Source organism: Acidobacteriota bacterium (assembly GCA_030697165.1).
In the GTDB taxonomy this organism is placed as follows: Bacteria; Acidobacteriota; Vicinamibacteria; order Vicinamibacterales; family UBA2999; genus 12-FULL-67-14b.
This window is the reverse complement of sequence record JAUYQQ010000008.1, coordinates 5,001-120,343: the sequence shown is the minus strand read 5'-3', so window position 1 is coordinate 120,343 and position 115,343 is coordinate 5,001. Positions and strand designations below refer to the sequence as shown.

The window sequence follows — 115,343 nt, the reverse complement described above, 5'->3', positions numbered from 1 at the left end:
ATCTCGAACTGGAACAGCCGGTCCTTAGCCGCCGCGTAACCTTGAGCGAAGAAGAGATCGGCTTCGTTCTGGGCATAGATGTGATTGATGCCCCAGTGATCGCGCAGGATCTCCACCGGTTGGCTGAGTCCCATGACCTGGATGCTGGTGACCGGCCGCTGGGCCGAGGTGGGGGTGCTCCCGGCCGAGGTCAGGGCCAGTATCAGGAATAGCGCGCCGGCGAGGGGGCGTCGTGGCTTCATGACCCGCAATATACTGCTAGTAATGAGATTTGCCCCCGAGTACGTCGCCAACGTACTCAACGAGAACTTCGAGGACGCCAAGGAGCTGCTGCTCACGCCCTTGATGTCGATCAACTACGCCCACCTGGTGATGCTCACCGAGCAGGGCATCATTACAAACGAAGACGCCCGCTCGCTGCGCACCGCGCTCGACGGGATTTCGGTCGACCGCGTGCGCCAGGTGCTGTACGACGGCACCTACGAAGACCTGTTCTTCTACATCGAACGGCTGATCAAGCAGTCGTGCGACGAGGATGTCGCCGGCCGCCTGCACACCGCCCGCAGCCGCAACGACATCGACATGACGATGTACCGGATTCGGCAGCGCGAGTTCATCGCGGCGGTGGCGTCGGCGACGCTGGACCTGCGCGACGCGCTGCTGGCGCTGGCCGAACGCCACACGCACACCGTCTACGGCGCGCACACGCACACCCAGCCGGCCCAGCCCTCGACCATTGCGCATTACCTGCTGGCCGTGATCGAGCAGCTCGAGCGCGACACCACGCGGCTGGCGGCGGCGTTCGAGTCCACCAACCGCAATCCGCTCGGTGCCTGCGCCATTACCGGCACCGGCTTCCCGATCGATCGCACCCGCACCAGCGAACTGCTGGGCTTCAGCGGGCCGACCGGCAACACCTACGGCAGCATTGCCACGGTCGATTACCTGCTCGAAAGCGTGTCGGCCACGAGCACGCTCATCGTCGGCCTCGGCCGCGTCGTCCAGGACCTGCTGCTGTGGTGCACGATGGAGTTCGGCTACCTGCGCCTGAGCGACGGGTTCGTGCAGGGCAGCAGCATCATGCCGCAGAAGCGCAACCCCGTGGCGCTCGAGCACGCGCGGGCCATTGGCAGCAAGGCGGTGGGCCAGGCGCAGGCGATCGTGACCACCGTCCACAACACCCCATTTGGCGACATCGTTGACACCGAAGACGACCTGCAGCCGCTGGTGGCGTCGATGTTCGGCGATGCGATCCGCATGGTCACGCTGGTCGCGGCGGCCATGCGGCTGGCCGACTTCAACGTGGAACAGCTGGCGTCGCGCGCCGCGCATGGCGGCACGACCATGACCGAGCTGGCCGACACGCTGGTCCGGGATCACGACCTGCCATTCAGCTCGGCGCACGCCATTGCCGCGTTGCTGCTCAAGGCGTTCACCGAGGATCCGGGGGTCTCGCTGTCGGCGGCGCTGGGCAGCGCGTCGAGCGCCATTCTGGGGCGGCGGCTCGAATACACTGAGGCTGACCTGCAGAAGGTGTTGAGCCCGGCGCATTTCGTGAACGTGCGCAAGACCTACGGCGGTCCGGCGCCCGAAGAGGCCGGCCGGGCCATTGGCGCGTCGCGGCGGCTGCTCGACACCGATCGCGAGAGCTGGGTCCTTCGGCGCGAGGCGCTCGACCGCGCCGACGCCAATCTCAAGGCACGGGTACAGCAGCTGTGACAGCGATGGGCAAGACTTACATCAAGGTGACAGTGGTCTGGGTCGTCACCTTGACGGTCCTCTACCTTTTCCAGGCGTACTTCACCCGCTGATGTCGGCCCTCGACTGGACCATCATCGCCGTCTATCTCTCGTGGATCGTCTGGGACGGCATTCGCCTCAGCAAGAACACCAACGAGATCGAGGGCTACTTCCTCGCCAGCCGCAGCCTGCCGTGGTGGGCGGTAGGGTTGTCGGTGATGGCGACGCAGCTGTCGGCCATCACGATGATCGGCACCACCGGCCAGGGGTATGCCGTGGGCATGGGGCTGCTGCAGCAGTACTACGCCCTGCCGATCGCGATGATCATCATCGCCGTGACGTTCGTGCCGTTCTTTCACCACGCACGGATTTTCACCGCCTACGAGTTTCTGGAGCGGCGCTTCGACGCCAAGACCCGTTCGTTCACCGCCCTGCTGTTCCTGTTCTCGCGCGGCATGGCGACCGGTGTCGTGATCTCGGCCCCGGCGGTGGTCCTGTCAGTGATGCTGGGCCTCGACGTCACGACCACCTGTCTGCTGCTGGCGCTGCCGACCGCGGTCTACACCATGCTGGGCGGCGTGCAGGCCGTGGCCTGGACCGACGTCAAACAGATGTACCTGATCGTGTTTGGCCTGACCGCGGCCTGCATCGCCCTGATGATGGGGTTGCCCGACAACGTCAGCGTCGGCGAGGCACTGCACATTGCCGGCACCACCGGCCGCCTGCAGGTGTTTGATTTCTCGACCGACCCGAGCGCACGCTACACCTTCTGGACCGGCACGATCGGCGCCATGTTCTTGTTCCTCTCGTACTTCGGCACCGACCAGAGCCAGGTGCAGCGCTACCTCACCGCCAAGTCGATCGATGACGCGCGCACGTCGCTGTTCATGAGCGCCTACTGGAAGATCCCGCTGCAGGCGCTGGTCATGATCATCGGCGTGTTCATGTTCCTGTTCTACATCTTCACACCGCCGCCCATGCTGTTCAACCGCGCCCACGATCAGCGCGTGCGGGAGAGCGCCCGGGCCGGCGAGTACGTGGCCATCGAACAGAGGTTCGGCGAGGCCGTGGCCGCGCGCAAGGCGGCGGCCGAACAACTGGCGGTCGCCCAGCGGTCCGGCGATGCTGCTGCGAAGACGGCGCAGGCGGCGGCGTTCAACGCCGAAGAGCAGCGGGTGTTGGGCGTGCGGGCCGAGGCGGTCGCGCTGGTGAAAGCGGTGTCAGGCGATTCGTCGTACAACGACATCAACTATGTCTTCCCGACATTCGTCGTCAACCACCTGCCGATTGGCCTGATCGGCCTGCTGATGGCGGCGATCTTCGCCGCCGCGATGTCAACCGTCGCGGGCGAGTTGTCGGCGCTCTCGACGTCCACCGTGATCGACTTCTATCGCCGCTGGGTGAGAGACGATGGCGATCAGAAGCATTTGTTGTGGGTGTCGAAGCTGGCCACGTTGTTCTGGGCGGTGTTTGCGTCGGTCGTCGCCATCTGGGCGTCGGAACTCGGATCGCTGATCGAGGTGGTCAACCGCTTCGGATCCTTCTTCTATGGATCGATCCTGGGCGTGTTCCTGCTGGCGATTGGGTGGAAGCGCGCCAACTCGACCGGCGCCTTCGTGGGCCTGCTCACGGGCATGGGCGTGGTGGGATGGGTCACTGTTAACACCACGATCGCGTTCCTGTGGCACAACCTGATCGGCGCGGTGGTGGTGTTCGTGACCGGGATGATCGTGAGCGAGCTGACCGGCCCGCGCCGGCCGCAGTCGGCCGTGCGAGAGCCCGCCGGCAAGGCCTGATGGCCAGCCGCCCAATTCTCATCGCCCTGGTGGCCGTGGTCGCGCTGATGGTCGCGTCCTGGGCGCTCGGCGAATGGATCCGTCAGCGCAAAGACAAGTAGCCAGATGCCAGTATCCAGATGCCAGGAAGACATGAGCTCTTCTGGCTTCTGGCTACTGGCTACTGGCTACTGAATACTGTCCAAACCCTCTTTCCCAATCACCACATTCCACGCCAGCAGTTCGTACTGCGCCACGCCTGCCTGGTAGTACGGGTCGGCGTCGCGGATGGCGTCGAGCGCCTGCTGCGGGTTGTCGTCCGGCACGCGGACCAGGAACATGCCGCCGAAGCGGGGTTCATGCGGGCCGCCCGCGAGCATGACGCCGTCTTCCCTCAGCTTCCGCTGGAACGCGCGGTGGGCTTCCTGGTGGACGAGCACTTCTTCAATCGGGCGGCGGTAGCGGACGATCACCATTCCATACATATGCGAAACAGGATACTTCAGTCCCACGAACGGACACTTTCAGTGGCCGCCAGAATCGACGTAATCCTGTAACACACATAGATACAGCGATTTACCGGATCGACACTCGTTGGTACGGTCCTCGCTTTATGGTGGGATCAGGTCCGCCTAAAGGCGGACACCACATTGGACCATGCCGTTTACGAACGCCGCCACCGACCGCCGCCGCGAGCTGCCAAAGAGCCGCTTCTGGGGGCGTGTGTTCAGCACCGTCAGCGTCGGCGCCGTCGTGTTGGCGCCGGTCGCGGCGCTCGCGTTGTGGTTGCTCGTCAGCGACCCGGTCACGGCGGCCGCGGTGATGGAACGCGGTGATCTGCTGCCCGTGCTCGAGTCCCTGCTCAAGATGATCGGCCGGGCCATCACCGTGGTGATGAACGTACTTTAACCACAGAGGACACAGAGGACACAAAGTTAAGTCTTTTGAATGCGATCAGGCTTCGAACCGGCCGCATTTTGAAGAATTGGCTCTGCGTCCTCTGTGTCCTCTGTGGCTATGATACGGCTATGCCCTCGCTCACATTTCTTGGGGCCGCCCGAACGGTGACCGGTTCCAAGCACCTCCTCGAGATCGACGGACGGCGAATCCTTTTCGACTGCGGCCTGTTCCAGGGCCTCAAGGAATTGCGGCTGCGCAACTGGTCGCCCTTGTCGGTTCCGCCCGGCTCGATTGACGCCGTGGTCCTCACCCACGCTCACATCGACCACTCCGGCTGGTTGCCGCGGCTGGTCGCGCAAGGCTTCAAGGGTCCGATCCACTGCACCGAAGGCACCGCCGATATCTGCAAGCTGGTATTGCCGGACGCTGCGCACATCCAGGAAGAGGACGCGAAGTTCGCCAACAAGCGCGGCTACTCCAAGCATCACCCGGCCATGCCGCTGTACACCAAGGACGATGCCGCCGAAGCGCTGTCGCGGCTGACGACCAAGCCCTTCCGGCAGAAGTTTTCGGTCGCCCCTGGCATCGCCGCCGAGTTCATCAACGCCGGCCACCTGCTGGGTTCAGCCTATGTGCATGTGACTCGCAGCAGGCAACCCCAAGAAGGGGCTGCCTCCACCAGCACGGGCGGCATCCTGTTTGGGGGCGACCTGGGCCGCTACGGACGGCCGGTACTGCCCGATCCCTCACCGGGGGTCGAAGCCGATGTCCTGCTGGTCGAGTCCACCTACGGCAATCGCCTCCACCCAGTGGACGACGATGGCGAGGAACTCGCGAAGATTGTGGCTGATACGTTTGCGCGGCGCGGCAAGCTGATCATCCCGGCCTTCGCGATCGGCCGGGTCGAGGAGTTGCTCTACTGGCTGTTCCGGCTCGAAGACCAGAAGCGCGTGCCGGTGATGCCGATCTACGTGGACAGCCCCATGGCCATCAAGGGCATTGATTACTACCAGAGGCACGCGAAAGATCTGGATCCCGGCATCGAGTTTGTCGGCCGCCACCTCCAGCGGTTCACCGCCACCGCCTCGGCGCAGGACTCGAAAGACCTGGTCCAGAACGACGACCCCGCCATCATCATTGCCTCGAGCGGCATGGCCACTGGTGGCCGCGTGGTTCATCATCTCTTTGCCGGGTTGGGCGACCCGCGCAACACCGTGCTGTTCGTCGGCTTCCAGGCCGCCGGCACGCGCGGACGCGTGATGATCGAAGGCGCGCGTTACGTGAAGATGTACGGGCAGGAGGTACCTGTCAAGGCGCGCATCGCCAAGATCAACGGCATGTCGTCGCATGCCGACGCGGCGGAGATCATCAAGTGGCTGCGCACGTTCCCGCGCGCGCCGAAGGTCACCTACCTGGTGCACGGCGAGCCGCCGGCGCAAGAGGCGTTGAAGACCCGGATCGAGAACGAGCTCTCGTGGAACGTCGAGATTCCGTCTCACGGCCAGACCGTCGCCCTCCCGCTCTGATCATGACTACTGAACGTCCGTATCTTCTCGAGCAGATTGACGAAGCGGCTGTCGTCCAGTTGTATGCGGATGGCTTTGACGAGCTGACGCTCAAGGAGAAGACGCTCGTCTGGCACCTCTACCAGGCGGCCATTGCCGGGCGCGACATCTATTACGATCAGCGTCACCGTCACAACCTGGGCATGCGTGCGCTGCTCGAAGGCGTGCTGACGCACGCCGACGGGGTGCCGGCCGACACGCTCGCCGAGCTGACCCGCTACACCAAGCTGTTCTGGCTCAACACCGGTCCATACAACAACCTGACCGCGCGCAAGTTCCTGTTGAATCTCGATCGCGCCCGCGTCAAGGAGGCGATGGAGATCGCCACCCGCAACGGCGCCGACTTCGGGCTGGCCGAAGGCGAGACCATCGGCGATCGCGTCGAGAAGTACGCGCGCATGTTCTTCGATCCCGACTACGAGCCCATGGTCACCAACAAGACCCCGGGCGAGGGCCAGGACATCCTGGTCGCGAGCGCCAACAACCTTTACGACGGCGTGACCATGGCCGACCTCGAAGGCTTTACCGAACAGCACCAGCTGAACTCGCGCGTGGCCATGCGCGACGGCGCGCTCGTCGAAGAGGTCTACAAGGTCGGCGGCCTCTACGACGCCGAGATTCGCCGCATTGTCGGCCACCTGCGCGACGCGCTGCCGTTTGCGCCGCTGGCACTGGGCAAGGCACTCGCCGCGCTGATCCGGTTCTACGAAACCGGTGCCGACGCCGAGCGCGAAGCGTTCGACATTGCCTGGGTGCAGAACCGCGACACCGCGGTTGACACCATGAACGGCTTCATCGAGGTCTACATGGACGCCCGCGGCATGAAGGGCGCGTGGGAGGGCCTCGTCTACTACGCCAACCACGAGCGCACCGAGAAGATCCGCGCGCTGGCGACCCACGCCCAGCGGTTCGAGGACCACTTGCCCGTCAATCCCCGGTACCGCAAGCCGAAGGTGCAGGGCGTCTCAGCCATGGCGATTGAAGTCGTGATCGAAATTGGCGACTCCGGGCCGATCACGCCCATTGGCGTCAACCTGCCGAACGACCAGCGCATCCGCGAAGAGCACGGCAGCAAGTCGGTGTCGCTGTCGAACGTCCTCGAGGCATACGAGAAGTCCATGCCCGACAGCTACCGCCACGAGTTTGCGTGGGACGATGCGGAGGTGGAGCGGGCGAAGCGGTGGGGTGCGTTTGCGAGCGAGTTGACGACCGAGATCCACGAGGTGCTCGGCCACGGCTCCGGCCGCATGGCCGATCACATCCAGCAGACGCCGCAGGACCTGCTGAAAGAGCAGTATTCGGCGCTCGAGGAGTCGCGCGCCGACCTGGTCGCGCTGTACTTCGTCGCCGACCCATACCTCGCGAAAATCGGGCTGGTGCCGGCCGACGAGCAGCAGGCGGTGGTGCAGACCGAGTACGAGGCGTATGCGCGCAACGCGCTCGTGCAGTTGCGCCGGGTCCGCGTCGGCGCGCAGCTCGAAGAGGACCACATGCGCAACCGCCAGGCGATTGTTCACTGGCTGCTCGCCAACACCAAGGCCATCGACGTGCGCCGGCGGGACGGTAAGACCTTTTTCGTCCTGAACGATTCCGACGCGTTCCGGTCGGGCGTGGCGCGGCTGCTGGCCGAAGTGCAGCGCATCAAGTCCGAAGGCGACTACGCCGCCGCTCGTGACCTGTTCGAAACCTACGGCGTGCATTTCGACCCGGATCTGAGGGACGAAGTGGTGGCCCGCGTGGATCACCTGAAATTGCCGTCGTACACTGGCTTCGTGATGCCGAAGCTCGCGCCCGTGACCGACGGCTCGGGCGCAATTATCGACGTGAAGATCTCGTATCCTTGCGATCTCACGGCGCAAATGCTCGAATATTCGAGGCTCTGATAACAGAAGGTCAAGAGGTCAGGAGTAAAGTTTCTCCTGAGCTCCTGGTCTCCTGTGGATAACCTGATGCAGAAATTCTTGATCCTCTTGATCTGTATCGCCACCCCGGCGAGCGCGCAGTCTCTGCAAGAGCGGATGCTGCAGGCCGAGGATGCGCGGCCCACCACCGAGGCGGGGCTCGCGCCGCTGATGGAGGGCCTGAAGGGCAACACCAGGCGCACGGCGATCCGCGCGATTGGACGCCTCGAGCGCCCGGTGATGATTCCGCTCGTCGCCCCCGCGCTGGCCGACGGCGTGGGCATTCGCGCCGAAGCCGCCAATGCCCTGGCGCAGATGGCGCGGACGCCCGCGGCCGTCATCGAGGTGCAGAAGCTGCTGATCGACCGCGCGGCCGTGGATGCCAACCTGAACACGTGGGAGCCCTGGGGCGAGATCGCGGCGGCGCTCGGACGCCTGCCATACGACACCGCCGAGCAGGTGGCGGCGGCCGAGGACGTCCTGATTACCGGCCTGCCGTCGCCTGACTCGTTGAACGACGTGGATTCTGCGGCGCTCATCGGATCCGCCCGCGGCTTCGAGTCGCTGGCCCGCACCGTGCGCGCGAAGAAGCTGCCGCCGCTTGGCCCGCGAACCTGGGACTTGCTGCGCTGGGCGGCCACGGCGCAACGGCCGCCGGCGGACCCGCGCTCGGTGCTCACCCGGCGGCTGGCGATGGCGGCGCTCGTCACCGGCAACGAGGCCACCGCGTCCGTGATTGAACGCGGCCTGCTGGATGTTGATGCCGAAGTGCGGCGGTTCGCGGCCGCCGCCGCGGCCACCGACGCGGCGATCAGCGACCGCGACGTGCTGCTCAAGCGCGCCATGGCCGACAGGGATCCTCGCGTGCGGCTCGAGGCCCTGCGCGGGTGGGGCCGGCAGCTGCAGAAGACCTCGTGCGCACCGGTGCGCGCGGCGGTGAAGGACGCCGACCCCCACGTGCGCCTGCAGGCGATCGATCAGCTCGGCGCCGGTTGCCCGGCCGCTGACGGGCCGTCGGACCTGGTGTCGATCGCCGGCGCGCTGTCCACGCGGCCGCGCACCTGGCACGCGCCCGCCCACGCGCTGGTGTCGCTGGCGCGCACGCAACCGGCGGAGGCGGCCAAGGCCTTGCCGGCCTTCGCGGCGCACGCGACCTGGCAGGTGCGGATGTACGCCGCTCGCGCCGCCGCGTGGCTGGCCGATGCCGCGACGCTGACTGCGCTGATGGGTGATCCCTCGGATAACGTGCGCGAGGCCGCGCTCACCGCGCTCGTCGAGTTGAAGCGCCCCGAGGCCGTGTCGGCCGCCATCGACTCGCTGTCGCGCGCCGACTACCAGCTGGTGCTGACCGCGGTCCGTGCGCTCGAAGACAAGACCCACGCCGCGAAGGCCACCACCGCGCTGGTCACGGCGCTCGGCCGGATCACCAAGGAACACAAGGACACCTCGCGCGATCCGCGCATGGCGATCCTGAACCGCCTGCAGGCGTACGGCGATGCATCGCAGGCCGTGCACCTGGAGGGCTACCTCAGGGACTTCGATCCAGCCGTGGCGGCAAAGGCCGCCGAGATGTTGACCGCGTGGACCGGCAAGCCCCGCACGGCCACGCCGCAGCCGCTGACCGGCCCGACGGTGACCATGGCGGCCGTCACTGCGTTGCGGGGCAAGTCCCTGCGCTTCCACATGGCCGGCCGCGGCTCTTTCGACGTCGCCCTCGAGGTTGACGCCGCGCCGTTGTCGGCGGCCCGGGTGGCCCGCCGCGCCGGTGAGGGTTATTACGACGGCCTCACGTTTCATCGCATTGCGCCGAACTTCGTCATCCAGGGCGGCAGCCCGGGTGCCAACGAGTACGCCGGCGAGCCGTTCTACATGCGCGACGAGGTGGGTCTGCACCTGCGTGGCACGGTGGGCATTTCGACGCGCGGCCGCGACACCGGCGACGCGCAGATCTTCGTCAACACCATCGACTCGCCGCGGCTCGATCACACCTACACCGTGTTCGGCAGCGTGATCGCCGGCATGAATGTGGTTGACGGCATTCTCGAAGGCGATGTCATTCAGCGGGTGGAGCTGGTTGCGCGCTGAATGACTTGGTCACGCCTCCCCGCGAGCCTTGAACCCAACGCCCTCTCGCGCGCGATCGACGCCAAGCGCCGTCGCGGCGTGCCCGTGGCAGACCTGACCGAGTCGAACCCGACCAGGGTCGGCCTGCACTACCCGCCGGCGCTGCTGGCGGGGATGTCCCACCCTCAGGGACTCGTCTACGAGCCGCAACCGCTCGGCCTGTGGACGGCGCGGGCCGCCGTCGCCGCGGATTTTCGCCGCCGCGGCATTGTCATCTCGGCGGATCGCGTGGCGATCACCGCGAGCACCAGCGAGGCATACGCGCTGCTGTTCAAGTTGTTCTGCGATGCCGGCGACGCCGTGCTGGTGCCGCGCCCGAGTTACCCGCTGTTCGAGCACCTCGCGCGCCTCGAGTCGGTGACCGCGATTCCCTACGACCTCGAGTATCACGGCGCCTGGCGCATCGATCTCGGCTCGGTGCGCCGCGCCGCGAGTCCCCGGGTGAAAGCCTTGCTGATTGTCTCGCCCAACAACCCGACCGGGTCGTTCCTGCACCGCGACGACCTCGCCGCGCTGTCGGAACTGGCGGCCGCGCACGACTGGCCGATCATCGGCGACGAAGTGTTCGCCGACTACCCCCTTGACCCGGCACCGGGGGCGACCCATGTAATGGCGGCGGGCGACGTGCTCAGCCTCAGCCTGGGCGGCCTGTCGAAGTCAGCGGGCCTGCCGCAGGTGAAGCTGGGATGGATCGGCTTCGGCGGTCCGGCGGCAAAGGTGGATGCGGCCATGGCGGCGTTCGAGATGGTCGCCGACACCTACCTGTCGGTATCGACCCCCGTCCAGGTGGCGGCGGCCTCGCTGATCGAGCACGGCGCTGGCGTGCGCGCGCAGCTCCTGGCCCGCGTCCGGCAGAACCTGGCCACCCTGCGGACGTTGTCGGCGGCGTACCCGTCGATCGACCTGCTGCCGGTTGAGGGCGGATGGTCCGCGGTGCTGCAGGTGCCGGCCGTCCGCGCCGAGGACGCGCTGGCGCTCGAGTTGCTCGACCGCGACGACGTGCTCGTGCACCCGGGCTACTTCTTCGATTTTCCCCGCGAGGCCTACCTGGTGCTCAGCCTGCTGCCGGCGGCGACGGTGTTCGAGTCGGCCGTCACCAAGGTCTTGCGTCGCGCCGCGGGGGCGTCGTCATGACGCGGCGTCAAAGCGGCATCAGCGTGCCGCTGTTCGCGCTGGCCTCGACCGAGAGCTGGGGCCTCGGCGAGTTTCACGACCTCCCGATGTTCGCGAAGTGGGCCGGCGAAGCGGGGCAGTCGGTGCTGCAGATCCTGCCGATCAACGAGATGCCGCCGGTCGAGCGGTCGCCGTACTCGGCGATGTCGGCGATGGCTCTCGACCCGATCTACATCTCGCTGCCGCAGGTGGTGGATTTTGCCGGGTTGGGCGGAGAGCTGGCGCTCGACGCCGCCGACCGCGCGGCGGTGGAGTCGCTGCGCAGTTCGGCACGCATTCGCTATTCCGAGATCCGCACGCTCAAGCAACGCTGGCTCCGGCATTCGTACGACCGGTTCCTCCGCCTCGAAGTGTCGCGCGGCACGCCCCGGGCCTCGCGGTTTGCCACGTTCGTCGCAGACGAGGCGTGGTGGCTCGACGAGTACGCCGTGTTCCGGGCCCTGCACGCGTTGCACGAAGAGCTGCCGTGGCACCTCTGGCCCGAACCGCTGGCGCGCGCCGAGGCCACGGCCGTTGGCGCCGCCCGACAGGCCCTGCGTTCGGAGATCGACTACCGGATGTACCTGCAGTGGCTCGCCGCCGAGCAGTGGGCCGAGGCCAAGCGGCTGGCCTGGCCGCTGCGCATTTTCGGCGACCTGCCGTTCATGAATTCGGCCGACAGCCCCGATGTGTGGGCGCGGCAACGCGAGTTTCGCTTCGACGCCACGATTGGTGTCCCCCCCGACGCCTTTAGTGAGACCGGCCAGGACTGGGGCCTGCCGCCCTGGCGCTGGGACGTGATGGCCGAGTCCGAGTTTGCGTGGATGCGGGCGCGGGCGCGGCGTTATGCCGCGCTCTACGACGGCTTCCGCATCGATCACCTGGTCGGCCTCTATCGCATGTACATCCGGCCGCTCGACCAGGCGGAGCCCGCGTTCTTCGAGCCGGGCGACGAGCCGACGCAAACGCACCTGGGCGAAACGATGATTGGCGTGCTCGGCTCCGGGTCGCCCACGCCGATGCTGATTGCCGAGGACCTTGGCGTCATCCCGCCGTTCGTGCGCGCGTCGATGGCGCGGTTGGACCTGCCCGGCCTGAAGGTGCTGCGGTGGGAAAAGCACTGGGATCGCCCGGGACACCCGGCGATTGATCCGAAAGGGTTTCCCGACTGCTCGGTCGCCACCACGGGCACCCACGATATTGAGCCGTTGGCGGCCACCGAGGACGGCCAGACCGACGAGCAGCGGACGGCGATTGTGCGCTCGCTGCTGTCGGCGGGCTCGCGGCTGACGTTGATCCCGCTGCAGGACGTGTTCGGGTGGACCGATCGCATCAACACACCGGCGGTGGTGGACGAGATTAACTGGACCTGGCGGGTGCCGTTGCCGGTGGACAAGTGGCTCGATGGTCCGGTCACGGTCGAGCCCGCCGATCGGCTCCGCGCGTGGACGCGCGATGCCGATCGCTAACCGATGACCACGGAGGACGCGAAGCACACGAAGAAATAGTTTGCTTCGTGTCCCTCGTGAACTTCGTGGTTGCATTAGACGATGAGCGAATCTGAAAGCCCGACTCCGCCCGTTCCCGACGGTCCGATTCCCGCGCCGAGCCTCGATGGCGCGGTCGCGTGGTTGAACGTCGCGTCGCCCATCACGATGGCGCAGTTGCGCGGCAAGGTCGTGGTGCTCGACTTCTGGACTTACGGCTGCGTCAACTGCATGCACATCCTGCGGGACCTCGAGACGCTCGAGCAGCGCTTTCCCGACGAGCTCGTGGTGGTGGGGGTCCACTCGCCGAAGTTCACCAACGAGAAGGACACTGAGAACCTGAAGCGCATCCTGGTGCGCTACGAGATCGAGCACCCGGTGGCGAACGATGCGGAGCACGCCATTTGGCGCCGCTACGGCGTGCAGGCGTGGCCGACGCGGGTGATCATCGACCCGGCCGGCAACGTGGTCGGCACCGCGATGGGCGAAGGCAACCTCGAAGGGTTCATCAGCGCCATTCGCACCGTGGTTCGGGTCTTCGACGAACAGGGACAGATCAACCGCGCGCCGCTCCCACTCGATCTGGAACGCGCCCGCCACGCTGACCGCCCGTTGCTGTATCCAGGCAAGGTGCTGGCGGATGAAGCATCGGGGCGCCTGTTCATTGCCGACTCGAATCACAACCGCATCGTGGTGGCCTCCATCAATGTAGCGTCCGGCTTCAGCCGGACCACTGCGCAATTGATCGAGACGATCGGCTCGGGCCTGCAGGGCGACAACGACGGCATCTTCACGCAAGCGCGGTTCTATCGGCCGCAAGGACTCGCGCTCGGTCCCGACCACGAGCTCTATGTTGCGGACACCGAGAACCACCAGGTTCGGGTCGTCGACTTCCAGGCGCGGGCCGTCCACACGCTGGCCGGCACCGGCAAGCAGGGCGCGTGGAGCGGCGAGGGCGGTGACGCCCTGCGGATCGACCTCAACTCGCCGTGGGACCTGGCGCTGAAGCCCGGCATCCTGATCGTCGCCATGGCCGGCCCGCACCAGATCTGGGTGGTCGATCTGCTGCACGGCCAGGCCTATCCCTATGCCGGCACCGGTGAAGAGGCGCGCAAGGACGGCCCGGTGAACACGGCCACCTTCGCGCAGCCATCGGGGCTCGCGCTCGACGGCAACACCCTGTACGTCGCCGATGCGGAAGCCAACGTAATCCGCGGACTGGACTTGCCGCCCGGCAACGCCGTGACGACGCTCGCCGGCGGCGATTTGTTCAAGTTCGGCGACGTTGATGGCCCCGGCGACTCGGCGCGATTACAACATCCGCTGGGGGTGGCCGTAGGCAACCCTGAAGGGTTGCCTCCACCAATGCGTGGCTGCGTGTTCATTGCCGACACCTACAACCACAAGATCAGGATGCTCGACCCGGCGACGCGGCAGGTGACCACGTTGGCCGGCACGGGCGCGGCGGGTCATGTCGATGGCGCGGCGAAGACCGCGCAGTTCTTCGAGCCGGGCGGGCTGTCGGTCGCGGGCAATACGCTGTACATCGCCGACACCAACAACCACGCCATCCGCACGATCGACCTCGCGACGAAGCAGGTGGGCACGCTGGCCATCGCCGGGCTGACGCCGCCGGCGATCTGGAGCTACCTTCGTCGCCCGGACTGACCCATTTCGATGCCCCTCGCATTACACTCTTTGCCGTGAAGGTCGGGAACCAGGCGAGACCGATGTGGCGTTCGGCGTTAGCCGCGTTCTTGTTGCTGCTGGCAGCGTGCCGCCCCGCGCCGCCGCCGGCCGGCGATCAGCCCATCGTCATCCTGATTTCCATCGACGGCTGGGGCTGGGACTACCTGGAGCGGTTCGCGCCGCCGACGCTGTCGAAGCTGGCGGCCGGCGGCGTGCGCGCCGAGGGCCTGATCCCGCAGTTTCCGTCGAAGACGTTCCCCAATCACTACACGATCGTCACCGGCCTGACGGTGGCTCACCACGGCATCGTGTCGAACAACATGCGCGACCCGGCCATTCCCGGCCGCTACGCGATGTCGAACCGCGAGGTGCTGGCCGATCCCCGCTGGTGGGGAGGCGACCCGATCTGGAATACCGCTGAGCGGCAGGGCAGGGTGGCAGCGCCGATGTTCTGGCCTGGATCCGAGGCGGCGATTGGCGGTCGCCACGCCACTTACTGGCGGCCGTTCGACGACGACCTGCCAAATAGCGCGCGGGTGGACCAGTTGCTCGAGTGGCTGAAGCTGCCCGAAGGCAAGCGGCCGTCATTTCTCACGCTGTATTTCAGCGACGTCGACAGCGCCGGGCACCGGTTTGGTCCCGATGCCGCGCAGACCCGCGAAGCAGCGCTCAGCGCCGACCGATCGGTTGGCGACCTGGTGGCCGGCGTCGCCGCCGCGGGTCTGGCCGGCCGCGTCCACTACGTGTTGGTGAGCGACCACGGCATGGCCGCGCTCAGCCGGGATCGGATGATCGTCGTGGACGACTACATCGATCCGGCCACCGCCGAGATCATCGACTGGGCGCCGGTGCTGGGGCTCTCGCCAAAGGACGGCGACGTCGAGAAGATGTACGCCGCGCTCAAGGGCAAGCATCCACACCTGCAGGTGTATCGCCGCGACGAGATCCCGGCCGTCTATGGTCTGGCCGGGCACCCGCGCGTCTCGCCCATCGTCGGCATTGCCGACGACGGCTGGTACATCACGTCGAGAACGGAAACGGCGCGCTGGGATCGGCACGAGCGCGATTCGCCAGGTGGCACGCATGGCTACGACGCGCGCGACAAGTCGATGCAGGGCCTGTTCATCGGCGCCGGACCGCGTTTTCGAAGCGGCGTGGTGGTCGCGCCGTTCGAGAGTATTCACCTCTACAACCTCATGTGCGCTTTGATAGGCATCGAACCCTCACCAAACGACGGCGACCCGGCCGTCATCAAGGACATGTTGCGATAATGGCGTCGACACCTCTACCGCAGAATCACCAGGCCGCCGATCGCATCACTCCTGCCGGCTGGCGCATCGTGCTGCTGGCCAGCCTGGGCGGCACGCTCGAGTTCTACGATTTCGTGATTTTTGGCGTGTTCGCCAGGGACATTGCCGCGACGATCTTTCCCAGCGCGTCGCCGATCGCGTCGTTGATGGCCTCGTTCGCGGCGTTTGCCGCCGGTTACCTCGCCCGCCCATTCGGCGGCATCATCCTGGCCCACTACGGCGACCGCTACGGGCGCCGCCAGGTGTTCCTGTGGTCGGTGTTCGTGATGTCGGCGGCGACCCTGGGCATGGGCCTGGTGCCGTCGTACGCCCAATGGGGTGTGGCCGCCAGTGCGTTGATGGTGGTGCTCAGGTTGCTGCAAGGTTTCTGCCTGGGCGGCGAATTGCCCGGGGCGCTGACCTACGTCGTGGAGACCGCGCCGCGCATTGCCCCGCTCGTCTGCGGCGTGGTGTTCTCGTGCGTCACCATGGGCGTGGCGGCGGCGACGGCGGTGAGCTTGTCGGTGCGGACGTGGCTCCCCGCCGAGCTCGTGCCTGTCTACGGCTGGCGCATCGCCTTCGTGATTGGCGGTCTCGGCGGTGTCCTCACCTACGTGCTGCGGCGTTCACTCGAAGAATCGCCGGAGTTCGAACGCATGCGCAGCCTGGCGTCGCGCCAGCCGTTTGGCGACCTGCTGCGCACCCACAAGACGCAGGTCCTGGTGGGGTGCGCGCTGCTGGCAGGCACGGCGTGCTTCAACGGCCTGTTCTTCTCGCACCTGCCGGCGTACCTCTCGGGCGTCCTGCAGTACGATCCGCGCCAGGCGGTTTTCTCGCAAACCGTGGGCGTGATCGCGTCAGCGGCCGGCATTCTGCTGGTCGGCTGGATCGGCGATCGCATCCCGCCGCGCTACCTGCTGCGCACCGGCGTGACGTTGCTGCTGGTGTTCTCGTATCCGTTCTACCTCGCGCTCGAGTCGCGGTCGGTGAACCTCACGCTGCTCCTCGTGCTCGCCGGGCTGGCCGCCGGCTTCACCAACGGCTCGTTCGCGGTGCTGCTGACCGACCTGTTCCCCACGCGCATCCGGTTTACCGGCGTGGCGCTGGTCTTCAACATCAGCTTCACCATCTTCAGCGGCACCGCGCCACTTGTGGCGACCACGCTGATTCGCGATACAGATCGGATGGCGTCGCCGGCGTTCCTGATGATGTTTGCCGCCGCGCTCGCGCTTGTCGGCAGCTGGTGGGTCGATCGCTACGGCGGCCACGTGTTGCAGGAGCGGACGTGACGATGCGCCGGACGGCCGCCGGGCCGGGGCCGGGTGCGGAATTATCCGGTTTTCCAGGCCGATTCGCTGCGGGATATTCCACGGTCTGGCCCGCTGACAGGGGCAGGACGAATGGCCGAGTTCTTGCTGTCTGCCGGGCGTGGCCGATTGCCGGGTCCAGGCTCTCAAGTACAATGCAGTGATGCTTGCCCGCGCCTTCACGTCGCCGCCGCGTCTCGAGCGATTCCGCTCGGTGACGCGGACGACGACCGTGCTGGCCGGCGCCGTGCTGGTCGCGTTCCATGGCTGGCTGTTTGCCTCGCAGGTGGTGACCGGTGCGCTGGTGGACCCGTGGCTGGTCTTCCGCTGGATGGTGGCGGCCGGCCTGGTCGCGGCGCTCGTGGCCATTCGCCGCGGCGGCCGATCGACCTGGAGCCGGCCCGGCATCGCGGTGTGGGTGTTGGCTGCCCTGCTGCACGGTCCCGCGGTTGCCGCCGACCTGGGTGCGGTCAACCCGATGGCGCTGCCCGAGACGGCCGCGACGTCGGTGTTGCAGCAGTTGCTTTCGGTGTCGGCCCTCGCCATCACCCTGTGGATGCTCGCCGGCCTGCTGGCCCGGCGCGATCGTCACGTCCGTCTCTATTCCGGGCCCGTTGCCGCGGCGTCGCTCGCCGGCATCTTCGGTGCGGCCTTCTCTCCGCAGTACTCCTCTCGCCCCCCTCCGCGACTGCGTTAAGCCGGTTCCTGCTTAACCCGTAGTTCGTTGTCTCTGAACTCGTGATCGAGTTCGCGGAGCTTTGCCATGCGTACGATTCGTCTGTTCATGCTGTTAGCGGCGCTGTTGGCCGCGTCCCCGGCTCTTGCCGCCACCATTCGCGGCACTGTTTCCGACTCCACCGGCGCCGCCGTGCCGGACGCGCGGGTCGTCCTGCGCCTCGTCTCCACCGGACAGGAGACCATCGCCGAGACCGACGGGGAAGGGCGGTATCGGTTCGATGCGCCGGCTCCTGGTACCTATTTGCTGGTCGTGACACGGAGCGGCTTTTCGGAGATCGCGCGCACTGTGATGGTCGGGACGCTCGAGGCCGACGTCGAGGTGCCGATGACGCTCGAGGTGGGCGTGCTGAGCGCCGAGGTCAGCGTGACGGCCAGCCTGTCGGAGCGGGAAGTGCGTCAGATTCCCCTGCACGTCGAGACCATTTCGGCGGCGGCCATCGAACAGGCGAACACCCTGTCGACGGGCGACGCGCTGACGACCGCCGTCAACATCACGCCGGTCGGCAGCGGCCCGTTTGGGGTCCGCCCGCGGCTGCGCGGCCTCGACTCGACGCGCCTGCTGGTGCTGGTGGACGGCGAACGCCTGAACACCGCCCGCCAGGCGACCGATCGCACGGGCGCCGAAGTCGGCCTGGTGTCGCCCGACTCGATCTCCCGGATGGAGATCGTCAACGGCGCCGGCACGCTGATGTATGGCTCCGACGCGCTGGCCGGCACGATCAACATCATCACCAACGAGCCGGTGTTCACGCCGACCAGGCAGCTGATCTACGGGTTCAACGGCTTCTACAGCTCGAATGAAAACGGCATGCGCGGGACCATGACGCTCGGCGGCACGACCCCGCGCTTCACCTTCCGCGTGCAGGCCGGCGCCGAGCAGTACGACAACTACCAGGCGGGCCGGTTCGACGTCGAAGACACGCGGCCGTTCTTCGCCGACGGCACACTGAACCGGGCCGACACCATCGACGACAACTTCGGCTTCAACTTCAACGCGTTTCCCGACCCGTTCAACGCGCCGTACGTGAGGACCGACAACGAGATCCTGAACTCGCAGGCCGACGGCAAATTCATCAACGCGTCGTCGCTCGTCAAGCTCGGTGACCGTCGCGCGCTGCGCGTTCGCTACCAGAGCCGCCGGATGGCCGACATCGGCTACCCCGACTTCGAGCAGCCGTACTTCTTCAACGACACGTCGCTGGCGCACAGCAACCTGGATCGCTTCTCGGCCCGCTACGAAGCCCAGGCGCTGACGCCGTGGCTCGCCAACCTGTCACTGACCGCGTATTACCAGCGCACCGAGCGTCTGCTGCGGACGACGCTGCCGGTGCAGTTCCCGGCGCCGACGGCGGTGCGGTTCTTCCCGATCAACGTGATGCGCCTCGACATCAAGTCGGACACCGAGCAGCGCGTCTGGACCCCTGGCGTCGATCTGCACGCCGTGTTCGTGCCGGCCACCAACCACCTGCTGACGGCCGGCGCCACGTTCTACCGGGACCGCAGCAGCGACCAGCGCACGACCGAGACCACCACCTCGCTGGTTGGCCAGGTGGTCATGGGGGCGAGGGGCCCGGCCGCGCTGCCGCTACTGTCGCCGGTGGCGCTCGGCCCCGCCTCGATCGCGCACCCCGTGCGCGTGCCTGACGCGAGCCTGCGCGACATCGCCATCTTCGCGCAGGATGAGTGGCGGGTGACGCCGTCGCTGTCGGTCGTCGCCGGCCTGCGCGGTGACTTCTACACCGTGGTCACCGAGGCGACGCCCGGCTACAGCGTCGTCAGCGTCATCGGCAACGCGACGCCGTCGATTGATCCGGCGACGCTGCCCGACCCGGCCGGCACCACCTACTCGCGCAAGGCCCTGACCGGCGACATCGGCATCGTCTCGAATCCCGACGGCGCCCTCAACCCGTTCGTTCGCCTCGGCCGCAGCTATCGCCACCCCAATCTCGAAGAGATGTTGTTTGCAGGTCCGGCGACGACCGGCAGCATTGTGCCGAACGTGCTGGTCAAACCCGAGACCGGCAACAACTTCGATGTCGGCGTGAAGTTCCGCGCCGGCAGCGTGTCGGGCGGCGCCTACTACTTCCTGAACCAGTACCAGAACTTCATCGCCCAGGACCTGGTCGTGGCGACCAACTCCTCCGGCGCGCTGGCGCAGGCCACCAACTACGGCGACGTGCGCGTGACCGGCGTCGAACTGTCCGCGGCGGCCCCGCTGGTGCTCCGGCCCGGCGTGTTGACGCTGACCGGCGCGGCGGCCTTGACCCGGGGGACGATCACCGACGGCGTCAACCCGCTCGACAACAGCTCGCTCGACGGCACGCCGTTCGACAACATCACGCCGGCCAAGCTGATCCTGAACGCGCGTTTCACCAGGGCGAGCGGGCTCTGGTGGGCGGAGTACGGCCTGCGCAGCCAGGCCGAAGTGACGCGGGTGGCCGAGACCCTGCTCGATTCGCCGTTCCTGATTGCGCAGGACCTGCTGTCGCTTGACGGCTTTGCCATCCAGCGCGCCGCATTCGGCGTCAACCTGGCGCGCGGTCGCGACCGCGTGAGCCTGGTGTTTGCGGTCGAGAACCTGACCGACACGTTCTACCGCGAGCAGTTCCAGTTCGCGCCGGCGCGCGGCCGCAGCTTCACGATCGGGCTCAACGTGGGGGCGTTCTAATGAACGCCTCGGCCTCGCTCGTTCACTACGTGCCGATCGTCACGACCATCCTGGCCGTGCCGTTCGCGCTCGAGATCTTCCGGCGCTATCGCGAGCACCCCGAACGTTTGCACCTGCTGTGGTGGGCGCTCGGAATCGCGACCTACGGCATCGGGACCTTCACCGAAGCGGCCACCACGCTGGTGGGCTGGAACGAACCGACCTTTCGGGCGTGGTACATCTCGGGGGCGCTGCTTGGCGGCGCCCCCCTCGCCCAGGGCACCGTCTACCTGCTGCTCGGCCGTCGAACCGCGCACCTGCTGACCGCGCTGCTGATTACCTACGTGATCGTGGCGTCGGTGTTCGTCCTGCTGTCGCCGATCGACTACGCGCAGGTCGAGGGGCACCGGCTCACCGGGCGGGTGTTCGAGTGGCAGTGGGTCCGTGGCTTCAGCCCCGTCGTCAACCTCTACGCGGTAGTGTTCCTGATCGGCGGCGCCATTCTCTCGGCCCTCCGTTACAGCGCCGATCCGGCGACCCGGCATCGTGTCTACGCCAACGTGCTGATCGCGACCGGCGCGATCCTGCCCGGCATCGGCGGCACGGCCACCCGCATGGGACACGTCGAGGTGCTGTATGTCACCGAACTCGCCGGGCTGTTGCTCACGTGGATGGGCTACCGCATGAGTGTGGGTCCCGCGCCGGTCGCCCAGGTGCGCCTGGCGACCTAGTGCTGCACCGTGTAAGTGACCAGCACGCAACCACCCTCGAGCTGGCGGCATTCCGTCACTCCCAGGTCTTGCGGCCCATCAGGATGGTGTCGGTTGAGGCCCACGACTTCGCCATCACCTGCTGCACGTTCTCGCTGAAGTGCTGCCAGTCGAGGGCCCGTCCGGGCCGGCGACAAATCCGCAAGGCCCATCCGTCGCCGCTGGCCGCCCTGCGGGCCTACGGCCGCTGCCTGTCCGGCCTTGCCACCTCTCCGCAGGCCCTGGCGCGCAACCTGTCGTAGTTGCAGATCGACCTCACCGATCCGGATCTGCGCCAGCACCTCGTGTCGCAGGCGCGGGCCTCGCGCCTGGAATTACAGGCACTGATCAGGGACGCGGTCGCGGCCGGCGAGCTGGTGCGCGGCACCAGCCCGACCCGGCTGGCGAGGACCGTCGAGGCCATTCTGGCCGGGTCGATGATGTCGTGGGCGTACCACGTGGAAGGCACCGCCGCCCAGAGGATGCGCGCCGACTTCGATGCCGTGCTGAAGCCGTACTTGAAGCCGAGCAAGAAGCGCTGAGGGGTGCCGAGCAGGCCGTGCCGACTGGGTAGCGAGCGCGCCAGATTAGGCAGCGGGTCGCCTATCCTGATGCAGGGGGCCGGTCGCGGCCCCGGCGCCCTGCGGTGCGGCTGGGGTTACAGCACCCGTAATGGTAGCCGGACGGCTGGCATAGCCCTTGTAGTCAAGGTGGCTGCCATGAGAATTCTGAGGAGCGCGGCGTTGGTCCTGTCGTGTGCCGTTCTTGTCGTCGGCTGCGAGCGCGAGGAACACGCGGGCTCGGCCGTGGCCGACGCAACCGACGGCCAGCCCGCCGTCAACGCGCAGGGCGCCGCGACGCTGCAGTTCCAGGAGCGGATCAAGGCGTACCTGGAGATCCACCACCAGGCCGAGGGCAAGGTGCCGAACCTGAAGCGCACCGACGATCCGCAAGAAATCTCGGACCGCGAGGCGTTGCTGGCCAAGGCCATCCAGACGCTTCGCGCTGGCGCCACGATCGGCGAGGTGTTCGCGCCGGAGTACCAGCCGTACTTCATCAAGATCGTTCAGGACGACTTCGCGAGGCGCCCGGCCGTCGACCGCAAGGCCATCATCAACGAGTTGCCGAAGCACATGAAGGTGGACGTCAACACCGTCTATCCGACGACGATCGCGCTTGCCACCTTTCCGGCGGGCCTGCTCCGCAAGCTGCCCAACCTGCCGCCCGAACTCGAGTACCGTCTCGTCGGCCGCAGCCTGATTCTCAGGGACGTCAAAGCCAACCTGATCGTCGATATCCTGCGCGATGTCGTGCCGACGATACCCAGCTGATGTGGAACGCGCGATGAACAACGACCGTGTGAGCAGATTTGCACCGGCGTTGGTGCTGCTGGTCGTGGCCACGGCGGTCGCGGCCACGATGGCCGAGCCACCCCAGCGGCCGACCCCCCAGATGTCGGCGGTGACCGAAACCCGGCCGCCCGGCGGCACGGATTCGGTGAAGTTTCTCGTGCTCGGCGACACCGGCACCGGCGACCGGGCGCAGTTCGAGGTGGCGGCGCAGGCCTGGAAGTCGCGCCAGGTGTTCCCGTACGAGTTCGCCATCATGCTCGGCGACAACCTCTACGGGTCAGAGCGGCCGCAAGACTACGCTAACAAGTTCGAACGGCCCTACCAGCCGCTGCTCGAGGCAAACGTCCAGTTCCACGCGTCGCTCGGCAACCACGACGATCCGAACCAGCGCTACTACAAGCCGTTCGGCATGGGCGGCCAGCGCTACTACACCTACCAGAAGAAGGACGTCCGGTTCTTCGCGCTCGACAGCAACTACATGGACCGCGACCAACAGGCGTGGCTCGAGCGCGCGCTGCGCGAGTCGAACGAGAAGTGGAAGATTGCCTACTTCCACCATCCCCTCTACTCGTCGGGCGGCCGTCACGGCTCCGAGGTTGACTTGCGCGAGATCATCGAGCCCCTGTTCATCAAGTACGGCGTGAATGTGGTCTTTGCGGGCCACGAGCATTTCTATGAGCGCTTGAAGCCGCAGAAGGGCATTCACTACTTCACCGCCGGGGGCTCCGCCAAGCTGCGTAGCGGCGACATTCGCATCGGCCCGCTCACGGCCAAGGGCTTTGACTCCGAGCAGAGCTACATGGTGGTCGAGATCGACGGCGAGGTCATGCGGTTCCAGGCCATTTCGCGACGCGGCAAGGTGGTCGACTCGGGCGAGATCACCCGCCAGGCCAAACCCGCTGGCAGCTCATGACGGTGCCGCCCTCATCCGTGCGGCTGGCCGTCGCCATGATCGCGGGCGCCGTCGTGGCCGTTGTCCTCACTGGACCGGGCCCCGCCCCGCTCGAGCCGGCGACGGCCGGGATCCGCGAACTCTGGCAGGACCCCGGCGACGTAGCCGCTCGCGACCTGCGTTGGGGGCGCGGCGGCCAGGACTTGCTGCCCTCGCCTGACGTGGACTACCAGTTCCAGGCCATTGACGACGTTGGGTACAGCGGCGGTTACGATGTCGTCGATCCCGAAGGGCGCCGGTGGGACGTGAAGACCGGTGAAGAAGCCCAGCCCGAACTGATCGCCAGCCGGGTGCTGTGGGCGATTGGTTTTCAACAGCCGATCGTCTACTTCGTTTCCGGGTGGCGGCTCACGAACGGTCCAGAGGACACGCCCCTGCCCGGCCGTTTTCGCCTCGACTCGGATCACGTCACCGTCGGCGAGTGGTCATGGACCGACAACCCGTTCAAGGGGACGCGCGAGTTGAAGGGCCTGCTTCTCGCCAACCTGCTGATTAACAACTGGGACCTGAAGACCAGCAACAACAAGATCTACGCGCTGACCTCCGCCACCGGCAGCGAGCGCTGGTTCGTCGTCCAGGACCTTGGGGCGTCGTTCGGCAAGACCGCGTGGCCGCTGGGCAACCGCAATCGGGTCGACGGCTACGAGAGCCAGGACTTCATTGTCGGCGTGCAGGACGGCCGGGTCCAGCTCGACTACCACGCCCGGCGCCGGCACCTGCTCGAAGACCTCACGCCGGCCGATGTGGTGTGGATCACGCAGTTGCTCTCTCGCATCACCGACAGGCAGTGGTCCGACGTCTTCGCGGCGGCAGCCATGCCTGACGACGTCAGCGCGCGGTATATCCGCAAGATCAAATCGAAAATCCAGGAGGGGCTTGCCTTGCAAGCGGACACGGTGAATCAATCATGACCAGAATCGTCCTCGTAATCGTCTACTTGCTCGTGTTGCCGGTCGGCGTGCTCGCCCAGGAGCAGTTGCCAACCGCGCCACCGGCCCAGCAGGCTGTCGACCTGCCGGGAGTCATGGACAACCTCCAGGAGGAACTCCAGGCCTCGGTCGTCCGACTCCCGCTGGCAGCATTGCTCGGCACCATCCTGGCGTTGCGCCCAAAGCGCGCCGGCACTCCCGAACGCCAGCCGGCCGTGGTGCAAACCCAGATCATCCTCGCCGTCGTCGGCGCCCTGATCATGCTGGTGGTGGGCGCCAGTCTCGCGCGCGCGTTCGGCATCGTCGGCGCGGCTAACCTGATTCGCTACCGTTCCAGAATCGACGATCCCAAGGACGCGGTGGTCATGCTGTGTGCGCTGTCGGTGGGCCTGGCCTCGGGGGTCGGCCTGTATGGGCTGGCGGCCATCGGCACGGTGTTCATCACCGCCTGCCTGTGGGTGATCGAGGGCTTCGAGCCGCAGACCCGCATCTTCGAGCTGCAGATCAAGTTTGGCGACAAGACCCAGAGCCTGCGGCCGAAGATCGAGGAAGTGCTGCGCCGCTACAAGGTGAAGTACGAGCTGCGCACCTCGGCCGAGGATGAAGTGTCGTACCTGGCGACCGCGCCCCGCGCGCTGCGGACCGATCGCGTGTCGAACGCCCTTATGGAACTCGAGCCGTCAGGCAAGGGTTCGATCGAGTGGGACGAGAAGTCGAAGGACAAGGTGCCGAAGTAACCGCGACGGTCGAGGGCCGCGGCCTACGACTGCCGCATGGTGATGTCGCCGGTCGTCGGCGCCGTGTCGATGAAGCGCAGCCAGGATGCCTCGGTCTTGGCCGGCTGGCCGCGCTCGATGATGCCGCCGCACCACAGCGAGCCCTGTGCCGGCGAGGCCACCCACACGCGCTTCACGCGGGTGGCAATGCCGAAGGCATTCACCTTGAGCGTGAAGTAGGGCGGCAACACCGAGGGCGCGGCGCCGGTCACTTCCAGGCGCACGCCCTCGCTGCTGACATCCATCACCTTCGAGGACACGCCGTCGATTTGCGACATCAGCCGCGGCACCCGCTTGCGCGGCGACCGGCGCGCCGGCCGGCCCTCAGCCAGCGCGAGGGCGACCGACAGCAGAAAGTTGTCGCGGCTGATCGGCCGATCGATCCACGTGACATCGCGCGGCACGGCCTCAAGGGACTTGGCGGGCTCGCCGACGACGAGCAGTGGCCGGTTGGCGCCCAGGATGCGAATGAGCCGCGGCAGGTCGACCACCGGCACGAGCGCGACATCGGCAATGAGTGCCTCGACCGGGCGGGTGGACAGGTCGCGCGCCAGCACGTCGAGGTCGAGCATCGGTACGGGTTCGTAGCCGGCAGCGCTCAGCCAATCCAGGAAGGCGGCGCGTTCGCCAAGAATCGGGCAGGCGACGCCAATACGCTCCAGCAATGCCATGTGGGGAAGGATTGCAAGCCGCGTTCCTCGCCCACATGTGCTTCGTTGTCAGGCAGATACGGGCGCCACGGGTTGCCCGGCGCGTACAAAAATGTCAGCGGCCGACCATTTTGGTGAAGGCCGGGACTGAAGTCCCGGCCTTCTGGCGCTACTTCATGCGGTGCAGGTCCGCCTCGGCCGCAATGTAGCCGAAGGCGTTCCAGGCGGTGCCAGAGACGATGGTGGTGAGGACCTGCCGCGCGCGCGTGGCATCACCCGTCACCAAGTAGTAGTTCGCGACGCCATAGCCCTGCGTGGCAATCTGCAACGGTTCCGGCGTGTCCGTGTTCAGCAGCGCCTCCGGCTTCTCGAGGCCCTTGTACATCAGGAGCCGCCGGTGATAAGCCGCGTTCTCGAGGATGTCCATCTTCGGCGTGATGCGGTCCAGCACCTTGGCCGCCTCGGCCTTGCGGTTCAGGCGCATCAGCGTCATCCACATCCAGTCGCTGGTGGCCACGATCGAGTCGTCATTGTTCGACACCTTCATGCACTCGACCCAGGCGTCGTGCGCCCCGGCATTGTCGCCCTGCAAATAGCGCGCGAGCGCGAGGTGATACCAGGTGTTGAACTGCAGCGTGCTGCGCGGCTGGCCGGCGGGGTTAGGAGCGCCATCGGGCTCGATCTCGTCGGGCTGACCCTTGAACAACTGCGCCGCCTTCTCGAAGTCGGCTTGCGCCTTGGCAAATTGGCGAACCGTGATGTACCGGTGACCCCGATGCCGGTACATCTTGGGATTGTTCGGGTGCAGCTCGATGCCCTTGGTGAACATGGCGATCGCCTCGTTGTATCGCCAGAGGTAGCCCAGCCGGCGCCCGACCCAGATGATGGCCTCGGCATCCTTGGGATTGGCCGCCAGCGTCTTTTCGGCCTGCGCCAGGTCGGCGTCGAGCTTCTGCTGGTTCGGAATCGTGGCCGGCACCATCAGCGGCTGGCCGGCCAGCGACGTGGCTTCGGGCTTGCCGCCCTGGGCGGGCAGGGTGATCGCAGAGGCCGCAACAATCGCGGCGAGGGCAAACGCAAGTCGCTTCATGAACGCTCTCCTGTGGTAGTTTCGGTTGCTTCGTGGTCCAGTAGGCCCTGTTGTGTCGGCGCGTCGAGTTTGCGCGCCACCGTCTCGAGCGGATCGATTAACGGAATCTCCTTGGCGCTGCCCGCCCCGAGCTCGCGGAACCGGCGGGCCTTCACAAGAACATTGCTCTCGAACGAGCCAACCACCTTGTTGAAGGTCGCGAACGTGCCGTCCATCCGCTTGCGCAGGTCTTCAAGATGCTCCGCCATGGTCGCTACACTATCGTGCAGGTGCTTTCCAAGCCGGCTGATCTCTTCGGCGTTAAGGGTCAGCCGCTCCTGCTTCCAACCGAAGGCCGCGGCCCTTAGCAGCGCAATCAGGGTCAGGGGGCTGGCGATGATCACGTTTCGCGTCACGCCGTAGTCGATCAGCAGCGCGTCCTGCTCGAGCGCGGCCATGTAAATAGCCTCGGCCGGCAGGAACAGCACCACCATCTCGGGCGATGCCGGAAACTGGTCCCAGTAGGTCTTGGCGCCGAGCTTCGTGACGTGGTCTTTCACCTGGCGCACGTGGTCGGCCAGCTTGCCGCTGCGCACGCCATCGTCGGTCGCGCTCTGGGCGTCGAGAAACGCCTCGAGCGGCGCCTTGGCGTCGACGACGATCGAGCGGCCGCCGGGCAGGTTGATGATCATGTCGGGCCGCAGCCGGCCCGATTCGGTGAAGATGGTTGGCTGCTCGTCGAAGTCGCAGTGCGACATCATGCCCGCGAGCTCGACGACCTTGCGCAACTGCACCTCGCCCCAGCGGCCGCGCACGCCGGGTGAGCGCAGCGCGCGCACCAGGTTCTGGGTCTCCTGTTGCAGTTGCTGCTGCGTCTGGCCGACCAGGCTCAGCATGGTCCGCATGCTGGCGCTGTCGTCGACGCGGCTCTTCTCGACCTCCTTCAGCTTGGCGTCGACCTGGATCAGCGTGTCCTTGATCGGCGCCACCAGCGAGCCCAGTTCCTGCTGGCGGCGCGTCAGGTCGATGGTCGCTTCCTTGTGGACGTTGCCGATCTTCTGGTCGGCCAGCTTGATGAACTCGTCGGTGCTCGACTTGAGCGTGGCGGCCGCGAGCGACGCGAACGACTCGCGCAGATGGGTGTCCTGGGAAACGCGGGAACGAGACGCCAGCAGCCACCCGGCGGTAAAGCCGAACACCAGGGCGAGCACAATCGGGAGGGCTGATTCCAATTCGATCGGATCGTAACCCGGGAAGTAACAAGAGTTCAGGAGTTAAGGAGTTCACCGGTTTGACCTGGTTAGCTCATGGTCTCCTGAACTCCTGTGATTACCCTACTGTCGCCGGCCGGAGAAATTCGTCGGCCGGGTTGTGGCCAAGTTCGCTCGGCTTTTCCGGTAACTGGCTGGCCTGCTTCGGGTTAGCATAGCCACGCCCATCCCACCGAGTCTGGAAGGGCCGTTGCACCATGATCCGAGTGCTCCCAGCTGTCAGCGAACCCACTCTCGGCGCCGTCGATGGCTTTGGCCGTCGTGTGCGCGGGCTCGATCCAGATAGCGGCGACGAAGTCGAGATTCTCGAGCTGGCGCCGGCACTCGTCGAACATGCCGGGTTCGTGTCGGCGCTCGCCGACCGCGTGGCGCGGTTTGCCGCCGTCCGCCATGCCTCCTACGTGCACCTGCGGCGTCTCGATCGGCCGTCAGCCGATCGGCTGACGCTCGTCTCCGACGACACCGGCGGGTGGCGCCTCTCGCAGATGCTGGCCGTCGCTTCGTCAACCGGGCTGCCGCTCGATATCACCGTCGTGATTGGCCTGCTGCGGCAGCTGCTGCCGGCGGTCGCGCTGTTTGGCCGCCACAATCGTGAGACCGCCATTGGTGCGCTGGCGCCCGACCGGCTGATCGTGACGCCGCAGGGCCGGCTCGTGATCGCGGAGCATGCGTTTGGGCCGGCGCTCGAGAAGTTGAACTTCGGGCGCGAGCGGCTGTGGCGCGACTTCCGCGTGACCATGGCGCCATCGGCGGGCCTGCCGCGCGCCAACCCGCGCGCCGACGCCCATGCCATTGGCGTGGTCGCGCTGTCGCTGCTGCTCGGCCGTTCGCTGGCCGAGGACGAATACCCGAACCAGCTGTCCGCGCTCGTCGACTCGGCCGTCGAGCACCGCGCCGGCGAGACGGCACCGTTGTCGAAGGCACCGCTTTCAAAAGCACTGTCGAGCTGGCTGACGCGCGCCCTGCAGTTCGACATCAGCAACTCGTTCCAGTCGCCGCACGAGGCCCAGGTGGCGTTCGAGTCGGTGCTGGCGAGCGATCGTGCCTACGTGACTTCGTCCCCGGCCCTCGACGAGTGGGTCGCCAAGGTCGGCGCACTGCTCGAGCAGTCGCCCACGGCCTCGACCCCAGTAGCACCGGCACTCGGCACCAGCGCCCCCGAGGCACCCCTGGCACCCCTGGCACCTCTGGCACCTCTGGCACCTCTGGCACGAAACCCGTTGGTGCTCGCGCTGATGCTCTTCGTGATCGCGCTATCGGGCGTGGTCCTGTGGCTCTGGACCCGCGATTCCGGCGGGCCCCGCGCCGGCGAAGGCGAACTGGTCGTGCAGTCGCGGCCGGTGGCGGCCCGCGTCTCGATCGATGGAGAGGAACGCGGCGTGACTCCGCTCACCCTCTCGCTGCCGTCGGGCGCGTATGTGCTCGAGGTCCAGAGCGGCAAGTCCGAACCGCGCGTCATTCCGCTGACCATCCAGGCCGGTGTGCAAACCGCGCAGTACATCGAGTTGCAGAACGTGGCCCAGACGGGCGGCCTGGACGTGCGCAGCGACCCGCCCGGCGCGCGGGTGACCATCGATGGCCAAAACCGGGGGACGACGCCGGTGACGGTTCGCGACCTGGCCCCGGGCGACCACCAGGTGGTGCTCGAGGCATCTGGTGGCCGCAAAGTTACCCAGTCTGTCCGTATCGACGCGGGCATTACTGCGCAGCTGGTCGTCCCCTTACCTCGGCGCTAACCCGTGTTTTTGCATGCATTTGCACGGTGCTTTCTGTTAGGATCGGCCGTCCTTTCCAAAATGCGCAAACGGTTCCTGGTCCCGGCTGTCGTCCTGCTTGTCGCCGCCGCGTCACTGCCCATGTGGCTGTCGGCGGCCAATCCGGTCTCGATCGCACGCCTCGGCACCGACATCGCGCTCGCGCGTGATGCCGACTACCTGACCGGGCTCGTGCCCATGCGTACCACCATTGCAGCGGTGCTCGATCGCCACCTGATCGAAGGGCCCGAGAAGGCCGTGCTGGTGGCGTCGATCGGCGGCGCGTTCGACCTGCGGCGCATCCGCGCCGGCCAGGCCTACCTGATCGATCGCCTGCTCGATGGCCGCGTCCGCCGCTTCGAGTACGAAATTGACGGCGACCGGCGGCTGACCGCGACGCGCGGATCCCTCGACGGCACACCGCGGTTCCACACTGCGATCGAACCCATCCCCAAGGAAACGGCCGTGGTGATGGTGGAAGGCGCGATCGATCGCGACACCAACTCGCTGTCGGCCGCGCTCGACAAGGCAGGCGAACGCATTGACCTGGCGCTCGGACTGGCCGATGTGTTCTCGGGCGAGATTGACTTCAACTCCGGCCTGCAGCCCGGCGACAGTTTCCGACTGCTGGTCGAGCGCCAGACCCGCGAAGGCAAGCTGGCGGGCTATGGCCCCATCCTGGCCGCGGAGTTCGTGAACGTCGGCCGCCAGCTGCGCGCCATCCGCTTCACGCCCGAGGGCGGCGCGGCGGCGTACTACGACGATCAGGGTCGCTCGCTGAAGCGCTTCTTCCTGAAGTCGCCGCTCAAGTTCGAACCGCGCGTGACCTCGCGATTCTCGACTTCGCGCAAGCATCCCGTGCTCGGCTACGCGCGCGCCCACAACGGCGTGGACTACAGTGCCAACACCGGTGCCCCGGTGGTTTCGGTCGCCCCCGGCGTCGTCACGCTGGCCGGCTGGACCAACGGCGGCGGGCGAACGGTGAAGGTGCGGCACCCGAACGGGTACGAGACGGAGTATTTGCACCTGTCGTCGATTGCGGTTCGCCAGGGCGCGCGAATCAGCCAGGGCCAGCTGGTCGGCCTGGTCGGCATGACCGGCCTCGCAACCGGGCCTCACCTGCACTACGGCTTGAAGAAGGGCGGGCGGTACGTGAACCCGGTTCTCGAGCACCGCAACATGCCGCCCGGCGATCCCGTTCCGGCCGGACTGCAGAACGTGTTCTCGTCCGAGCGCGACCGTTACATGTCGCTGCTGTTCAGCTCGCCGGCCGCCCGCGCCGCCAACAACTAAGTTTCACAAGAGACCAGGAGCTTAGGAGAAAAACAACTCCTGATCTCCTCCCCTCCTGTTCGATAATTCAGAAGCATGTCAGCCATCTACCCCTTCCGGGCGCTGCGGCCGGCGCCCAAGGCGGCCGCCGCCGTTGCGTCGGTGCCGTACGACGTGGTGAGTACCGAAGAGGCCCGGGCGTTGGCCGAGGGCAACCCGCTGAGCTTCCTGCGGGTGTCGCGGCCCGAGATCGATTTGCCCGCCGGCGCCGACGCGCACGCTGATGCGGTTTACGACCTTGCGGCGAAGAACTTCGCGCGGCTGAAAGAGCAGGCGCCCCTGGTCGAGGAAGAGGCGGCCAGCTTCTACGTGTACCGCCTCCACATGGGCAGCCATGTCCAGTCCGGTGTGGCGGCGTGTTTTTCGATCGACGAATACGATCGCGGCCTGATCAAGAAACACGAGAAGACCCGGCCCGACAAGGAAGACGATCGCACGCGGCACATGCTGGCGATTGGCGCGCAGACGGGCCCGGTGTTCCTGACGCACCGGTCGTCGCCCGCCGTGGACGAGGCGGTGTCGCGGGCGGTCCTGGACGACCCGCTGTACGACATCGTCGCGCCGGACGGCGTCCGCCACCAGGTGTGGCGCGTGCCGGCCGTCGTGAATGCGCAGATCGTGGAGGCGTTCGCGGCGCTCGACAGCCTGTATATCGCCGATGGTCACCACCGCGCGGCCAGCGCCGCCCGCACCCGCCGTTCGCTCGCCGGCAAGGGTGCCGGTGAACGAGACCGCGTTCTCGCTGTGGCGTTCCCCGACAACCAGATGCAGGTGCTGCCATACAACCGCGTGGTGCGCGACCTGTACGGCCTGACCGCCGGCGAGTTCCTGGCGTCGCTCAAGCGGCGGCTGACCGTGACTGACGGCGGTCCGGCCACGCCGGCTCGCAAGGGCCAGGTCGCGATGTACCTGGCCGGCGCCTGGCACACCCTTACGCTGCCGGCCGGCGTCGCCGCGCTCGACGTCGACATCCTGGAGTCGACGATTCTCGAGCCGGTGTTGGGCATCCACGACGTGCGCACCGACAAGCGGATCGACTTCGTCGGCGGCATTCGCGGCACCTCGGCGCTCGAGCAACTGGTTGACAGCAAGGCGTTCGCGGTGGCGTTTTCGATGTTCCCGGTGTCGGTCGAAGATCTGATGCGCGTCTCGGACGCGGGCGAGATCATGCCACCCAAGTCCACCTGGTTCGAACCCAAGCTGCGCGACGGTCTCTTGTCGCATCTCCTGTAGGTATTCCCGTGAAGGTTCTGATCGCTGACAAGTTCGAGAAGTCCGGCCTTGACGGCCTGACGGCCGCCGGTTGCGACGTGATCTTCCAGCCCGACGCAAGTGGCGACAGCCTGATCGCGGCCATCAAGCAGAGCGGCGCGCCGGTGCTGGTGGTGCGCTCGACCAAGGTGACCGAACCGATGCTGGACGCGGGCGGGCTGTCGCTGATCGTCCGGGCGGGCGCGGGCGTGAACACCATTGATGTGGCCGGTGCGTCGAAACGGGGCATCTACGTCTCGAACTGCCCGGGCAAGAACTCGGTGGCCGTCGCCGAGCTCGCCATGGGCCTGATCCTGTCGGTGGATCGCCGCATTCCCGACAACGTCGCCGAGCTGCGGGCGGGGACGTGGAATAAGAAGGAGTTCTCGAAAGCGCGCGGCCTGTTGGGCCAGACGCTGGGGCTGATCGGTTTCGGCCACATCGGGCAGGAAGTGGCGGCGCGGGCGCGCGCGTTCGGCATGCCGGTGCTGGTGTGGAGCCGCCGGTTCACCGAGGATGCCGCGGCGCGGGCACACGCCGAGCAGGCCTTCGGCGTCAAGGTCGTGGTCACGGCCGAGGAATTGGTGGCCAAGTCCGACATCCTGAGCGTCCACCTCGCGCTGACGAAAGACACCCGCAACTTCGTGAACGCCGAACTGCTGGCGCACGCGAAGCAGGGCGCCACCTTCATCAACACCGCCCGTGGCGAAGTGGTCGACTACGCGGCCCTCGAGGCGGCGGTGAAGGAGAACGGCCTGCGCGTGGGCCTCGACGTGTTTGCCAACGAGCCGGCCGAGGCGACCGCCGCGTTTGCCGACCCACTGGTGTCGCAGCCCGGCGTGTATGGCACCCACCACATCGGCGCTTCCACCGATCAGGCGCAGGAGGCGATCGCCGCGGAGACCGTCCGCATCATCACCACCTACAAGGACACCGGCAAGGTGCCCAACGTGGTGAACCTCGCCAAGTTGACGCCGGCCACCCACATGCTAGTGGTGCGCCACCGCGACAAGCCCGGCGTGCTCGCGCACGTCTTCGAGTACCTGCGGGTCGCCCGCATCAACGTGCAGGAAACCGAGAACATCATTTTCGACGGCGCGCACGCGGCCGTGGCTCGCATCAACCTCGATGGCGCGCCCTCACCGAGGGCGATGGATGCCATGCAGTCGGGCAATGCCGATATTCTTGATCTGCAACTGGTGAAACTTGCGTAAATACTCCCCCAGAAACACCGAAACACCGAAGCGCCGACCAGATAGAATCTAGACTTGGCCGTTTCCGTGATTTCGTGTTTCCGTGTCATGCATTTCGGGCCCTCAAACCATGTCTACCAACCGCATCTATAACTTTTCCGCAGGACCGGCCGTGTTGCCGGTTCCGGTTCTCGAAGAAGCCCAGCGCAACCTGATCGAACTGCCGGGCGTCGGCATGTCGGTGCTCGAGATCAGCCACCGTTCAAAAACGTTCGAGGACATCCTGGCCAAGACCGAAGCCGATGTCCGCGCGCTCGGCAAGGTGCCGGCGAATTACAAGGTGCTGTTCCTGCAGGGCGGCGCTTCCATGCAGTTCTCGATGGTGCCGCTCAACCTGCTGACCGCCGGCGCCACCGCCGACTACATCGTCACCGGCGCGTGGTCGCAGAAGGCCGTGAAAGAAGCGCAGCGCGTGGGCACCGTGAACATTGCGGCCACGACCGAGAGCGATAATTTCTCGCGCCTCCCGAGCCCGGCCGAGATCAAGCTGACGCCGGGTGCCGCGTACGTCCACATGACCACCAACAACACGCTGTTCGGCACCGAATGGCCGGCCGAGCCGGCCGTGGCGGATGCGCCGCTCGTCGCGGACACCTCATCGGACATGTTCAGCCGGCCGATCGACGTGTCGAAGTACGGCCTGATCTACGCGGGCGCGCAGAAGAACCTCGGCCCCTCGGGCGTCACGTTGGTGATCATCCGCGAAGACCTGCTGGCGCGGTCGCAGAAGTCGCTGCACACCATGCTCAATTACGCTGTGCATGCCGAGAATGGCTCGATGTACAACACCCCGCCGTGTTTTGGCATTTATCTGATGGGCCTGGTGATGAAGTGGGGCCTGGCGCAGGGCGGGCTCGACGCCATCAACGCCGTCAACACGCGCAAGGCCGCCAAGCTGTATGCGGAGATCGACCGAAGCGGCTTCTATCGCGGCACCGCCGACAAGGCCAGCCGCTCACGCATGAACATCACGTTCCGGCTGCCGAGCGAAGACCTCGAGAAGACCTTCGTGAAGGAATCAACGGCGGCAGGGCTGGACGGCCTGAAGGGCCACCGCTCGGTCGGCGGCATGCGCGCGTCGATCTATAACGCGTTCCCGGAAGCCGGCATCGACGCCCTCGTCGCGTTCATGCAGGAGTTCGAAAAGAAGAACGGGTAATGCCAGGAGGGCGGCACTTTAGTGCCGCCGTTCCTACGATTCGGGTGGTTTGTTGTTGAAACTCCGCCGTCCCCGGCGCCGTCCCCGGCGCCGCCGGTTCGTGCCCGGGGCGCGGCCTTCCGTGGCTGGCGCGCCCGGCTCGTGCGGCGGCGGGCGCAGCGCGTCGGGCCCCAGCGCCTCGATGAATCCCTTCCAGTGTTCCAGCACGGCGGGTGCGTTGCCGTGGATCTCGAACCACGTCAGCGCATCCTCGAACGGCCCGCGGTGCATCAGCGCGCGCTTGGCCTTCGGCGACGTCTCGAGGTCGGCAATACGGCTTTGCAACGACAGGATCTGGCGCAGCCGCTCGGTGTCACCGCGCGCGATTGGCAGCGATCCGATCTTCAGGATGGGTTCCTTCGGTGGCCGCGTGAAGCGCGACTTGTGGGACTTGACGGCCTCAGCGAGTCGTAGAGGCGGGTCTTCCGCGGCTGGCTCACGATTGCCGTCGGTTTCGCCGTCTTCGTCGTCCCCATCAAACTTGCTGTGCGACTTCTTGGGCATCAATCCCAGCGGCAGCAGCAGCGCTCCCAGCAGGATCGAGTTGCGCATGGTCGCCGGCGCCGCCTCGAACTTGCGGCGGTAGGCGTCGAGCGCCGCCAGGCTTTCCCACAGCGCCACGTTCTTCGCGCCGCGCTGGATTTCGGGCGTCACCGGCTCGAGCAGGCGATGTTCGGCCAGGGCGCGGAAGGTCACTTCGGCGGCGCCCGAACGCAGGATCTTGTAGTACTCCTCGATCAGGCGTGCCGGCGAGGCCGTCGCCATCAGCTTGCGATGGGTGGCAATGGCCTCGACCACCGGCTCGTCGATCCGGAAGCCCAGGCGCGACGCCATGACGATGGCGCGGAGCATGCGGACGGGATCTTCCTGGAAGCGCTCGTTGGGATCGCCGATGCAGCGGATCAGTCCGTCTTTCAGGTCCTGCAGGCCACCGACGTAGTCGATGATCGAGAAGTTGGCGATGTCGTAGAAGAGCGCATTGATGGTGAAGTCGCGGCGGAAGGCATCCTCCTCCGGCGTGCCGAAGGTGTTGTCGTGCTTGATCAGGAGGTCGGCCGCGTCGGTCGCATGTGGCGACGGCACCTCGGCCGGTTCGCCTTCGGAGCCGGCAGGAATAATCTTGCGGAAGGTGGCGACTTCGATGGCCTTCAGGCCGAACCGGACGTGGGCCAGGCGAAAGCGGCGGCCGATGATCCAACAGTTCCGGAAAAGCTTCTTGACCTGGTAGGGATGGGCCGAGGTGCCAATGTCGAAGTCTTTGGGCCGGCGGCTGAGCAGGAGGTCGCGGACGCTGCCGCCGACCAGGTAGGCCGTGTAGCCCCCTTCGTTCAATCGGTACAACACTTTAAGGGCATCTGCATCGATGTCCCGCCGCGAGATCGGGTGCTCAGCCCGCGGGACAATTACCGGCTCTGTCATCCAGCCTTAGATTGTATTCCGGAGTGAGGTCGTAAATACCGGTCCCGACGCGCTGAAACCAGCCGTAGTGGTTGTCGGCCATGATTCGCCGGGCGTGAGCCACGCCGCTGCCTTTCGCAACGAGCGCGGCCTTGGTCGCACCGTGCTCCGACAGGAACCGGGCGCACCGCGTGGCCTCTTGCCGATAGGCGGTGACGAGGCCCTTGCGCGTGGCGCCGCCCACATTCGGATCGCCAACCCGACGCGCGAACTCCCCGAGCAGCCGGACTTTCTTCCCTTTGGATTGGCGCGGCCGGTAGGGGCCGGGATCGGCATGCACCTGCACCCGCGGTTCGCGCGAGCCCACCGTGATCAGGCCGAGTCCAAGAAGCCGGCATAGCTTCAGGTTTCTTCGCAGGGCTTTCCTGAACGCCACTCCGCGGCCGAGCGGGACGGCGAGGTAGACCACGTCGGTGATCGCCTGGCGCTCGGTCCCCTGGTGAAACAGCGAGAGCGAGAACGCGGTCTTGGTCTCGACCACGAGCGGCGGCTCGCTGCCACGGACGCCCACGACATCGGCAGCGCCGATCTCGGCCTTGACCTCGTAACCCTGCTGCTCGAGGAATCGCTTGATGGGCTCGTAGAGGTCGGTTTCACGCATGGGTTCGCACAGATCTCAGGTGCTCGGCGCGGCCGCCCGATGTCATTGGGTCTGCGCCCAGCGCTGAATCACGTCCGCCACTGGGGTCGGCCCCGTCCAGTCGAGCGGCGGAGCGGGCGCTCCGCCGCTGGTCGTGGCTTCAGCCAGCGCCATATCGAGCAGGTACTTCATGCCCGGATGGAAGGGCCCGGCCACCGCGCTCATGACACGCATCACGCTCACCGGTACCTGTCGGAGTTGAGCTCTTCGTCCAATCAGCTGCTCGATCATCGCGAGCACTTCCCGCCGGGACAGGTTGTCGGGCCCGCCGATCACGTCAATGCGGTTGCGCGGTGGCGCATCCAACGTGCGAACCACGTAATCGGCCACATCGTCGGCCGAGATCCAGTTCAGCGACGCCGTTCCGGGCCCGAAGAACAGTGCCGAGCCTTTGGCCCGTAGTGGCTCCGCGAGCAGAAGCACGGCGTGCGTTTCGATGAACACCGTGGGTCGGATCGCTGTGTATCCAACGCCGCTTCTTTTCAAGTGCTCTTCGACCCGGTATTTCGCGGCCGTGAACAGCGTCGATTTTCCAGCAACCGGCGCCGCCGAAATGAAGACCACGTGCTGAACTCCGGCCTGCTGTGCCACGTCGATCATCTGCCGATTGCCGACGTCGTCGATCAGGCCAGGATGATTGTTGCGCGTCGGCGGCACTAATCCGTGCGATGTGAGGATCAGCGAGCGCACACCTGCCAGCGCGTCCGGCATCCAATCCACAGATTTGAGATCTCCGGGAATGGGAATGGCGCCCAACCGGCGAAGTGGCTCGAGCTTGCTGACGTCACGCGAGACCGCCCGAACGACATCCCCACGAGCCAGGAGACGACGGGCGATGCGGGTTCCAACAGTACCGGAAGCTCCTACGATCAAGTGCATGGGGTCCTGTCAATCAGAAGGGTTCTGGTGCCTACGATCCTTCACGAGAATCGCCATGGTGGTGACGGATGACGTTGAAGCCCTCGTCTTCTGATGGCGGCAGGAAGTGGGCCATGATCAAGTCGAACTCCGCTTCCGACGTCCACGGCGTGCCGGGCGGCAGATGCTTGCTGCGCTCTTGAAGCTGGCGCTTGCACAGGGCATCGGGGGCGTCGATGAAATGCAGTTCGTGCGCGACGCCGGCCTGCTCGAACAGTTCACGGAACCACGCCCGCTGCTGCTTCGTGTTACCTGGAAAGTCGAGCACTACCGCGGTGCCCATGGTCAGCAACGCGCACACGAGGGGACCGATCGCGCTGTTCAGCCGCGAGGAGTGCTTGACGTAGCTGGCGACGTCGACGATCTCGCCGGGGAAGAGCTGTTCAAGCAACTGGTCCTGATTCAGGACCACGGCGCGCTCACGAGCCGCCAGTTGCCTGGCGAGCGTGGTCTTGCCAGAGGCCATCTTGCCGCAGAAGAAGATCAGCTTTGCCACAGATTAGACAGCCAGATTCGACAGCCACAGATTGAACACAGATTAGACACAGAATTCTACGACACCGGTGCAAGATGGGCTGCACCTCGATTGGCTGCTTCGCGATGTAGCCGTCGACGCCGCTCAACGCGAGCGCCCGGGATGCCGCCGATCAAGCGCGGCCTGGGCCCTCACGAGGTCGTCCACCCTGACCAGCAGCTCGATGGCACCGAGGGCCGGGTACATGCCGCCCGCATTGTCAGCGCGAATCATGGACTCGATCCCGGTCTCGTCCAGGATGCCTTTGGCCACCTGCGCATCCACCTCGGACCGGAATGTCGAGACGGCGATTAACTCTGAACTCACGATGGCACCTCCGTTCACAGTCTAGGCCCAGTCTATGAACGAGGGCGACCGAAGAACAAGACGTAGCCGTCCGCGTCCTTGAGCTCGAATCCTCGCAGGCCGTCGTCTGTGTCTTTCAGCGGTTCTGAAAACTCGACGTTGCGCGACGCGAACTCCGCCGCCAACGCGTCCGGATCGGGGGCATTGACGTAGGCGTCCCAGCGGGCGTTGCCTTTCTTGACGTCGCGCGTGTAGTTCGGCACCGGTTCGACGCCGACGTCCTTGACCATGATCATCGCGCCGCCGCGCTGGACGATGCCAAAGAAAATGTCGCCAGGTTCGGGTCCCTGGAACGTGATCTCGAACCCGAGACGGTCCCGATAGAACGCCAGGGCGGCTGGGACATCCTTCACGATGAACAACGGCGCAATCGCGGAGATCTCTGGTGTCGTCATGTGTCAGGGGTGCGATCGTTGGCCCAGCATAACAAGTCCGGAGGGGTGGTCTAAACCGATCGATACCCCGTAATCTGTGCAAATCTGCGTCTAATCTGTGGCTGTGTTTAGATCTGTGTTATCTGTGTCATCTGTGGCCCTTGTGAGATCGGTGTCTGTGGCGCTACTGGTTCTGCTGGCGGCAACGCCGGCGTCGGCCACTCGCGCGGATTTGGCCCGGGCCCGCTCCCTCTACAATCAGCGGCAGTTCGATGCCGCGATCTCGGCGGCTCTCGTGGCCCAGAAATCCCCGGCCACCCTCGACGCGGCCACCGTGGTCCTGGCCCGCGCGCACCTGGAGCGCTACCGCGAATCGGCCAACCCGGCGGACCTGTCGGCGGCACGCACGGCGCTCGGCACGGTCCGCGTCAGCAGTCTTGACCCCCGCGACCACATCGACTTCTTGATGGCCCTCGGCGGCGCGCTGTTCTTCGAGGACGACTACGGTGCAGCGGCGTTGATGTTTGAAAGCGGCATCGATAGCGCCATTGCCGAGGGCCCGATCACGGCCGAGGCGATGCTCGATTGGTGGGGCAGCGCCATGGAGCGCCATGCCGACGGGCTGGCGCGCGAGGAGCGCACCGCGGCGTTCAGCCGGATGCGTGATCGCATGTCCCGCGAGCTGTCGAGGAATCCCGGTTCCGCGGCCGCCGGCTACTGGGTGGCGGTCGCCACGCGCGGCGCCGGCGACCCGGCTGGTGCCTGGGACGCGGCGATTGCCGGCTGGGTTAGGGCCAGGCTGGCCGGCAGCCAATCGGCGCGGCTGCGCGCCGACCTCGACAAGCTGATGCTGGAAGGGATCATTCCCGATCGCGTGCGCCTGCTCGCCGCCGACCAACGAGGCCAGGCGGAGTCGGACCTGAAAGCGGACTGGTCGGTCGTCAAAGAGCGATGGAAATAGGATTTGGTGATCTGGTGAGTTGGTGACTTCGTGATTTGAGACGCAACTTGGTCGATCTCAAGATTTCGCGAGTTTCCAGTTCTCCCCGATCCCGACATCGACATCAAGCGGCACGCGCAGCGGCACCGCGTTGGCCATCTTCTCCTTCACGATCGCCGCGACGGCGTCGGCCTCGTCCTTAGGCGCTTCAAACAACAACTCGTCGTGCACGGTAAGGATCATCTTCGCGCGCGGGTGGCTCTGGGCCAGCGCCGCGTGGACGTCGATCATTGCCTTCTTCAGGATGTCGGCGGCGGTGCCCTGGATCGGCATGTTCACGGCGGCACGCTCGGATGCAGCGCGGATCATGCCGTTGCGGCTCGTCAGCTCGGGCACCGGCCGGCGGCGGCCGAAGATGGTCTGCACGAAGCCGCTGACGCGCGCGTCCTCGAGCGTCTTGTCGATGAACGCGCGCACGCGCGGGAAGCCGGCAAAGTAGGCGTCGATAAAGGTCTGTGCGGCCTGCTGGGTCACGCCGATGTCCTTGGCCAGCGTGAACGCGGTCTTGCCGTAGAGCAGGGCGTAGTTGACGATCTTGGCGCGGCGGCGCAGCTCGTGTGGATCAAGCGTGCTGTCGGCGCCGAACACCTTGGCGGCGGTCTGATCGTGAATGTCGTCGCCGCGTTCGAACGCGGCCATCAGCGTCTCGTCGCCCGACAGGTGTGCCAGCACCCGCAGCTCGATCTGTGAGTAGTCAGCGGAGATCAGCACGTGACCCGGTTCGGCGATGAAGGCGCCGCGAATCTGCCGGCCGATCTCGGTGCGAATCGGGATGTTCTGCAGGTTGGGATCGCTGCTGCTCAAGCGGCCCGTAGCCGCGACCGCCTGGCTAATCTGCGTATGGACGCGGCCGCTCTCGGGATTCACCAGCGTCGGCAGCGCGTCGAGGTAGGTGCCCTTCAGCTTGGCCAGGCCGCGCCAGTCGAGAATCAAGCGGCAGATGTCATGCTGCGCGGCCAGTTCTTCCAGCACGTCGACCGCCGTGGAGGCGGTGCGGGTCGCGCCCGTTCGCTTCAACACCGGCAGCTGCAGCTTCTCGAACAGGATCTCGGCCAGCTGCTTCGGCGAGTTGATGTTGAACTCACCTCCGGCCAGCGCAAAGATCTGCCGGCTCAAGTCGCTCATCTCGCGCTCGAGCAGCGTCGACTGTGCGGCCAGCGAGCGCACATCAACGCGAACGCCGGTGCGTTCGATGTCCGCCAGGATCGGCACCAGCGGCAACTCGAGTTCGAGGTACACCGGCATCAGGCCATCGCGTTCGAGCAACGGCCGGAAATGCTCCGCCAGCTGCCACGCCAGGTCGGCCCGTTCGCCGGCGTAGTCGAGCACGCTGTCTACTGGCACCTGCGAAAACGGAATGGCCTTGGCGCCCTTGCCGAGCACTTCGTCCTCGGTCAGCGCCTTGTAGCCCAGCTGCTCGAGCGCGATCGGTTCCAGCGCCTGGCTCGAGCGGTTCGCGTCCAGCAGGTAGGCGGCCAGCATGGTGTCGAACGCCCTGGGGTTCTTGAGGTCCACGCCGTGCCGGCCGAGCACGATCAGGTCGGCCTTGATGTCGTGGCCGATCTTTTCGACCTCCGGATCCGTGAGCAGCGGTGCCAGCAGCGCCAGGGCCTCGGACTTGGCCAGCGAGAAGCCGCCGCCGAAGCCTTCGTGACCGAGCGGGATGTAGCGGGCCATGGCCGGGCCCGTTGACACCGCAATCCCCACCAGCGTGGCGCGCACGGGCGCGGTGCCGTCGGTGATCACCTTCAGGCTGAAGCGCTTCGCCGCGCGAAGCTGCCCGACGAGCGCCGTCAGCTCGTCGCTCGAGCCGACCAGCGCGTAGTCTTTGACGACCGATGAAGCGGTGGGCGCGAACTCGGGAACAAGGGTGCGGAAGCCAAGGCGCGAGAACAGCTCGTAGCAGCGTTCACGCGAGGGGCCGCGGTAGCGGAACGTCTCGGCGTCGAACGGCACGTCCACGTCGGTGCGAATGGTCACCAGTTCCCGGCTCTGGCGCGCCTCGTCTGCGTGCGCCAGCAGGCCGTCGCGATACTTCTTCTGCTTGATCTCGCCGGCGTGCTCCAACAACGCGTCGAGCGTTCCGTACTGGCCGATCAGCTCGCGCGCGCCCTTGTCGCCAATGCCGGGCACCCCCTTCACGTTGTCGCTGGAGTCGCCCATCAGCGCCAGCACGTCCACCACCTGCGACGGCGGCACGCCGAACTTCAGCGCCACGCCCGCGGCGTCGAACCAGGCGCCTTCGTCCTTGGGGTTGTAGACCTTGACGCCGTCGTTCACCAGCTGGAAGAAGTCCTTGTCGCCGGTGACGATCGCCGCCTGAAACCCGTGTCCTGCCGCCTTGCTCGCCAGCGTCCCAATCACATCGTCGGCCTCGAAGCCCTCGGAGGTGAAGATCGGCACGCCCAGCGCCTCGCACGCCTCGAACACCCATGGTACCTGTTCGACCAGGTCGCCCGGCATGGCGGCGCGGTTGGCCTTGTAGTCGGCCGACATCTTCGAGCGAAACGTCTGGCCGCGCACGTCGAACGACGCCGCGATGTAGTCGGGGTGGTGGTCGGTAATGAGCTTGCGGAGCATGGTGATGAAGCCATACACCGCGTTGGTCGACTTGCCGTCGGGCCCGGTCAACCCGCGAATCGCGTGGTAGGCGCGATACATCTGGTTGCTGCCATCGATCAAGAACAGCGTGGGTTGAGGCACCGTCCGTATATTATTCCTTAGTGCGCCTTGCTTTTGGTCTTGTGCTTGCTTCCGTGCTGCTTTCGACCGCGTGCGGCAACGTGATTTCGCGCAAGTACGAGTACGAAGAAGAAGTCTTTCTCGCCCTGGATGGATCGGCCAGTGTCTACGTGAACGCGTCGGTGCCGGCGCTGGTGGCGCTGCGCGGCGCCGCCCTGCCAGTGGATCCGTCGGCCAGGCTGGACCGGCAGGTCGTCCGCGAGATCTACCGCTCGCCGGTGACCGACGTCGCCAACGTCACCACCTCGCGACGCGACGGCCGCCGCTACGTGCACGTGCGGATCGACGTCGCCGACATCCGCAAGCTGAGCGACGCCGCACCGTTTGCGTGGTCGCAGTACCGCTTTCAGGATACGGACGGGCTGTTCGAGTTCAGCCAGACCGTCCAGGCCGCGGCCGGCCAGGACGTCGGCAACGTCGGCTGGGAGGGCGACGAGTTGGTCGCCATCCGCGTGCACCTGCCCAGCAAGGTGGAGTTCCACAACTCACCCTCGCGCACGATCGAGCGCGGCAACATCATCGTGTGGGAACAACCGCTGGTCGAGCGCCTGAAGGGCACGCCGCTCGAGCTCACCGTGCGGATGGAAACCGAGTCGATCCTGTTCCGCACGCTGGCCCTCTTCGGCCTGATGATGGTCGCCGCGGCACTCACGTTCGCGGCGGCCATCTGGTTCGTGAAAACGAGGAAAACAGGAGATCAGGAGTTAAAGAGTTAATTCTTGATCTCCTGAACTCCTGTTAATTCGTTCTACGCGGCTCCATCGACGCCCGGACCTCGGCGTCGGTCTTCAGGGCGTTCGTCACTTCAAGCGCCCCGAACCCCGATGCCAGCGAGCGTGCCAGCATTCGTTCGACGTTGCTGTTGACGACGCCCTCGAGCGTCACGCGCCCGCGGTTGACGACGACGCGAATTGGGGGGTTGGCCATCATCGCGTAGTTCCAGAACGACGAGTGGCCGTAGATGGCGCGAGCGATCCTGAACCGCAGGTCATCGTCAAACTGCGAGACTGGCAGCACGCCGATCTGGTTGTCGAGTGACGCCACTCCTTCGACCTTGCGGACGCGCCTCTCGAGGTCGTCGCGCTTGTACGGCATGGTCACCCAGCCGGTGAGCCGCACTTTGCCGTCGATCACTTCGGCCGAGATGCTGTCGAAGATCGTGAGCTGCGTGTAGCGATTGACCTGGCCGGCGATGTCGTTGAACACCTGCAGGTCTTGGCGCTCTTGTGCCCAGGCGGGCGTGGTAACAACGAACAGGGCGACGAGTGCTGATGCGAGAACTGACTTCATAGTGGACCTCCCCACATGGCCATCACTACTGCGAAGAACATGCCACCCGGATATGTCCACTACAGCGGATTTGGTGATCTCGCGGTCTGGTGATCTCGTGATCTATTACGGAGTCGCCACGTAGCCTTTGCGCGCGCGCACTCGGAGCGACGGGTCGCGCACTTCGACCCGGATGGTGTGCCACCGGCCGTCCTTGAGCCCGGGGCTCGGGTAACCCAGGTAGTACTGCTGGCTCAGTTCGTCGGCGATGCTCGCCACGGCCGGATCCAGGTCGCGCGCATCGCGCACGATCTCGGTGCGGCCGCCGCTGTCGTCGGTCATCTCGCGCAACGCGAGCACGTTCAGGCGATCGTCGGCGCCACCGATCGAGTAGGTGCCGCCGCGTCCGCCGCCGCCGCCAATGGGCGGCGGTGACGGCATCGGCCGTCCGCCGGTGCCGCGACCGCCGGGAAACGGGAACGGAATGGGCAGGCGCGGTTGCGGTTGCTGAATGGGCGGCGCCGGGCGCTGGAACGTGGCCTGACCCTGGCCGTCGATGCCCACCGCGTAGACCAGCACCTCGGTTTCGCGGATGATGCGGCGGACATCGGCGATGTCGGTGCGGCTGCTGGTGTCGTTGCCGTCGGAGATGATCACCACCGCCTTCTTGCGGTTCTGGCCGCTCTGGGCCATTGGCACCGCTTCGGCAACCCCGTCGTACATCGCGGTGCCACCGTTGGGATGGATGCGCCGGACCCGGTCGGCCAATCGGTCGCGATCGTTGGTCCAGTCGAGCACGAGGTCGGCGTTGGCGCTGAAGCGGTAGAGGAAGAACTCGTCCAGCTCGTCGTTCATCATGCGGAAGAAGCGATCGATCGAACTGACCGCCGCCGACCACTTCTCGCCGACCATGCTGCCGCTGGTGTCCACGACAATGCCCAGGCTCACCGGCGTGCGGTCGGCATTGAAGTGCGTGACCTCGACCGGCTGGTTGTCTTCGTAGACGATGAAGTCGTCTTTGGTCAGCCGGCCGGCAAAGCGCCCCGACCGGTCGGTGACGGTGGCCGTCACGTTGATCAGCTCGACGCCGCTCCTGAACCGGAAGCCGTCCTGTTCCTGCGCGAGTGGACTCACGCTCGCGAGGGCGAGCAGGACCGCCGCGATTGCCAGGGCGCGGGGACCGCGCGCGCTCTGCGACTTCCACCTCCGCCAAGGCTTCGGCGGACAAGCCCGACTCCCGACTCCCGACTCCCGACGTGGGCCTTTCATAATCCCTCTCACTTCAACGTCACGCTGACGGGCTGTTCGCCCTCGGTCGCAATCGGGGTGGCGCCACGGCGATCGATGTGCGGCACCACGCCCTCATCTGTCCGGAAGCTTACGCGATAGCGCGCCACGGTCGCCGGTGCGTCGAGCGACACCACGAACGGCGACTCGTCGCCGCTGCCCAGCTTGAGGAAGTCGACGTCGGCCTTGGCGCTGGTCACGAAGGTGCCCTGGCGATCGAACAGGAACACCACCGCCGCCAGGCGTTCCACCGGCTTGCCGGCGGCCGGATTGCGAACCAGGCCCGAGACGGCGATCTTCTCGTTCTTCCGATCGTGGCGCAGCGACACCAGTTCGAGCGGGCTGTTGGGGCCCACGGCGGCCGCGCTCGTGCCGCGCGGCGCCGACATCGTCCACGCCAGCGAGCCAGCCAGGACGACCAACAGCACGGCCGCAGCCACCGCGAGCGACCGTTGCCCGCCACTGGCCTGCAACGCCGGTTCGCTTTGGGCGCCCAGGAAGCCCGATGCGTGCGAAAGGTTGCGCGACGGAGTGGTGTGCAGCGGCAGTTCGGGCACCGGCGGAGGCGCCACGAAGGCCGACCGCCGCATGGCCTCGGCCGCGACCGGCGCCGGCGCCCACGGCGCGCGCGGGCGCGGTTTTTCAACAATCACAGGGTGCGCCTGAAAACCGATGGCATCCGGCGCCAGGCCCTGGCCGCCGGAGTTCGACGCATCACCGGGAGCGGCGGCGGCGATCGACAGCGCGGCGACGCGGGCCGCCGACCGCCGCTTCTCGTCGCGCGCCAGACGCCACGCCGTCACGCTCATCACGAGCGCGACCACCAGCGAGATCACCGTTATGCCGAGCAGCGCTGTTTCCATGTTCTCCGTCCCCACAACCTTACCCGCCCGACCTGTCCGACCCGCCCTAACGAAGCCTGAACTCGACGCCGACCTGCACGACGACATCGACCGGCGTGCCCTTCATGCGGCCCGGCGAGAAGCGCCACTGGCGCACCGCCTGGATCGCGCGGTCACTCAACCCGCCGCGCAGCCCGCGCAGCACCTTCACGTCGCCGACGGTGCCGTCGCGCCGCACCACGATCTCCAGTTCCACTTCGCCTTCGATGTTCGCGCGCCGAGCCTCGTCCGTGTAGTCGGCCTTCACCTCGCGCAGCAGGCGCGGCGGTTCCACGCCGCTGCCGGGACGGAACGGTCCGCCGCCGGTGCCGCCACCGGATCCATCGCCAACGCCGCTACCGTCACCTTCGCCAAGGCCGGTGCCGCGTCCGGTGCCCGCGCCACCGCCGATGCCTGGACCCTGGCTGGGCGGCGTCGCTGGTGCTTTCGCGAGGACGCCTTCGCGGTTCTCGGCTTCCGCGGGCTTGCTGGCGATGGGCGCCATCACCGGCGGCAACATCTTCGCCTCGAGGGGCGGCGGCGGCGGCTCGGGCGGCCTCGGAGTGGGGCGCATGGGCGGCGGCAGCTTGCGCGCCGGCAGCGGGCTGCTGATTTTCTCCACGCCCTTGCGCGCGGCCTTCGGCGGCGGCGCTTTCTGCATCAACCCGCCACCTCCGCCGCCACCACCAGGTCCCGGTGAGACCAGGAACACCATGCGGATGGGTTCGTCCTTGATCGGTTCGGTTCGCTCGTCGGCGACCGCCAGCCCGAGGCTGGCAATGAACAGGATGGAGGCGATGGCGGCACCGTGCAGGCTCGTCGATACGACCAGGGGCACGGTGGTTGAATGCTTCGGGCGAAAACCTTGTGCGAAGAGCTCACGGCCCAGGCCGAGTTCGCCGGCGATGCCGACCGGGCTTCCGGCCCGCAGCGCCCGCACCGCGCGAACCGCCTCGGCCTGCGCGACGAAGCCGTCCAGCCCGGACTGCCCGCCGATGGGCGATTGAGCCGACACCGACCGGATCTCGCCGCGGGCCAGCAGGTCCAGCACCCGGGCCTCAGACACCCCGCCCGCCTCCGCGATGTCGCGGGCCGTATAGACGTCCGGAGGGAGGTTTCCAAGCATGGCTACGGTTCGTGTAAAGGCAAAAGCCTTGCCGTTGTGGCCGCCGGGGACTCAGGCTCCATGATCAGCCTTTTCGGCCTGTTTTCGTGGAATCTTTCCAATCTGGTCCCCGGTCTTTTGTGGTGCTTTGGGGACGGTGTCACCTGCCGTTCGTCCTGAGCTACCATCCGGGAATGGTGATGAGCCTGCGCATCGGCCATCGACGGTATGTGCTGGCCTACGGCAACAACACGATTGGCCGCGATCCGAAGTCCACGGTGTGCCTCAACGACTCCAGCGTTTCGCGCGCCCACGCGCGCATCACCATCAAAGACGGCGAGGCGCACGTCGAAGACCTCGAGAGCAAGAACGGCACCGCGGTGCAGAACGAACCGCTCGCCGGCCGGCGCGTGCTCGCCGATGGCGACGAGATCGAGTTCGGCAACGTCAAAGGCTGGTTCATCGTCGAGGCGGCCGACGACCCGCCAACCACGACGCATTTATGAGTTGGGGCGCAGGCCTTCGAGAAAGCGGAAACCGTCTTTCTCGGCGAGCAGCCGCGACGGCTTGAAGCCGGTGGCCGCGAGGTCGCGCAGCATGTCGTAGCCCGGCGGGCGCGAAACCGCGCCGCGGAACAGCCCGCCACCGCCGAGACCTTCCACCACTTCAACCCGCCCACCCGCGCGCACCACGCGCAGCGCGTCGCGCAGGTAGTCGAGGCGCGCGGCCGCCGCGATCGCGGCGAAGCTGCCGTCGGTGTCGTCGATGACGACCATGTCGAACTGGTCGCCGTCGAAGGGCAGGCGGCGGTCGTCGATCGGCCGCACGTCGATCAGGGCGCCGACCTTGGCGCCGACCGCGGCGGCGCGTCTCGCCGAGGCCGCATCCAGGGTCGCGACCGCGGCCGTGCCGCTCAAGCCCGCCTTGGCGGCCAGGCCTGACAGCAACGCGCGATCGTGGCAGCCCACCAGCAGGAACCGCTCGCCCATGCGGACGCCGGTCATCGACACCTGGAGCGGGTCCATCGCGCGGGCTTGGCTGGACTTGAGCAGCCGGAGAAAGATGCCGATCATGGGCTCCAGAGTAACAGGAGGTCAAGAGCTCAAGAGACCAGATCTTCAGGAAAAAGGCGCTCATGGACTCCTGATCTCCTGTTCGAGGTGTCGGCCCGAGCGGGCGTCAGCGAGGGCGCATGATATATTTCCAAGGTGAAACTTCCCCTAGAAATCGCCCCTGCCCAAGGCAAACTGGGCATCCTGCTCGTCGGCCTTGGCGCGGTCAGCACCACCACCATTGCCGGTGTCATCGCCATTCGCAAGGGCCTCGCGAAGCCGATCGGATCGCTCACGCAGATGGGCACCATCCGCCTCGGCAAGCGCACCGATGGCCGCTCCCCCAAGATCAACGAATTCGTGCCGCTGGCCAGCCTTGATGACATCGTCTTTGGCGGCTGGGACATCTTCGAAGAAGACTGCTACGCCGCCGCCTGCACGGCCGGCGTGCTCGATCGGCAGCTGCTCGATTCGATTCGTCCCGAGCTCGAGGCCATCAAGCCGATGTCGGCGGTGTTCGACCAGCGCTACGTGAAGCGGCTGTCGGGCCCCAACGTCAAGAAGGGCAAGAACAAGAAGGACCTCGCTGATCAGCTGATCGCCGACATTCGCGCCTTCAAGGCCACGAACAAGTGCGAACGCCTGGTCATGGTGTGGGCGGGCAGCACCGAAGTGTTCATGAAGGAAGGCCCGGTGCACCAGTCGCTGGCCTCGTTCGAAAAGGGGCTCGAGCTCGGCGACGACTCGATTCCGTCGAGCATGGTCTATGCCTACGCGGCGCTCAAGGAAGGCATTCCGTTCGCCAACGCCGCGCCGAACCTGACCGCCGACATTCCCGCCATGCTGGAACTGGCGGCGCAGACCAAGGCGCCGATTTGCGGCAACGACATGAAGACCGGCCAGACGCTGATCAAGACGATCATCGCCCCGGGCCTGAAGGCGCGCCTGATCGGGGTCAAGGGTTGGTACTCGACCAACATTCTCGGCAACCGCGATGGCGAGGTGCTGGACGATCCGGAATCGTTCAAGACCAAGGAAGAAAGCAAGAAGTCGGCGCTCGACTACATCTTCCAGCCGCACCTGTATCCCGATCTCTACAAGGACATCTCGCACGTCGTCCGCATCAACTACTACCCGCCGCGCGGCGACAACAAAGAGGGCTGGGACAACATCGACATCGTCGGCTGGCTCGGCTACCCGATGCAGCTGAAGATCAACTTCCTGTGCCGTGATTCGATCCTGGCGGCGCCGATCGTGCTCGACTCGGCGTTGTTCCTCGACCTGGCGAAGCGCGCCGGCCGCGGCGGCATCCAGGAGTGGCTGTCGTTCTACTACAAGGCGCCGATGCACGCGAAGGACCTCTATCCCGAGCACGACCTGTTCATCCAGTTGATGAAGCTGAAGAACACGCTTCGCTACATCATGGGCGAAGAGATGGTCACGCACCTGGTCGAGGACTACGACTAGAAAGTTGAAAGTTGAAGGTTGATAGTTGGTAGTTTCCCCGTCAAAAACCCAGCCGGCGCTGTTAGGCGGCGTGGCGATCGGCGTGCTGTCGGCACTGCCGGTCATCAACGTCGCCAACTGCTGCTGTGCCTGGATTCTGTTTGGCGGGGCGCTGGCGTCTTACCTGCACCAGCAGAACGACCCTGAGCCGATTCGGGCCGGCGACGGCGCGGTGGTCGGCGCGCTGGCCGGGGTCGTCGGCGCGTTTGTGTGGCTCGTGCTCACCATCCCGATCAGTTCGGCGCTGGCGCCGTTCCAGAGCCAGATGATGCAGCGGGCGCTGCAGAACGCGCCCGACATGGCGCCCGAAGCGCGGGCCTTTCTCGAGAGCATGTCGGCGGCGCCCGCCATCGGCGTGGGCCTGATCTTTTCGTTCTTCGTGATGCTGTGCCTCAGCAGCCTCTTCGGCATGGTCGGCGGCCTGTTTGGCGCGCTGATGTTCCGCAAGGCCCCGCCTGCGCTGCCTCCCCCAGTTCCTCCCTCTACCTTCTAGAGGGAGCTACGGCGAGGACGCCCCCTGGCCTGCCGACTGAGTAAGGTTTGCCGGCGCCGGGCCGATAACCGGATTTGTGGACTCCTCGAAGCTGCCCTATGAAGCCTTTTATGGCTTTGTCGAGCGGCCGTTCAGCCTGACGCCCGACCCGAAGTACTACTTCAGGAGCCGGTCGCACGGCCGCGCCTTCGACGCGTTGTCGGCGGGCATTGCCAGGCGCGAAAGCCTGCTGCTCGTGACCGGCGACCTCGGGGTGGGCAAGACCACGCTCTGCCGGACGGTGATGGCGTTGCTCGAGCGCAAGACCCGCGCGGCCCTGGTCGGCAACTCGCTGTTGTCGCCCGAAGACCTGCTGCGCCTGCTGTTGCAGGACCTGGGGGTGATTGCGAAAGACGAGGTCCTGCACGGGCGGCTGGTCGGCGCCACCTGTCCGGAACTGCGGCAGATGCTCGACGAGTTCCTGGCTCGGCTGCGCTCGACCAAGGACGCCGCGGTGCTGATCATCGACGAGGCCCACAGCCTGCCGTCGGCCACGGTCGAGCAGATCGTGCAACTGGCGGCGCTCGAGTCGAACCGCGAGAAGGTGCTGCAGATCCTGCTGGCGGGCCAGCCCTCGGTCACCGGCGGCCCGACGCTGCCGCGCGCGCTCGATGAACGGCTGTCGACCCGCGCGAAGCTGTTGCCGCTCGAGCGCGACGAGTGCGAACGCTACGTGAGCCACCGTCTCACCATTGCCGGCGGCGCCGGCGTCACCTTCAGCCCGCCCGCGATCGACGTCATCTACGGCCTGTCGGGCGGGGTGCCCCGGCTGGTGAACCTGCTGGCCGAACGCGCCTTGCAGGAAGGCGCCACCCAGAACGCCCGCCGCATTGAGCCGACGATGATTGAGTCGGCGGCCTCGGCGCTGCAACTGCTGAGCCTGCGACCGAAACGCTTCCGCTGGTTCGGGACACAAACCCGATAGTTCAATCACAGGGTTCAACCACGAGGGTTCTACCACTGGGTTCAATCACGATGGTTCTAAGAACCTCCGTGGTTGAACCTCCGTGGTTGAACCTTCGTGGTTGAACCACCGTGATTGAACCAGGAATATACTGCCGTCATGTCCGACCCGGTTTCCCCAGAGATCGAAGCACTCCTCAACGAACATCGCAGCTTCCCACCGCCGCAGGCCTTTGCCGCCGACGCGGTGATGAACGATCCCGGAATCTACGCGCGGGCTGCGAAAGATCCCGAGGCGTTCTGGGCCGGGTTTGCGAAGGAGCTCGACTGGATCCAGCCCTGGTCGAAGGTGCTCGACTGGAACCCGCCCGATGCCAAGTGGTTCGTGGACGGCAAGATCAACGTCGCCGCCAATTGCCTGGATCGTCACGCCAGGTCCTGGCGCCGCAACAAGGCCGCGTTCATCTGGGAGGGGGAGCCGGGCGACCGCCGCACCCTGACCTATTTCGACCTCTACCGCCAGGTCTGCCAGTTCGCCAACGTGTTGAAGAAGCTGGGCGTGCAGAAGGGCGATCGCGTGGCGCTCTACATGCCGCTCGTTCCCGAGCTGGCCATCGCCATGCTGTCGTGCGCGCGCATTGGCGCGGTACACTCCGTCGTCTTCGGCGGCTTCAGCGCCGAGTCGCTTCGCGATCGCATCAACGATTCGTCCTGCAAGGTGCTGGTCACCGCCGACGGCGGCTGGCGCCGCGGGCAGGTGGTGCCGCTCAAGCAGATGGCCGACGAAGCGCTCGAGGGCACGCCGTCGATCGAGCACGTCGTGATTGTGCAGCGCCTGCAGGGATCGCCGCTGCCGATCCACGTGAAGGAAGGCCGCGACCACTGGTATCACCGGCTGATGCAGGATGCCTCGTACGACTGCCCGGCCGAGCCGATGGATGCCGAGGACATGCTCTACATCCTCTACACGTCAGGCACGACCGGGAAGCCCAAGGGCATTGTTCACACCACCGGCGGATACCTGGTCGGCGCCTATGCCACCACCAAGTGGGTGTTCGACCTGAAGGAAGACGATGTGTATTGGTGCACGGCCGATATTGGCTGGGTCACCGGTCACAGCTACGTGGTCTACGGACCGCTCGCCAACGGGGCGACCGTCGTGATGTACGAAGGCGCGCCCGACTGGCCGAAGAAAGATCGCCTGTGGGAGATCGTCGCGCGCTACGGCGTGTCGGTGTTCTACACGGCGCCCACGGCCATTCGCGCGTTCATGAAGTGGGGTACCGACTGGCCGGCACGGCACGACCTGTCGTCGCTGCGCCTGCTGGGATCGGTCGGCGAACCGATTAATCCCGAAGCGTGGATCTGGTATCACCTGCACATCGGCGGCAGCCGTTGTCCCATTGTCGATACCTGGTGGCAGACCGAGACCGGCGCGATCATGATCACGCCGCTGCCGGGCATTACCAGGACCAAGCCCGGCTCAGCGACGCACTCGTTCCCCGGCATCAGCGCCGAGATCCTGACCGACAAGGGCGACCACGTGCCGGTGGGCGGCGGGCTGCTTGCCATCACGAAGCCGTGGCCGTCGATGCTGCGAACCATCTACGGCGATCACGATCGCTACCAGACGCAGTACTGGAGCCGCTGGGGCAAGGACATCTACTTCACTGGTGACGGCGCGAAGAAAGACGACGAGGGCTACCACTGGCTGCTTGGCCGCGTGGACGATGTGCTGAACGTGGCGGGACATCGCATTGGCACGATGGAGGTCGAAAGCGCGCTGGTCGATCATCCCAAGGTGGCCGAGGCCGCGGTGGTGGGTCGCACGCACGAGATCAAGGGCCATGCGATTGCGGCCTTTGTCACGGTCAAGGAGGGCGTTCACCACTCCGAGTCGCTGGCCGACGATCTCAAGCGCCACGTGGCCCACAAGATTGGCGCCATCGCGCGGCCCGACGACATCATCTTCTCGGCGGACTTGCCCAAGACGCGGTCCGGCAAGATCATGCGGCGCCTGCTGCGCGACATCGCCGAAGGCAAGGCGTTGGGCGACACCACGACGCTGGCCGACCCATCCGTCGTGGCCAAGCTCAAGGAGCAATATGAGTCGCAGGAGCCTTAAAGCGACTACCATCGAAGCTATGTCGACCACTCGAACCCTCAAGACGGCGCTGTCCCAGTTTGTTACAGGCGTGGCCCAGTTCTGGGAAGGCTACATGCAGAAGCCAACCGCCTGTTGAGGGATGGATCCAGTGTCCTTGGAGCAGGACGCACGGGCGCGCTACCGCGCCACTCTCGAAGCCGAAACCCCGCCTGACCCCCGTCGAGTCGACCTCGCTCGGCCCCGCCCCTGAGACCGCCGGCATCTGTAACCGAATCGCGGAGTGCTTCGTAGAAGTCCAATAAGGGGATGACCCCAGAGCAGGAACATGAGCTGACGTTGCTCATGACGGCGAGCCAGCGCGGCGACCGATCGGCGTACGACGCCCTGTTACGGGGGCTCGGTCACGTCGTCAGGCTCTACGTGTGCCGTCGGGTCGGGCAAACGCCGTGGGTCGACGATGTCGTCCAGGATGTGCTGGTGTCGTTGCACCGGGCGCGGCAGACCTGGAACCCCGAGCGGCCCTTCGCGCCCTGGTTCTACGCGGTGCTGCAGAGTCGCATGATCGACGCGATTCGCCGGCACAAGCGTACGGCCGCGTGGGAGGAACCCATGGACGCGGTGCCGCCGGTGGTGTGGTCACACACGCCAGAGGGTGAAACCATTGCTCGAGTCGACCTGGCGCAAGCGATGCGACAGTTGTCGCCGGCCCAACGCGTGGTGATCGAACGCCTGAAGTTGATGGAGATGTCCGTGAGCGATGTCGCGCGGGAGACCGGGATGAGTGAAGCCAACATCAAAGTGATTGCCCACCGCGGCTACGCGGCGCTGAGAAAGTTTCTGGCGGGAATCGGCTATGGCAACTAACGACGTGATCGACGCCCTGGTTCGGGATCTCGAGCCGGTGTCACCGCTCCCGCTGCCCTCCGTCCGGCTACGGCGGTGGCTGATGGCCTCGGTGGCGGTGGGTGCCGCCTCCGTCGCGGTCCTCGGACGCCGCGGCGACCTGGCCACGAGCGTGTTTGCGCAACCCTTTCAGGCCCACGTGGCGTTGCTGGTACTCGCGGCCGTCAGCTCGGCCGCCGCGGCGTTGGCGTTGGCGATTCCAGGCGAACCCGTTGACAGGTGGCGCCGCGCCGCGCCCGCGATCGCCCTGGGCGCATGGCTGGCCTGGCTCGCCGGAGAGCTGATGCCGTTGGCGGCGGCCGGCGGCGCCGCCTGGCCAGAGGCCGGCTGGGGCTGCGTCGCGAAGGCGTTCGCGATCGGTGCCACGCCGGGCCTGCTGCTGGCGATCATGGTGGGACGGAGCGCGCCTGGCGACGTGCGCGCCACGGTCACGTTCGCGGCGTTGGCGGCGGCCGCCGTCGGCGCGCTCGGCGTTGAACTTACCTGTCCCCTGGACGGCCCCATGCATCTCCTGCTCTGGCACGCAGGCCCGGTGATGGCCGTAGTCCTGTCGGCGGCCGTGTTTGGTCGGGCCATGTTCACGGCGTTCGCCGGGCGAACCGAGGTCCGGCGATGATGCGCGCGAGCCTGGTGATCACCGCGACACTGCTCCTGTTCAGCCAGGGCAACATGCGGGCCCAGGTGCCGGGCCCGCCGCCGCTCGAACTGTTCTTTGCCGCGACCTCACCGGACGATCGCGTCGCACGCGCGGCCCTCGACGCGCTGTCCAAGCAGTGGCGCGACTCGTACACCCCGATGATCATTGACATGGCCCGGCTGCTGCGGCCGGCGCCCCGTCCCACCGCGCCATCCGGTGGCGCCGACATCGGCGCGCAGCCCACTGATGGTCCTGACGACGGCGACGATCCCGGCTCGCGTTTGCTCGGTGCGGAACTGGCGGCGGCGGGCGGAACTGGCGTGACGCGTGAGTCGATGATCCGCTCGCGATTGATCTCGTTTCTCGAGAAGCAAACCCGAAAGCGATTCGACTTGTCCCTGAACGGCTGGCGGGCGTGGATGTGGAGCCTGCCGTACGAGCCGCATCCCGAGTACGCGCAGTTCAAGGGCATGGTCTACGGCGGCGGCGTTGACCCGCGCATGCAGCGATTCTTTCCGCCCGGTGCGAAGAGTTTGATTCGGCTCGACGAGATCGATTGGGGCGGGGTGACCGTCAACGGCATTCCCCCGCTCTATTACCCCAAGGTCATGTCAGGCGAGGAGGCACGCTACCTGCGCGACGGCAATATCGTGTTTGGGGTGGTCGTGAACGGCGAGGCCCGCGCCTACCCGAAGCGCATCCTGGCCTGGCACGAGATGGCCGTCGACAAGCTCGGCGGCGCCGAGATCACCATCGTCTACTGCACCTTGTGCGGTACCGTGATTCCGTACGACAGCGTGGTCGGCGGCAAACGCCGCGGTTTTGGTACGAGTGGCCTGCTCTATCGATCGAACAAGCTGATGTTCGACGAGGAGTCCATGAGCCTGTGGTCCACCCTCGAGGGCAAGCCGGTCGTCGGTTCGCTGGTCGACAGCGGGCTACAGATGACCTCGCACGCCGCGGTGACCACGACCTGGGGCGAGTGGCGCGAGACGCATCCGAAGACGACCGTGCTGTCGCTCGACACCGGTCACAAGCGGGACTACGGCGAGGGCGCGGCCTACCGCGACTACTTTTCGAATGACCGGCTGTATTTCGAGGTCTCGAACAAGGACCGCCGCCTGAAGAATAAGGACGAAGTGCTGGTGATGCAGGTCAGGCCGGCGGCTGGCGGCGAGGCGCAGCCGGTGGCGATCGTGGCCGACTTCCTCAAGCGCACCCCGGTGTTTCCCTTCGAAGTGGCTGGCCGCCGGTTGCTGGTGGTGACCACGCCGAAGGGCGCCAACCGGGTCTATGCCGTGGGCGGCCACGACGTGGTGTTCCAGTCGCGACCCGTTACCGGCGACCTCGTCGACACCGCCGGCCGAACCTGGCGGCAGGGCGAAGACGCGCTCACGCTGACGGATGGGTCGATCGCGTTGCCGCGTTTCGTCGCCCAGCGCGCGTTCTGGTTCGGCTGGTACGCGCAGTACCCGGAAACTTGGTTGCTTGGTCGCTAAACACTTCATGTATCTTCAGGCTGCCCGAGGCGTCTTACCGATGATGAAACCCCGATTCGCGCTCACCGTGTTGACCGCCGTGGTGGCGGTTGCGGGCCTGGCCGGCCAGGCGCCGCCGGCAGTCGATACTTCCAAGGTCGGTCCCCAGATCGGCGCCGTCGTCCCGGCTTTCTCGGGCACCGACCAGTTCGGCAAACCCCACACCCTCGCGTCGGTCATGGGGCCGAAGGGCGCCATGCTGGTGTTCTTCCGCTCCGCCGACTGGTGACCGTACTGCAAGACGCAGCTCGTGGAGCTGCAAAGCCGCCACGCTGACATCACCCGGCAGGGGCTGGGCCTCATTGCGATCAGCTACGACAGCGCCGAAACCCACCGGCGCTTCTCGGCGTCGCGCAGCATCACGTTTCCGATCATCGCCGACCCGGGCTCGGCCATCATCAAGCAGTACGGCCTGCTCAATCAGGGCGTCGATCCGAAGTCGACGACTTTTGGCATTCCGCACCCGGGCACGTTCATCGTCGATCGCAAGGGCGTGGTCGTGTCGCGGTTCTTCGAGGACGCCTACCAGGAGCGGTACACGACAGCGACCATCCTGTCGTCGCTCGGGGCTGGGATCGGCGGCGGCACGGTGACCGCCGACACCGCGCACCTCACGCTGACGGCGACCATCAGTGACACCACCGCGGCGCCGGGCGAGCGCCTGTCGCTCGTGGTGGACGCCTCGCCAAAGCCTGGCATGCATTTGTACGCGCCAGGGAAACACACCTACCGCGTGGTGCAGGTCACGATCGATCCCCAACCGTGGTTGCGAACCCACGACACGGTCTATCCGGCGTCCGAGATCTATCACTTCAAGCCGCTCGACGAGCGGGTTGAAGTCTTCATGAAGCCGTTCCGCCTGCGCCGCGACCTGACGCTGCTGGCGACGCCGGCCGCCCAAAAGCAACTGGCCGCCATGCCATCGGTGACCATCACGGGTGCGCTCGACTACCAGGCGTGTGACGACAAGTTGTGCTACAACCCCGCGCGGGTACCCTTCAGCTTCACGGTCGAAATGAAGCCGCTCGATCGCCGGCCACCCGGGGAGCGCTAGCAACCAAGACCGGGGGTGGAAGGCCGAAGGCAACGTCGCTGCCCTATAATCCCGCCGTGGGGTTCGAGGGTCCGGCCAACCTCCTGGAATGGGTGCTGCTCGCCTCGGGCCTGGCGGCCTTCGTCGTCATGGGAATCGGCCTGCAGAAGTTCTTTATCACGCCCACGCCCGCTGAACGGCAGGCGATTCTGTTCCAGGAATCAGCCATTGCGGTCGCGGTGCTTCACTGCGTCGGCATCATCACCCGCGACAGCCCCGGCGATTCCTGGACCGTGACCGGCATTGCGTTGTACGTGCTCGCGGTGGCCCTGTTTCTGGCGGCCGTGGAAGCCACCGGCGACGTCATGCTGCCCCGTGCCTTCGCAGCCAGCGAGGCGGCCACGCCGCTGCTCACGAACGGCGTCTACCGGCTGTTTCGTCACCCGGTCTACCTGGCGTACTCCCTGGCCTGGGCGGCAGCGCCGATCGCGACGCACAGCCCGACACTTGGCGTGACCGCGCTCATCATGATCGTGCTGCACGTGATCGCGGCGCGCCGGCAGGACCGGCTGCTGGCCGAACGGCGCGGAGCAGAGTATCGCGCGTACCGCCGCTGGTGGCGCTAGCGGGCGCGATCGGACCCGGACGCGCGCGCCATCAGTTCAACCGCTGCCCGTTCGAGCCGGACGTGTCGGCCGGCCTTGACCGGCTCGAGCTTGCCTTCGGCCACCAGTGTCTCGATGCCGTCGAGCGTAGTGCCAAGGCGTTCGGTCGCTTCCTCAATCGAGATCAGCCGCGGCAGCAGTTCCACGTGCTCGACGCGATTACGGCCGCCGCCCTTTGCACGCACCAGTGCCGCTTCGGCTTCGGACACGAACCGCACGTGGTCGATCGGCTCGCCTTCGAGCGCCCGCGCGCTCGTCACGGCCACGGACACCGTCACCGCCGCCCGCTGATCGGTCCGGTAATCGCGAAACGTGAGTCGGTCCTCGACCATGACCCGCGTGCGATCCGCCAGGGTGAGGGCATCGGCCGGCGTCGTCTCCGGCAGCAATACCGCGATGGTGTCCTCGGCATAGCGCACGACCCAGTCGTGCTGCCGGAAGTAGGCACGCAGCAGGATGCCCATCCGCTCGAGGATGCGGTCGCCGACGCCGTAGCCATGCCGGCTGTTGAGCCCCGACAGGTCGTCGACGTCGATCAGCATCATCGACAGCCAGTGCTCGAAGCGCTCGGCGCGGCAGCACTCCTTCGGGAGCACGGCATCGAGCACCGGGCGCGTATGCAGGGTCGTCAGCGAATCCTCGATCGACGAACGCAACGGCATGTGTACCGAGCGGGTCGTCCACGCCGCGAGCAGATCGAAGGCGGCGCGCCGAACGATCTGCGCGGTTTGCGGCCAGGGCTCGGTGTTGGCGCCGACGCGCGGGTCGAGCGACAGCTCGTCGATGCCGGTGCCCATCGCGATGTGCACGAACGTGAACAGCTGTTCCGGTGACACCTCGCGTTCAGCGACAACCGCGGCCAGTTCGCTGATGCCGGGGCCCCGCGAGTCGAGCCGGCTGTCGAGAATGGCATCGCCGAGCAGCCGCGTGACCAGGTTGCCGAGGCGGATGCAATAGTCGGCATCGAGGCGCCGCGACCCGCTGGTCAGCGGAAAGGTGGCCACCGTGTCGGCCACGATGACGTCGCGCCGATCGGCCAGGAGTTGGGCAACGTGACGGCGCAGGTCGACATCGATGCCCTGGTCGACGCCGGCCTCTTCGCGGTTCATATCCACATTTATCTACAGCACAGCGTAATCCCTGTAGGCCCTATGGCGGCAACCCCGCTTGGCCGAAAGAGTTAGGGGATGCTCCTTCGGAACCATCGGTGTGCGCGGAATTGCACGGTCCGGCCTGAAATGGCCTGGCGGACGAGGTTGCGTCGGTCATACGCCCTTTCTATGATGATTTGCACTGACGGATTTGTATCCGCCAGACCAGAAGGGAACGATGCGCAAGAAGCTCGGTGAGTGCCTGATTCAGGCGGGCCTCATCACCGAAGAGGACCTGCAAGCCGCTCTGGCGGAGCACAAGCGCACGGGCGAACGCCTCGGCGCGGTCCTCGTGCGCTTGAACCTCGCCAGCGAGCGCCAGATTGCCAAGGCCCTGGCGTACCAACTCGGCTTCCCGTATCTCAACCTCGCTGAGAACCCGCCCGACACCGTCACGGTAACGCTGATTGCGAAAGAGGTCGCGCTCAAGCGGTCGTGCGTGGCCGTGCGCCTCGACAAGAACCTGCTCACCGTCGCGATGGCGGACCCGCTGCTGTTCAGCCTCGTACAGGACCTCGAGTTTCAGACCGGCTATCGCATCAAGCAGGTGGTGGCGACCCGCGCCGACATCCTGGAGGCGATTGCCGCCGGCTATCCCGACAAGGCCCTGATGCGCACCGGCAGCTCCCAGGCCGGCGTCCTGGCATCGCGCGCCGCGCGCGACCCGAAGGCCAGCGGCGAGTCGGCGCTGATCCGGCGGCCCGATGATGATGGCCTCGAGCCGATTGCCGGGCTGAAGGAGCGCAGCGAGGCGGCGCCGATCATCGACCTGGTTGACCTGGTCGTGAAGAGCGCGATCAAGGCGGGGGCCAGCGACGTGCACGTCGAGCCCATGGAGAAAGGCGTCCTCATCCGCCACCGTCTCGACGGCCTGCTGAAGGAAGTGATGGACCTGCCCAAGTGGGTCCACGAAGGCCTGATCGCCCGCCTCAAGATCATGGCGGGCATGGACATCGCCGAGAAGCGGCTGCCGCAGGACGGCCGCGTCCGCGTCGCCACCGAAGAAGGCCGGGACGTCGACTTCCGCGCCTCGACCCTGCGCACGCTGCACGGCGAGAAGATGGTGCTGCGCGTGCTCGACCAGAACCGCGGCGTGCCGCCGCTCGAAGAGCTGGGCTTCTCGGCCCCGGCGCTGAACGATCTGCGCGGCTTCCTCAAGTTCCAGCACGGGATGATCCTGGTGGTCGGCCCCACCGGCAGCGGCAAGACCACCACGCTGTGCTCGGCGCTGATGGCGGTGCAATCGGAGCGGACCAACGTCATCACCATCGAGGACCCGATCGAGTACCAGCTCCCGGGCATCAACCAGACGCAGGTCAACGAGAAGATCAAGCTCACCTTCGCCAGCGCCCTGCGCTCGATCCTGCGCCAGGACCCTGACGTGATCCTGGTCGGCGAGATTCGCGACAACGAAACGGCTCGCATTGCCATGCAGGCCGCGCAGACCGGCCACCTCGTGCTGACCACGCTGCATACCGATGACGCGCCGTCGGCGGTGACCCGCCTCACCGACATCGGCGTCGAGCCGTACGTGATCGCCTCGGCGACGATCGGCGTGGTCGCCCAGCGGCTGGTCCGGCGCCTGTGCGCCGCGTGCCGGCGCCAGTACACGCCGCCGCCCGACACGCTGCGCGCGCTCAACATCACCGAAGCCGAGGCCGCCAACATCCCGTTCTATCGCCCGGTCGGTTGCGACGCCTGTCACCACACCGGCTACAAGGGCCGCATCGGCATCTACGAGGTGATGAAGATCACCGACCGCATCCGCCGCATGATTGCGCAACGGGCGTCGGAAGACGCGGTCCGCGAAGTGGCGCAGTCCACCGGCATGCTCGCCCTTGGTGACGATGCGCTGGCCAAGGTCAAGGCCGGCGTCACCACCGCCGAAGAGCTGCTGCGCGTGGTCACCGAGGTGCGCGAGATGCGCAGCATCTGTCCGGGCTGTAGCGGGCCGGTGGCGCTCGACTTCGTGGCGTGTCCGAACTGCGGCCGGCGGCTGAGCGGCGCCTGCCCGGGGTGTTCCCGCAGCCTGCAACCGGGCTGGACCTTCTGTCCCTACTGCGCCCGCGGCACCGAGGGACGCAGCGAGCGCCGCCTGCGCGAACGCAAGGTCGCGCGCGAACTGCCGGCGGCGGGCATGACCAACGTCACTGAGTTCAAGAAGGGCATGCCCTGAAGACCCACTACGACCTGTTGAGCGTTGAGCCCACTGCCGACGCCGACACCATCAAGAAGGCGTTTCGCCGGGAAATTGCCCGCTACCACCCTGACAAAGTCGTCCACCTGGGACCCGAGTTTCAGGAAATGGCGGCCACTCGCGCGGCCGAGCTCACGGTGGCGTACAAGACGCTGAGCGACCCGGTGCTCCGCGCGCAGTACGACGCGGGTGCCGCTGGGGTCGCGCCGCCGCCCGGTGCCGGGGCCGAGTCCGCGCCGCCGACGCCACCGCCCCCCACAGCCGAGGCGCACGACCCGCCGCCGGTGGAATCGGATTCCGCCGAGCCGCCGCCTCCGGGCAAGCGGCTCTTCGAGACCGAGCGCGCCGGCCGCGATGTGATTGTGCGCCGCGCCATCACCGCCCGCGTTCGCGGCATCGTCGAGTCCCTGTTCGGCCCAGTCGAGACGCCCGATGTCCGCGGGTTCGACACCGCGCTCGTGCCCGTGGCCAAGCCGCGCTTCCTGGGCAGTCACCCGCCGCGCGTGCTCCTGAAGGTCTGCGACCTCGCCGATGCCACCGCCATCGCCGAGGCGTGGAACGCGGCCTCGCGGTCGCGGGTGCACGCCGGCAAGTCGCCGGTGGTGGTGCTGCTGTGCGGCCGGCAATTGCCGCCGCCGGGGGCGCTGCGCCGGGCATTGGACGGCACGGCGCGCCAGCGCCAGGCACCAGGCGGCCCCCACGAGATGGTCATCGTGATCGTCAAGATCGGCGACTGGTCTTGCCATACCCAGGACGACCTGCCGGCGACGGTCCGCAAGCTCATCGACCGGATCTGCGAGTGAAACCGCCGTTCCGGAAACCCGGGAGCCTGTTCTGACGTCTAGGTTGGTAGACTTCTCATATGCCGATGATTGAAACCCGGGACCTCTGGAAGACCTACGTGATGGGCGACGAGGAAATTCATGCCCTGCGCGGGGTGTCGATTTCCATCGAACGCGGTGAGTACGTAGCCATCATGGGGCCGTCGGGCTCCGGCAAGTCGACGCTGATGAACCTGATCGGTTGCCTCGACACGCCCAGCAAGGGCACCTACCTGCTGAACGGCAAGCTGGTCAGCGAGATGAACGACAACGAGCTGGCCCGCATCCGCAACGAGGAAATCGGGTTCGTGTTCCAGACCTTCAACCTGTTGCCGCGCGCCTCGGCCCTTCACAACGTGGAGTTGCCGCTGGTCTACGCCGGCATGTCGAAGACGGCCAGGCTCGAGCAGGCGAAGGCGGCGATCGAGAAGGTCGAGTTGACGCACCGCATGAGCCACAAGCCGAACGAGTTGTCTGGCGGCCAGCGCCAGCGCGTGGCCATTGCCCGCGCCCTCGTCAACAACCCGTCGATCCTGCTGGCTGACGAACCGACGGGCAACCTCGACTCGAAGACCGGCGTGGAAATCATGGCGCTGTTCGCGCGCCTGCACGAAGCCGGCAACACGATCATCGTCGTGACGCACGAACCCGACATCGCGGCTTACGCGCATCGGGTGATTGCGATTCGTGATGGTGAGGTGGCGAGGGACGTTCGGCAGACACCTCACGGCGGTGAAGTTCACGCCGCCCACACCTAGCAGCGCCTACTGCGGCAGAATCCGCGCCGCGGTCTGGAAGCGCCGGTAGTTGGTGTATTTCGCGGTGCCGGTGCCCTGGCTGTTCCGCTCGACGAAGAAGGTCTCTTTCATCTCGGATGGCACCAGCAGGTCGAGGGCCGGGACCTCCTTGAAGTCCACCCGGATCACCGCGCTGAATTGCCGGAGGCCAAACCGCGCATCGCGGGCGTTGACGTTGGCGCGCAGCAACCTTCCTGACTCAGGTTCGACCCACGCCCAGACCACCGTCTTCATGTCCCCGCCGTTCGCCTGCTGGATGACGGTCGGTGTCGCAAACTCGTCGAGGCGCAACACCACCGTCTGGACGCCACGGATCTTCTCCCGGCCCGCCAGCTCCTGGGCAAAGCGATGCCGGTTGCGCGGATGCAGCAGTTCCAGCGGCAGGTTGGGCAGGTTGATGGTGCGCGGCGCGCCCAGGTTGTGGGCGGCGCTATCGGCCAGCAGCAGCCGGGCCTGGTCGTAGTCGTCGCTCGCGCCCTCGGCCATCAACTGGCCCAACGGCACGCCGTGATCCTTGATCGCCTTGTCGTTGACCTTGACCACCCGCCGAAAGCCCAGCCACCCGGCGTCGCCGGGCAGCGCGATGAACGCGACTTCGGAACGGATGCGGCGGTGCGTGACCCGCCGTCCCCCATAACCCTCCTGCATCCGCTGCGTCATCTCCTCGTCGGCCAGGAGCGTGCTCAGCTTCGGTTCGTACGCGAGCAGGTATGCGTCGAGCTGATCGCGAAGGGTAACCGCGTCGGGTGCCTGCGCGGCCACCAATGTACCGAGGACGAGGGCCGCGAGCAGGGCACCGGCAGATCGGGGCATGACTACACCGCGGCGAAATGTCCTTCGGCAACCTGCCGGAGCGGCGCGTCGTGTGAGACCAGGGCCGGATCCAGTTCGATGCGGGCGCGCGGCGCGTCGGGATCCGTCGCCGGCACGGCCGACAGCAGGGCCTTGGTGTAGGGGTGCTGCGCGTTGGTAAAGATCTCTGGTGTGTTACCCATCTCCACGATTCGTCCCAGGTACATTACGGCTACCCGGGTCGAGATGTGACGGACCAATCGAAGATCGTGCGCAATGAACAAGTACGTCAGCTTCAGCTGGTCCTGCAGGTCCATCAGGAGGTTGATCACCTGCGCCTGAATCGACACATCGAGCGCCGAGACCGGTTCGTCCGCGATGATGAACGACGGGTTCAGCGCCAGTGCCCGCGCCAGGCCGAGGCGCTGCCGCTGGCCGCCGCTGAACTCGTGGGGGTAGCGATCGAGGTGCGCCGGATCGAGGCCGACCAGCTTGAACAGGTCCGCGACGCGCGCTCGCCGCTCCGCCTTTGAGCCAATCGAATGAATCACCAGCGGCTCTTCAACGATGGTGAAGGCACGCATGCGGGGGTTGAGCGACGAGTAGGGATCCTGGAAGACCATCTGCATGTCGCGCCGGGCCGCGCGCATCTCGGCGCCGGAATAGCCCAGCACATTCTTGCCGCGGAACAACACCTCGCCCGACGTCGGCTCGATCAGTCGCAGCATGCACCGGCCGGTCGTGCTCTTGCCGCTTCCTGATTCGCCCACCAGCGCGAACGTCTCGCCTTCGTTCACCACGAAGCTCACATCGTCCACCGCCTTGACGATGGTCTTGGCGCGGAAGAGGCCGCCGCCGCGTCCGAAGTGCTTGACGAGGTTCTTGACCTCGACCAGGGGCGTCACGGGTGGCCTCCGTGGAGATAGCAGCGCACGGAATGCTCCGCGCCCACGCGGGGAGGGAACGCTGTTGCGCATACGTCCATGCGAGCGCCGCAGCGCGGGGCAAACGAGCAGCCCGGTGGCAACGACCCCAGGTTGGGGACGGTGCCGTCAATGGCCTGCAGCCGCGAGCCAGCGAGGCCGCCCGGAATGGAGGCGAGCAGCCCGCGCGTGTACGGGTGCTTGGGCTGATGGAAGATCTCGCGCACGGTGCCCTGCTCGACAATGCGGCCGGCGTACATCACGGCGACCCGATCCGCGGTCTCGGCAATCACGCCGAGGTCGTGGGTGATGAGCAGCAGCGACAGGTCGAACTGCTGCTTCATGTCGCGCAGCAGGTCGAGCACCTGCGCCTGCACGGTGACGTCCAGCGCCGTCGTCGGCTCGTCGGCAATCAGCAGCGGCGGTTTGCAGGCGAGGGCAACTGCCATCATCACGCGCTGGCGCATGCCGCCGGATAGTTGGTGCGGGTAGTCATCGACGCGCTTTTCGGGGTCGGTGATCTTCACCGCGCGCAGCAACTCGATCGCGCGGTCACGGGCTTCGGTCCGCGAAGCCAGCCCGTGGACGATCAGGGCCTCGGCGATGTGCGCGCCAACGCGCATCACGGGGTTCAGTGCCGCCATGGGTTCCTGGAATACGAAGCCGATGCCGGCGCCGCGCACCTGCCGCATCTCCGGCTCCGGCAAGGTCGCCAGGTCGCGGCCCTGGAACAGGACGCGGCCGCCGGCGACACGGCCGGGCGGCTGCAGCAATCCGATGATCGAGAAGGCGGTGACCGACTTGCCGCTGCCCGATTCGCCCACCAGCCCAAGCGTTTCGCCCTTGCGGATCTCGAACGACACGTCGTTCACGGCCACGACCGGCCGCGGCGTGACGTCGAACACGGTCGTGAGGTTGTCAACCTTGAGCAGGGGTTCACTCCGGTCCCCACCCGCCCAACCGGCCTCACCTGGCCGACCTGCCTTAGTCAAGGCTCACTTCGCGGTACTCGCCAAACACGCCACGCAGTGTATCGGCAATCTCCCCCACGGTGGCATGCGACTCCACGGCGGCGACAATTGGCGGCACCAGGTTGTCGGACGTCCCGGCGGCGCGGGCGATCTCGTCAAGGGCCGCCTGCCAGCGTCCCTGGTCGCGCGTCTGGCGCACGTGGCGGGTCCGCTGCACCTGCTGCGCCTCGAGCTCGGGATCCACCTGGAATACTTCGATGGTGGACTTGTCTTCGGTCTGGAAACGATTGACGCCGACGACCACGGCTTCGCCCGCGTCGATGGCCAGCTGTGCCTTGTAGGCCGATTCCTGGACCTGGCGCTGGATGTAGCCGGCCTCGATGGCGGCGAGCGTGCCGCCCACGCCTTCGATGCGCGCGATCAGCTCGCGCGCGCCGCTCTCGATGTCGTTGGTCAGCCTCTCGATGTGGTACGAACCGGCGAATGGGTCCACGGTATTGGCCACGCCCGATTCGAAGCCGATGATCTGCTGCGTGCGCAGGGCGATGCGCGCGGCATTCTCGGTGGGCAGCGCCAGCGCCTCGTCGCGGCCATTGGTGTGCAGCGACTGGGTGCCACCGAGCACCGCCGACAAGGCCTGCACGGCCACGCGCACGATGTTGTTGTCGGGCTGTTGCGCCGTCAGCGTGCTGCCCGCCGTTTGCGTGTGAAAGCGCAGTTGCTGGGCCCGCGGGTTGGTGGCGCCGAAGCGATCCTTCATGATCCGCGCCCACAGCCGGCGAGCCGCCCGGAACTTCGCGACCTCCTCGAGAAAGTCGTTGTGCGCGTTGAAGAAGAACGACAGCCGCTGGCCGAACGAATTCACGTCGAGACCGGCATCAATGGCCGCCTGCACGTAGGCAATGGCGTTGGCAAACGTGAACGCCACCTCCTGCACCGCGGTCGAGCCGGCCTCGCGGATGTGATACCCGCTGATCGAGATGGTGTTCCACTGCGGCACCTCGTGTTCGCAGAACGCGAAGATGTCGGTCACGATGCGCAGGGATTGGTGGGGCGGGTAGATGTAGGTGCCGCGCGCGATGTATTCCTTGAGGATGTCGTTCTGGATGGTGCCCGACAGCTGTTTCGGCGCCACGCCCTGGCGCTTGCCGACCGCGATGTAGAGCGCCAGCAGGATGATCGACGTCGCGTTGATGGTCATGGACGTCGACACCTTGTCGAGCGGGATGCCGTCGAACAGCGTGGCCATGTCTTCGATCGAGTCGATCGCGACGCCGACGCGGCCGACCTCGCCGGCGGCCAGCGGATGATCGGAGTCGTAGCCAATCTGGGTGGGCAAGTCGAAGGCCACGCTCAGGCCGCTGACGCCCTGCGACAGCAGGTAGCGATAGCGCTGGTTCGACTCCGCCGCCGTCCCAAACCCCGCGTACTGCCGCATGGTCCACAGCCGTCCGCGGTACATGGTCGGCTGGATGCCGCGCGTGAACGGAAACTCGCCGGGGTAGGCGAGTTCGGTGTCGGGGTCGAAGGCGGCCAGGTCCTCTGGGGCCGCGTAATTGCGCATCACTGGATTGTAGTGGGCGCGGCGCTTTCGCGCCTTCGTCGGCCTCGGGGCTTCGCCCCATCGTGGGGTCGATGGGAAGGGGCTCCCCGACGAGCGCCGAAGGCGCGAGCCCCACCAGGGCGCGGAGCGCCCGAGCCCCAGGAGGCGTCAAAGCCGCCGACCCCTCTCTGGCATCCGCCCAAGTCACAGCAAAAACACAACTTATAGCGTTCTTCCCTTGACACGACCCCAACCCCTTCATAGAATGGCCGGGAATTTCCCTGCTGCATCGTCCCACCTGATGACGACTTTTCGCCGATGTCCGCCCGCCGCCCGGTGGGTCACGCATCGGCACATGCCGACGGTCCCAGCCGATTGGCGAAATGCGGGTGAACCTGGAGGTTTGCCCTACGGGAGGGAGCCGTCCTATGGATGACGTGGTAAACCGGTTCGCGCGAGAGCTGGCCGACTCCATCGCCGCTGCTGTTTCCGAAAGTGCCCAGGTTGAAGCGTGCCGCGAGCGGGCGCGCGCGGCTGGATACGAGATGAAGGTCAATCTCGAGGCGGTCGTGGGGTTCGTGAATCGTGGCCAGCCGCAGGACGTGGGCGCCGCGGTCCAGGCCAAGGTGGCGACCTCGAAGGCGCTCGTGCCGCGCAAGCCGTTCGACATGACCGTGAACGACCGCCGCTTCCTCCGGTCCCTGCGGATCGCTGCGGAAGAGGTCAAGGTCGAAGAAACGAACTAGCGGCTCGCCCTGAGCGAGCCACGCGAGTCGAATGGGTTACGGCTGCCGCGACGCCTGCTGGGCGACCGCGGTAGCCGCCTTCTTCGCGGCTTCCGCATCTCCCAGGTAGTAGTTCCTGATCGGCTTCAGGGCCGCATCCAATTCATAAACCAGCGGGATCCCGGTCGGGATGTTCAGTTCGACGATGTCGCTGTCGGAGACATCGTCCAGATACTTCACGAGCGCGCGCAGCGAGTTGCCGTGGGCGACGACAATGACCTTCTGGCCGGCCCGCACCGCGGGCGCAATCGCCTCGTTCCAATAGGGCAGGAAGCGCGCGACCGTGTCCTTCAGCGATTCGGCGAGCGGCAGGTCTGACGCCGCCAGGTTCTTGTAGCGCGGATCGCGCGACGGGTGCCGCGGGTCGTCGGCGGTCAGCGGCGGCGGCGGGATGTCGTAGGCCCGGCGCCAGATCTTGACCTGGGCGTCGCCGTGCTTGGCCGCGGTCTCCGCCTTGTTCAAGCCCTGCAGCGCGCCGTAATGCCGCTCGTTCAGCCGCCAGCTGCGCTGCACGGGAAGCCACAGCTGATCGAGCTCGTCGAGCACGATGTTGCTGGTGCGAATGGCGCGCTTCAGCAGCGAGGTGAACACCAGGTCAAAGCCGTAGCCCTCGTGCTTCAGCAATTGTCCGGCCGCACGCGCTTCCTCGCGGCCCTTGTCGCTCAGGTCAACGTCGGTCCAGCCGGTGAAGCGGCCTTCCTTGTTCCAGGTCGACTCGCCGTGACGGATGAGAACGAGTTTGAACATATGGGAATGCTTCTCACGGAAACACCAAAACACGGAAGCGCGGTTTGGCCAAGGCTGTGTTTCGGTGCTTCAGTGGTTCAGTGCGAGGCGTTATGCCAGTTGCTTGATGGCCGCTCGACCGGCGTATTTGGCTGCGCTGCCGAGCTCCTCTTCGATCCGGAGCAGCTGGTTGTACTTGGCGACGCGGTCGCTGCGCGACGCGGAACCGGTCTTGATCTGGCCCGCGGCGGTGCCGACCGCGAGGTCGGCAATCGTCGAGTCCTCGGTCTCGCCCGAGCGGTGGGAGACGACGCAGCGGTACCCGGCGGCCCCCGCAACGGCCATGGCGTCGAGCGTTTCGGTGACGGTGCCGATCTGGTTCAGCTTCACCAAGAGGGAATTCCCCACCCCCTCGGCGATACCTTTCTTCAGAATCGCCGGATTAGTGACGAAGATGTCGTCACCGACGAGTTGCACCGTGTCGCCCAGTTGTTGGGTCAGCAACCGCCAGCCGGCCCAATCCGATTCCGCGAGGCCATCTTCGATTGAGATGATGGGATACTGCCGCGCCCAGTCGGCCCACATCGCGACCATGGCGGCCGAGTCGAAAGTTCCCTCACCTGACCGCTTGAGCTCATATCGCCCGTCGCCTGCGTAGAACTCGCTGGCGGCCGGGTCGAGGGCGATGAATACGTTCTCGCCGGCCTGATAGCCGGCCTTGCCAATTGCCTCCATGACCACGTCGAGTGCGTCGCGGTTTGACTTGAGGTTGGGCGCGAAGCCACCCTCGTCGCCGACGCCCGTGGACAAGCCACGACCCTTCAGGATTGACCGCAGCGCGTGGAAGATTTCCACCCCAGCGCGCAGACCCTCGCTGAACGACGTAAACCCGAGCGGCATGACCATGAACTCCTGGAAGTCCACGTTCGAATCGGCGTGCGCGCCGCCGTTCAGGATGTTCATCATCGGCACCGGCAAGGTGTAGCGGGGTGCTTGCCCTGAGCCTGTCGAAGGGGTGCCGGCGAGGTCAGCAATGTGCGCGTAAAGTGGCTTGCCCTGCTGCGCGGCTTCAGCCTTGAGGGCGGCCATTGACACGCCGAGCAGCGCGTTGGCTCCGAGCCGGCTCTTGGTCGCGGTGCCGTCGAGCGCGTTCATCGCCTCATCCAGCGAGCGCTGGGTGAAGTCTTTGCCGCTGACGGCCGGGCCAATCGCTGAGTTGATGTGGCCCACGGCGTTGCGCACGCCCTTGCCGAGATAGCGCGTCTTGTCGCCGTCGCGCAACTCGAGCGCCTCGCGCTCGCCGGTCGATGCGCCCGACGGCACCCCGGCACGCCCGCGCGCGCCGCCGTCAAGCGTGACATCCACTTCAACGGTCGGATTGCCACGGGAGTCAAGGATCTCGCGGCCACGAACCTCGGCGATTCTCATGACCTCAGATTCTATCCGCGACGGTCGGCTTCTGCTTCCAGCCTGAGCGCTTCTTCCGAGATCGGCGCCACAAACGGCTCTTCGCCGGTCGCCACCACCACCACGCCGGCCTCCGACACCGTGTGGCGACGGCGGTCCTCCTCGGCGTTGAACCCGATCATCGCGCCGCGCGGGATGTCGACGTCGCGGTCGATGATCGCCCGGCGGACCCGCGCGTGCCGTCCCACCCGCACGCCGGGCATCAGGATCGCCTGCTCGATGCTGCAGAAACTGTGCACGCGGACGTTCGGGCACAGGATGCTGCCGTGAATGCGGCTGCCGGAGACGATGCAGCCCTGCGAGATCAGGGAGTCTTGCGCCTCGCCGCGCCGCCAGTCTTCGGCAAACACGAACTTGGCCGGCGGCGCCTGCGGCATGTAGGTGCGTAGCGGCCACTCGGGGTCGTACATGTTGAACTCGGGGTTGACGTGGCACAGGTCCATCTGCGCCTCGTAGTACGCGTCAATCGTCCCGACATCACGCCAATACTTGGCGGCCTTCTTGTTCTCGTCGTAGAACTCGTAGGCAAACGTCTTGCCCTCGCCGATCAGCGCCGGGATGATGTCCTTGCCGAAATCATGGTGACTATGCGGCTTGGCGGCATCCTCTTCGAGGGCGCGAATCAGCACGTCGCTGGTGAACACGTAAATGCCCATCGAGGCGAGCGCCATCCCCGGATCGCCTGGCATCGACGGCGGGTGCTGCGGCTTCTCCAGGAACCCGGTGACCCGGGCATGCTCGTCCACGGCGACGATGCCGAAGCGCGGGCCGTCCTCGATTGGCACCTCGATCGCCGCCAGCGTGACCTCGGCGGCCGTCTCAATGTGGAACCGCAGCATCTTCTGGTAATCCATCTTGTAGACGTGATCGCCGCCGAGTACCACGACGTACTTCGGCGCTTCGCGAATGATGGAGTAGAGGTTCTGGTAGACGGCGTCGGCGGTGCCCTGGTACCAGTGCTCGCCGACCCGTTTTTGCGGCGGCAGGATCTCGATGAACTCGCCCAGCTCTTCCGAGACGACGGTCCAGCCCTGGCGGATGTGGCGGTTGAGCGAGAGCGACTTGTACTGGGTGGCAATGAAGACGTGCCGCAGCCCCGAGTTGATGCAGTTGCTGAGGACGAAGTCGATGATTCGGTATGGCCCGCCGAAGTACACGGCTGGCTTCGCCCGATCTCTCGTCAGCGGGGCGAGGCGTTCGCCGGCTCCGCCCGCCAGCACAATTACGAGGACGTCGTTTTGCAGCATGGGTGGCAGCTCCTCAGCACCATATCACCGGATGTCTCCCGTTTTCACGCCAAACCTCTACTGTAATAACGATTTAGCGTTTGTTGACTTGATCGCGGTGGCCCCCTATGATCGGGTGATCGGAAGCGTAGGGGCGTGCCGTAGCGCGCCCTCTTTGAGGGGGAACTGATGATGGTATTTCGGCGTGCAATGGCCGTGGCAGTCGCGCTGGTGGTGTCGGCAACCTTTGCCGCATCAGGAGTAGCTGCTCAGCAGGCTCCGAAGAAGGACGAGAAGAAGCGCAGCAAGCAGGAACAGGCAGAGATCGAGCTGCTCGTGAAGACCGTGGACGGTATCATGGCCGGCCAGCCTGCGCCCGCCGACATCACGATGTCGGTCCAGCCCTTCTTCATGAAGTCGCAGGAGGCGCGCACGTTCGTGCCCTTCGTGCTGAGCATCAACAACGCGCCCAAGACGGACTCCGCGCTCTACATCCGCGTGGTCAACCCGGCGGCCGTGCCCGACCCGAAGGCCAAGAAGGTCGAGTACCCGTGGGACGACATTCACTTCGTGCCCGCCGCGCAGATCGCCGGTGATGCGCCCAAGCTGCACCGCGTGTTCATGGCCGTCGCCGGCACCTACGACGTGTACATCGCCTTCAAGGAGCGCCTGGCCGACAAGGCCCCGAAGAACACCGTCGCCAAGATCGGCGTCCTCAAGACCCAGATCACGGTGCCCGACTTCTACAACGCCGAACTGAACACCAGCACCGTCCTGGTTGCCGATACGGTCAACATGCTGACGGCGGCGATCGGCCCGGAGGAGGCGCGCGAGCGTCCGTTCGTGTTCGGCGCGCAGGAACTGATCCCGGCGCCCGACATGGAGTTCAAGAAAGCCGACGAGCTGTCGGTCTTCTTCCAGGTCTACAACTCAGGCCTCGACGCGGGCGGTAAGCCCGACCTGACCCTCGAGTACGAATTCCACAAGACCGAGGCTGGCGCCGAGAAGTTCTTCAACAAGACCAACCCGCAGGTGGTCAACGCCTCGATGCTGCCTCCGCAGTTCGACCCGGCCAAGTTCCCGGTCCCCGGCGGCATTACCGTCCCGCTGGGGTCTTTCGGCGAGGGCGAATACCGACTGGCCATCAAGATCACGGATAAAGCGGCCAATAAGACGATTACTCGCGACGTCAAGTTCACTATCAAAGGGTAGGGACGAACCGCACCGCTTTGTCCGCCGTAGCCTTGGCGACGGCGGACGAAAGGCGTAGACTAGGTAGACTGCCCGCCCCCTCAAACGGGGCGGGCAGCAACGTCACAGATGGGCACCCCCCGTCGCCTGCTCGCCCCGGTTTCGATGCTATGCCTGTTGGCATTGCACTCGACCCTTGCCTCGGCACAACCCCAGATCGAACGCATCACTAACCTCGCCGCCGCCAGCACAGGCCACATCGACGGCTCGGTGATGGACGAAGCCGGCCAGCCACTCGATGGCGTGGTGATTTCCGCCCTCGGCAACACCACCGCGTTTGCGGTGTCCGATAAGGCCGGCCAGTTCACGCTGCGCCAGCTGCCCCCCGGAGCCTACCTGCTTCGCGCGCACCTGCAAGGCTTTCACGCGCCGCGCAGCACCATGGTCAACGTGCGGCCCGCCGCGAGCAGCCCCTCGTCCTTCACCCTGCGGCGCGAAGGCACTGCCAGCGCCCCCAGCATCGTCAGCGCCGGCATCGGCACCACCGCGATCGGCGCTCCGGTCGGCGCCTCCGGAAAGGACGACCGCAACGAAGGCGACTTCGCCTGGCGGTTGCGCCACCTGAAGCGCGGCGTGTTGCGCGACGGCCAGGCCATGGCCGGTATCCCACAAGACAATCCGCACGATGACGACTGGTTCATCACCGACTCGTTCCAGTTCATCGGCCGCGCGGTCGGCTCGTCGGCGAAGGCCGCTACGGCAATGTTCTCGGACCTGTCGCTCGGCGGCCAGGTCAACCTGTTGACGACGGGGGCCTTCGACAATCCGCTGCAGTTGCTGCAACTCGACCGCACGAGCAGCGTCGCCTTCTTCTCGGTCGGCGCGCCGGTGGGCACGCACGGCGACTGGACGGTGCGCGCGGCCATGAACCAGAACGACCTGAGTTCCTGGATGCTCGCCGGCAGCTACGTGGTCACCGCCCCGGTTGCTCACCGCTACCAGGTGGGGATGTCCTACAGCCTGCAGCGCTACGAAGGCGGCAACACCGCCGCGCTGCTGGCCGTGAACGACACGGCGCGCAACGTCGGCTCGGTGTTCGCCTACGACGAGTGGGAAGTGTCGCGCTATCTCTCGCTGAGCTATGGCGCCACCTACGCCAACTACGATTACCTGGGCGACGCGCCGTCGCTGTTCAGCCCGCGTTTGGCGGCGACGCTGTCGCCCACCCGCAACGTGCGCGTGCGCTTCTCCGCGGCGCGCGAGTTGAGCGCCCCGGGCGCGGAAGAATTCCTCCCGCCGACGAGCGCCGCCTACCTGCCGCCCCAGCGCACGTTCTCGACCTTCTCGTCCGCGGCCATGCGCCCGCAGGAGCTGCAGAACTACGAGGTCGGCGTCGAGCGCGTCTTCAACGGCGCCACGTTCGGCGTGCGCGCGTTCGAGCAGCGTATCAGCGACCAGACCGTCACCCTGTTCGGCTTGCGCCACGACCAGAGCACCGACGCCTCGCTGGGCCATTACTACGTCGGCGCCGCCGGCAATGCCACCGTCCGCGGGGTCGGCGTGACCTTGACGCACGCGCTGTTCGAAAACTTCCGTGGTTCGATCGATTACTCGCTGGCCAACGCCACCTGGCAGTCGCCGTCGACGCCGGTCGAGTACGCCGTGCTCACGCGCTGGGTGCCGTCGGCCGTGCGCAGCGCCGAACGGATTCACGACGTGACCACATCGCTGCAAACCGAGATTCCGATGACCGCCACGCGGGTGGTCGTGCTCTACAAGCTGAACACGGCGTTCGTGTCGGGTTCGCTGACCGACGGTCCAGGCTTCGACGCACGCTTCGACCTGCAGGTCAACCAGGCGCTGCCCTTCATGAACTTCCGCGCGTCAGAGTGGGAGATGCTGTTCGGCGTACGCAACCTGTTCCACGAATCGCTCGCCGGCGCCTCGGTCTACGACGAGATCCTCGTCGTGCGTCCGCCCAAGCGCGTCGTCGGCGGCCTCACCGTCAGATTCTGAAGAAGGCCTCGGGCCTTCGGCCCTCGATAGGGCTCGGCGCTGCGCGCCTCCTGGCGAGCCCTATGCGACATCCTCGCGGGTCACCCCCTCGCACTCCAACACGAAATCCGCGCCGTAGGCCTTGGCCGGTGTTTGAAAACCAGCCGGCGCATTGCCGCTCAAGACCTTCCGCACCGCGGCCAACGCGGCGCGCCCGGTCCAGACGACGCCGGCTTCGGGACCGTGAAGGCGCGCGGTGGCGCGCGAGCCGCGATCGTCTTCCACTTCACCCCAGACGTGAGTGATGGTGCGCGCGCGCTGCTCGGCGCCTGGCCCCGGTCGCACGCCGCGCTTCAACAGCGCGCGCAGCATCGGGATCCTGAAGAGCGGCCGCAGGTAGTCCAGCTTCGCCATCTGCCGCCGCGCCGACTCAGGCAGCAAGGCGTAGTCCTCGATGTCGGGAATGCCGGTGCTGTGGTACGCCATGAAGACATCGCCCCATGTCAGCCGCGTCGCCTCGACAGGGCCGTCGCCAAAGTCGATCATGCGGGTCTTCACGCCGCGTTCGGGGACCTCGAGCCGTCCGTTGCGCCGCACGCGGTTGCCGTACGGAAGCAGCTCGATCATGGTGCGCTGTGTTCCCGGTGGGAGCCCGCCGGGCCCCTGCGTGCGGAAGGCCAGCGTCAAGCGCGTGGCCGAAGGCAGGCGCTGCTTCAGGTGGAGCGCCAGGCAATCGGTGGGCACCACGTCGAAGCCGACGCCTGGCAGCAGCATGACGCCCTGCCTCAATGCGTCGCCATCGAGGGCGGCGATGCCTTCGTACACGGGGATCTCGCCGGTGAGGTCGAGATAGTGCGTGCGTGTGCGGAGGCACGCTTCGACCATCGGCTTGAAGGTGTGGATGTACGGTCCGGCGCAGTGCAGCACCACCTTCACATCGTCGAGAAACCGATCGATGTTCGGGCCGAGGTCGAACACGCGGTGTTCGAGACCGAGTTCGGTGGCCAGCGCGGCGAGTTGTCCGGGGTTACGGCCGGCGAGGACGGGCCGCAGGCCGGTGTCGGCGGCGAGGCGGGCGATTGCCTCCCCGACGAACCCGGTGGCGCCGTAGAGGAGGAACATGGGCGAATCCTATCAGCGAGGCTCGCTGAACATGAGGTCAGGATTTTCGCCCATATTCGGCGCATACTAAGTTTTGGATCGAACCACCACATGGTTGGATAGTTAGACCACCTGGTTCGCGCCTGGGCTGGAAAAGGCTTATTTATCAACTGTTTAGCCGCCTGTTCGCGGCCGAGCTCGTGGTATGGGGTTTGCTGTAAATTCGCCGGATAGCCCTGTCTTGTTAGGTAACACTGAACCAACGACGGCCATGCCCGTTTCCGACCCGGAATCCTGGTGGCGTGAGTGGCGGCAAACCGCGTTGCCGATTGCGGTGACGCTCGGCCTGTTGGTGCTGGGGTTGGCCAACGTCGTCTCGCGCGCGACCTCGACCGAAGTTGAAGACGGCGTGCTGTGGGTCGAGCGCGCGGTCGGCGTGGTCGCCGCCGAAGTGGCGTCGCCGTCCGCGGCCAGCCGCGCCGGGGTTCGCCCCGGCGACATCCTGCTCGCGATTAACAACCAGCCGGTGGACGGCCGCCAGGACGTGCTGGCGTTGCAGCACGGCGCCAACGCGGGCGAGCGGCATTTGTACACGTTGCTCAGGCTGGGCTCCCATCAGATTGCGACCGTCTCGCTGGCGCCCATGCCGAGCGGCACCGGCTTGTTCTACTACGTGCTGGCCGCAGTCGGCATCTTCACCTTGCTGGTGGGTGCGGCGGTCCGCGCGCGCCGGCCGACCGACCAGGCCACGCTGCACTTCTTCTGGCTGTCGGTGGCGTTCTTCGGCGTGTTCACGTTCTCGTTCAGCGGCCGGCTCGATCGCGTTGACTGGGTCTTCTACTGGGGCGATGTGATCGCGCTCAGCGTGCTGCCGGCGCTGTTCCTGCATTTCACGCTGGTGTTCCCCGAGCGCCCGCACATGCCTGGTTACTCGGCCACGCTGGCGCGCTGGCTGCCGGCCATTTACCTGCCGGGTGCGGTGCTGGGCGCCACGCGCACGCTGGCGGTGCTGCGGTCAAGTGTCGATCCCGAGTACTTCATCAGGGTCGTCACGCTGCTCGATCGGCTCGAGTACGTCTACCTCGCCGGGTTTGGCGCCGCGGGCCTCGCGGTGCTGCTGCGCGCGCTGTCGCGCGCGCGCTCGGTCACGGTGAAGCGCCAGCTGCGCTGGATCGTGTGGGGCACTGCCCTTGGCGCCGTGCCGTTTGCGCTTGGCTACGCCGTGCCGTTTGCCCTTGGTGCCGATCCCTCCATTCCGATGGAGCTGTCGGCGGTGCCGCTGGGCCTCATTCCGCTGGCGTTTGCCTCGGCCATCATCCGCTATCGCCTGATGGACGTGGAGATCATCCTCAAGCGCCTGCTGGTCTACATTTCCGCGGTGGCCGCCATCGTTGCGATCTACGTGCTGATCCTGCGCGCGTCTGGCAACGAGATGCTCGACGGCGAGTCGCAGCACCGCTGGGTGATCGCCTTCCTGGCCACCGTGGTCGTGATCCTGCTGGCCAAGCCGGTAAAGGAGGGGTTGCAGCGGGCGATTGATCGCGCCTTCTACCGCGACCGCTACGACTACCGCCGCGCGCTGGTGAGCTTCGCCGGCGAGTTGAACAGCGACCTCGATCTCAACCGCCTGGCCGATCGCCTCGTCACGCGCGTGCGCGAGACCATCGAGCTGGATCGCATGGCGTTCCTGCTGGCCAACGACGCCGGCGATTTCGACGTGATCAGCCACGCCGGCTTCGAATCGGCGCCGCCGCGGTTGTCGGGCGCGTCCGGGGTCGGCACGCGCTTGAACAGCTCGCACACTGTGCGCCTGGACGACCCGCTGGCGGCAACCCGATTCACCGCCGAAGAGGTGGAGTTCTGGCGCGATGCCGGCATCTTCTACTTCGTCCCCTGCATCACCAAGGACACCGCGATTGCCGTGCTCGCGCTCGGCCGCCGCGCCAGCGGCGAGCCGCTCAGCAGCGAAGACACGGCGCTCGTGACTGCCGTCGCCGCGCAGGCCGCGACCGCCATCGAGAACGGCCGTCTCTATCGGCAGTTGCACCTCAAGGCGTCGGAACTCGACCGGCTCCACGCCTTCAACGAGAACATCCTCGAGTCGCTCGACGATGGCCTGTTGGTGATGGGGCCGGGCGACCACGTGGTGCGCTGGAACGCGGCGCTCGAGCGCCTGTATGGTCCGCGGCGCGCGGCCGTGCTCGGCCAGCATCTCGACCGCCTGTTCGACGCGCATGTCATCGAATTGCTCAACGCGGCGCGTCGCGACCAGCCCGACGGCACCACTATTTTCCGCGTCCCGCTGCTGGCCCGTAACGGCGTCGACGGCGCCCGCCTGCTGGTCAACGTGACCACGGTGCCGCTGCAGGCCCTGGCCGGCGGCTCGCAGGCCGGCACCATCGTGATCTTCGAGGACATCACCGAGCGTTCGCAGATGGAGGAGCAGCTGCGCATCTCGGAGAAGATGGCGTCGCTCGGCCTGCTGGCGGCCGGTGTGGCCCATGAGGTCAACACGCCGCTGACCGGCATTTCCAGCTACACCCAGATGCTGCTCGAGGGTGCCGACCCGGCGGATCCGCGCACGCCTGTGCTGGAGAAGATCGAAAAGCAGACCTTCCGCGCCGCCCGCATCGTGAACGGCCTGCTCAACCTGTCGCGGCCGAGCGCCGCGGAACAATCCGAGCGCACTGTCGTCGATCTCAATGTGGTCATTGCCGACGTGCTGTCGCTGCTCGAGCACCAGTTCGAGAAGGGCAGCATCAAGGTGCGCCGCGAGCTTCATGCCGAGCCGGTCCGCGTGATCGGCTTCGAGTTCAAGCTGCAGCAGGTGTTCCTCAACCTCTTCCTCAACGCCCGCGACGCCATGAACAGCGGCGGCTGGCTGACCATTTCGACCCGCACCGACGGCCGGGAGGTGGTGGCCGAGGTGGCCGACACCGGCAGTGGCATTGCCGCAGAGCACCTGGCCCGCATTTACGACCCGTTCTTCACGACCAAGCCCATTGGCCAGGGCACCGGGCTCGGGTTGTCGATTACCTACGGCATCGTGCGCGAGCACGAGGCCACCATCCAGTGTGACAGCACGCCCGGCACCGGCACCCGATTCGAGATCCGATTCGCAGCTTGCCCTGAGCAAGCACGAGCGGATGATCCATCCGCTCGTGCGAGTCGAAGGGGACACTAACCATGCGACGGAATGCGTCAGTACTGGTCATCGACGACGAAGAGGTGATGCGCGACATCCTGGGGACGCTCCTCGAGCGCGAGGGCTACAGCGTGCGACTGGCGTCGGGCGGGCAGGAAGGGCTCGAGCTGGCCAAGTCGCTGCCGTTCGACGCGGTGATCGTCGACGTGATGATGCCCGGCCTCGACGGCATGCAGGTGCTGGACGAGATCAAGAAGCACGACGATGACCTGCCGGTGCTGATGGTGACCGCCTACGCCTCGATGGAAAGCGCGATCGCGGCCATGAAGAAGGGCGCGTTCGACTACATCACCAAGCCGTTCAAGAACGACGAAGTGCTGGTGGTGTTGCGCAACGCCGTCGAGCGCCGCCAGCTGGTGGCCGAGAACGTGGCGCTCAAGCAGAACCTGCAGGCGCGCTACCACAAGTTCTCGGGCATCATCGGCAAGAGCAGCCGGATGAAGCAGGTGTTCGACCTGATCATCCAGGCGGCGCCGAGCCGCTCGACCATCCTGATTACCGGCGAAAGCGGCACCGGTAAGGAACTGGTCGCCCGCGCCATTCACCAGAATTCGGCGCGCAGCGACCGCTCGTTCGTCGCGGTCAACTCGGGCAACCTGCCGCCCGACCTGCTCGAGTCGACCCTCTTCGGCCACGTCAAGGGCGCGTTTACCGGCGCGGTGTATCCCAAGAAGGGCATGTTCGACCTGGCCGACAAGGGCACGATCTTCTTCGATGAGATCGGCAACGTGCCGATCGAGACGCAGGCGAAGCTGCTGCGCGTGATGCAGGAACGCGAGTTCATGCGCCTGGGCGGCATGGAAACCATCAAGGTCGACGTCCGCATCGTCGCCGCAACCAACGTCGACCTGAAGCACGAGATGGAAGAGGGCCGCTTCCGCGAGGACCTCTACTATCGCCTGCACGTGATCAGCATTCACCTGCCGGCGCTGCGCGAGCGCCGCGACGACATTCCGCTGCTGGTCCAGCACTTCCTCGACAAGTACGGCGAAGAGAACGGCCGCAAGAACATCGAGGTGGCGCCGGAAGCGCTCGACCTGTTGATGGAGTACGACTGGCCGGGCAACGTCCGCGAGCTGGAGAACGTGATCGAACGCGCGGTGGTGCTGGCGACCGGGCAGCGCATCGGCACCGAACTCATCCCCGACCAGGTGCGCAAGAGCCCGTCGTTCCAGATCCCGCACGTGGTGATGCCGGTCGAAGGCGTCTCGTTGAAGGAAGTGACGGTTGCCTACGAGCGCCAGTGGATCGAATCGGCGCTCGAGGCCGCCGGCGGCGTGCAGAAGCGCGCGGCCGAGTTGCTGCGCATCAAGCCGACGACGCTGAACGAGATGATCAAGCGGTACGACATCCGCCCCAGGCGGAAGAAGGCGTCGGCCGCCGGCGCCGAGCCCGAGCCGGGACCTGCAGAAAACGGCGACGAACTCGAGGTCGTCGGCGAACCCGACTAGCGAGCCATTCACAGGAGACCAGGAGGTCAGAAGAAGATTCTTCTTCTGATCTCATGAGCTCCTGTCCGAGAATGCTCGCTATGAAAGCCAGCATTCGCACCACCCTCGTTCTACTCGCGCTGCTTGCCGCGGGCGCCTCAATACAAACACCGACAATCCAGGCGCAATCGGCTGCGCCTGCGGCCGTCACCTCGCCCGAGAAGTTCTTCGGCTTCCAGATGGGTGCCGATCGCAAGCTCGCCAACTGGGACCAGCTGCATGAGTACTACCAGTTGCTGGCGAAGACCTCGAACAAGCTGAAGGTCGTCGAGCTCGGCAAGAGCAGCGAAGGCCGGCCCTATCTGGCGATCTTCATCTCGTCGCCCGCCAACCTGGCCCGCCTCGAGCAGTTGCGCGCGGCGAACGCGCGCCTGGCCGACCCGCGCGGCCTGTCGGAGGGTGAGGCCCGCAAGCTCGTCACCGGCGCCAAGGCGGTGGTGATTCAGTCGTTCGCGCTGCACTCGAACGAGGTGGCCGCGTCGCAGACGGCGGCGGAGTTCGTGTTTGACAGCATCACGCGGACCGACGAGGAAGCCACGCGCATGCTGGACAACGTGATCAGCATCGTGATGCCGTCGATCAACCCGGACGGCACGCAGATGATCGCCGACTGGTACATGAAGTACGTCGGCACCGAGCACGAGGCGGCGAACCTGCCGTGGCTGTACCAGAAGTATTCGGGCCACGACAACAACCGCGACGGCTTTGCCCTGAACCTGCCCGAGTCGCAGCACCTGGGCAAGTTGATGTACCGGGATTGGCTGCCGCAGGCCTATGTCGACCATCACCAGATGGGCAGCGGCAATGCCCGCCTCTACATTCCGCCCTATGCGGAACCGATTCGTCCTGGCGGCGACCCGCTGGTGTGGCGCGAGATGACGCTGTGGGGCGCTCACATGGGCAACCAGCTCGAGGCGGCCGGCAAGACCGGCGTGATCGGTTCGGCCATCTACTCCGGCTGGGGCCACATGGGCTTCCACTGGATCACGCCGTTTCACAACATCGCGGGCATGCTGACCGAGTCGGCGAGCGCGCGGCTGGCGACACCCATGTTCATGCACCCCGATCAGCTGCGTGGCGGTCCCCGCGGCCTGCCCGCCTACGAGGTGCAGACGACCATGCCCAGCCTCTGGAATGGCGGCTGGTGGCGCGTCCGCGACATCGTCGAACAGCAGAAGATCGCGGCGTGGGCGACGGTTGACCTCGCGGCCCGCAACCGCGAGACGGTGCTGTGGAACATGTATCTCAAGGGGACGCGGCAGACCGAGCGCGGTGCCGCGGCGCCGGTGAAGGCCTACGCGATTGCCGCGGACCAGCACGATCGCCAGACGGTGAAGAAGCTGGCCAACATGCTGATGGCCTCGGGCGTCGAAGTGCACCAGGCCAAGGCGCAGTTCATCGCCGATGGCCGTGTTTACGGGCCCGGGTCGTTCGTCGTCACGACGGCGCAGCCAAAGCAGGGCCTCGTCCGCTGGATGCTGGGCCGCACCTTCTATCCCGACAACACCTACACGCGCGATCTCGAGGGCAACCCGATTCGACCCTACGACATGTCAACCGACACGTTCGGCGAGTTCATGGGTGTGCGCAGCGATCCAATCGGCGAGAAGATCACCGCCGATCTGGTCAAGCTGACGGCGCCGGTGCCGATGACCGGCACCGCGGCCACCGCGGCTGCGAATGGCTACGTGCTCGACGGCCGGTTGAACGACAGCTTCCGCGCGGCGTTCCTGCTGCTCGACAAGGGCATGGCCGTGCGCCGGGCCAGCCAGCCCTCGGCTGATGGCAGCGTCAAGGCCGGCGACTTCCTGGTCGCGTCCGGTGATGTTGCGGCTGTCGCGCAACAAACGGGGGTGGACTTCGTCGCGCTGAAGTCGGCCGTGACCACCGGCGCGTACGCGCTGCGCAAGCCCCGGGTCGCCATGTATCAGCGCTACGGCGGCGGCAACATGGACGAGGGTTGGACGCGCCTGATGCTCGAGCAGTTCAACGTGCCGTTCAAGTCGATCATGGACACCGAACTCAAGGCCGGCGGCCTCGAGGCGAAATACGACACCATCATCCTTCCGGCTGACTCCATCGCCGCCATGACCGGCGAGCAGCCTCCCGCCGGCGCGGGCAGTCCAGGGGGTGGCGGCGGATTCGGTGGTGGTCCCGACAACACGCCGGCCGAGTTCCGGAGCGGATTCGGCGCCGAGGGCGTCAAGGCCCTCCAGGCGTTCGTCGAAAAGGGCGGCACGTTGCTCACCTTCGCGAACGCCGGCGACCTCCCGATCCAGCGCTTCAGCCTGCCGCTCCGCAACGTCGTGGCCGGGCTGCCCTCGAAGCAGTTCTGGTCGCCGGGGTCCACGCTGAAGGTGCACTTCGCCAACACCAATCCGCTGGTCTACGGAATGCCGGCGGACGGCCTGGTGATGTTCATGGCCGGCGGCCAGGTCTACGAAGTGACGTCCACCGACCGCAGCCACAACGTCGAGATCCTCTCGACCTACCTCGACCGCGACATCCTGCAAAGCGGCTGGCTGCTGGGCGAACAGGTCATTGCGAAGAAGGCGGCGGCCGTGTCGGTGAAGCTTGGCGAAGGCAAGGTCGTGCTGTTCGGATTCCGTCCCCAGCATCGTGACCAGACGCACGGCACGTTCAAGCTGGTGTTCAACGCGCTGTTGAATGGCCCGGCTGGCGAGGCCGCCACGACCACGACCTCGCGGCAGTAACAGGGCGGGCCGGGGGGTGACCTCCCCGGCCCCTTCCCGGTTACAGAAACGGTTGCAGCATCGCGCGGCCGACGACGAGCCATCCCGCCGATTCGACGAACAATACGCGAACGAACGCAATTGCCAGCACGGCGGTGCTGATCGCATCCACGCGATGCACCCGCCCGCGCGTCACAACGTCGAACCCCATCGCAATCGCCATCGGCGACAGCCAGAGCAGGAAGAACGGGAGCAGCGGCAGGTTCAGCCGCGCCACGGCGGCGAACGCCAGTGCCACGGTGGCGGCAATAATCAGGCGCTTGTGGATCTCCGGTTTGTGCCGGAAGGCAATCGCCGTCCCGAAGAAGCCTGCGAACAGGATCATGTCGCCGATCGGCAGCAACAGGAATCCGGCGGCCGCGTCAACCGTCCATTCACCGGCCCGCACGTGCATGACCGGTGCGGCGAAGGTGACGATCACACCCATCACGAAGACCAGCACGCCGTAGCCAATGCCGAGCCGGCCCACCTGGCGGTGAAGCCGCACCCTGCCAGAGGCGGCCAATCCGACTTGCAGGAAGAGCAGGGCCATCCAGCCGGTGAAGACCGCGCCGTGCAGGTGCATCACCAGCGGCCGCGTGACGCCGCCGGACAGCAGCGCCCCGAAGTAACTTGGCCAGAAGCCGGTAATGACGGTGGCGATCAGGAACAGTGTGAGGCCCAGATAGAACTGGTGGGTGCGGCGGCGGTCGGCGACGGTGCGATCTCGAAGAAGGTCCCGAGCGTCTGCAACTGCTTCTGCTGCTGGTGCCATTGGCGAACCCCTTGGCTGGCGTTACCGGTCGAGCAGCCGCATCTTAACCGCGAACAGAGCAAGAGAAGACGTTTCTCTTGAACTCCTGAACTCCTGTTACTTGATCGAGATTGCGCCGGCCTTGGCGAGCGCTTCGAGATACTGCACGACCGCCGGCAGGCCCACCGGGCTGAACTCGGCCATCACCGCGTCGCGAATGTCGCTGATGGTGCGCTTGCCGTCGATGAAGTTGACGATCTCGTAGGCGACGTCGGCGTGGTTGGCGAGCTTGAGCACGGCCGAATCGGCCGTGCCGGCCGCACCGGGCACGCGCGTCGGCACGCGCTGGTCGTCACCGCCGCGGCCACGGATGCGTTCCGCCGGAGGCACAAACGGCGAGCTGGTGATGCCGAGGCTGGTCCATACCGACGCCACACCCTTCTCCATGTCGGCCATGCGGCTGGCCAGCGTGGCGTCGAGCGGCGTGGGCATGAACCGCGCCAGCGAGCGAATGCGGCGATGCTCGCGATCGATCGCCTGGCCCATCAGGATCAGCACATCGGCACCGGCCCGCTGCGAGGGTCCCATCTGCGCCACCGCCCGCCGCCCATCTTCGGCAAGTCGTGCGTGCGCGCCGATCATCAAGTGCGACAGCAGCGCTTCGGCGCCGTCGTTCGGCAGCGTCGCCAGGAAATAGGCGGCCGCGGCGGCGGTGGCCGCCACGTGATCGCGCGAGGCCCAGGCGTTGACGACAATCGTCGTCGTCGGAATGCCGTAAGGGTCGAGCCGCAACTGCCCGAGATCCTCGAACGGCCGCATCTCGGCCACGTAGCCGTTGCGGCGGATCAGCACCTCGACGACTTCGTCGGCGATGGCCGCGGTTGACCAAGGCGCACGCACGACCTGCAGCGGACGATCCGCCAACTCGGCGACGTGAATCGCCGCCTTGGCTCCGGCGATCATCGACTTGTCGATCGCCGAGGCGACGCGAATCGATCGGGCCGGCGGCGGGATGGTCTTGCTGGCGACCAGCGCGCTCAGCTTGCGGGCGGCGCGCGAAGCCGCCGCGCACTCGTCCTCGCGGCACGTCAGCAGGATCCAGCCGGCCGCAGGGTCGGTTCCCGTCGTCTGTGGAGACGACTCCGCCGTCAGCGGCTGCTCATCGATCGCCGACAGGATCGCCGGCGCCAGCAGGGTTTCGGCCGGCGTTAGCGGCGCCCGCTGGCCGAACTGCCAGGCCAGGGCAATGGCAAGCAGCAGCGCGATCATCGGCGCAGCGACCCGATCAGGCGGTCATACTTCGACAGGATCACGTCCCACCGGTAGTTGCGCTTGATGTACTCCTTGCCGTTGCGGCCCATGCGATCGCGCATCCGCTCGTCGGCCAGCAACAGCTTGGTGCACTCCAGGAACTCTTCCCGGTTGGCGTAGTACAACCCGGCGTTGCTCTTCTCGCAGTGGTCCACCAGCACTTCCGAGCGCGCGTTACACAGGATCGGCGTGCCCACCGCCATGGCCTCGAGCGCCAGCAGTGACAGGCTCTCGAACGGGGAGGGAACGACGACGATGGTGGCGGCTTCGAGGGCCTGGAGGCGCTCGCGCTCCGAGAGCAGGCCGGCAAAGCGGACCCACGGCACCTCGGGCAGCTGCATCAGCTTCACGCCCATCAGGGTCAGGGCCGCTTCGCCGCCCTGTTCCTTGTAGCTGGTGAAGTACTCGATCAGTTCCTCGCAGCCCTTGCCGGCGTCGATGCGGCCGCCGTAGAGCAGGAACTGGCCCTGCAGCCGGTGCCGCCGGCGGAACTGCGCACCGCGCGTCCGCAGGTGCTGCGGCAGGCGCTTGTGAATCTCGTCCTCGTCTTCCGGCTCCGGCTCGTCCGCCTGGGCGCCGTCCTGCAGCAGGTCCACGCCGCAGCCGACGGTCTCTTCGGCCGCCGCGCGGAACTCGAACGTGGTCTTCAGGAAGTTCTTTTCGACCTCGGTATTGAAGGCGACCGCCGACGGCTTGGCGAACATCTCGCGGTAGATGCCAAGGTGAATGGCCGGCTCGTCGTGCGCGGTCGGCACCAGGATGCTGCGCGCCGGATCGACCGCCAGGCCCAGCACCGTCGGCGCATACAGGTAAGTGAAGAAGATCATCGCGTCGTATTGCCGGTGATGCTTGTTCAGGTACTCAATCAGCTGCGGGCACCACGGGCCCTGCTGCTCGAGCCACGACATTTCGTCTTCCCGCGTGTGCGGGTGATGGAAGATCCAGTCTGAGTACTGGTTAAAGGCGTTGATGTCGCGGGTCTTCGCGTTCTTGAACCGCCGCACCGTGACGCCGCGAATGCGGTCGGTGCCCTCCGGGTATTCGTTCTCCCAGGTGATGTAGTCGCGGGCACAGGTGGTCAGCACCTCGACCTCGTGCTTGGCGGCCAGCCGCTCGGCAATCAACCGGCAGTGATATTCGGAACCGCCGAGAATCTCGGCGCCGTAGCGTTGAACGATGAATGCAATCTTCACGATGTCAGCCTTTCGAGCTCGCGGCAGATCCGGGCGTCGCCAAAGTCATTCAGGCGGGCGCGCTGTCCGGCTATCACCTGGGCCCTGAGCGTGTCGTTGTAGGCGAGCTCCCCCAGGAGCTCGGCGGCGTATTCGAGGTCTTTCGGCGCAAACTGCACGCCGGCTCCGCCGAGCGTGTCGGGAACGGCGGTGGAGGAATAGGCGAGGACGGGCACATCGGCGGCCATGGCCTCGAGCAGGGGGACACAGAACCCCTCGTGCTCGGAGAGCGAGATGTAGACACTGGCCATGCGGTAGTAAGTGGCAAGGTCTTCATCGGGCACCGGTCCGGTGAACAGGAAGCGGCCCGGCGGCATGCGGTACTGGGCCAGCAGGGCCTGAATAGTGTTGAAATAGCGCGGCACGGCGTCGGTGCGGCCGACGAAGATGAAGCGATACGACTCGTCCACGTAGCGCTTGTAGTGCTCCGCGAGCTTGATGTGGTCTTCGATTCTCTTGTTCGGAGCAATCCGGCCCACGAACAGGAAATTGAGGAAGCCGTCGGTCCTGAGCACCGCCTCGAGCGCGGGGCGCCGCGGGGCCGCCGTGATCCGACCGGTGTCGATGGCGATGGGGAAGACACCGGTGTTGGTGAAACCCATGTCCTCGAGTTCCTGCCGGTTGTACTCCGAGTCGCCGAGCGCGACGTCGGTATGGCCGACCAGCGACTTCAAGTCCTCGCGGCTGAGCGCGCACAGCCGGAAGATATTCGCATCGTAGCCCGCGAAAAAGTGCGCCGGCGTCACGTTGTGGTACTGCAGCACGCGTCCGCGGGGCAGCCTGGCGAAGGCCGCCGTCATCGGCGAGACGAGCGCGAAATGAAAAATCGTGAGGTCGCCCGACCCGGCCGCCGGATCGGTCCAGTCCCGCACATCGCCACGCAGGTCGTCGTCCATCGTCATGGCGTAGATCTCTGATTCGTGGCCGAGTCCGCGCAGCAGTCCCCGCACGCGGCGCGCCGAATCGCCGATCGCATCGCCCCGATGGGCGGCGGGCACCCATTGATTCACGATCATGGCCGGGAGTCGGGAGTCGGGAGTCGGGAGTCGGCGGGCTGCTCGGTTCCCGGTTCCCGACTCCCGGTTCCCGAGGGTTCGGCGGGCAACGCCAGGAAGGCCGACGGGCGGTAGGCCTTGATCTCGGCGAACTCTTCGGCCAGCTGCACTTGATCCCAGAAGTCGAACGCCACCGGCGGGTGGGGACGGCGCGGCGTGGCGAGCAGCTGATCCACGAAGGCGAGCAGCGTGCCGTCGAAGTCCCTGGCTTCGAGGCGATCGAGCGCCGCGTCCTGGCCGTCAAGAATGCGCTCGCGCATGGCGCGATCCTCGACCACCGCGTTGACGAGCGCCGCGACCGCCACCGGATGCTTGTCCGAGTACAGGATGCCGGCCCCATCCATGGTGGCCGGCACCGCGGTGGCGGCATACGCGATCACCGGCACGCCCATGTGGAAGGCCTCGATCAGGGGCACGCAAAAGCCCTCGTGCTCGCTGGCGCACAGGAAGACATCCGCCAGTTCGTAATAGGCCGTCAGCTCCTCGTTGGACACGTGGCCGGTGAAGTGGACGTCCGAGACGCCGCAGTCGGCGATGAACTGATGCAGCAGCGTCAGGTAACGCTCGAAGCCCGACTGGGCGCCCACGAGCAGCAGGCGCGATCGCGGATTGAACCACTTCTTGTACGCCTGGAACGAGCGGATGACGTCCTCGAACTTCTTGTTGGGAATCACGCGCCCGACGAACAACACGTTGACCCAGTCATCGTCAAACTGCCCGGCGTGCACGTAATTAGCGGGGCCACTCAGGTGGCTGAACCCGGGCACGACCGGCAGCACCCCGGTGACCGGGAAGCCGAGGTCCGCGAGCTCCTGGCGGTTGTACTCCGAATCGCCCAGCGCCAGGTCGCAGCGGTCTCGGTAGAGCGCCAGCTCGCGCCGTCCGCGAAAGCACAACTGCACCAGCTCCTTGTGGATGTCGACGAAGTATTCCGGCGGCGTGATGTTGTGATACACGAGCGCCATCCGCTCGGGCAGTGCATAGGCCACGCGCGATGCCCGCGAGCCGATCGAGAAATGGTGAAACAGGATGTTGTCGGGGTGGCTCGCATCCACCAGGTCCCGGTAGTCGAGCGTCAGGTCCTCGAGCCGCGGGTCAGCGGTCTGAACAAAGATCTCCGACTCGTACCCGGCCGCCCGCAAGACGCGCTGAATCCCCAGCACCTCGTTGCCGATCGCGTCGCCGTAGCCGAGCGTCGCGAGCACCTGGTGAATCGCGATCGCCACTACTTTGCCCCGCGACCGCCGCCGTTGCCGCCGCCGCCGGGCCTTCGTCGGCGCTGCGGGCGCCCTCCGCGCCGTTGCTCACGTCCGCGGTTGCCACCTTCAGGACGCCCACCCTCTGGGCGCGGGCCCGGTGGCTTGCCCTGAGCGGCGTCGAGGGGCTTGCGGTTGGCGTCCGGCTTTGACCGGCCGTCCGGCCGTGGACCACGCTGATCACGACGCTGATCGCGGCGCGGGTCACGCGGCTGGAACTGTGGCCGCTCGGGCTGCGGCGGCCGGCTCGGCGCCGGCGATTGCGAGACAGCGGGCCGCTCAGTTCTCGCGCTTCGCCCGCTTCTCACTTCCGACTTCTCACTTCTCGCTTCCCGATAGGCCCCGGTCGGCAGTTGCTTGACGATGCTGTCAGCGGGCGGCAAGGTGCGGCGCCGGCGGCTGAACCAACCCGGCATCGGCTCCATCGTCCGCGACGGGGTCTCTTTCGACAACTGCTCCAGCATCTCGACGTACTTCTTCTCGATCACCGGCCAGGCGTAGTTGCGCTCGAAGAACGCGCGCCCGTTCCGGCCGAGGGCTTGCTGCAGGTTCGGCCCGGAATCGATCGCGCGCATGGTCTCGGCGAATTCGTGAAAGTTGTCGTAGAACAACCCGGCGTTGCTGCGGAGGCACTGGCCCTGCAGCACGTCGCACTTGGCGTTGGCGAGTACGGGCTTGCCCATCGCCCACGCCTCGAGCGCCACCATCGACAGGCTTTCGAGGTACGACGGCATGATCAGCACTTCGGCCGCGGCCATCGCGTCGTACTTGTCCTGATCTTCGAGGAAGCCTAGGTGGTGAATGCGCGGGTGCGTGGGAATGGGCACGTGCGGTGTGCCGACCAGCACCAGGTGCATGCCGTCAACCAGCGCGGCGCTGTAATGCTCGAAGAAGTTGAACAGCTCGACGCAGCCCTTGTTCTCGTCGATGCGGCCGACGTAGATCGCAAAGCGATCCCGGATGTCGAACTTCTGCCGGAAGCGGCCGCCGTTCGAGCGCTCGGGGATCTCGGAACCGACGCCGACCACCACGCCCGGCACCGACTGGTTGTTGGATACGCCCTGGATCAGCGCGCGTTCCTCGAACGAGTTGTACATCAACGCGCGGATGCCGCGGAACACCGGCGGGAAGATGCCGAGCCCGAGCGCGCCATCGCGTTCCGCGGTCGGCACCAGGATCGCCTTCGAGGCCACGGCGCGGCAGCCGTAGAACGAGTGGTGATAACGGAAGCTGAAGAAGATGAAGAAGTCGTAATCGGCTTCGTGCGCCTTGATGTGGTTGATCAGGGCCGGGCTGGTCGGGCCTTCGGCGTCAAGCCACGCAAGCTCGTCGCCGAGCGAATGGCGCTTGGTGAATACGGTGGCCGACCACTTCCCGAATTCAATCGGGTCGCGTTCGACCGCCACCGGGAAGCGGTGGACGGTAATCCCGTTCACGAGCTCCTTGCCTTCCGGCAGCTCGTTCTTCCAGGAAATGTAGTCGCGATGCGCGCACGTGGTGAGCACCTCGACCTGGACGTGCTTGCCCAGGTGCTCGGCCACATAGCGGGCATGCTGCTCGGCGCCGCCGTTGATGTCGGCGCCGTACCGCTGGACGACGACCGCGACCTTCACTGCTCGCCGTTATCGTCGGAAGAGGGGAGGTCGCGCCGCGGCTCGCCCGGGTCCTGGGGAGCGGCGGCGGACTCGCCGCGGGTGTCCGAAACCTGTTCGGAGGCGGAGGTCTGGGCGCCGCCCACATCCTCCGGGCCGCCCATGTCGTCGCCGCCGTCGAAGCCTTCGCCGTCGTCGGGCCCATCCGACTCGCCGGCCTCGAAGGCCTCGCCGTCCTGGGGACCTCCGGGCTGCCCGGCCAGGGCCGCACCGCCACCCACTCCGGGCGAGCCCGGCAGGCCGGTCCCACCGCGCCGGCCGCGGCGTCTTCGCCGGCGCTTGCGGCTGCCATCACCCTGGGCGGCTTGCCCCTGGCCCTGGTTCGGTTGATTGCCGGCCGGGACGAAGCCCTCGAACGACCCGGCGGGGGCCGGCGTCGCGGCCGGCTCGTCGTCCTCGCGTTCGCGTTCGCGCCGCGCCGGCGCATGAATCACCTCGGGGCGGTACTGGACCACGCCTTCGAGCGCCCGCACCCGGCGCTCGCTGAAGTCGAGCCGGCTCGACAGCGATTCGACGCGCATCCGCAGGTTCTGGGCCTCGATGCCCATGCGGGTGGTCTCGAGCACCAGGTTGTGCAGCACCTCGTAGTAGAGCGCGTTCCACTCGGCGCGCGAGCGGTCGAACTCGATCTTCCGGCGCGACTCGCGCTTCAGCAGGTCGACGTTGAACTGCGACTGCGTATGGAGGATCTGGTTGAGCACGTTCGGGTTGAAGAACAGCTTCAGGATCGGCATCAGCAGCTTGCGCATGAAGCGCAGCGGCGCGCGATGCGAGGCAAACAGCGTCTGGTCGTCGAAGGCGTAGGGCGCCTCGATCGTGGGCGGCTCGGTGGTGACCGCCGGCCGGCTCTTGCGGAACTGCTCGAGCAGGTCGGAGCGCAGGTTGCGGGGCTCCAGGAACTTCTCGAGCCGGACGCTGGCCAGCTCGCGGATCTGATCTTCGGTGTAGTCGGCGCCGCGCTTCTCGAGAATGCGGGCGCGGATCTGCTTCATGATCTGCTCGACGTCGACCGACTCGGAACGAATGGTGAACTCGCTCATCGACTGAACCTCAGGACTCGGACTTCGCCTGCTGGCGGCGTTTCCGGCTGGCAAACTCGGGCGCCTCTGCGATGCAGGTGCCGAGAATGCCGATTGATTGCTTGAATGCGTGCATGCCGGCACGCGTGATTGCGGCGGGCGATTCGCCCACCTGCGGATAGCCATTGGCGTCGGGTGTCAGCTGTTCCCAGTTCTCGAACAGCCGTCCCCACGGGCTCGCCAGGGCCTGTTTCATCTGGCGCTCGGCGTTTACCGGGTACCAGTAGCTGTCGTGGTAGATCACGCTCGCGATGTATGCCCACGGCGCGAGCACCGTTTTCAGCGACCACTCGATCGGCTTGCGCAGGGGTCCCCAGTAAATGTGGTGTTGCATCTTCGACGCGAACGTCATCTTCTTGAACGGGCCGGTGAACTGCCAGTTCTCTTTCGCCGCCTCGACGTCGCCGACGATCTCGATCTCGCGCGGGTCGCCGCAGCCGAGGCCGAGGTCGTGCGCCATCCGGATGTACTTGATCGACATCGGATCCATGCCCATCAGCTTGGCGGCCACCGCATCGATCGCGACCTGGTCGGCGCTGGCCAGCATCACGTTCTTGACGTGCGGCACCATGCAGCGCGGCCCGGGGCCGTCGCCGGCGAAGGTGCCGTCCATGACCGCGAACACGCCGCGGTGGATTTTCTTCTGGATCATCAACAGGTCGACCAGCGTCTCGTGGATCACCGGGTGGGTCCAGTGGCGGCGCTCGTTCAGCAGCCCGCCGAAGGCGTTCTTCATGGCCCCGGTCGTGGTCGTGAAGACGTGGGTCTTGACCGTCGGCAGGTGGATGATGTTCTCCCCGATGAAGCGCTTCGGGATCATGAAGCCGTCGGGGTAGACCTGCTTGAGGCAGAGGAACTTGTCGGCCAGCTCGCTGCCGACCGCCTCGCGGACGTTGAGCCACGGTTCGTCGCCCTCGTAGAGGTGCACGTTGCGGATGCCGTGCGCCTGCACCACCGGCAGCTGCTTGTTCGCTTCCTCGCCGAGGTGGGCGTCGATCACGACGGTGCGGTTGTGGCAGGCATGGATCAGGGCCGGGTCGTAACCGTCCTGTTTCATGGCGCGGATCACGCCATCGAGCTGCCACGGCGTGGTCGAGCAGCCGGGGAAGAAGAAGTGCCACGAGATGTTGATCTTGAGCGCGGTATCGGCGTCCCGGGCGATGACGTCCTGGTACCCGGCAAGGTTCATGACCGCGTGCGTGTCCTTCAGGACCGTCGCGGGCGAGGTCTTTCGAATGGCGACTGTTGAACGCGTCACGTCTCAGTTACGACGCGTACGGCCGATAGATGATCGTGACTACCGCGATGCCCCACAGCGCTACACAGCTCAGCAGCGGGCGATCCCGCAACAGCAAGTCCGACGGGCTGCCGCCACCGTGCTTGCGATGCACGAGGTACAGGTACCGGAAGATGCCGTAGATCGGAAAGGGCGTGGTCAGCACCAGCAGGTGGGTGCCGAACCGCTCGGCTGTGTCGGGGCTCGCGCAGTAGATGATGTAGACGACGAGTGTCGCCGCCGCTACGATCGCGATCATCTGATCGAGCAAGTACGGATCGTACTCCTCCAGAATTCGCCGGTGTCCCGAGGCCCCATCGGCCAGCGCGGTGATTTCATGCCGCCGCTTGGCCAGGCCCAGGAACAATGCCAGCAGGATGGTGCAGACCAGCAACCAGTCGCTGACCGGCACTCCGATTACCAATCCACCCGCCACGGCCCGCAGCACGAAGCCAATCGCGATCGACATCACGTCGAGGATCACGACATGCTTGAGCGTGTGCGTGTACAAGGCGAAGAGCGCCAGGTACGCCGCGGCAGCTACCGCAAACAGCGGCCGCAGCGCGTATGCCGCGGCCAACGCGACGACGCTCAGCCCAATCGCCCACCCGAGGGCGGTGCCGGCGCCGAGCGCGCCCGAGGCGATGGGCCGCAGCCGCTTGAGCGGATGCAGGCGATCGGCCTCTCGATCGGAAACGTCGTTGATCAGGTAGACGCTTCCGGACAACGCGCAAAAAATCAAAAAGGCCGCCGAAGCTAGCGCCAAGGCGGCCGGGTCGAACAATTTGACGGCAAAAACCAGCGCCGCAAAGACAATCAGGTTCTTGGTCCATTGATCCGGTCGCAGCGAAATGATCAGGTTCGCGACCGGGGACCGCGTCTCCACTTACTTGTAGCTCTTGACGGCTTCCGCCTCCGAATCGAAGGTGTCAAATACCGTCAGCAACTTGGTGATCGACAGCAGGTCTTCGATGCGCTTGGTCAGGTTCAGCAGCTTGAGGCTGCCGCCCTGGCGGCTGACCGTGGTGTACGTCCGGACCACTTCGCCCAGGCCCGCGCTGTCGATGTACGGCACGCCTTCGAGATTGAGCAACAGCTTCTTCTTGCCGGCGGCCAACAGGCTGTTGATCTTGTCCTTCAGCAACTCGTCGCCCTCGCCAAGGGTCATCTTGCCCTTGAGGTCGAGCACGGTCACATCGTTCACAGTGCGTTCGACGATTTCCATTCGCTTAGATCCTCTGCGTCGGTAAAACCCTTAGATCGTGGGCGTTAGCCGCCCTAAAAAGGTGTCGAATGTTACCACGAGAAAAGGGTTGGGGCCCCTAAAGACCCCACGCCCCGTTATTCGGTCTCGCGGCGAGCCTTCTTCCGATTGCGCTTCCGGGCGAGCGCCTGCTTCGCGCGGCGCTTGTCACCCGGCTTCAAATAGAAGGAGTGCTTCTTGATGTCCTTGATGATGTCTTCCTGCTGCACCTTGCGCTTGAAACGTCGCAACGCGCTTTCGATCGACTCACCCTCTTGCAATTTCACTTCGGCCATCTGTAGTCACCCCCTTTCGACCAGTTTTCATCCAAATCATCACATCACGAGATTTGGGCCCCTTGCCGGTCCGCGACCGACGGGACAAGTATGCTAGGCTATCACAAACGCAGACGGGGCCGCAGATGACACAGATAACACAGATAAATCTAGTGTTATCAATGACATAGATGGCTACAGCCCACCCCGGAAGTCAATCGCCCTAAACCGCCAATGCGCATCCTCATTATCGGCTCCGGCGGGCGCGAGCACGCCTTGGCCTGGAAGCTGGGTCAAGAACCCGGGGTTGACTACTTACTCTGCGCTCCTGGCAACCAAGCAATGTCTGTGGCGTCCGGCTTTAGCCGGACCATGCCCATCAATACTGAACCACTCGACATCCTGGATCTCGATGCCGTGGTTCAGCTGATCGCCCGCGAACGCATCGACCTGACGGTGGTGGGACCCGAAGCGCCACTGGGCCGCGGCCTGGCCGATCGACTGGCCGCCGAAGGCCGCCTGGTCTTTGGCCCGACCCGCGCCGCCGCCCAGCTCGAGACCAGCAAGGCGTTCGCCAAGGATTTCATGCAGCGGCACCAGGTGCCCACCGCGCACTATCGCGTGTGCACCTCGGCAGACCAGGCGCTGGCGGCCATTCGCTCGGGTGAGTTTGGTGACGCACTGGTCGTGAAGGCCGACGGCCTGGCCGCCGGCAAGGGAGTGGTCGTGGCGCCCGACCGCGCCACCGCCGAGGCCGCCGTGCAGGCGGCCATGGTCGATCGCAGCTTTGGCGACGCCGGGGCGCGGGTGGTTCTGGAGGAACTGCTCACCGGTCCCGAGGTCTCGTTCTTTGTCGTGGCCGCCGGCGTGGACTACGTGTCGTTGCTGTCGGCGCAGGACCACAAGCGCATCTTCGACCACGACGAAGGCCCCAATACCGGCGGCATGGGCGCCTTCTCGCCCAGCCCGCTGATGACTGCGTCGCTGCAGGCCCAGGTCGAGCGCGAGATCGTCCGGCCCGTCCTCGAAGGAATGGCCGCCGAAGGCACACCGTTCCGCGGCTTTCTCTACTGCGGGTTGATGCTGACGCCTGACGGCCCCAAGGTGATCGAGTTCAACGTCCGCTTCGGCGATCCCGAGGCGCAGGTCGTGCTGCCGCTGCTGACCGAGCCGCTCGCGCCTGTGTTGATGGCCGCCGCTGAAGGTCGTGTGGCCGACTCCCGACTCCCGACTCCCGACTCCCGGCACGTGTCGGTGGGCGTCGTCCTTGCCGCCCACGGCTATCCCGGCGAGGTGCGCTCGGGTGACGTCATCACCGGCCTGGACGAAGTGGCGCGCGACTGTTCCGACGTGATGGTGTTTCACGCCGGCGTGAAACTGCGTGGCGCTGATCTGGTCACGGCCGGTGGGCGCGTGCTCACGGTCGTCGGGACCGGATCCTCGTTCAAGATCGCCATCGCCCGCGCCTATGAAGCGGCCAGCAAGATCCACTTCGACGGCATGCAGTTCCGCCGCGACATCGGTCAAAAGGCCCTGGCGAGCCCAAGAGCATAAACAGGAGTTCAGGAGTCCAAGAGAATATTTCTCTTTATCTCCTTGGCTCCTGTTGATGTTGCAGCAGCGCGTTGATCGCATCGTCCAGGTGATTGCGGAAGGTGTTGGTGTTGTGCCCTTCCGACACTTCCAGGTAGGTGACCGGCGCGTTCACGCCGTCGAGCGTGGTCCGCAGCCGGCGGGCGCCGTCGACCATGGCGTCGTAGACGCCTCCCAACACGAAGAACCGGATCGATACGGCGGCGGCCCGCGCGTGCGCCTGGTTGGCAATCACCGACGACACCTGCTCTGGCGGGGCAAGCGCGGCGCACAAACCGAACACAGCCGGGAACTCGACCGCGAGATCGACCGCGCCGTAGGCGGCAAGTGAGCTGCCGAGAACAATGCGGTGGTCCGGCGCCGGGAAGGTGCGGAAGCGTTTGTCGATCTGCGGCACGAGTTCGCTGGTGATGAACGCCCGCCACCGCGGGTTACGGGTGTACTCTTCCTGCCGATCGCCTGGCTCCGAGAACACTGCGATCACCGGCGGAATGGCCTTGCGCGCGATGAGCCGGTCCAGCACGCGCGGCACGTCCATCCTCTCCACGTAGTTGCCGCCGTCGAGGACGTACATCACGGGATACAGCGTGTCGCTCGCCGCATAGCCAGGAGGCAGGTAGTACCACACGCGCCTGGGACCCAACAGCTCGCGCGAGATGATCGTGTCGGCAATCAGCTCGCCGGCCGGCGCGGGCGTCTCGTCATCCACTTCCGGGTTGGCGACCCAGAACGGCATGCGAACCTCCGAGCGCGGCCCGGCGTAAGCCTGCACCGCCCGCGGGTTCAGCGGATCGGCCGCCGTCTCTTCGTCGAAGAAGAAGACGTACTCGGCGCGGGCATTCGTGTACGCCGTGCCTTCAAGGTACGACCACGTCGTCCCGTCGACGCGGGTCATCTTGCCGATGGCGGCGTCGTAGCCTTGTGGCGTAGCGGCCCACGCGTTGAAGTCGCCGACCACGCGCGGGGTCTTGCCGTTGACGTCCCTGGCGAAGAACACCAGCCGGGTCTGGTTCTCGATGATCGGCGTACCGCCCCTGGCGGCGATGAACTTCTCGATCGCCGCGTCGCGCTGCTCCGACTCCATGCCAGGCAATCGCCGCTTGAGCTCGGCCCACGACTGCGGCTCGCCGGCGCAACCGGCCGCAACGAGCAGCGCGAGGACGCCGGGTGTGGTTTTCCACAGCCATCTCAGGAAAAGCACACCCGGCGTCATATCACCGCCACCTTCTTGGTTGATTGCCCCTCGACAATGAGCTGGCCACAAGCGGCTCGGATATCGCGTCCGCGGCTCTTGCGCACCGACACGTTCAGTCCCTTGTCGGCGAGAATCTTGGCAAAGGCGTTGATTACCTCATCCGACGGCCGCTCGAACGGAATGCCTGGGGCGGCGTTGAGCGGCAGCAGGTTGACCTTGGCCTTGACGCCCGACAGCACCTTCACCAGCTGGCGCGCGTCCTGCGGCGAGTCGTTCACGCCGGCCAGCATCACGTATTCGAACATGATCCGGCGTCGCTTGCTGAGCGGGAACCGCTTGCAGGCGTCGATCACGTCCTGCATCGAGTATTTCTTGTTCGACGGCACGATCGCCGCGCGCGTCTCTTCGGTGGCGGCGTGCAGCGATACGGCCAGGTTCGGCATCAGGTCTTCGCCGGCCAGCTTGTCCATCATCGGCACCAGGCCCACCGTCGAGAGCGTCACCCGCTTGGGGTGCAGGGCCAGGCCTTCTTTCTCGTTCAGCATCCGCAGCGCCTTCATCGTCGCGTCGTAGTTGTGCAGCGGCTCGCCCATGCCCATGAGGACGATGTTGAAGGACTTGTCGAGCAGGTCGAGCGACCGGGCGAGCAGCCGCACCTGGGCGGTGATCTCGGCGGCCGACAGGTTGCGGACCAGCCCCATCTTGCCGGTCAGGCAGAACGCGCAGCCCATGGCGCAGCCGACCTGGGTGGACACGCAAAAGGTCTGGGCCGGTGTGTCGGGAATGAAGACCGCTTCGATCTGCTTGCCGTCGGCCAGTTGCAGCACGAACTTCTGCGTGCCGTCGGTCGAGACGTCGCGCTTGATGATCGAGGGGAGGGAGATGGTCGCCTTCTCAACGAGGGCCGCGCGCAGTTGCTGGCCGAGGTCGGTCATCTGCGCGAAGTCGGTGACGCCGCGGCGCCAAATCCAGCGGTAGATCTGCTTGGCGTGAAAGCGCTTGTGGCCCAGCGACTCGACGAAGGTTTCGAGGTCGCCCAGCTCCATTCCGGCGAGGTCGGCCAGCACCCCTTCAGTGTAGCGCGTGTCCCGCCGAAGCCATTGGCGAAGGCGGACCCTAGTTGGCGAACCGCACGCGCATGGACGTCAGCGTGCGGGTCAGCGAGTCGCGCGCGGTGCTGTTGACCACGGGCCGGAGGAACGGGCTGAACAGGAACGGCAGGTTCCGGCTGAGCGTCAGCGATTCCACTTCGACGACGACCCCGTCGCCCACTTGCTTGTAGCGCCAGTACGAGTAGAGCCGCCACATGAAGCCGTGGTCGTTGCCTTCCGGCAACGCCCGTTCCTGCGGCGTCCCCGCGTTTTCGACCTCGACGATCCTGGTCGAGATGCTGTTGCTCAGTGCCCGGTCGGCCGCGATGCGGCGATAGGTGGTGTCGTACTCGGTGTCGTAGACCACCGTGATCAGCTTGGTGCGGCGCAGGCGCAGGAACAGCTTCTGCGAGTTCTCGCCGGTCTGCACCACGCGCGACGACAGCACGTCTTCCTGCTTGTGCTTGTCGGCCTGCGGCTCCTGCAGTGTCTTCAGCAGCACGTCGAGCTTCACGTTGGGCACGAAGCCGGTGCCGCGCCAGTGGTTGATCATGCCGCCCTCGACTTCGATCTCGCTCGCGGCGCCGTCGCGCGCAACCGCCCGCGTCACGATCACCTCGCCGCGGCGCAGCCGTTCCATCGACTTGGCCAGCTGTGCCTCCGGCTGGCGCTCGATGTCAAGGAAGGGCGAGTCGTCGCGCAGCTCCCTGTCGATGCGCGCCTCGATCGCCGCGGCATACCGGTTGAAGCCCTCGACGGTCTTTGCTTGCAGGATAGCCTCCATCGGTTCGGCCGACGCGGAGGTGGCGACAAGGACCATGAGCACAACGGCCATGGCCCGGAACCCGAATCCCGACAAGCAGTGCCCTCCCGACAAGCAGTGCCCTCCCGTCATGATCGGATGGTCTCCTCCAGGTAAAGGGCGTGGGCGTTCCTGACGCTCGTGATGACGAAGGTTACGACCATCCCTGCTACTCCCACAATACCCCCGAGATCGAACAAACGGAGCTCAACCAGGCCGAACGGCCGGATCACCGGCGAGCTGATCAGGGCGAAGGCGCCGGCCACCAGCGCCAGCCTCAGTTCGGTTGGCCCAATGCCGAGGAAGGCCATGTTGAACATGCCGCGGGCGTGGGTCGCCAGGTAGGATTCGGCCGACACCAGGAAGAACGCCGCCACCACCAGGACCGCCACCACCGGGCTCATGTGCCCCGAGGCGGCCAGCCCGGCAAACACCAGGGCTGTGCCGGTCAGGTCGATGACGTGGTCGAGGTAATAGCCGTAGCGCGGCCGCAGCTGGTTACGGACGCGGGCCAGGGTCCCGTCGAGGCTGTCGCCGAACCAGTTCAGCAGGAGGCACAGCGCCACAAGACCTGCACCGGCAACGGGATGGGACGCGGTCAGCCAGAACGCGAGGCCGGCGCCGGCCATGGCCGCCAGCCCGAGCGCAGACAGGTGGTCGGAGTGGATCCAGCGCGGCAGGTGCTCGGCCATCCAGATGAGCAGGCGTTTCTCGGACGCGGCAAGCAGGCTGGTGTTCCGGCGCGTATGGGTGGCGAATGACATCTCGAATCTCCCTTGTTTCGAAATGTGCAAATGGCGCCCAACGCGGCTCAAGTGATATGATCGCGCAGTAATTCTTTCTGCCGTAACCACTTAGTCTGCGGCAGGTTCCCACGTGTCCGAGCCCAACATCCGTCGCGCCGTCCTTGCCAACGGTGTCCGTCTAGCCACCGAGCGGATGCCGCACGTACGCTCGGTCGCCATCGGCATCTGGCTGACGCGCGGTTCGCGTCACGAGCCGACCGAAAGCATGGGCATCGCGCACTTCGTCGAGCACATGCTCTTCAAGGGCACGCCGACGCGCTCGGCCGAGGAAATCGCGCAACAGGTGGATTCGATCGGCGGCCAGATAGACGCCTTCACCTCCAAGGAGTACGCCGGCTACTACTTGAAGGTCCTCGACGAGCACCTGCCGCTGGCGGTCGAGATTCTCGCCGATCTGATCAGCAATCCGCTGATGGCCGACGATGACATCGAGAAAGAGAAGAAGGTCATTCTCGAAGAGATCAAGATGGTCGAGGATACGCCCGACGATCTGGTCCACGAGATCTTCGCCGAGGGCTTCTGGAGCGGCCACCCGCTCGGCCGTCCCATTCTCGGCACGCCGGCCAGCGTGAACGCGCTGACCCGCGACACCATCACCAAATACTTCGCGAACACCTACGTGGCCGGCAACTTCGTCGTCGTGGCCGTCGGTAACCTCGAGCACGACCAGGTGCAGTCGCTGCTGGAGAAGGCGCTCGCGCACATTCCGCATACCGGCCCCGACGCCGAGCACACGCCACCGGTCGTGGCCTCGACCATCCAGATTCGCAAGAAGGACCTGGAGCAGAGCCACGTCGTGTTCGGGACGCCGGCCCTGCCGCAGCACCATCCGGAACGCTACGCCGGCTACGCGCTCAACACCACGCTCGGCGGCTCGATGAGCTCGCGCCTGTTCCAGAACGTGCGCGAGAAGCGCGGCCTGGCGTACTCGGTGTTCTCGGGGCTGTCGTCCTACCAGGATGCCGGCGCGCTCAGCATCTATGCCGGCTGCGGCAACGACTCGGTCGCGGAGCTGATCGACGTGGTCGTCGCCGAACTGCGGCAGATGAAGCTGGGCGGGCTTGACCCCATCGAACTGCGGCGCGCCAAGGATCACCTGAAGGGTTCGCTGATGCTCGGCCTCGAGAGCACGTCGAGCCGGATGTCGCACCTGGCGCGCCAGGAAATGTACCGCGACCGCACCGACGGGCTCGACGAAATGCTGGCCGCGATCGAGCGGGTCTCGGCGGAAGACGTGTTGAAGCTCGCCGACCGGTTCTTCGCCCCCGGATCGCTCGCCGTGACGGTGCTCGGAAACGTCAATGGTCTGCAGGTCACCCAGGAGCACCTTGCACTCTAAGCACATGATCGACTCCCGACTCCCGACTCCCGACTCCCGACCATGATCAGCCGCTACACCAACCCCGAGATGGGCCGCATCTGGAGCGACCAGCGGCGCTACGAAACCTGGCTCCAGGTCGAAGTGGCCGCCGCCGAGGCGATGGCCGCCGCCGGCATCATCCCCGCCGAAGCGGCGCGGGACCTGCGCGAGAAGGGCGCCTTCGACGTTGCCCGCATCGACGAAATCGAAAAGGTCACCCAGCACGACGTCATTGCCTTCACCACCTCGGTGGCCGAGAAGGTTGGGCCGTCGGCGCGCTGGCTGCACTTTGGCCTGACCTCGTCCGACGTGATCGACACCGCGCAGGCGGTGCAGATGGTCGAGGCGTGCGACGTGATCCTGAAGCTGCTGACCGGCCTCGGCGAGGCCGTCAAGACGCGCGCGATCGAGCACAAGGACACGCCGATGATCGGGCGGACGCACGGCGTCCATGCCGAGGTCATGACCTTCGGCTTGAAGCTGGCGCTGTGGTACGCCGACATCGCCCGCTCGATCGAGCGCGTGCGGCGGGCCCGCGAGGGCGTGCGCGTGGGCATGATCTCGGGTGCGGTCGGCACCTTCGCGCACCTGGACCCGAAGATCGAGGAAGACGTGTGCCACCGGCTCGGGCTCGAGCCCGACGCCGTGTCGTCGCAGGTCATCCAGCGCGATCGCCACGCCGAGTTGTTGAGCGCGCTGGCCATCACCGGGGCATGCCTCGAAAAGTTCGCGCTCGAGATTCGCGGCCTGCAGAAGACCGAGATCGGCGAAGTCGAGGAGCCGTTTGCCAAGGGGCAAAAAGGGTCGTCGGCGATGCCGCACAAGCGCAACCCGATTGGCTGCGAACAGATCGTCGGCCTGGCCCGCCTGCTGCGCAGCAACGCCATGGCGGCGATGGAGAACGTGGCGCTGTGGCACGAGCGCGACATCTCGCACTCGTCGGTCGAGCGCGTCATCCTGCCCGACACCTTCATTGCCCTCGACCACATGTTGCGCCGCTTCACCCGCATCGTCAGCGGCATGGTGGTGTATCCCGATCGCATGCTGGCCAACCTGAACCGGTCGCGCGGCGTGGTGTTCTCGGGACAGGTGCTGCTCGAACTGGCCCGCCACGGCGTCTCGCGCGAGCAGGCCTACGAGTGGGTGCAGCGCAACGCCATGCGCTCGTTCCACGAGCAGCAGGACTTCAAGCCGCTGCTGCTGGCCGATGCCGACATCGCCGTGGTGCTGCCGGCTGATGAGATTGAAAAGGCGTTCGACCTGAAGGAACAGCTCCGCAACGTCGACGTCGTGTTCGCCCGAGTTTTTGATACCAGGAGGGCGGCACTTTAGTGCCGCCGGAGGAGATCGTATGCGTGCCCGTGTGTATGTGACCTTGAAGCCGTCCGTGTTCGATCCCCAGGGCCGCGTCGTCGCGGATGCGCTCGTCACGCTCGGCTACCAGGACGTGCAGGATGTGCGGCAGGGCAAGTTCTTCGAGGTCGAGCTCACTGAGCCGGATGCGACGAAGGCGAAGGCGCGGGTGACCGAGATGGCCGACAAGCTGCTCGCCAACCCGGTGATCGAGAGCTACCGCGTCGAGGTCTTCGAATGAGGCGGGAGTCGGGAACCGGGAGTCGGGAGTCGAACCGATGAAATTCTCAGTGGTCGTCTTCCCCGGGTCGAACTCGGATTACGACGCGTTCTACGCGGCCTCGGCGGTGATTGGCGAGGACGCGGCGCTGGTGTGGCACAAGGACACCGACCTGCAGGGCGCCGACGTGGTGATCCTGCCTGGCGGCTTCGCGCACGGCGACTACCTTCGCACCGGCGCCATTGCCCGTTTCTCGCCGATCATGTCGGCGGTCAAGGCGTTTGCCGACCGCGGCGGGCCGGTGCTGGGCATCTGCAATGGCTTCCAGGTGCTGCTCGAGGCGGGCATGCTGCCGGGCGCCATGGTCAGGAACGACCGCATCAAGTTCGTGTCGCGACTGGTGCCGGTGCGCGTTGAGCAAACCGATACGCCGTTCACGGCGGCCTGCGCCGCCCGGCAAGTGCTGCACATGCCGGTGGCGCACGGCGAGGGCAACTACTACGCCGATCCCGAGACGCTGGCCGCGCTCGAGGCCCACCGCCAGGTCGTGTTCCGCTACGCGGATGCCGCCGGCGAGGTCACGCCCGCCAGCAACATCAACGGCTCGCTCAACAACATCGCCGGCATCTGTAACCGGCAACGCAACGTGGTGGGGCTGATGCCGCACCCCGAGCGCGCGACGGAAGCCCAGCTGGGGAGCGCGGACGGCCGCGTGATCCTGGCATCGGCAGTGAAAGCTCTCGCATCCCTCTCGAGGTAACGGCACCGGTGGCAGTCATTGACGCGGCAGTTCTGGAACGACACGGCATCAAGCCGGACGAGTACGAGCGCATTCTCGAGCTGATGGGCCGCGAGCCCAACCTGCTGGAGCTGGGCCTGTTCTCGGTGATGTGGTCCGAGCACTGCAGCTACAAGAGCTCGCGCGTGCACCTGAAGACGCTGCCGACCACCGGCCCGCGCGTCGTGCAGGGGCCCGGCGAGAACGCCGGCGCGGTCGACATCGGTGGTGGCTTATGCGCGGTCTTCAAGATTGAGTCGCACAACCATCCCTCGTTCATCGAGCCGTACCAGGGCGCTGCGACCGGTGTCGGCGGCATCATCCGCGACATCTTCACCATGGGCGCGCGGCCGATCGCGCTCCTGAACGCGCTGCGTTTCGGCTCGCTCGACCAGCCGCTGGCCCGCCGCATTTTCGAGGGGGTCGTCGCCGGCGTCGGCGGCTACGGCAACAGCATCGGCATCCCGACCGTGGGCGGCGAGATCGTTTTCGACGACATGTACTCCGGCAACCCGCTCGTGAACGTGCTGTGCCTCGGCATCTCGCGCATCGACGGCATCGTCAAAGGCGCCGCCAAGGGCGCCGGCAACCCGGTGTTCTACGTTGGTGCCAAGACCGGCCGCGACGGCATCCACGGCGCGACCATGGCGTCGGCCGAGTTCGACGAGAAGTCGGCCGAGAAGCGTCCGGCCGTGCAGGTCGGCGATCCCTTCATGGAGAAGCTCCTGATGGAGGCCTGCATCGAGGTGATGAAGACCGGCGCGGTGCTGGGCCTCCAGGACATGGGCGCGGCCGGCCTGTCGTGCGCGACCTCGGAGATGGGTTCGCGCGGCGGCGTCGGCATGACCATCGATGTGATGCATGTGCCGCAACGCGAGACCGGCATGACCCCCTACGAGATCATGCTGTCGGAGTCGCAGGAGCGCATGTTGCTGGTGGTCGAGAAGGGCCGCGAGCACGAAGTGACGGCGGTGTTCGAGAAGTGGGACCTGCACGCGGTGCAGGTCGGCGAGGTGGTCGAGGGCTCGCGCCTGAAGGTCCACGAGCGCGGTGTGCTGGTGGCTGACGTGCCGAACCGTGCGTTGACCGATGAAGCACCGGTGTATCGCCGGCCCATGCAGGAACCGTCGTGGCAGAAGGACGTGCGGAAGCTGTCGCTCGACGCCCTTGGTCCGCCGCCGGCCGCCCAGGCGGCGTTCGATCGGCTGCTCACGGTGCCGACCATTGCCAGCAAGCGCTGGGCCTACGGGCAGTACGACCACAGCGTCGGTACCAACACGATCGCCCAGCCCGGCATGTCGGCGGCCGTGGTGCGCGTGAAGGGCACCACCACCGGCCTGGCCGTGTCGGTCGACGGCAACGGCCGGTTCTGTTATCTCGATCCGCACCGTGGCGCCATGCTGGCCGTGGCCGAGGCCGGGCGCAACGTCGCGTGCGCCGGCGGCGAGCCGATCGGCGGCACCAACAACCTCAACTTCGGCAATCCCGAGCGGCCCGAGATCATGTGGCAGCTGGGCGAGGCCGTGCGCGGCATTGGCGAAGCGTGCCGGGCGCTGGGCATTCCCATCACCGGCGGCAACGTCAGCCTTTACAACGAGACTGAAGGCCGGGCCATCTACCCGACCCCAGTGCTGGGCGTGGTCGGCCTGCTCGAAGACGCCGCGAAGACGACGACGCGCGCGTTCAAACGAGCGGGCGCGGCGGTGGTGTTGCTGGGCGATAATCTGGGCGAGTTGGGCGGCAGCGAATACCTTGCCACCATGCACGGCACGGTGGCCGGTATGCCGCCCGCGCTGGACCTGGCGCGGGAAGCCGCGCTGCAGAAGCTGATTGTCACGCTGATTCGCGGTGGGTTGGTAGATTCGGCGCACGACTGTTCGGAAGGCGGCCTCGCCGTCACGTTGGCCGAGTGCACGTTCAACAGCGGCGGCATTGGGGTGACCGCTGATGTCGCCGAGGTCCGGCTAAAGCCGGACACTACAGCTGATGTGGCGTCCGGCTTTAGCCGGACCTACACTGTCAACGCCACACTGTTCGGCGAATCAGCATCGCGGATCGTCGTATCGGCTTCGACAGAGCGCCTCGACGCGGTCCTCGCCGCCGCGAAGGACGCAGGCGTCACGGCCACCGTGATCGGCAAGACCGGCGGCGATCGCATTCGTTTGAGCGTGGGGGGCACGGCGGCGGTTGACTCGGCCATCGTCGCTGCCGAGCAGGCCTGGGCAACGTCGATCGAGCGAAGGATGAGTGGCAATGTTCGATAAGTTCCGCGACGAGTGCGGGGTCTTCGGCATTTACGGCCACCCGGAAGCGTCGAAGCTGGCCTACCTGGGCCTCTACGCGCTGCAGCATCGCGGACAGGAAAGCGCCGGCATTGCCTCGGCCGACGGCGAGCGCGTGCGGCTCGTCCGCCAGATGGGCTACGTCAACGACATCTTCAACGAGGCGACGCTGGCGACGCTGAGCGGACCGATCGCGATCGGCCACACTCGCTATTCGACCGCCGGTGAAAGCAAGCTGTCGAACGCACAACCCATCCTGATCGACTGCGTCCACGGCCAGGTCGGCATCTGCCACAACGGCAACATCGTCAATGCCAACGAAGTGCGCGACCGGCTGGTCCGCGCCGGCTCGATCTTCCAGACCAACAGCGACACCGAAGTGGTGCTGCATTTGTACGCGCGGTCGCAGGCCGGCTCGGTCGAAGACGCGCTGGTTGAGTCGGTTACGCAATTGACCGGCGCCTTCTCGTTCGCGCTGATCACCAAGGACTCCATGATAGCCGTGCGCGATCCGCACGGCTTCAGGCCGCTGGCCCTGGGCAAGCTCGATAACTCCTGGGTGGTCAGTTCAGAGACTTGCGCGCTCGACCTGATTGGCGCCACCTACGTACGTGACGTCGAGCCCGGCGAAGTGCTGATCATCGGGCCGCACGGGCTGCGATCGGTCAAGCCGTTCCCGAAGGCGCAGTTGTCGCACTGCATTTTCGAGCACGTTTATTTCGCCCGCCCCGACAGCGAGGTGTTCGGCCAGAGCGTCAACGAAGTGCGCACCGAGCTGGGCCGGGTGCTGGCGCGAGAGACCGGCGTCGAGGCGGATGTGGTCGTGCCCATTCCCGACTCGGGCGTCTGCGCGGCGATTGGCTATTCCGAGGAATCGAAGATTCCCCTGCGGATGGGCTTGATCCGCAATCACTACGTCGGCCGGACGTTCATCGAGCCGGCGCAGTCGATCCGTCACTTCGGCGTCAAGGTGAAGTTGAACCCGGTGAAGAGCATTCTCGCCGGCAAGCGCGTGGTGCTGGTCGACGATTCGCTGGTGCGCGGCACCACCAGCCGGAAGATCGTGAAGATGGTGCGCGCGTCGGGCGCGAAGGAAGTGCACCTGCGCATCAGTTGCCCACCGACGGTCTCGCCGTGTTTCTACGGCGTCGATACGCCGCGGCGGCAGGAGCTGATCGGCGCCACCCACACGCTCGAGGAGATTCGCAAGTACGTCGCCGCCGACACCATCGGCTACCTCAGCCTCGACGGCCTGTTGTCGTCGGTCAAGGGGCAGGGGCCGTCGTACTGCACGTCGTGCTATACCGGCCAGTATCCGGTCGCCTTCCCGCGCGACCATAGTGGCTACCTGCAGTTGTCGCTCAAGATCGATGGCCCGCGTCAGCCCCTTCCGGAAGAGGAACCCGTTGGCTGAGCGTCTTGGCCTTGTCACGCTGGCGTTGCTGCTGGCGGGCACGACTGCGCTCGCGCAGGAGCGCGGTCCGACACCCGCGTCGCCCGAAGAGATCCGCGTGGCCATTGGCAAGCTCGGCGACCTCGATTACCCGACACGCATGGGCGCGGGCCGGACCCTTCGCCGTGCGCCTACCGCGCAAGTGGTGCCGGCCCTGCTCGAGGCCATCAGCGGGCACGCCGACGGCTACATCCGCTACAAGGCGCTGATCCTGCTGACCGGATTCAATGACCCGCGGACGGTCGACACCATGCGCGAGGCCATGGTCTCGCCCAACGACCGCCTGCGCGAGGTGGCGTTTGCGTACTTCGAGCAGTTCCCCTCAGCGTCGCTCGCGCCAGGCATGCTGGCGGCGCTCGACAAGGAGCAGGGCGAGTTCGTGCGTCCGGCGCTGATTCGGGCGCTGGCGGCCATCCACAAGGAACCCAAGGTCACCGACGCCTTGATCCGCGACGCCGGTCGCGGCGTCGACTTCTTCCGCAGCACCGTAATCGAGGCGCTCGGCGACTACAAGATTGCCGCCGGTGTGCCTAAGCTCATCGAGATCGCCAAGATCGACGGGCCGTTACAGGACGATGCGGCGACGGCGCTGGGGAAGATTGGCGACAACGCGGCGCTCGGCACTCTGGCGGAACTGCAGCGAACGGCGCCGAAGGAAGCGCAGCCGGCCATTGCCGCCGCGATCTGCCTGATGGGCACCAACTGCTCGGCGCACGTCGGCTATCTCGAGAAGACCCTGACTTTTGCCGACACTTATCCGGGGTATCAGGAGCTGTTGCGTGGCGCCGCCGCGGGCCTGGGCAACGTGGCCAGGCAGGGCAATGAAGAGGCGTTGAACATCCTGTTTCGTGTCGGCATTCCGTCGCAGGATCCGGTGCGCGCCCCGGTCACGCTGGCGCTCGGCCTGGTGGCGCTGCGCAACACGCCGCTGATGCTGAAGGCGATCGGGTCGCATCCCGACCAGGCCGGCGCCATCGGCATTCTCGCCGAGGCGTTCGACATGCTCGAGGAGGACCTCGAGGAAGAGCGCTTCTTCGTCGCGGTTCGCCGCGCCTACTGGTCGGCCCCCGATGGCTCGGAGATGCGCAAGCTGTGCGAGCTGCTGATCACCAAGTTGGACTTCTAGGGTCCCGGCCCCCAAGTCCCAAGCCCCAAGCCCCAAGCCCATGGATTACAAGAGTTCTGGCGTAGATATCGACGCGGGCCACGAGACCGTTCGCCGCATCAAGAAGCTGGCGCAATCGACCTTTACGCCCGGCGTGCTGTCGGAGATCGGCTCGTTCGGCGGTCTGTTCAAGCTCGATCCGGCGGCCTGGAAGGAGCCGGTGCTGGTGTCGAGCGCCGACGGCGTTGGCACCAAGCTCAAGGTCGCCTTCATGGCCAACCAGCACACCACCATTGGTGTGGACCTGGTGAACCACTGCGTCAACGACATCCTGGTGCAGGGCGCCGTGCCGCTGTTCTTTCTCGACTATCTCGCCACCGGCAAGCTCTCGCCCGATGTGGCTGAGCAGATCGTGCAGGGCCTGGCGCGCGCCTGCAAGGATAACGGCTGCGCGCTGCTCGGCGGCGAAACCGCCGAGATGCCGGGCTTCTACAACGACGGCGAATACGACGTCGCCGGGTTCATTGTCGGCGCCGTGGATCGCGCCCGCCTGATCGACGGCAAGACCATCGCCGCCGGCGACGTGCTGCTCGGATTGCCGTCGAGCGGCCTGCACACCAACGGCTATTCGCTCGCCCGCAAGATCGCGTTCGAGGAGCTGAAACTGGATGTCGACACGCACGTGCCCGACCTTGGCGAGACGGTCGGCCAGGCGCTGCTGCGTCCCCACCGGTCGTACCTGCCGGCGATCAAGCCACTGCTGGGCAAGGGCGTCATCAAGGGCATGGCGCACATCACCGGCGGCGGCATTACCGACAACCTGCCGCGGGTGTTGCCGGCGGGAACCGCCGCGCGCGTCGACCGCACCTCGTGGCGGGTGCCGGCCATTTTCCGCTGGCTGGGAGAATCCGGCCGGGTCCCGGAGTACGACCTCCGCCGCGCGCTGAACATGGGCATCGGCATGATCCTGGTCGTCGGGAAGAACGACGTGGACGCCGTTCGCCAGGAACTGCTCAACGCCGGCGAAGCCAACAGCCTGGTCATTGGCGACATCATCGTGGGTGAACCCGGCGTCGAGTACGTGTAGCATCGGCACATGAAGCGGCGCGCCCTGTTGCAATGGCTGGCCTCCGGTGCGGTCACGCTGCCGGTGTGGCGCGCCGACCTGTCGGCTGTGGCCCTGGCGCAGGCAGACTTGCTCAGCACGGGCCATGTGTTCGTGCTCCGGGACGTCGCGACCACGGTGTTGCCTTCGGCGATCGGCGCGAAGGGGCAGGACGAAGCCGTCGACAGCTTCCTGCGCTGGCTTCGCGACTACAAAGAGGGCGTGCCGCTGTCGCACGGCTACGGCGAGCCGCGGTTGGTTCGGAGCGGACCCTCGCCCGCGCCCGGTTACGGAACGCAGATCGCGGCGCTGCAGCAGGCTGCCGCCGAGCGCGGGGGCCGGTTTGGCGCCTTGCCCCTCGAAGCGCGCCGCGCCATTCTCGACACGGCCTTCACGCAGGCCGGCATCCTGAACCTGCCGTCACGTCCCGATGGCAAGCACGTCATCACCGACCTGATGGCCCACTACTTCCGCAGCAGTGCCGCCAACGACCTTTGCTACAACGCGCGCATCGGCCGGCACACCTATCGCGCCATCCGCATCACAACCGCGCAGCCGCAGCCATTGAACGGAGGGCGGGGGCTTTAGCCTTCGCCGACCACCATGCCTGTCCACGAATCCGACATCTGCGTCATCGGCGGCGGGCCACAGATTGGCACCGATTAGGCACCGATGACCATTCACGAATCTGACATCTGCGTCATCGGCGGTGGCATTACGGCGGCCATGCTGGTCGAACGCCTGTCCGAGCTGAAGCCTGGTCTGAGCATCACCGTGGTCGAGGCTGGCCGCTCGATCTTCGATCGCGAGAACCGCGGCCAGTACCATCGCCGCGCGCTGGCGTACGGCGAGCATCCGTGGCACGACGACTTCATCGAGGATCAGCAGGCCAAGGGCATGATCTCGATGACCATGGCCGTCGGCGGCCAGGCGTTGCACTGGGGCGGCGCGTGCAATCGATTCTCCGAGGAGGATCTGCGGCTCAGGTCCATGTATGGGCTGGCGGATGACTGGCCCATGACGTGGGCCGAACTCGAGCGGTACTACGTCGAGGCCGAACGCCGCCTGAATGTTGCCGGAGACACCAGTCCGTATCCCGAAGATCGCCGATCGGCGCCGTATCCGCAGCCGGCGATGCCGCTGTCGTACAACCTGCAGGTTCTCAGGAAGTGGGCAGAACAGAGCGGGCTGAAGTTCTCGCCGCTGCCGATGTCGCGCAACGTGAGCGCGCCGTTTGGCGGCCGCGGGCAGTGCGGGCTCTACGACACCTGCGGCGATGTCTGTCCCACCGGTGCACGCTACTCACCGGATTACACCTATCAGCAGCTGATTGCCGCGAACAAGGTGACGCTGCACGACCGCATGCTGATCCGGCGCCTCGTCGTGGACGAGGGACGCTCGACGATCGCCATGGCGCAGGGTTATCACCAGGATCGGCCGAACGAGGTGACCGAGTATCGCGCACGGCAGTTCGTGCTGGCGTCGGGCCAGTGCTGGAGCCCGCACCTGTTGCTGCTGTCGACGAGCCCTCGGTTCCCCAACGGCATTGCCAATCGATCCGGATTGGTCGGGCGCTACATGAACGGTCACAAGTTCATTTCGGCCCAGGCGACGATCGACGAAGAAACGTTCCCCGGGCAGAACATGAGTCACAGCCTGATCTCGCGCGAGTACTTCCGATGCGCCCCAGGTGCCCCGTTCGTGCGGCACGATACGCGGGTCTGGGAGAGCTCGGCCGGCAAGGAACCTCGGCTGCGCAGCGCCGACGGCGGCCTCTTACTGGGCGACGAACTGCTCAACGAGTGGCGCGGTCGCGCGCTCAAGGGTAGTTCGGTTCGCTTGCGCACTTACTACGACTCGCATCCGTCTGCCGATAGCCGGCTCTCGCTCGACCCGGCGTCGAAGAATCGCTACGGCGATCCCATGCCGAAGATCGAGCACCGGCTCGACGCCGCTGCCGAGGCGCGCGAAGCCGCCACGCTGGCGCATTGCACGGGCGTGTTCGAGCGCCTGGTGCGCGCCAGCAATGGCCGGCTGACCGGCCAGCCGTCGGTCTCGACCTACTGGGACCACCCGGCCGGCGGTTGCCGCATGGGCACCGACCCGGCCACCAGCGTTTGCGACAGCTTCGGCCGGACCCACGATCACGAGAACCTGTTCGTGATCGGCGCCCCCACCCTGCCGACCGGCGGTTGCACCAACGGCACGCTCACGTTCGTGGCGGTATCGTTGCGCTCCGCCGCTCACATTGCCTCGCTCAGCGCCCGGTTTTGATTGTGGACTCAAGTGTGGAGTAGACTCCACATATGGAGACCATCCAGGTCGTGCTCGACGCGCCGCTCTTGAAAGCAGCGGACAAGGCCGCGCGCCGGTTCAAGGTAAACCGCTCCGCGCTGGTTCGCGACGCGCTGCGTGCACATCTCTCCGCACTTGCGAATCGAGACCGGGAAGCGGCCGATCGCCGTGGTTACGAGCTGATTCCCGACGAGGTGGACTCGCCGTGGCTGGCGCTGGCGTCATGGCCGGACGAGTAGCTCGCGGTGAAGTTCGGCTGGTGGCTTTCGCCAAGCCTGACAAGTCTCGGCCCGCGCTGGTGCTCACTCGCGACACCACCATTGCGCACCTCAACCGTGTTGTCGTCGCACCGATCACCTCAACGATCCGGAGCGTGCCTTCGGAGGTCGTGCTCGGTCCGGATGACGGCATGAAGAGCGCCTGCGCCGTCAACCTGCACAACGTGATCTGCATTGACAAGAGAGCGATCGGCCGGCGCATAGCGGACTTGAACGACGAACGAATGCGTGAGGTGTGCGCGGCGCTTGGCTTCGCCCTCGGCTGCCAATGAGCGGCGCATTCAGCTGGCGCATCGGCGTCCTCATCTCAGGTCGCGGCTCGAACCTAAAGGCGATCATCGACGCGATTGACGATGGCCGCCTCGACGCGACGATCGCAGTCGTGATCTCGAACAAGGCCGACGCGGCCGGGTTGGAGCATGCGCGCCACGCCGGCATCGAGACCCTGGTGCTCGGCCACAAAGCGTATGGCTCGCGCGAGGATTACGACCGCGCGATGGCCCAGAAGCTGACGGATCGCGGCGTGGGCTTGGTTTGTCTGGCTGGCTTCATGCGGCTGTTGAGCCCGGTGTTCGTGGATGCGTTCCCGAACCGTATTCTCAACATCCATCCCTCATTGCTGCCGAAATACCCCGGCCTGCATCCGCAGCAGCAGGCGCTCGACGATGGCGCCACGGTCAGCGGCGCCACTGTTCATATTGTGAACAAGGACCTGGATGCCGGCCCGATCGTCCTGCAGCGCGAGGTGCCGGTCCTGCCCGGCGACACCGCCGACACCCTGGCGGCGCGAATCCTGGCCGTCGAACACGGCCTGTACCCAGAGGCGATCCGAGTAGTCCTGGAACGCAGCCGTTAATTCGCGGCCGGCCGCAGGGTGAGCACCGCCACGTCCGGCGGGCAGTTGATCCGGACCGGTACATAGACGGTGCCGACACCCTTGCTGACGAATAACGAGGTATTCTCGCGCATCGCGTAGCCGGACAGCACCGGGAACTTGCGTCCGGCGATGGCCCCGACCGCGGGCACGATGACCTGACCGCCGTGGGTGTGGCCCGACAACACCAGCTGCACGTCCAGCGCCGCGGCCTCGACCAGCCGCCGCGGGTCATGCGCGAGCAGGATCGTCGTGCCACTGGTGCCCTTCAGCACCGACGCGATCTCACCTGGTGACCGGGTCCAGAAACGAATGCCGGCAATGTCGAGTGGCTCCCCTCGCACCGTGAGCGCGGTCCGCTGATCCTTCAGTACCGTAAAGCCGCGGGCCGACAGCGCCGCCGGCACCTCTCGCTCATCGTCGTGGTTGCCGAGGACGGCGAACGAGCCGAAAGGGGCATTGGCGAGGGGCGCCAGCAGTTCGGCGACGGGACCGGCGTAGGCGCGATCGAAAAAGCTGACGTAGTCGCCGCCCAGGACGATGATGTCGGGCGCCGCTTCCTTCAGTACCGCGACCGCGCGCGACACGTCTTCGGCCGACACGACTGGGCTGTGGTGGACGTCGGTGATCATCCCGATGCGCAGGCCATCGAGTGCCGGCGGGAGACCGCGCACGGCGATGTCGCGGACGATGCGATCGATGTGGTGCCGCTCGTAGGCGACCCCGTATGCGGCCACGCCGGTCAGTGCGCCTGCCGTGACCACGGTCGCCGAGCGGAGAAAGTCGCGGCGCGTCAGGGCCACGGGGGCAGTGTATGAGGAAAGTTGAAAGTTGAGAAGTTGGTAGTTGGAAGTTGCAGTTCCCAGTTTCAATTCCAGTCCAGCCCAGCTCCCGGTTCCCCTGGCAGGCGCCGCGTCGCCAGAACTGGGAAACGGAAACTGAAACTGAAACTCTCAACTGAAACTACCAACTGCCAACTCTTGAACTTTCAACCTATAGTTGTCACCCATGAGCGTGTTCGATGAGTTCCAGTGGCGTGGCATGTTTTCCGACGCAACCGATGGCGCCAGGGACGCGCTGGCGGCCGGGAAGGTGACCGCCTACATCGGCTTCGATCCGACCGCGTCGAGCCTGCACGTCGGCTCGCTGCTGACGGTGATGGGGCTGGCGCGCCTGCAGCGCTTCGGGCACACGCCGATCGCCCTGGTTGGCGGCGGCACGGGGATGATTGGCGACCCGAGCGGCAAGTCGCAGGAGCGGGTGCTGCTCTCGACCGAGCAGGTGAACCAGAACGTTGCCGGCATTCGCGCGCAGCTCGAGCGCTTTCTCGACTTCTCCGCAGCGCCCAACGCCGCTCGCATCGTCAACAACGCCGACTGGCTGGGCGCGATCGATATCCTCACGTTTCTCCGCGACGTCGGCAAGCACTTCAGCATTGGCTACATGCTGCAGAAGGAATCGGTGAGCCGGCGGCTCGAGAGCGAAGAAGGCATTTCGTACACCGAGTTCAGCTACCTGATCCTGCAGTCGTACGACTTCCTGCACCTGTTCGATCGCGAGGGCTGCACTATTCAGATGGGCGGCAGTGATCAGTGGGGCAACATCACGGCCGGCACCGATCTGATTCGCAAGGTGCGCGGCAAGAAGGCGCACGGCCTGGTGTGGCCGCTGCTCAAGACCTCCTCGGGCACGAAGTTCGGCAAGACCGAGGCCGGCACCGTGTGGCTGGATCCTGAGCGAACGTCGCCGTTCAGCTTCTACCAGTTCTGGCTGAACACCGACGATCGCGACGTGATCAGCCACCTGAAGTTGTTCACGTGGCTCGACCGCGAGGCGATCGCCGCGCTCGCGGAGACGGTGACGGCCCGGCCGGAGGCGCGCGAGGCGCAGCGCACGCTGGCGCGTGAGGTCACGTCGATGGTCCACGGGGCCGACGCGTTGGCGCGGGCCGAGCGCGGCGCGGCGGTGCTGTACGGCGGGCCGCTCGCAGACGCCTCGGTGGAGGATGTGCTGATGGTGTTTGCTGATGTGCCGGCCGTGACGGTGCCGCGCGAGGCGTTCGTGGCGGGGATGGCGGCGACGGAGTTGGCCGTCACGGCAGGCGTGGCCGCGTCGAAGGGCGAGGCCGCGCGATTGATCAAGCAGGGTGGTCTCTCGGTGAACGATCAGAAGCTTACCGACGAGCGCGGCGTGATCACTCTCGAGCAAGCGTTTGGCGGGCAGCTCTA

The 115,343-nt window shown here is 66.2% G+C and carries 104 protein-coding genes and 1 pseudogene (2 of these 105 cut by a window edge); 62 read left to right on the top strand and 43 right to left on the bottom strand.

All coding sequences use genetic code 11. From position 1 onward, the window contains the following. On the bottom strand, positions 1 to 242 hold the 5' end (the start) of the coding sequence (locus Q8T13_06835; GenBank protein MDP3717464.1) for a penicillin acylase family protein. It extends 2,230 nt beyond the left edge of the window; only the first 242 of its 2,472 coding nucleotides appear in the window; the start codon lies at positions 240 to 242; its stop codon lies beyond the left edge, outside the window. A 22-nt stretch (positions 243 to 264) separates the two neighbouring features. Between Q8T13_06835 and argH the strand changes: the two genes are divergently transcribed. Beyond that, positions 265 to 1,719, top strand: a complete 1,455-nt coding sequence (argH, locus tag Q8T13_06830) for an argininosuccinate lyase (protein ID MDP3717463.1) — start codon at positions 265 to 267, stop codon at positions 1,717 to 1,719. A 91-nt stretch (positions 1,720 to 1,810) separates the two neighbouring features. Next, complete coding sequence (locus Q8T13_06825; protein MDP3717462.1) at positions 1,811 to 3,535, top strand: sodium:solute symporter; 1,725 nt, start codon at positions 1,811 to 1,813, stop codon at positions 3,533 to 3,535. A 167-nt stretch (positions 3,536 to 3,702) separates the two neighbouring features. Here the strand turns inward: Q8T13_06825 and Q8T13_06820 are convergent, their stop codons facing one another. Continuing rightward, on the bottom strand, positions 3,703 to 3,999 hold the full coding sequence (locus Q8T13_06820) for a YciI family protein (GenBank protein MDP3717461.1): 297 nt from the start codon (positions 3,997 to 3,999) through the stop codon (positions 3,703 to 3,705). A 172-nt stretch (positions 4,000 to 4,171) separates the two neighbouring features. Between Q8T13_06820 and Q8T13_06815 the strand changes: the two genes are divergently transcribed. The 12 genes from Q8T13_06815 (at position 4,172) to Q8T13_06760 (ending at position 21,044) form a co-directional block, all read left to right on the top strand. After that, positions 4,172 to 4,423: a hypothetical protein gene (locus Q8T13_06815; protein MDP3717460.1), complete on the top strand. Its 252-nt coding sequence runs from the start codon at positions 4,172 to 4,174 to the stop codon at positions 4,421 to 4,423. A 119-nt stretch (positions 4,424 to 4,542) separates the two neighbouring features. Then, on the top strand, positions 4,543 to 5,940 hold the full coding sequence (locus tag Q8T13_06810) for an MBL fold metallo-hydrolase (GenBank protein ID MDP3717459.1): 1,398 nt from the start codon (positions 4,543 to 4,545) through the stop codon (positions 5,938 to 5,940). 2 nt (positions 5,941 to 5,942) lie between these two features. Further along, the gene (locus tag Q8T13_06805; protein MDP3717458.1) at positions 5,943 to 7,862 is read left to right on the top strand and encodes a peptidase M49; all 1,920 of its coding nucleotides are present in this window, start codon (positions 5,943 to 5,945) and stop codon (positions 7,860 to 7,862) included. Positions 7,863 to 7,928: 66 nt separating this feature from the next. Beyond that, a complete protein-coding gene (locus Q8T13_06800; protein ID MDP3717457.1) occupies positions 7,929 to 9,965 on the top strand; it encodes a peptidylprolyl isomerase in 2,037 nt (678 codons plus the stop codon). Continuing rightward, positions 9,966 to 11,138: a pyridoxal phosphate-dependent aminotransferase gene (locus tag Q8T13_06795; GenBank protein MDP3717456.1), complete on the top strand. Its 1,173-nt coding sequence runs from the start codon at positions 9,966 to 9,968 to the stop codon at positions 11,136 to 11,138. Beyond that, the gene (gene malQ / locus Q8T13_06790) at positions 11,135 to 12,625 is read left to right on the top strand and encodes a 4-alpha-glucanotransferase (protein MDP3717455.1); all 1,491 of its coding nucleotides are present in this window, start codon (positions 11,135 to 11,137) and stop codon (positions 12,623 to 12,625) included. Before Q8T13_06795 ends, malQ begins: the two co-directional genes overlap by 4 nt. Before the next feature lie 81 nt (positions 12,626 to 12,706). Continuing rightward, positions 12,707 to 14,311, top strand: coding sequence for a thioredoxin-like domain-containing protein (locus tag Q8T13_06785; protein MDP3717454.1), 1,605 nt, complete (start codon positions 12,707 to 12,709; stop codon positions 14,309 to 14,311). Between the two features lie 35 nt (positions 14,312 to 14,346). Further along, entirely contained in the window at positions 14,347 to 15,603 is a 1,257-nt protein-coding gene (locus Q8T13_06780; GenBank protein ID MDP3717453.1) for an ectonucleotide pyrophosphatase/phosphodiesterase, read from the top strand. Continuing rightward, entirely contained in the window at positions 15,603 to 16,910 is a 1,308-nt protein-coding gene (locus Q8T13_06775; protein ID MDP3717452.1) for an MFS transporter, read from the top strand. Before Q8T13_06780 ends, Q8T13_06775 begins: the two co-directional genes overlap by 1 nt. Positions 16,911 to 17,091: 181 nt before the next feature. Then, a complete protein-coding gene (locus tag Q8T13_06770; protein MDP3717451.1) occupies positions 17,092 to 17,625 on the top strand; it encodes a hypothetical protein in 534 nt (177 codons plus the stop codon). A 66-nt stretch (positions 17,626 to 17,691) separates the two neighbouring features. Then, complete coding sequence (locus Q8T13_06765) at positions 17,692 to 20,334, top strand: TonB-dependent receptor (GenBank protein MDP3717450.1); 2,643 nt, start codon at positions 17,692 to 17,694, stop codon at positions 20,332 to 20,334. Beyond that, a complete protein-coding gene (locus Q8T13_06760) occupies positions 20,334 to 21,044 on the top strand; it encodes a hypothetical protein (protein MDP3717449.1) in 711 nt (236 codons plus the stop codon). Before Q8T13_06765 ends, Q8T13_06760 begins: the two co-directional genes overlap by 1 nt. A gap of 55 nt (positions 21,045 to 21,099) precedes the next feature. Here the strand turns inward: Q8T13_06760 and Q8T13_06755 are convergent, their stop codons facing one another. Continuing rightward, positions 21,100 to 21,228 (bottom strand): hypothetical protein, encoded by a 129-nt coding sequence (locus Q8T13_06755; protein MDP3717448.1) that lies wholly within the window; start codon positions 21,226 to 21,228, stop codon positions 21,100 to 21,102. Positions 21,229 to 21,325: 97 nt separating this feature from the next. Here Q8T13_06755 and Q8T13_06750 point away from each other — a divergent pair, with 97 nt between their 5' ends. The 5 genes from Q8T13_06750 to Q8T13_06730 all read left to right on the top strand — a co-directional run bounded on the left by Q8T13_06750 (position 21,326) and on the right by Q8T13_06730 (position 25,032). After that, on the top strand, positions 21,326 to 21,604 hold the full coding sequence (locus Q8T13_06750; protein MDP3717447.1) for a TetR family transcriptional regulator C-terminal domain-containing protein: 279 nt from the start codon (positions 21,326 to 21,328) through the stop codon (positions 21,602 to 21,604). Between the two features lie 177 nt (positions 21,605 to 21,781). Next, positions 21,782 to 22,393 (top strand): hypothetical protein, encoded by a 612-nt coding sequence (locus Q8T13_06745; GenBank protein ID MDP3717446.1) that lies wholly within the window; start codon positions 21,782 to 21,784, stop codon positions 22,391 to 22,393. Positions 22,394 to 22,421: 28 nt separating this feature from the next. Then, on the top strand, positions 22,422 to 23,327 hold the full coding sequence (locus Q8T13_06740; GenBank protein MDP3717445.1) for a metallophosphoesterase: 906 nt from the start codon (positions 22,422 to 22,424) through the stop codon (positions 23,325 to 23,327). A gap of 2 nt (positions 23,328 to 23,329) precedes the next feature. Then, positions 23,330 to 24,277: a hypothetical protein gene (locus tag Q8T13_06735; protein MDP3717444.1), complete on the top strand. Its 948-nt coding sequence runs from the start codon at positions 23,330 to 23,332 to the stop codon at positions 24,275 to 24,277. Continuing rightward, a complete protein-coding gene (locus tag Q8T13_06730; GenBank protein ID MDP3717443.1) occupies positions 24,274 to 25,032 on the top strand; it encodes an MgtC/SapB family protein in 759 nt (252 codons plus the stop codon). The genes Q8T13_06735 and Q8T13_06730 overlap by 4 nt, the downstream gene beginning before the upstream one ends. 23 nt (positions 25,033 to 25,055) lie before the next feature. Here Q8T13_06730 and Q8T13_06725 read toward each other — a convergent pair whose 3' ends face one another. From Q8T13_06725 to Q8T13_06715, 3 genes are all read right to left on the bottom strand, one after another. Further along, positions 25,056 to 25,742, bottom strand: coding sequence for a hypothetical protein (locus Q8T13_06725; GenBank protein ID MDP3717442.1), 687 nt, complete (start codon positions 25,740 to 25,742; stop codon positions 25,056 to 25,058). Positions 25,743 to 25,890: 148 nt separating this feature from the next. Then, on the bottom strand, positions 25,891 to 26,811 hold the full coding sequence (locus tag Q8T13_06720; protein ID MDP3717441.1) for a hypothetical protein: 921 nt from the start codon (positions 26,809 to 26,811) through the stop codon (positions 25,891 to 25,893). After that, entirely contained in the window at positions 26,808 to 28,022 is a 1,215-nt protein-coding gene (locus Q8T13_06715) for a DNA recombination protein RmuC (GenBank protein MDP3717440.1), read from the bottom strand. The genes Q8T13_06720 and Q8T13_06715 overlap by 4 nt, the downstream gene beginning before the upstream one ends. Positions 28,023 to 28,258: 236 nt before the next feature. Between Q8T13_06715 and Q8T13_06710 the strand changes: the two genes are divergently transcribed. From Q8T13_06710 to serC, 5 genes are all read left to right on the top strand, one after another. Then, on the top strand, positions 28,259 to 29,797 hold the full coding sequence (locus tag Q8T13_06710) for a PEGA domain-containing protein (protein MDP3717439.1): 1,539 nt from the start codon (positions 28,259 to 28,261) through the stop codon (positions 29,795 to 29,797). A 60-nt stretch (positions 29,798 to 29,857) separates the two neighbouring features. Beyond that, positions 29,858 to 31,108, top strand: a complete 1,251-nt coding sequence (locus tag Q8T13_06705; GenBank protein ID MDP3717438.1) for a peptidoglycan DD-metalloendopeptidase family protein — start codon at positions 29,858 to 29,860, stop codon at positions 31,106 to 31,108. Positions 31,109 to 31,183: 75 nt separating this feature from the next. Next, positions 31,184 to 32,380: a DUF1015 family protein gene (locus Q8T13_06700; GenBank protein ID MDP3717437.1), complete on the top strand. Its 1,197-nt coding sequence runs from the start codon at positions 31,184 to 31,186 to the stop codon at positions 32,378 to 32,380. An 8-nt stretch (positions 32,381 to 32,388) separates the two neighbouring features. Beyond that, the gene (locus tag Q8T13_06695) at positions 32,389 to 33,612 is read left to right on the top strand and encodes an NAD(P)-dependent oxidoreductase (GenBank protein ID MDP3717436.1); all 1,224 of its coding nucleotides are present in this window, start codon (positions 32,389 to 32,391) and stop codon (positions 33,610 to 33,612) included. A 109-nt stretch (positions 33,613 to 33,721) separates the two neighbouring features. Next, entirely contained in the window at positions 33,722 to 34,810 is a 1,089-nt protein-coding gene (serC, locus tag Q8T13_06690) for a 3-phosphoserine/phosphohydroxythreonine transaminase (protein ID MDP3717435.1), read from the top strand. Between the two features lie 33 nt (positions 34,811 to 34,843). On the opposite strand, the gene pcnB is transcribed toward serC, so the two are convergent. The 6 genes from pcnB to Q8T13_06660 all read right to left on the bottom strand — a co-directional run bounded on the left by pcnB (position 34,844) and on the right by Q8T13_06660 (position 39,140). Beyond that, on the bottom strand, positions 34,844 to 36,268 hold the full coding sequence (pcnB, locus tag Q8T13_06685) for a polynucleotide adenylyltransferase PcnB (GenBank protein ID MDP3717434.1): 1,425 nt from the start codon (positions 36,266 to 36,268) through the stop codon (positions 34,844 to 34,846). Then, positions 36,237 to 36,908, bottom strand: a complete 672-nt coding sequence (locus tag Q8T13_06680) for a DUF2161 family putative PD-(D/E)XK-type phosphodiesterase (protein MDP3717433.1) — start codon at positions 36,906 to 36,908, stop codon at positions 36,237 to 36,239. Before Q8T13_06680 ends, pcnB begins: the two co-directional genes overlap by 32 nt. A gap of 42 nt (positions 36,909 to 36,950) precedes the next feature. Next, positions 36,951 to 37,826, bottom strand: coding sequence for an NAD(P)H-binding protein (locus tag Q8T13_06675; GenBank protein ID MDP3717432.1), 876 nt, complete (start codon positions 37,824 to 37,826; stop codon positions 36,951 to 36,953). A gap of 31 nt (positions 37,827 to 37,857) precedes the next feature. Then, positions 37,858 to 38,361 (bottom strand): ATP-binding protein, encoded by a 504-nt coding sequence (locus Q8T13_06670; GenBank protein MDP3717431.1) that lies wholly within the window; start codon positions 38,359 to 38,361, stop codon positions 37,858 to 37,860. Between the two features lie 123 nt (positions 38,362 to 38,484). Continuing rightward, positions 38,485 to 38,706, bottom strand: coding sequence for a DUF2007 domain-containing protein (locus Q8T13_06665; GenBank protein MDP3717430.1), 222 nt, complete (start codon positions 38,704 to 38,706; stop codon positions 38,485 to 38,487). A 32-nt stretch (positions 38,707 to 38,738) separates the two neighbouring features. Further along, on the bottom strand, positions 38,739 to 39,140 hold the full coding sequence (locus tag Q8T13_06660; protein ID MDP3717429.1) for a VOC family protein: 402 nt from the start codon (positions 39,138 to 39,140) through the stop codon (positions 38,739 to 38,741). Between the two features lie 157 nt (positions 39,141 to 39,297). Here Q8T13_06660 and Q8T13_06655 point away from each other — a divergent pair, with 157 nt between their 5' ends. Continuing rightward, positions 39,298 to 40,080: a hypothetical protein gene (locus Q8T13_06655; protein MDP3717428.1), complete on the top strand. Its 783-nt coding sequence runs from the start codon at positions 39,298 to 39,300 to the stop codon at positions 40,078 to 40,080. Between the two features lie 57 nt (positions 40,081 to 40,137). On the opposite strand, the gene polA is transcribed toward Q8T13_06655, so the two are convergent. After that, positions 40,138 to 42,822 carry a DNA polymerase I gene (gene polA / locus Q8T13_06650; protein MDP3717427.1) on the bottom strand — a complete coding sequence of 895 codons (2,685 nt, stop codon included), beginning with the start codon at positions 42,820 to 42,822 and terminating at the stop codon, positions 40,138 to 40,140. A gap of 53 nt (positions 42,823 to 42,875) precedes the next feature. On the opposite strand from polA, the gene Q8T13_06645 reads away from it, so the two are divergent. Beyond that, positions 42,876 to 43,577: a hypothetical protein gene (locus Q8T13_06645; GenBank protein MDP3717426.1), complete on the top strand. Its 702-nt coding sequence runs from the start codon at positions 42,876 to 42,878 to the stop codon at positions 43,575 to 43,577. 22 nt (positions 43,578 to 43,599) lie between these two features. Here the strand turns inward: Q8T13_06645 and Q8T13_06640 are convergent, their stop codons facing one another. From Q8T13_06640 to Q8T13_06625, 4 genes are all read right to left on the bottom strand, one after another. Next, a complete protein-coding gene (locus Q8T13_06640; GenBank protein ID MDP3717425.1) occupies positions 43,600 to 44,151 on the bottom strand; it encodes a BON domain-containing protein in 552 nt (183 codons plus the stop codon). A 105-nt stretch (positions 44,152 to 44,256) separates the two neighbouring features. Then, the gene (locus tag Q8T13_06635; GenBank protein MDP3717424.1) at positions 44,257 to 45,264 is read right to left on the bottom strand and encodes a VWA domain-containing protein; all 1,008 of its coding nucleotides are present in this window, start codon (positions 45,262 to 45,264) and stop codon (positions 44,257 to 44,259) included. A 143-nt stretch (positions 45,265 to 45,407) separates the two neighbouring features. Then, on the bottom strand, positions 45,408 to 46,280 hold the full coding sequence (locus Q8T13_06630; GenBank protein MDP3717423.1) for a hypothetical protein: 873 nt from the start codon (positions 46,278 to 46,280) through the stop codon (positions 45,408 to 45,410). 46 nt (positions 46,281 to 46,326) lie between these two features. After that, positions 46,327 to 47,424, bottom strand: coding sequence for a TonB family protein (locus Q8T13_06625; protein MDP3717422.1), 1,098 nt, complete (start codon positions 47,422 to 47,424; stop codon positions 46,327 to 46,329). Between the two features lie 173 nt (positions 47,425 to 47,597). On the opposite strand from Q8T13_06625, the gene Q8T13_06620 reads away from it, so the two are divergent. Further along, a complete protein-coding gene (locus tag Q8T13_06620) occupies positions 47,598 to 47,909 on the top strand; it encodes an FHA domain-containing protein (GenBank protein ID MDP3717421.1) in 312 nt (103 codons plus the stop codon). Here the strand turns inward: Q8T13_06620 and Q8T13_06615 are convergent. Further along, positions 47,904 to 48,476, bottom strand: a complete 573-nt coding sequence (locus Q8T13_06615) for a methyltransferase domain-containing protein (GenBank protein ID MDP3717420.1) — start codon at positions 48,474 to 48,476, stop codon at positions 47,904 to 47,906. The genes Q8T13_06620 and Q8T13_06615 overlap by 6 nt on opposite strands. A 135-nt stretch (positions 48,477 to 48,611) precedes the next feature. Between Q8T13_06615 and Q8T13_06610 the strand changes: the two genes are divergently transcribed. The 11 genes and pseudogenes from Q8T13_06610 (at position 48,612) to Q8T13_06560 (ending at position 58,240) form a co-directional block, all read left to right on the top strand. Next, the gene (locus tag Q8T13_06610; protein MDP3717419.1) at positions 48,612 to 49,922 is read left to right on the top strand and encodes an inositol-3-phosphate synthase; all 1,311 of its coding nucleotides are present in this window, start codon (positions 48,612 to 48,614) and stop codon (positions 49,920 to 49,922) included. A 25-nt stretch (positions 49,923 to 49,947) separates the two neighbouring features. Beyond that, entirely contained in the window at positions 49,948 to 50,454 is a 507-nt protein-coding gene (locus tag Q8T13_06605; protein MDP3717418.1) for a DUF5518 domain-containing protein, read from the top strand. Between the two features lie 76 nt (positions 50,455 to 50,530). Further along, complete coding sequence (locus Q8T13_06600; GenBank protein MDP3717417.1) at positions 50,531 to 51,418, top strand: AAA family ATPase; 888 nt, start codon at positions 50,531 to 50,533, stop codon at positions 51,416 to 51,418. 138 nt (positions 51,419 to 51,556) lie between these two features. Further along, complete coding sequence (acs, locus tag Q8T13_06595; GenBank protein MDP3717416.1) at positions 51,557 to 53,521, top strand: acetate--CoA ligase; 1,965 nt, start codon at positions 51,557 to 51,559, stop codon at positions 53,519 to 53,521. 288 nt (positions 53,522 to 53,809) lie between these two features. Beyond that, positions 53,810 to 54,367 carry a sigma-70 family RNA polymerase sigma factor gene (locus tag Q8T13_06590; protein MDP3717415.1) on the top strand — a complete coding sequence of 186 codons (558 nt, stop codon included), beginning with the start codon at positions 53,810 to 53,812 and terminating at the stop codon, positions 54,365 to 54,367. Next, positions 54,357 to 55,022: an NrsF family protein gene (locus Q8T13_06585; protein MDP3717414.1), complete on the top strand. Its 666-nt coding sequence runs from the start codon at positions 54,357 to 54,359 to the stop codon at positions 55,020 to 55,022. Before Q8T13_06590 ends, Q8T13_06585 begins: the two co-directional genes overlap by 11 nt. Next, positions 55,019 to 56,542 carry a DUF3179 domain-containing protein gene (locus Q8T13_06580; GenBank protein MDP3717413.1) on the top strand — a complete coding sequence of 508 codons (1,524 nt, stop codon included), beginning with the start codon at positions 55,019 to 55,021 and terminating at the stop codon, positions 56,540 to 56,542. The genes Q8T13_06585 and Q8T13_06580 overlap by 4 nt, the downstream gene beginning before the upstream one ends. Positions 56,543 to 56,582: 40 nt before the next feature. Continuing rightward, on the top strand, positions 56,583 to 56,810 hold the full coding sequence (locus Q8T13_06575; GenBank protein ID MDP3717412.1) for a hypothetical protein: 228 nt from the start codon (positions 56,583 to 56,585) through the stop codon (positions 56,808 to 56,810). A 12-nt stretch (positions 56,811 to 56,822) separates the two neighbouring features. Continuing rightward, positions 56,823 to 57,101: pseudogene (locus Q8T13_06570) on the top strand (redoxin domain-containing protein). Between the two features lie 69 nt (positions 57,102 to 57,170). Then, the gene (locus Q8T13_06565; GenBank protein ID MDP3717411.1) at positions 57,171 to 57,635 is read left to right on the top strand and encodes a protein-disulfide reductase DsbD family protein; all 465 of its coding nucleotides are present in this window, start codon (positions 57,171 to 57,173) and stop codon (positions 57,633 to 57,635) included. Positions 57,636 to 57,691: 56 nt separating this feature from the next. Then, the gene (locus tag Q8T13_06560; protein ID MDP3717410.1) at positions 57,692 to 58,240 is read left to right on the top strand and encodes a DUF1295 domain-containing protein; all 549 of its coding nucleotides are present in this window, start codon (positions 57,692 to 57,694) and stop codon (positions 58,238 to 58,240) included. Here Q8T13_06560 and Q8T13_06555 read toward each other — a convergent pair. Continuing rightward, positions 58,237 to 59,388 (bottom strand): diguanylate cyclase, encoded by a 1,152-nt coding sequence (locus Q8T13_06555; protein MDP3717409.1) that lies wholly within the window; start codon positions 59,386 to 59,388, stop codon positions 58,237 to 58,239. The two genes, Q8T13_06560 and Q8T13_06555, sit on opposite strands and share 4 nt — an antisense overlap. 220 nt (positions 59,389 to 59,608) lie before the next feature. On the opposite strand from Q8T13_06555, the gene Q8T13_06550 reads away from it, so the two are divergent. The 3 genes from Q8T13_06550 to Q8T13_06540 all read left to right on the top strand — a co-directional run bounded on the left by Q8T13_06550 (position 59,609) and on the right by Q8T13_06540 (position 63,206). Further along, on the top strand, positions 59,609 to 61,606 hold the full coding sequence (locus Q8T13_06550) for an ATPase, T2SS/T4P/T4SS family (protein ID MDP3717408.1): 1,998 nt from the start codon (positions 59,609 to 59,611) through the stop codon (positions 61,604 to 61,606). Continuing rightward, on the top strand, positions 61,603 to 62,430 hold the full coding sequence (locus Q8T13_06545) for a J domain-containing protein (protein MDP3717407.1): 828 nt from the start codon (positions 61,603 to 61,605) through the stop codon (positions 62,428 to 62,430). Before Q8T13_06550 ends, Q8T13_06545 begins: the two co-directional genes overlap by 4 nt. Positions 62,431 to 62,495: 65 nt before the next feature. Next, positions 62,496 to 63,206 (top strand): ABC transporter ATP-binding protein, encoded by a 711-nt coding sequence (locus tag Q8T13_06540; GenBank protein MDP3717406.1) that lies wholly within the window; start codon positions 62,496 to 62,498, stop codon positions 63,204 to 63,206. Between the two features lie 6 nt (positions 63,207 to 63,212). Here the strand turns inward: Q8T13_06540 and Q8T13_06535 are convergent, their stop codons facing one another. Genes Q8T13_06535 through Q8T13_06520 form a run of 4 tightly spaced genes read right to left on the bottom strand, consistent with a single transcriptional unit; the run spans position 63,213 to position 67,495 of the window. Further along, on the bottom strand, positions 63,213 to 64,058 hold the full coding sequence (locus Q8T13_06535) for a hypothetical protein (GenBank protein ID MDP3717405.1): 846 nt from the start codon (positions 64,056 to 64,058) through the stop codon (positions 63,213 to 63,215). A 2-nt stretch (positions 64,059 to 64,060) separates the two neighbouring features. Then, positions 64,061 to 64,942, bottom strand: a complete 882-nt coding sequence (locus tag Q8T13_06530; protein ID MDP3717404.1) for an ATP-binding cassette domain-containing protein — start codon at positions 64,940 to 64,942, stop codon at positions 64,061 to 64,063. Beyond that, positions 64,939 to 65,952 carry an ABC transporter ATP-binding protein gene (locus tag Q8T13_06525; protein ID MDP3717403.1) on the bottom strand — a complete coding sequence of 338 codons (1,014 nt, stop codon included), beginning with the start codon at positions 65,950 to 65,952 and terminating at the stop codon, positions 64,939 to 64,941. Before Q8T13_06525 ends, Q8T13_06530 begins: the two co-directional genes overlap by 4 nt. Beyond that, on the bottom strand, positions 65,945 to 67,495 hold the full coding sequence (locus tag Q8T13_06520) for a methylmalonyl-CoA mutase family protein (GenBank protein MDP3717402.1): 1,551 nt from the start codon (positions 67,493 to 67,495) through the stop codon (positions 65,945 to 65,947). Before Q8T13_06520 ends, Q8T13_06525 begins: the two co-directional genes overlap by 8 nt. 407 nt (positions 67,496 to 67,902) lie before the next feature. Here Q8T13_06520 and Q8T13_06515 point away from each other — a divergent pair, with 407 nt between their 5' ends. Next, positions 67,903 to 68,220: a hypothetical protein gene (locus Q8T13_06515; protein MDP3717401.1), complete on the top strand. Its 318-nt coding sequence runs from the start codon at positions 67,903 to 67,905 to the stop codon at positions 68,218 to 68,220. Positions 68,221 to 68,256: 36 nt separating this feature from the next. Here Q8T13_06515 and gpmA read toward each other — a convergent pair whose 3' ends face one another. From gpmA to glgC, 3 genes are all read right to left on the bottom strand, one after another. Next, positions 68,257 to 69,006: a 2,3-diphosphoglycerate-dependent phosphoglycerate mutase gene (gene gpmA / locus Q8T13_06510; GenBank protein MDP3717400.1), complete on the bottom strand. Its 750-nt coding sequence runs from the start codon at positions 69,004 to 69,006 to the stop codon at positions 68,257 to 68,259. A gap of 90 nt (positions 69,007 to 69,096) precedes the next feature. Then, positions 69,097 to 70,413, bottom strand: coding sequence for a phosphopyruvate hydratase (gene eno / locus Q8T13_06505; GenBank protein ID MDP3717399.1), 1,317 nt, complete (start codon positions 70,411 to 70,413; stop codon positions 69,097 to 69,099). An 11-nt stretch (positions 70,414 to 70,424) separates the two neighbouring features. Next, the gene (gene glgC, locus Q8T13_06500) at positions 70,425 to 71,699 is read right to left on the bottom strand and encodes a glucose-1-phosphate adenylyltransferase (protein MDP3717398.1); all 1,275 of its coding nucleotides are present in this window, start codon (positions 71,697 to 71,699) and stop codon (positions 70,425 to 70,427) included. Positions 71,700 to 71,888: 189 nt separating this feature from the next. Between glgC and Q8T13_06495 the strand changes: the two genes are divergently transcribed. Together Q8T13_06495 and Q8T13_06490 are read left to right on the top strand one after the other, a co-directional pair. Then, entirely contained in the window at positions 71,889 to 72,890 is a 1,002-nt protein-coding gene (locus tag Q8T13_06495) for a hypothetical protein (GenBank protein ID MDP3717397.1), read from the top strand. 156 nt (positions 72,891 to 73,046) lie between these two features. After that, positions 73,047 to 74,885, top strand: coding sequence for a TonB-dependent receptor (locus Q8T13_06490; protein ID MDP3717396.1), 1,839 nt, complete (start codon positions 73,047 to 73,049; stop codon positions 74,883 to 74,885). 60 nt (positions 74,886 to 74,945) lie between these two features. On the opposite strand, the gene Q8T13_06485 is transcribed toward Q8T13_06490, so the two are convergent. Further along, positions 74,946 to 75,986, bottom strand: coding sequence for a saccharopine dehydrogenase NADP-binding domain-containing protein (locus Q8T13_06485; GenBank protein MDP3717395.1), 1,041 nt, complete (start codon positions 75,984 to 75,986; stop codon positions 74,946 to 74,948). 250 nt (positions 75,987 to 76,236) lie between these two features. On the opposite strand from Q8T13_06485, the gene Q8T13_06480 reads away from it, so the two are divergent. The 3 genes from Q8T13_06480 (at position 76,237) to Q8T13_06470 (ending at position 83,374) form a co-directional block, all read left to right on the top strand. Continuing rightward, entirely contained in the window at positions 76,237 to 79,149 is a 2,913-nt protein-coding gene (locus Q8T13_06480; GenBank protein ID MDP3717394.1) for an ATP-binding protein, read from the top strand. Positions 79,150 to 79,151: 2 nt separating this feature from the next. Continuing rightward, a complete protein-coding gene (locus Q8T13_06475; GenBank protein ID MDP3717393.1) occupies positions 79,152 to 80,621 on the top strand; it encodes a sigma-54 dependent transcriptional regulator in 1,470 nt (489 codons plus the stop codon). Positions 80,622 to 80,701: 80 nt separating this feature from the next. Beyond that, positions 80,702 to 83,374, top strand: a complete 2,673-nt coding sequence (locus Q8T13_06470; protein ID MDP3717392.1) for a M14 family metallopeptidase — start codon at positions 80,702 to 80,704, stop codon at positions 83,372 to 83,374. Positions 83,375 to 83,414: 40 nt separating this feature from the next. Here the strand turns inward: Q8T13_06470 and Q8T13_06465 are convergent, their stop codons facing one another. The 11 genes from Q8T13_06465 to rpsU all read right to left on the bottom strand — a co-directional run bounded on the left by Q8T13_06465 (position 83,415) and on the right by rpsU (position 94,546). Further along, positions 83,415 to 84,167 carry a hypothetical protein gene (locus tag Q8T13_06465; protein MDP3717391.1) on the bottom strand — a complete coding sequence of 251 codons (753 nt, stop codon included), beginning with the start codon at positions 84,165 to 84,167 and terminating at the stop codon, positions 83,415 to 83,417. A gap of 96 nt (positions 84,168 to 84,263) precedes the next feature. Beyond that, positions 84,264 to 85,415: a hypothetical protein gene (locus Q8T13_06460; protein MDP3717390.1), complete on the bottom strand. Its 1,152-nt coding sequence runs from the start codon at positions 85,413 to 85,415 to the stop codon at positions 84,264 to 84,266. Next, the gene (locus tag Q8T13_06455; protein MDP3717389.1) at positions 85,412 to 86,650 is read right to left on the bottom strand and encodes a glycosyltransferase family 4 protein; all 1,239 of its coding nucleotides are present in this window, start codon (positions 86,648 to 86,650) and stop codon (positions 85,412 to 85,414) included. The genes Q8T13_06460 and Q8T13_06455 overlap by 4 nt, the downstream gene beginning before the upstream one ends. Next, entirely contained in the window at positions 86,647 to 87,705 is a 1,059-nt protein-coding gene (locus tag Q8T13_06450; GenBank protein MDP3717388.1) for a glycosyltransferase, read from the bottom strand. The genes Q8T13_06455 and Q8T13_06450 overlap by 4 nt, the downstream gene beginning before the upstream one ends. After that, positions 87,702 to 88,970 (bottom strand): glycosyltransferase, encoded by a 1,269-nt coding sequence (locus Q8T13_06445; protein ID MDP3717387.1) that lies wholly within the window; start codon positions 88,968 to 88,970, stop codon positions 87,702 to 87,704. Before Q8T13_06445 ends, Q8T13_06450 begins: the two co-directional genes overlap by 4 nt. Next, on the bottom strand, positions 88,970 to 90,613 hold the full coding sequence (locus Q8T13_06440; protein MDP3717386.1) for a glycosyltransferase: 1,644 nt from the start codon (positions 90,611 to 90,613) through the stop codon (positions 88,970 to 88,972). The genes Q8T13_06445 and Q8T13_06440 overlap by 1 nt, the downstream gene beginning before the upstream one ends. Continuing rightward, positions 90,610 to 91,692, bottom strand: coding sequence for a hypothetical protein (locus Q8T13_06435; protein ID MDP3717385.1), 1,083 nt, complete (start codon positions 91,690 to 91,692; stop codon positions 90,610 to 90,612). Before Q8T13_06435 ends, Q8T13_06440 begins: the two co-directional genes overlap by 4 nt. Before the next feature lie 10 nt (positions 91,693 to 91,702). Continuing rightward, a complete protein-coding gene (locus Q8T13_06430) occupies positions 91,703 to 92,989 on the bottom strand; it encodes a DUF362 domain-containing protein (GenBank protein ID MDP3717384.1) in 1,287 nt (428 codons plus the stop codon). A gap of 7 nt (positions 92,990 to 92,996) precedes the next feature. Continuing rightward, positions 92,997 to 93,893: a decaprenyl-phosphate phosphoribosyltransferase gene (locus tag Q8T13_06425; protein ID MDP3717383.1), complete on the bottom strand. Its 897-nt coding sequence runs from the start codon at positions 93,891 to 93,893 to the stop codon at positions 92,997 to 92,999. Then, positions 93,894 to 94,232 (bottom strand): STAS domain-containing protein, encoded by a 339-nt coding sequence (locus Q8T13_06420; GenBank protein MDP3717382.1) that lies wholly within the window; start codon positions 94,230 to 94,232, stop codon positions 93,894 to 93,896. 116 nt (positions 94,233 to 94,348) lie between these two features. Beyond that, positions 94,349 to 94,546, bottom strand: coding sequence for a 30S ribosomal protein S21 (gene rpsU, locus Q8T13_06415; GenBank protein MDP3717381.1), 198 nt, complete (start codon positions 94,544 to 94,546; stop codon positions 94,349 to 94,351). 213 nt (positions 94,547 to 94,759) lie between these two features. Between rpsU and purD the strand changes: the two genes are divergently transcribed. Beyond that, the gene (gene purD, locus Q8T13_06410; protein ID MDP3717380.1) at positions 94,760 to 96,079 is read left to right on the top strand and encodes a phosphoribosylamine--glycine ligase; all 1,320 of its coding nucleotides are present in this window, start codon (positions 94,760 to 94,762) and stop codon (positions 96,077 to 96,079) included. Between the two features lie 34 nt (positions 96,080 to 96,113). Here the strand turns inward: purD and Q8T13_06405 are convergent, their stop codons facing one another. From Q8T13_06405 to Q8T13_06390, 4 genes are read right to left on the bottom strand one after another with little or no spacing between them, the layout of a single operon-like run. Beyond that, the gene (locus Q8T13_06405) at positions 96,114 to 97,319 is read right to left on the bottom strand and encodes an alpha/beta hydrolase-fold protein (protein MDP3717379.1); all 1,206 of its coding nucleotides are present in this window, start codon (positions 97,317 to 97,319) and stop codon (positions 96,114 to 96,116) included. An 8-nt stretch (positions 97,320 to 97,327) separates the two neighbouring features. Further along, positions 97,328 to 98,380 (bottom strand): 23S rRNA (adenine(2503)-C(2))-methyltransferase RlmN, encoded by a 1,053-nt coding sequence (gene rlmN / locus Q8T13_06400; protein ID MDP3717378.1) that lies wholly within the window; start codon positions 98,378 to 98,380, stop codon positions 97,328 to 97,330. A 49-nt stretch (positions 98,381 to 98,429) separates the two neighbouring features. Further along, entirely contained in the window at positions 98,430 to 99,239 is an 810-nt protein-coding gene (locus Q8T13_06395) for a hypothetical protein (GenBank protein ID MDP3717377.1), read from the bottom strand. Between the two features lie 56 nt (positions 99,240 to 99,295). Beyond that, positions 99,296 to 99,970: a CDP-alcohol phosphatidyltransferase family protein gene (locus Q8T13_06390; protein ID MDP3717376.1), complete on the bottom strand. Its 675-nt coding sequence runs from the start codon at positions 99,968 to 99,970 to the stop codon at positions 99,296 to 99,298. Between the two features lie 112 nt (positions 99,971 to 100,082). Between Q8T13_06390 and Q8T13_06385 the strand changes: the two genes are divergently transcribed. From Q8T13_06385 to purN, 13 genes are all read left to right on the top strand, one after another. Continuing rightward, complete coding sequence (locus Q8T13_06385; GenBank protein ID MDP3717375.1) at positions 100,083 to 101,351, top strand: pitrilysin family protein; 1,269 nt, start codon at positions 100,083 to 100,085, stop codon at positions 101,349 to 101,351. A gap of 42 nt (positions 101,352 to 101,393) precedes the next feature. After that, positions 101,394 to 102,704, top strand: coding sequence for an adenylosuccinate lyase (gene purB / locus Q8T13_06380; GenBank protein MDP3717374.1), 1,311 nt, complete (start codon positions 101,394 to 101,396; stop codon positions 102,702 to 102,704). Positions 102,705 to 102,723: 19 nt separating this feature from the next. After that, positions 102,724 to 102,966 (top strand): phosphoribosylformylglycinamidine synthase subunit PurS, encoded by a 243-nt coding sequence (gene purS, locus Q8T13_06375; protein MDP3717373.1) that lies wholly within the window; start codon positions 102,724 to 102,726, stop codon positions 102,964 to 102,966. A gap of 37 nt (positions 102,967 to 103,003) precedes the next feature. Then, positions 103,004 to 103,705, top strand: a complete 702-nt coding sequence (gene purQ, locus Q8T13_06370) for a phosphoribosylformylglycinamidine synthase subunit PurQ (GenBank protein ID MDP3717372.1) — start codon at positions 103,004 to 103,006, stop codon at positions 103,703 to 103,705. 8 nt (positions 103,706 to 103,713) lie between these two features. Beyond that, positions 103,714 to 105,987 carry a phosphoribosylformylglycinamidine synthase subunit PurL gene (gene purL, locus Q8T13_06365; GenBank protein ID MDP3717371.1) on the top strand — a complete coding sequence of 758 codons (2,274 nt, stop codon included), beginning with the start codon at positions 103,714 to 103,716 and terminating at the stop codon, positions 105,985 to 105,987. Beyond that, positions 105,977 to 107,419 carry an amidophosphoribosyltransferase gene (gene purF / locus Q8T13_06360; GenBank protein ID MDP3717370.1) on the top strand — a complete coding sequence of 481 codons (1,443 nt, stop codon included), beginning with the start codon at positions 105,977 to 105,979 and terminating at the stop codon, positions 107,417 to 107,419. The genes purL and purF overlap by 11 nt, the downstream gene beginning before the upstream one ends. Continuing rightward, positions 107,412 to 108,584 carry a HEAT repeat domain-containing protein gene (locus Q8T13_06355; protein ID MDP3717369.1) on the top strand — a complete coding sequence of 391 codons (1,173 nt, stop codon included), beginning with the start codon at positions 107,412 to 107,414 and terminating at the stop codon, positions 108,582 to 108,584. Before purF ends, Q8T13_06355 begins: the two co-directional genes overlap by 8 nt. 40 nt (positions 108,585 to 108,624) lie before the next feature. Beyond that, the gene (gene purM, locus Q8T13_06350) at positions 108,625 to 109,650 is read left to right on the top strand and encodes a phosphoribosylformylglycinamidine cyclo-ligase (GenBank protein ID MDP3717368.1); all 1,026 of its coding nucleotides are present in this window, start codon (positions 108,625 to 108,627) and stop codon (positions 109,648 to 109,650) included. A gap of 9 nt (positions 109,651 to 109,659) precedes the next feature. Next, complete coding sequence (locus tag Q8T13_06345) at positions 109,660 to 110,256, top strand: hypothetical protein (protein ID MDP3717367.1); 597 nt, start codon at positions 109,660 to 109,662, stop codon at positions 110,254 to 110,256. Between the two features lie 84 nt (positions 110,257 to 110,340). Next, positions 110,341 to 111,942 carry a GMC family oxidoreductase gene (locus Q8T13_06340; protein MDP3717366.1) on the top strand — a complete coding sequence of 534 codons (1,602 nt, stop codon included), beginning with the start codon at positions 110,341 to 110,343 and terminating at the stop codon, positions 111,940 to 111,942. Between the two features lie 32 nt (positions 111,943 to 111,974). Continuing rightward, on the top strand, positions 111,975 to 112,202 hold the full coding sequence (locus Q8T13_06335) for a CopG family transcriptional regulator (GenBank protein ID MDP3717365.1): 228 nt from the start codon (positions 111,975 to 111,977) through the stop codon (positions 112,200 to 112,202). After that, positions 112,187 to 112,513: a type II toxin-antitoxin system PemK/MazF family toxin gene (locus Q8T13_06330; protein MDP3717364.1), complete on the top strand. Its 327-nt coding sequence runs from the start codon at positions 112,187 to 112,189 to the stop codon at positions 112,511 to 112,513. Before Q8T13_06335 ends, Q8T13_06330 begins: the two co-directional genes overlap by 16 nt. Then, complete coding sequence (purN, locus tag Q8T13_06325; protein MDP3717363.1) at positions 112,510 to 113,097, top strand: phosphoribosylglycinamide formyltransferase; 588 nt, start codon at positions 112,510 to 112,512, stop codon at positions 113,095 to 113,097. The genes Q8T13_06330 and purN overlap by 4 nt, the downstream gene beginning before the upstream one ends. On the opposite strand, the gene Q8T13_06320 is transcribed toward purN, so the two are convergent. Next, positions 113,094 to 113,918: a metallophosphoesterase gene (locus tag Q8T13_06320; GenBank protein ID MDP3717362.1), complete on the bottom strand. Its 825-nt coding sequence runs from the start codon at positions 113,916 to 113,918 to the stop codon at positions 113,094 to 113,096. The genes purN and Q8T13_06320 overlap by 4 nt on opposite strands. 205 nt (positions 113,919 to 114,123) lie before the next feature. Here Q8T13_06320 and tyrS point away from each other — a divergent pair, with 205 nt between their 5' ends. Beyond that, a protein-coding gene (gene tyrS / locus Q8T13_06315) for a tyrosine--tRNA ligase (protein ID MDP3717361.1) crosses the window boundary here: on the top strand, positions 114,124 to 115,343 show its 5' portion. 52 nt of this gene lie beyond the right edge of the window; the window shows 1,220 of its 1,272 coding nt (coding positions 1-1,220); it begins with the start codon at positions 114,124 to 114,126; its stop codon lies beyond the right edge, outside the window.

What these genes read in the sequence shown, in the direction of transcription:
- argH (MDP3717463.1), top strand. Translation starts at nt 265, where the DNA reads ATGAGATTTGCCCCCGAGTACGTCGCCAACGTACTCAACGAGAACTTC.
- Q8T13_06820 (MDP3717461.1), bottom strand. Translation starts at nt 3,999, where the DNA reads ATGTATGGAATGGTGATCGTCCGCTACCGCCGCCCGATTGAAGAAGTG.
- Q8T13_06760 (MDP3717449.1), top strand. Translation starts at nt 20,334, where the DNA reads ATGAACGCCTCGGCCTCGCTCGTTCACTACGTGCCGATCGTCACGACC.
- Q8T13_06420 (MDP3717382.1), bottom strand. Translation starts at nt 94,232, where the DNA reads ATGGAAATCGTCGAACGCACTGTGAACGATGTGACCGTGCTCGACCTC.
- Q8T13_06335 (MDP3717365.1), top strand. Translation starts at nt 111,975, where the DNA reads ATGGAGACCATCCAGGTCGTGCTCGACGCGCCGCTCTTGAAAGCAGCG.
- Q8T13_06795 (MDP3717456.1), top strand. Translation starts at nt 9,966, where the DNA reads ATGACTTGGTCACGCCTCCCCGCGAGCCTTGAACCCAACGCCCTCTCG.
- Q8T13_06480 (MDP3717394.1), top strand. Translation starts at nt 76,237, where the DNA reads ATGCCCGTTTCCGACCCGGAATCCTGGTGGCGTGAGTGGCGGCAAACC.
- Q8T13_06800 (MDP3717457.1), top strand. Translation starts at nt 7,929, where the DNA reads ATGCAGAAATTCTTGATCCTCTTGATCTGTATCGCCACCCCGGCGAGC.
- Q8T13_06615 (MDP3717420.1), bottom strand. Translation starts at nt 48,476, where the DNA reads ATGATCGGCATCTTTCTCCGGCTGCTCAAGTCCAGCCAAGCCCGCGCG.
- Q8T13_06775 (MDP3717452.1), top strand. Translation starts at nt 15,603, where the DNA reads ATGGCGTCGACACCTCTACCGCAGAATCACCAGGCCGCCGATCGCATC.
- Q8T13_06390 (MDP3717376.1), bottom strand. Translation starts at nt 99,970, where the DNA reads ATGTCATTCGCCACCCATACGCGCCGGAACACCAGCCTGCTTGCCGCG.
- purD (MDP3717380.1), top strand. Translation starts at nt 94,760, where the DNA reads ATGCGCATCCTCATTATCGGCTCCGGCGGGCGCGAGCACGCCTTGGCC.
- Q8T13_06450 (MDP3717388.1), bottom strand. Translation starts at nt 87,705, where the DNA reads ATGATCGTGAATCAATGGGTGCCCGCCGCCCATCGGGGCGATGCGATC.
- Q8T13_06810 (MDP3717459.1), top strand. Translation starts at nt 4,543, where the DNA reads ATGCCCTCGCTCACATTTCTTGGGGCCGCCCGAACGGTGACCGGTTCC.
- Q8T13_06710 (MDP3717439.1), top strand. Translation starts at nt 28,259, where the DNA reads ATGATCCGAGTGCTCCCAGCTGTCAGCGAACCCACTCTCGGCGCCGTC.
- purF (MDP3717370.1), top strand. Translation starts at nt 105,977, where the DNA reads ATGTTCGATAAGTTCCGCGACGAGTGCGGGGTCTTCGGCATTTACGGC.
- acs (MDP3717416.1), top strand. Translation starts at nt 51,557, where the DNA reads ATGTCCGACCCGGTTTCCCCAGAGATCGAAGCACTCCTCAACGAACAT.
- Q8T13_06725 (MDP3717442.1), bottom strand. Translation starts at nt 25,742, where the DNA reads ATGGCATTGCTGGAGCGTATTGGCGTCGCCTGCCCGATTCTTGGCGAA.
- Q8T13_06640 (MDP3717425.1), bottom strand. Translation starts at nt 44,151, where the DNA reads ATGAAGTCAGTTCTCGCATCAGCACTCGTCGCCCTGTTCGTTGTTACC.
- gpmA (MDP3717400.1), bottom strand. Translation starts at nt 69,006, where the DNA reads ATGTTCAAACTCGTTCTCATCCGTCACGGCGAGTCGACCTGGAACAAG.
- purS (MDP3717373.1), top strand. Translation starts at nt 102,724, where the DNA reads ATGCGTGCCCGTGTGTATGTGACCTTGAAGCCGTCCGTGTTCGATCCC.
- eno (MDP3717399.1), bottom strand. Translation starts at nt 70,413, where the DNA reads ATGAGAATCGCCGAGGTTCGTGGCCGCGAGATCCTTGACTCCCGTGGC.
- Q8T13_06395 (MDP3717377.1), bottom strand. Translation starts at nt 99,239, where the DNA reads ATGGCCGTTGTGCTCATGGTCCTTGTCGCCACCTCCGCGTCGGCCGAA.
- Q8T13_06730 (MDP3717443.1), top strand. Translation starts at nt 24,274, where the DNA reads ATGACCAGAATCGTCCTCGTAATCGTCTACTTGCTCGTGTTGCCGGTC.
- Q8T13_06460 (MDP3717390.1), bottom strand. Translation starts at nt 85,415, where the DNA reads ATGATCGCGCTGCTGCTTGCCATTGCCCTGGCCTGGCAGTTCGGCCAG.
- Q8T13_06515 (MDP3717401.1), top strand. Translation starts at nt 67,903, where the DNA reads ATGGATGACGTGGTAAACCGGTTCGCGCGAGAGCTGGCCGACTCCATC.
- Q8T13_06465 (MDP3717391.1), bottom strand. Translation starts at nt 84,167, where the DNA reads ATGGCACCAGCAGCAGAAGCAGTTGCAGACGCTCGGGACCTTCTTCGA.
- Q8T13_06785 (MDP3717454.1), top strand. Translation starts at nt 12,707, where the DNA reads ATGAGCGAATCTGAAAGCCCGACTCCGCCCGTTCCCGACGGTCCGATT.
- Q8T13_06630 (MDP3717423.1), bottom strand. Translation starts at nt 46,280, where the DNA reads ATGGAAACAGCGCTGCTCGGCATAACGGTGATCTCGCTGGTGGTCGCG.
- Q8T13_06705 (MDP3717438.1), top strand. Translation starts at nt 29,858, where the DNA reads ATGCGCAAACGGTTCCTGGTCCCGGCTGTCGTCCTGCTTGTCGCCGCC.
- rpsU (MDP3717381.1), bottom strand. Translation starts at nt 94,546, where the DNA reads ATGGCCGAAGTGAAATTGCAAGAGGGTGAGTCGATCGAAAGCGCGTTG.
- purN (MDP3717363.1), top strand. Translation starts at nt 112,510, where the DNA reads ATGAGCGGCGCATTCAGCTGGCGCATCGGCGTCCTCATCTCAGGTCGC.
- Q8T13_06765 (MDP3717450.1), top strand. Translation starts at nt 17,692, where the DNA reads ATGCGTACGATTCGTCTGTTCATGCTGTTAGCGGCGCTGTTGGCCGCG.
- Q8T13_06680 (MDP3717433.1), bottom strand. Translation starts at nt 36,908, where the DNA reads ATGCGTGAAACCGACCTCTACGAGCCCATCAAGCGATTCCTCGAGCAG.
- Q8T13_06550 (MDP3717408.1), top strand. Translation starts at nt 59,609, where the DNA reads ATGCGCAAGAAGCTCGGTGAGTGCCTGATTCAGGCGGGCCTCATCACC.
- Q8T13_06720 (MDP3717441.1), bottom strand. Translation starts at nt 26,811, where the DNA reads ATGAAGCGACTTGCGTTTGCCCTCGCCGCGATTGTTGCGGCCTCTGCG.
- malQ (MDP3717455.1), top strand. Translation starts at nt 11,135, where the DNA reads ATGACGCGGCGTCAAAGCGGCATCAGCGTGCCGCTGTTCGCGCTGGCC.
- Q8T13_06575 (MDP3717412.1), top strand. Translation starts at nt 56,583, where the DNA reads ATGATGAAACCCCGATTCGCGCTCACCGTGTTGACCGCCGTGGTGGCG.
- Q8T13_06580 (MDP3717413.1), top strand. Translation starts at nt 55,019, where the DNA reads ATGATGCGCGCGAGCCTGGTGATCACCGCGACACTGCTCCTGTTCAGC.
- serC (MDP3717435.1), top strand. Translation starts at nt 33,722, where the DNA reads ATGTCTACCAACCGCATCTATAACTTTTCCGCAGGACCGGCCGTGTTG.
- Q8T13_06625 (MDP3717422.1), bottom strand. Translation starts at nt 47,424, where the DNA reads ATGCTTGGAAACCTCCCTCCGGACGTCTATACGGCCCGCGACATCGCG.
- Q8T13_06620 (MDP3717421.1), top strand. Translation starts at nt 47,598, where the DNA reads ATGGTGATGAGCCTGCGCATCGGCCATCGACGGTATGTGCTGGCCTAC.
- Q8T13_06805 (MDP3717458.1), top strand. Translation starts at nt 5,943, where the DNA reads ATGACTACTGAACGTCCGTATCTTCTCGAGCAGATTGACGAAGCGGCT.
- purB (MDP3717374.1), top strand. Translation starts at nt 101,394, where the DNA reads ATGATCAGCCGCTACACCAACCCCGAGATGGGCCGCATCTGGAGCGAC.
- Q8T13_06590 (MDP3717415.1), top strand. Translation starts at nt 53,810, where the DNA reads ATGACCCCAGAGCAGGAACATGAGCTGACGTTGCTCATGACGGCGAGC.
- Q8T13_06585 (MDP3717414.1), top strand. Translation starts at nt 54,357, where the DNA reads ATGGCAACTAACGACGTGATCGACGCCCTGGTTCGGGATCTCGAGCCG.
- pcnB (MDP3717434.1), bottom strand. Translation starts at nt 36,268, where the DNA reads ATGACAGAGCCGGTAATTGTCCCGCGGGCTGAGCACCCGATCTCGCGG.
- Q8T13_06555 (MDP3717409.1), bottom strand. Translation starts at nt 59,388, where the DNA reads ATGAACCGCGAAGAGGCCGGCGTCGACCAGGGCATCGATGTCGACCTG.
- Q8T13_06485 (MDP3717395.1), bottom strand. Translation starts at nt 75,986, where the DNA reads ATGTTCCTCCTCTACGGCGCCACCGGGTTCGTCGGGGAGGCAATCGCC.
- purM (MDP3717368.1), top strand. Translation starts at nt 108,625, where the DNA reads ATGGATTACAAGAGTTCTGGCGTAGATATCGACGCGGGCCACGAGACC.
- Q8T13_06330 (MDP3717364.1), top strand. Translation starts at nt 112,187, where the DNA reads ATGGCCGGACGAGTAGCTCGCGGTGAAGTTCGGCTGGTGGCTTTCGCC.
- Q8T13_06745 (MDP3717446.1), top strand. Translation starts at nt 21,782, where the DNA reads ATGAGAATTCTGAGGAGCGCGGCGTTGGTCCTGTCGTGTGCCGTTCTT.
- Q8T13_06540 (MDP3717406.1), top strand. Translation starts at nt 62,496, where the DNA reads ATGATTGAAACCCGGGACCTCTGGAAGACCTACGTGATGGGCGACGAG.
- Q8T13_06815 (MDP3717460.1), top strand. Translation starts at nt 4,172, where the DNA reads ATGCCGTTTACGAACGCCGCCACCGACCGCCGCCGCGAGCTGCCAAAG.
- Q8T13_06675 (MDP3717432.1), bottom strand. Translation starts at nt 37,826, where the DNA reads ATGCACTTGATCGTAGGAGCTTCCGGTACTGTTGGAACCCGCATCGCC.
- Q8T13_06700 (MDP3717437.1), top strand. Translation starts at nt 31,184, where the DNA reads ATGTCAGCCATCTACCCCTTCCGGGCGCTGCGGCCGGCGCCCAAGGCG.
- Q8T13_06435 (MDP3717385.1), bottom strand. Translation starts at nt 91,692, where the DNA reads ATGAGCGAGTTCACCATTCGTTCCGAGTCGGTCGACGTCGAGCAGATC.
- Q8T13_06770 (MDP3717451.1), top strand. Translation starts at nt 17,092, where the DNA reads ATGCTTGCCCGCGCCTTCACGTCGCCGCCGCGTCTCGAGCGATTCCGC.
- Q8T13_06535 (MDP3717405.1), bottom strand. Translation starts at nt 64,058, where the DNA reads ATGCCCCGATCTGCCGGTGCCCTGCTCGCGGCCCTCGTCCTCGGTACA.
- purQ (MDP3717372.1), top strand. Translation starts at nt 103,004, where the DNA reads ATGAAATTCTCAGTGGTCGTCTTCCCCGGGTCGAACTCGGATTACGAC.
- Q8T13_06660 (MDP3717429.1), bottom strand. Translation starts at nt 39,140, where the DNA reads ATGACGACACCAGAGATCTCCGCGATTGCGCCGTTGTTCATCGTGAAG.
- glgC (MDP3717398.1), bottom strand. Translation starts at nt 71,699, where the DNA reads ATGCTGCAAAACGACGTCCTCGTAATTGTGCTGGCGGGCGGAGCCGGC.
- Q8T13_06825 (MDP3717462.1), top strand. Translation starts at nt 1,811, where the DNA reads ATGTCGGCCCTCGACTGGACCATCATCGCCGTCTATCTCTCGTGGATC.
- Q8T13_06495 (MDP3717397.1), top strand. Translation starts at nt 71,889, where the DNA reads ATGGCCGTGGCAGTCGCGCTGGTGGTGTCGGCAACCTTTGCCGCATCA.
- Q8T13_06475 (MDP3717393.1), top strand. Translation starts at nt 79,152, where the DNA reads ATGCGACGGAATGCGTCAGTACTGGTCATCGACGACGAAGAGGTGATG.
- Q8T13_06470 (MDP3717392.1), top strand. Translation starts at nt 80,702, where the DNA reads ATGAAAGCCAGCATTCGCACCACCCTCGTTCTACTCGCGCTGCTTGCC.
- Q8T13_06345 (MDP3717367.1), top strand. Translation starts at nt 109,660, where the DNA reads ATGAAGCGGCGCGCCCTGTTGCAATGGCTGGCCTCCGGTGCGGTCACG.
- Q8T13_06520 (MDP3717402.1), bottom strand. Translation starts at nt 67,495, where the DNA reads ATGCGCAATTACGCGGCCCCAGAGGACCTGGCCGCCTTCGACCCCGAC.
- Q8T13_06340 (MDP3717366.1), top strand. Translation starts at nt 110,341, where the DNA reads ATGACCATTCACGAATCTGACATCTGCGTCATCGGCGGTGGCATTACG.